Source organism: Luteibacter sp. 22Crub2.1 (assembly GCF_900167995.1).
Taxonomy (GTDB): Bacteria; Pseudomonadota; Gammaproteobacteria; order Xanthomonadales; family Rhodanobacteraceae; genus Luteibacter; species Luteibacter mycovicinus.
In genome coordinates this window covers 1-86,382 of record NZ_FUYT01000017.1, presented here as the reverse complement: position 1 = coordinate 86,382, position 86,382 = coordinate 1, and the positions used below count along the sequence as shown (strand labels likewise).

The window sequence follows — 86,382 nt, the reverse complement described above, 5'->3', positions numbered from 1 at the left end:
CTGCTCCGAAGTCGGTCACGCCGCACACCGAGTTCGAGGGTGAGGTTTACATCCTGTCGAAGGACGAGGGTGGCCGTCACACGCCGTTCTTCAGCAACTATCGCCCGCAGTTCTACTTCCGTACCACGGACGTGACCGGTTCGATCAAGCTGCCGGAAGGCGTCGAGATGGTGATGCCGGGCGACAACGTGAAGATCTCGGTGACCCTGGGCTTCCCGATCGCCATGGACGAAGGCCTGCGCTTCGCGATCCGCGAAGGCGGTCGTACCGTCGGCGCCGGCGTCGTCGCCAAGATCAACAAGTAAGAAATCGCCGGGGCAGGGTGACCTGTCCGGCTGTTGAAGAGGCGGGAGCGAAAGCTCCCGCTTTTTTTTGGTTATTTTTTGAGCAGGGGCTTCCTTTTCTCCGGCAGACCGGCTATATTCGCCGAGTTATATCAGCCCTAAGTCCTTCGGGACGGGCTCACCGCGAAATGAGGCGCACGGAATGTGCTTCGAGTTCGCAGGCATGGATGCCGCATAGAGTGCCAGCCAGGCCAACGGGCGCGAGCTCTGTTGACCGATGTCGTTGTGTATTCTATACTTTTCTGTCTAGGCAGGCCGTTTATACGGCCTGCCTGACTTTTTCGGGTCGTTCCGGGCGGTGCCACACCGTTCCAGTTCGGCCCGTTGCGACACCCGTAGGTCAGTAACAAGGGTTGTGCGGGGTGGCGAGAAGCCATTCCGAATCACAAGAACGTTCTTTCGATAACAGGACACGGTTTTTATGGCGAACCAAAAGATTCGCATCCGGCTCAAGGCGTTCGATCATCGTCTGATCGATCGTTCGGCCAGCGAAATCGTCGAGACGGCCAAGCGCACCGGCGCTACGGTCCTCGGCCCGATCCCGCTGCCGACCAAGATTGAGCGCTACACCATTCTGGTGTCGCCGCACGTCGACAAAGATGCCCGCGACCAGTACGAGACCCGTACGCACAAGCGCGTTCTGGACATCGTCGACCCCAACGACAAGACCGTGGACGCGCTCATGAAGCTCGATCTCGCGGCTGGCGTTGACGTGCAGATCAAGCTCGGCTGAGCGGATAAAAGGATACGAAAATGAGTATCGGACTGGTTGGCCGCAAGTGCGGCATGAGCCGGCTCTTCACCGAAGACGGCCGCTCGATTCCGGTGACGCTGATTGAAGCGACCCCGAATCGTGTGACGCAGGTGAAGACCGAAGAAAACGACGGCTACAGCGCCGTGCAGGTGACGACGGGTGCCAAGCGCGCCTCGCTCCTCACCTCGCCGCTGAAGGGTCACTACGCTAACGCCAAGGTCGAGCCCGGCCGCGGTCTGTGGGAGTTCCGCGTTTCCGCGGAAGACGCAGGCAAGTACGCGATCGGCACCGAGATCAAGGCTGACGACGTGTTCACTGTCGGTCAGACGGTCGACGTCGCCGGCGTGTCGAAGGGTAAGGGTTTCCAGGGCACCATCAAGCGTCACCACTTCAAGATGGGCGACGCCACGCACGGTAACTCGCTGTCGCATCGCGCCCCTGGCTCGATCGGTCAGCGTCAGACGCCGGGCCGCGTGTTCCCTGGTAAGAAGATGTCGGGCCACATGGGCGCGGTCAACCGCACCCAGCAGGGCCTCGAAGTGGTCAAGGTCGATTCCGAGCGTCACCTCATCGCAGTCAAGGGCGCAGTCCCGGGCGCGCCGGGTGGTGATGTCGTGATCCGCCCGACGACCAAGGGCTGAGGAGAGACGCCATGGAACTCAACGTTATTGGCGCCAAGGCGCTCACCGTGTCGGACGACGTGTTCGGCGGCGAGTACAAGAAGGCCCTCGTGCACCAGGTCGTCACCGCCTATCAGGCGGCTGGCCGTGCCGGCACGAAGGCTCAGCTGTCTCGCGGTCAGATGTCCGGTACGACCAAGAAGTTCAAGAAGCAGAAGGGTGGCGGCGCACGCCACGGCGATTACCGCGCCCCGATCTTCGTCGGCGGTGGTGTGACGTTCGCGGCCAAGCCGCGCAGCTTCGAGCAGAAGGTCAACCGCAAGGCTTACCGCGTCGCGATCCGTTCGATCGTCGCCGAACTCAACCGTCAGGATCGCCTGAAGGTCGTGTCCGAGCTGTCGATGGAAGCCCCGAGCACCAAGGGCATGATCGCCAAGCTGGCCGAGCTCGAAGTCAAGGGTCGCGTGCTGCTGGTGTCGGAAGACGCCACTGAAGCGCTGTACCTGTCCGCTCGCAACATTCCGTACATCCACGTCGTCGACGTGCTGGCCCTGAACCCGGTCAGCCTGGTCGGTAGCGACTACGTCGTCATGACGGTGGACGCGGTCAAGAAGGTCGAGGAGTGGCTCGCATGAGCACCGAACGCACGCTTAATACGCTTCGCGCGCCGCACATCTCCGAGAAGTCGGCTCGCCTTGCTGAGAATAACCAGTACGTTTTCGTCGTGGCGCCTGAGGCGACCAAGGCCGATGTCCGTGCAGCGGTGGAACATCTCTTCGACGTCAAAGTCCTGGATGTGAACCTCGTTAACACGAAGGGCAAGGTCAAGTCGTTCCGCTTTCGCACTGGCAACCGCCAGGGCAAGCGTAAGGCCTACGTGCGCCTCGCCGACGGTCATACGATCGACGTGTCGGCCAAGGCCTGAGCCAGGAGTTGAATTGAGATGGCACTGATCACTCACAAGCCGACCTCCCCGGGCCGCCGCGACGCTGTCAGCGTGCGGACCGAAGGTCTGTACAAGGGCGCTCCCTACGCGCCCCTGACCGAATCGCAGTCGAAGACCGGCGGTCGCAACCATTACGGTCGCATCACCACCCGTCATCGCGGCGGCGGTCACAAGCAGGCGTACCGCATCATCGACTTCAAGCGCGACAAGGAAGGCATTGCCGCCGTTGTCGAGCGTCTTGAATACGATCCGAACCGCACCGCGCACATCGCGCTGCTGTGCTACGCCGACGGCGAGCGTCGCTACATCATCGCGCCGAAGGGCGTGGCGGTTGGCGATCGTCTCGTGTCGGGTTCCGACTCCCCGATCAAGCCGGGCAACTGCCTGCCGCTTCGTTCGATCCCGGTCGGTTCCACGATCCACTGCATCGAGATGAAGCCGGGCAAGGGTGCGCAGATCGCACGCTCCGCCGGCGCTTCGGTCCAGCTGGTCGCTCGCGAGCAGGGCTATGCCACGCTGCGTCTTCGCTCCGGCGAAATGCGTCGCGTCCCGGTTGAATGCCGCGCCACCATCGGTGAAGTCGGCAACTCCGAGCACAGCCTGCGCAAGCTCGGCAAGGCCGGTAAGAAGCGTTGGGCAGGTATTCGTCCGACCGTCCGCGGCGTCGTCATGAACCCGGTCGACCATCCGCATGGCGGTGGTGAAGGCAAGACCTCCGGTGGCCGTCATCCGGTCTCGCCGTGGGGCACGCCGACCAAGGGCTACAAGACGCGCAACAACAAGCGCACCGAACAGTTCATCGTGCGTCGTCGCAAGTAATTAGGAAACGATCATGCCGCGCTCTCTAAAAAAAGGTCCGTTTGTCGACCTGCACCTCGTGAAAAAGGTGGAAGCCGCCGTTTCCGCCAATAACAAGCGTCCGATCAAGACCTGGTCGCGTCGTTCGATGATCCTGCCGGAGATGGTCGGTCTGACCATCGCCATCCACAACGGCCGCCAGCATGTGCCTGTGTTGATCAACGAGAACATGGTCGGGCACAAGCTCGGCGAGTTCGCGGTGACCCGCACGTACAAGGGCCACGCCGGCGACAAGAAGGGCAAGTGATGAGCACCGAAGCCAAAGCGATCCTGCGCAGCGCCCGCATCTCGGCGCAGAAGGCACGCCTGGTGGCTGACCTGGTCCGCGGTTTGCCCGTGGGCCGAGCCAGCGACGTGCTCGCCTTTACCAACAAGAAGGCCGCTCACCTTGTTCGCAAGGTGCTGCTCTCCGCCGTCGCCAACGCCGAGAACAATCTCGGTGCCGACGTCGACGAGCTGAAGGTCGCACGCATCTTCGTCGACGAAGGTCCGGCGATGAAGCGTATGTACGCCCGCGCCAAAGGCCGCGGTTCGCGCATCCTGAAGCGCACCAGCCACATCACTGTGGTTGTTGGCAACTGACTGGGGTAAGAGACGATGGGTCATAAAGTTCATCCCACCGGTATCCGCCTCGGCATTGCCAAGGACTGGAACTCGAAGTGGTACGCAAACAAGGGTGAGTATGCTGTGTATCTCGCAGCGGACCTGAAGGTCCGTGAGATGCTCCGCAAGAAGCTCGCCGCCGCGGGTATCTCGAAGATCCAGATCGAGCGCCCGGCCAAGACCGCCCGCGTGACGATCCACACCGCCCGTCCGGGCGTGGTGATCGGCAAGAAGGGTGAGGACATCGAGAAGCTGCGTAAGGAAGTCACCGACATGATGGGCGTCCCGACGCACATCAACGTCAGCGAAGTCCGTAAGCCGGAGCTCGATGCCCAGCTCGTCGCTGAATCGATCGCTCAGCAGCTCGAGCGTCGCATCATGTTCCGCCGCGCCATGAAGCGCTCGGTCGGTAACGCGATGCGCCTCGGTGCCCTGGGCATCAAGATCAACGTCTCCGGCCGTCTGAATGGCGCCGAGATCGCTCGCTCCGAGTGGGCCCGTGAAGGTCGCGTTCCGCTGCACACGCTGCGTGCGGACATCGACTACGGCACCGCCGAAGCCAAGACCCAGTACGGCATCATCGGTGTCAAGGTATGGGTCTATAAGGGCGAGATCTTCGATCTGGCGGCAGCTACGGCCGAGTCGAAGGAAGAACAGCAGCCTCAGCAGTCGCGCCGCGACGGTGGTGAAAACCGCCGCGAGCGGACGGCCAAGTAAGGAGCGTTGCCATGTTGCAACCTAAGCGCACTAAGTTCCGCAAGCAGTTCAAGGGCCGCAATGACGGCCTGGCGTTCAACTCCAATCTCGTGAGCTTCGGCGAGTACGGCCTCAAGGCGACGACGCACGGTCAGCTGACCGCACGTCAGATCGAAGCGGCCCGTCGTTGCATCACGCGTTTCGTCAAGCGTGGCGGCAAGCTGTGGATCCGGGTCTTCCCGGACAAGCCGATCACCCGCAAGCCGATCGAAGTTCGAATGGGCGCCGGTAAGGGTAGCGTCGAGTTCTGGGTCGCTCCGATCCAGCCCGGTCGCATGCTTTATGAAATCGAAGGTGTCGACGAGACGACGGCACGCGAAGCGTTCCGTCTGGCCGCAGCAAAGCTGTCCGTCCAGACCCAGTTCGTCTCCAGGGCGGTGATGTAATGGCCAGCAAAGATATCAACCAGAAGTCGGCGGAAGAGCTTAAGCAGGATCTGCTGGACCTTCGCAAGGAGCAGTTCAATCTGCGCATGCAGAAGGGCTCCGGTCAGCTCACTCAGCCGCACCAGCTGCGCCGCGTTCGGCGTGACATCGCCCGCACGAAGTTCGTGCTCGGCGCTAAGAAGTAAGGACGGCGGACATGAGTGATAACACGAAGACGGCGCGCACCCTCACGGGGCGTGTCATCAGCAACAAGATGGACCATACCGTAACGGTTCTGATCGAGCGTCAGGTGCAGCATCCGCTGCTCGGCAAGATCATCCGCCGCTCCACGAAGCTCCACGCACATGACGAGACCGGTGCGAACGAGGGCGACCTGGTGCGGATCGCGGAATGCCGTCCGCTGTCGAAGACCAAACATCACCGCGTGGTCGAAATCGTCACGCGCGCTGAAGTCTAAGGAGAAGAGCAGCCATGATTCAGGTGCAAAGCTCGCTTTCCGCAGCGGACAACAGCGGTGCGAAGGAAATGATGTGCATCAAGGTGCTGGGCGGCTCGAAGCGCCGTTACGCCAGCGTCGGTGATGTGATCAAGGTGACCATCAAGGACGCCATTCCTCGCGGTAAGGTCAAGAAGGGTGAGGTGTACAACGCCGTGGTGGTTCGTACCGCCAAGGGTGTGCGCCGCGCTGACGGTTCCGTTATCCGTTTCGACGGTAACGCGGCCGTCCTCCTCAACAATAAGCTCGAGCCGATCGGCACCCGTATTTTCGGGCCGGTTACCCGCGAGCTGCGCAACGAGAAGTTCATGAAGATCGTCTCGCTCGCGCCCGAAGTGCTCTGAGCGGAGGCCAGACATGAACCGTATCCGCAAGGGTGACAACGTCGTCGTCATCACCGGCAAGAACAAGGGGCAGCGCGGCGACGTGCTGCGCGTCGATGGCGACCGCGTTGTCGTCTCGAACGTCAACCTGGTCAAGCGCCACACCAAGCCGAACCCCCAGGCCAACCAGCCGGGTGGGATCGTCGAGCGTGAGGCCTCGATCCATATCTCCAATGTACAGCTCTTCAACTCCGCCACGAACAAGGGCGAGCGCGCTGGCACCAAGACGCTCGAGGACGGGCGCAAGGTGCGCGTGTTCCGCTCCGGCGAAGTAGTCGACGCGTAAGGAACCGAAGTCATGACCCGTCTTGAAACGTTTTACAAAGAGTCGGTAATGCAGAAGCTCACTGAGCGCTTCGGTTACCAGAATGTGATGCAGGTTCCGCGCATTACGAAGATCACGCTCAACATGGGCGTCGGCGAAGCTGCCGGTAACAAGAAGATCCTCGATAACGCCGTTGCCGACATGACGAAGATCGCCGGTCAGAAGCCGATCACGACGAAGGCCCGCGTGTCGGTCGCTTCGTTCAAGATCCGCGATGGCTGGCCGATCGGTTGCAAGGTCACGCTGCGTCGTGCCCAGATGTGGGAATTCCTGGACCGCCTGATCAACATCTCGCTGCCGCGTACGCGTGACTTCCGTGGTGTCTCGGGCCGTGCCTTCGATGGCCGTGGTAACTACAACTTCGGCGTCAAGGAACAGATCATTTTCCCGGAAATCGACTTCGATCAGGTTGACGCGCTGCGCGGTATGGATATCTCCATCACCACGACCGCCAAGACCGACGAAGAAGCCAAGGCGCTGCTGGAAGCTTTCAGCTTCCCGTTCCGCAACTGATCAACAGGTAGAACATGGCCAAGACCTCGATGGTCGAGCGCGACCTCAAGCGCACCAAGCTCGTCAAGAAGTACGCTGCCAAGCGTGCGGAATACAAGGCGATCGTTCTGAGCGCGACCGCTTCGTACGACGAGAAGATGGAAGCCCAGACGAAGCTGCAGAAGCTTCCCCGTGACGCGAGCCCGTCGCGCCAGCGTAACCGCTGCGCACTGACTGGCCGCCCGCGTGGCGTCTACAGCAAGTTCGGCCTCGGCCGCAACAAGCTCCGCGAAGCCACCATGCGTGGTGACGTCCCGGGTCTGCGCAAGGCTAGCTGGTAAAAAACAGCCTCCGCTCCGGCGGGGGAGGGTGGTCCTGGACAAAACTTGTCCAGGCCGCCTCATGCTGCTATAGTCGTCGGTCTGCGCAATGCAGACCGACGATTTGTCGGCACTACAATTTAAGATTTCCGGTCATACGGATATCGGTACTCTCAAGGGTTTTTCTTATGAGCATGACTGATCCCATCGCCGATCTGTTTACGCGCATCCGCAACGGCCAGGCGTCTGGCAAAGCGGTTGTACGTATGCCGTCGTCGAAAGTGAAGCTGGCCCTGGCCAAGCTTCTTCAGAACGAAGGCTACATCCTCGACGCCCGTACCGCTGACGAAGCGGGCAAGCCGGTCCTCGAGATCAAGCTCAAGTATTTCGAAGGCCGTCCGGCCATTGAAACCATTTCCCGTGTCAGCCGTTCCGGTCTCCGCGTCTACCGCGGCAAGGACGAGCTGCCGAAGGTCCTCGGTGGCCTGGGTATCTCGATCATCTCGACTTCCGCCGGTCTCCTGACCGACGCGCAGGCCCGTTCGAAGGGTCTGGGCGGCGAAGTCATCGGCCAGGTGGCGTAAGGAGTCCCGATATGTCACGCGTAGCCAAGCTCCCCATCACCCTCCCGAAGGGCGTTGAAGTCTCCGTCGCCAATGGCACGGTCTCGGTCAAGGGCCCGAAGGGCACCCTGACGACCCACGAGCTGCCGGGCGTCTCGCTCTCGCAGGACAATGGCGTCCTTACGATCGTTCTGGCCGACGGTGCAGACGACAAGTTCGGCGGCACCGCCCGCGCGATCATCGCCAACATGGTGACCGGCGTGGCCAGCGGCTTCGAGAAGAAGCTCGAGCTCGTCGGCGTCGGTTACCGCGCGCAGCTGGCAGGCAAGGCCGTAAACCTTTCCCTCGGCTTCTCGCACCCGGTCGTGTTCGATGCGCCGGAAGGCATCACCATCGAAGTCCCGACGCAGACGGAAATCCTTATCAAGGGTGCCGACAAGCAGCTCGTGGGCCAGACGGCCGCCAAGATCCGTGCTTTCCGTTCGCCGGAGCCCTACAAGGGCAAGGGCGTTCGCTACGCCGGCGAGAAGATCATCCTGAAGGAAGCCAAGAAGGCCTAATCGGCCTATCCGCTTTCTGGAGACCAGACGATGAACAAGAATACATCCCGCCTGCGCCGCGCCAAGTCGACCCGTGCCCACATCCGTGAGCTCGCCGTCGCCCGCCTGAGCGTGCACCGCACCGGTCAGCACATCTACGCCCAGGTCTTCGCGCCGAACGGCACCGTCGTGGCAGCCGCCTCGACCGTGCAGAGCTCGGTTGCCGAAGGTCTCAAGAGCAAGAAGAACATCGAAGCCGCCACCACGGTGGGTCGCATCGTTGCCGAGCGCGCCCAGGCCGCCGGTATCGAAGCTGTCGCGTTCGACCGCTCGGGTTTCCGCTATCACGGTCGCATCAAGGCTCTGGCCGATGCGGCTCGTGAGGCCGGCCTCAAGTTCTAAGAGGCGTCAGGCCACGGTATCGGTCCTCAGGGGCCGGTGCCGCCCGCTGTAACTACAACTCCAAGCGGCGACCGAGCCGTAAACAGAAGTCCCGGCTAACTACCATGCCGGGCTATCAGGAAAAGAGATGTCCTCGACAGATCGCGAAAATTCGGACGGCATGCTTGAAAAGCTTATCGCCGTCAACCGCGTGGCCAAGACCGTCAAGGGTGGCCGCCAGATGAGCTTCACCGCGCTGACGGTTGTCGGCGATGGCGAAGGCCGCGTCGGTTTTGGTTATGGCAAGGCGCGTGAAGTGCCGGTTGCCATCTCCAAGGCCATGGAGCGCGCCCGCCGCAACATGGTGTCCATCGAACTCAACAACGGCACGCTGTGGTACGCCATCAAGGCCAACCACGGTGCGGCTCGCGTCTACATGCAGCCTGCTTCGCAGGGTACCGGCGTCATCGCCGGCGGCGCCATGCGCGCTGTCCTCGAAGTGGTTGGCGTGAAGGACGTGCTCGCCAAGGCTGTCGGCTCGCGCAACCCGATCAACCTCGTCCGCGCGACGATCAAGGGTCTGCAGGCCGTTGCTTCGCCGAAGCGCATCGCCGCCAAGCGTGGCAAGACGATCGAAGAGGTTCTCGGCAATGGCTAAGAAGAATGAAACCGCCGCTGGCGGTACCGTCCGCGTGCGCCTGGTCAAGGGTCTGCGCGGCGTGCAGGGTCGTCATCGTCTGAGCGTCAAGGCCCTCGGCCTCGGCAAGCTCAACGACGTCCGCGAACTGAAGGATAGCCCGCAGGTCCGTGGCCTTATCAACAAGGTCTACTACCTGGTTCGGGTCGAGGAGTAAGTCATGCGTCTTAACGATCTCAGGCCCGGTAAGGGCGCTCGCAAGACCCGTACCCGCGTCGCTCGCGGTATCGGCTCCGGCCTCGGCAAGACGGCCGGCCGTGGTCACAAGGGTCAGCACGCCCGTGCGGGTAACACGCACCGCGTGGGTTTCGAAGGCGGCCAGATGCCGCTGCAGCGTCGTCTTCCGAAGGTGGGCTTCCGCTCGCTGAAGAAGGCCGACACGCAGCAGGTCATGCTGTACCAGCTCGCCGTCATCGAAGCCGACACGATCGATCTGATCGCTCTCCACGCCGCCGGTCTCGTGACCAGCCGCGCGAAGAAGGTCAAGATTGTCCTGAAGGGTGAAATCAATCGCGCGATCAAGCTCTCGGGCGTGCTTGCGACAGCCGGCGCCAAGGCGGCTATCGAAGCCGCCGGCGGCAGCGTGGAGTAATCAGGTGGCTGCAGCGCAGGGCACAACGCTCGGCTCGCTGGGCAAACTGACGGAACTGCGTCAGCGCATCTTCTTCCTGATCGGTGCGCTGATCGTCTTCCGCCTCGGTTCGTTCATCCCGGTTCCGGGCGTGAATCCTGAGGCGATGACGAGCCTGGTGGAAGGCGGCGGCGGCCTGCTGAACATGGTCAACATGTTCTCCGGTGGTTCGCTGTCGCGTTTCTCGGTGTTCGCGCTTGGTGTGGTGCCGTATATCTCGGCATCGATCGTGGTGCAGATGATGGGCTCGGTCATTCCGTCGCTCATGGCTCTGCGGAAGGAAGGCGAGTCGGGTCGTCGCAAGATGACCATGTACACGCGTTTCGGCACGGTCGGTCTGGCGGCATTTCAGGCTTTCGGTATCGCGGTCGCCCTGCAGAAGCAGGTCGGCGCCAGCGGTCCGGTCGTCTACATGCCGGGTGCCGGCTTCGTCATGGCATCGGTCGTCGGCCTCACCGCCGGCACGATGTTCCTGATGTGGCTGGGTGAGCAGATCACGGAACGCGGTATCGGCAACGGTATCTCGATGCTGATCTTCGCCGGTATCGTCGCGGGTCTGCCGGGTGCCATCGCGCACACGCTGACCATGGCGAACAACGGTGAGCTGTCGGTTCTGAAGTTGCTCATGGTGACGGCACTGATCCTGGCGGTGACTGCGTTCGTGGTGTTCATGGAGCGCGCCCAGCGGCGCATCACGGTGAACTACGCGAAGCAGGGCAGCCAGCGCCAGTTCCAGCGCCAGACCTCGCACCTGCCGCTGAAGATCAACATGGCGGGCGTCATTCCGCCGATCTTCGCGACGAGCCTTCTGCTTTTTCCGGCAACCGCCGCGACCTGGTTTGGCTCAGCCAATCAGTCGCGCTGGTTGCAGTGGCTGACCACGGCGCTGAGCCCGGGTGAGCCGGTCCACGACATCGTGTTCGCGGTGCTGGTGATCGGATTCGCCTTCTTCTATACGGCGATCGTGTTCAACTCGCAGGAAACGGCGGATAACCTCAAGCGTTCGGGCGCGTTGATTCCGGGTATTCGTCCGGGTCGCGCGACGGCTGACTACATCGATGGCGTCATGACCCGGCTTACCGGTGTTGGCGCGATTTACATCGTGCTGGTCTGCCTGGTGCCCACGTTCATGCAGAACGCCTGGCACGTACCGTTCTATTTCGGCGGCACTTCGCTGCTGATCGTGGTGGTGGTGGTGATGGACTTCACGGCTCAGGTCCAGGCCCATCTCGTCAGCCACCAGTACGAGAGTCTGCTCAAGAAGTCCAATCTCCGCCGTGGCTGAGATTGGGCGATAAGCCCCCAAGTAGGGGAGGCCTTGGCGCCCAGCGCCGCAGGACTTCCCGTTTAGGTTAATTCAGGTTAAAATTGCGCGTTTACCGCGCACGAAACGCATCGGAGACAGTACATCATGGCGCGCATCGCGGGTGTCAATTTGCCAGTCCAGAAGCATGTCTGGGTCGGCCTGCAGAGCATTTTCGGAATCGGCCGTTCGCGGGCGAAGCAGGTTTGTGTGGATGCAGGCGTGGTTCCGACCACGCCCATCAAGTCGCTTAGCGAAGGCGAGGTCGAAAAGATCCGAGCTGAAATCGCTAAGTACACGGTCGAAGGTGACCTCCGCCGCGAAGTCGGCATGGCGGTCAAGCGCCTGATGGACCTGGGTTGCTACCGTGGCCTGCGCCACCGTCGTGGCCTGCCGGTGCGCGGCCAGCGCACGCGTACCAACGCCCGTACCCGTAAGGGTCCGCGTCGTCCGATCAAGAAGTAACGGATACCGATTATGGCTAAGCCGGTTAAAACCAAGAAGAAGATCAAGCGCGTCGTCACGGATGCCGTGGCACACGTGCAGGCTTCTTTCAACAACACCATCGTCACGATCACCGATCGTCAGGGCAACGCCCTGTCGTGGGCGACTGCAGGCGGCGCGGGTTTCCGCGGCTCCCGTAAGTCGACCCCGTTCGCTGCCCAGGTTGCCGCCGAGAAGGCTGGCCGCGCTGCAGGCGACTACGGTGTGAAGACTGTGGAAGTTCGCATCAAGGGCCCCGGCCCGGGCCGTGAGTCGGCCGTGCGTTCACTGAATGCGTTGGGCTATAAAGTGCTCAACATTATCGATGTCACGCCGATTCCGCATAACGGCTGCCGTCCCCCCAAGAAGCGTCGCGTCTAAGGAGCATACCCATGGCCCGTTATCGTGGAGCTACCTGCAAACTTGCGCGTCGTGAAGGTGCCGACCTCGGTCTTAAGAGCCCGGCCCGCGCGCTTGATTCCAAGTGCAAGCTCGAAAACAAACCCGGTCAGCATGGCGCCAACAAGCGCGCCCGTCTTTCCGATTACGCAGTGCAGCTGCGTGAGAAGCAAAAGGTCAAGCGCATCTACGGTGTGCTTGAGCGTCAGTTCAGCAACTACTACACCAAGGCTTCGACCCAGAAGGGCAATACGGGTGAAAACCTGCTGCGCCTCCTGGAAAGCCGTCTCGACAACGTCGTGTTCCGTATGGGTTTCGCGGTCACCCGCGCCCAGGCTCGTCAGCTCGTGGCCCACAAGGCCGTGACGGTCAATGGTAAGAAGGTCAACGTGCCTTCCTTCCATGTCCGTCCGGGCGACGAAGTCTCGCTGACCGAAAAGGCTCGCACTCAGCTGCGCGTCCAGGAAGCAGCGACGGTTTTCGACACGATGGACCTTCGTCCGTCCTGGGTCGAGGTCGACAGCAAGAAGTTCGCAGGCACGTTCAAGGCTGTGCCGGATCGCGGTGATCTGCCGGCCGACATCAACGAAGCCCTGATCGTCGAGCTTTACTCGAAGTAATCTTCACCGGAGCCTTGCATGGCAGTTTCGTCAACTAGTGTGCTGCGGCCTCGTGGCCTCAGCGTCGAGCAGCTTGGAGCGAACCGCGCTAAGGTGGTGGTCGAGCCGCTCGAGCGTGGCTTTGGTCACACCCTGGGCAACGCGCTGCGTCGCGTGCTGCTCTCTTCGATTCCGGGCAGCGCGATCGTCGAGGTCGAAATCGACGGCGTACTGCACGAGTACACCACTCTGGAAGGCCTGCAGGAGGACGTGATCGAAGTCCTGCTGAACCTCAAGGATGTCGCCATCCGTCAGCACAGCGGTGACGAAGTCACCCTGACGCTGTCGAAGAAGGGCAAGGGCGTGGTCACGGCAGGCGACATCGCCGTCGACCACTCCGTTGAAATCGTCAATCCGGATCACGTGATCTGCCACCTCACCAAGGATGTGGCACTGAACATGCGTCTGAAGGTGCGTCGCGGTGTCGGCTACCAGCCGGCCAGCGCCCGCCAGCACCCGGATGACGAGACGCGGCCGATCGGCCGTCTGCAGCTCGACGCGTCGTTCGCGCCGGTCCTGCGCGTCGCTTACGAAGTGGACGCCGCTCGTGTCGAGCAGCGCACCAACCTCGATAAGCTCGTGCTCGATATCGAAACGAACGGCACGATCGGTGCTGAAGACGCTGTCCGCAAGGCGGCTGAAATCATCAACGATCAGCTGTCGGTTTTCGGCGACTTCTCGCGCCGCGAGAGCGATTCGACCAAGGCGGAGAAGGGCGGCTTCGACCCGCTTCTGCTGCGTCCGATCGACGACCTCGAACTGACGGTCCGTTCCGCGAACTGCCTCAAGGCCGAAAGCATCTACTACATCGGCGACCTGGTCCAGAAGACCGAAGTCGAGCTGTTGAAGACGCCGAACCTTGGCAAGAAGTCGCTGACGGAAATCAAGGATGTCCTGGGCGGGCGTGGTCTCGCACTGGGCATGAAGCTCGAAAACTGGCCGCCGCCGGGCTTGTCGCACGGTATGCAGCTGGGCTGATTCAAACGGGGCGATCGCATTTCGATCGCCCCGATTCTTTGCTCCATCCGGTGGATGCCGTCGCGCACTTCCTCCGGATATTCAAAGCGGTCCAAAGAGGCCGTGCTCTTACAGCGAGGCGTTATGACAGCCTCGCATCAGCGGGTAACCGCGGGAAGTCGGCTCATCCTGGCCGGCTTTTCATAACAACAGACATAGAGAGTTATCGCCATGCGTCACCAGAAATCCGGTCGCAAGCTCAACCGCACGAGCAGCCACCGCGAAGCCATGTTCAAGAACATGGCCGCGTCGCTGATCAAGCACGAGCTTATCCGCACCACGCTTCCCAAGGCCAAGGAACTCCGTCGTATTGCTGAGCCGCTCATCACGCTCTCCAAGACCGATGGCGTTGCCAACCGTCGTCTCGCGTTTGCGCGTCTGCGCGACAAAGAGGCTGTCGGTAAGCTGTTCGTCGAGCTTGGTCCCCGCTACCTGCAGCGTCCCGGTGGCTACCTGCGCATCCTCAAGTGCGGCTTCCGCCCGGGCGACAACGCTCCGATGGCGTACGTCGAGCTGGTGGATCGCCCGGCCGCCGCTTCGGCTGCCGACGCCGAGTAAGCCTCGCGGCTGAAAGTGAAGAAGCCCCGGCCGGGTAACCTGCCGGGGCTTTTTTTATGCCCGGTGGGCTGTCAGCTACGCAAGTGCTTGATCTATGGTTACAAAAGAAACTTCACGCGCCTACTGACAAGGGCATGCACATCGGGTTAACGTGGGTGTCCCGCAACGCACCAACCCCCCATGGCCCTCTCTACCTTGTCGCTCCGTTCGCGTTTCCTGCTGGGTTTCGTCGTGTGTGCCGGCCTCATGGCCTTCGCGCTCTACGCACAGTACGTCATGCATCTCGATCCGTGCCCGCTGTGCATCTTTCAGCGCATCGCCGTCTGCACGATGGGTCTGTTCTTCCTCATCGGTGGCTTTCATTCGCCGAAGAGCCGGTCAGGCCGTGTCGTCTATGCGACGCTCATCACGCTGGGTGGACTCTGGGGCATCGCTACGGCGGGACGCCATCTCTGGCTGCAGTCCCTCCCAGCCGATCAGATCCCCGCGTGCGGTCCCGGCCTGGGCTATCTGTTCGACGCATTTCCGTTCACGAAGATGCTCAAGCTCGCGTTCACCGGCTCGGGTGAGTGCGCCAGGATCGAACCCATCCTGGGCATCCCCATGCCGGGCTGGACCCTGCTCTGGTTCGTGATTCTGATCGTCTGGGCCCTCCTGGCCATTCGCCGCACCGTTCGCTGATTTTCTCGCGCCGCCAAGGCGCCATTACGAAGGCACCGCCGTCATGCAGCACTCCCTCAAAGCCGTAGTTCCCCCGTCCGCCGAATGGACGCCGGGGTCGTGGCGGTCGAGGACCGCCCTCCAGCAGCCCACCTATGAAGATCAGGCGGAGCTCAATCGTGCCCTGGGCCAGCTGGGTGAACTGCCGCCGCTGGTCACGTCGTGGGAAATCCTCACGCTGAAGCAGCGCATTGCCGAGGCGCAGGACGGCGAGCGATTCCTGCTTCAGGGTGGCGACTGCGCCGAGAGCTTCGCCGACTGCAACAGCCCGATCATCTCCAACCGCCTGAAAGTGCTGTTGCAGATGAGCCTCGTGCTCGTGCACGGCATGAAGAAGCCGGTGCTCCGGGTGGGTCGCTTTGCGGGTCAGTATGCCAAGCCACGCTCGGCGGACACGGAGACCCGTGACGGCGTCACGCTGCCGGCGTTCCGTGGCGATCTGGTCAACAGTCCGGAGTTCACTCCGGAGGCGCGTCGCCCGGATCCGCAGCGCTTCATCAAGGCGCATGCGCGTTCGGCGATGACGATGAATTTCGTCCGCGCCCTGATCGACGGCGGTTTTGCCGACCTGCATCACCCGGAATACTGGGATCTCGCCTGGGTCGACCATTCGCCGCTGGCTGCCGAATACAAGCGCATGGTCGCGACCATCGGCGACTCACTGCGTTTCATGGAAACGCTGGCCGGCCAGTCGATCTCCAGTTACTCGCGTGTGGACTTCTACACCTCGCATGAAGCGCTGCTCCTGCACTACGAGGAAGCTCTGACTCGTCAGGTCCCGCGTCAGGACGGCTGGTTCAACCTGTCGACGCACTACCCGTGGATCGGTATGCGCACCGCGGCACTCGACGGCGCTCACACGGAGTACTTCCGCGGCATCCGCAACCCGATCGCCGTGAAAGTCGGCCCCACCGTTCAGCCGGACGAACTCATCCGGCTGATCGATGTGCTGAATCCGACGGAGGAGCCGGGCCGTCTGACCCTGATTCATCGGATGGGGAACGACAAGATCGGTACGCAGCTGCAGCCGCTGCTCGAGGCGGTGAAGCGTGAGGGGCGCCGCGTCCTCTGGGTGGCCGACCCGATGCATGGCAATACCGAGAGCACCAGCAACGGCTACAAGACACGTCGCTTCACCAATATCGCGGGTGAGCTAGACCAGGCGTTCGACATCCATGCGGCCGCCGGCACGCGTCTTGGCGGTGTCCATCTCGAACTCACCGGCGAAAACGTCACGGAGTGTCTCGGTGGCGCGCGCGGTCTGGTCGAGACGGACCTCGATCGCGCTTACAAGTCGATGGTCGATCCACGGCTCAACTATGAACAGTCGCTTGAACTAGCGATGTTGATTGTGAGGAAGTCGGGCGGTATGGCCTGACCTGAAAGAAAAAGGCTCCGGAAACGGAGCCTTTTTAGGACTCGTATCGCGCATGCGAAGATCCAACCATGAGCCACTAGGAAAGGGACCGCCGGATGCAGAGTAAAGCTAAAGCCGTGACCGGACTGCTATTCGTATGTGCGATAACCATCGGAGCGGGAGCCTGCGCCATGTCTGAACCTCGCAACGCACCGGGCACTTTTCCCGTGTCGACGCCTTTCGCGCTGGATACCGCGGGCAGGAGCGTCACCATTCCATTCGACGTCAATGGTGGCAATGCGGATGCGAAGCGGCACCTTATGATCGGAGTGGATGTACCTCATGCATCGGACTTCCCGGCGGTCGACGACGTCCGACTTCATGTCCGGTTGCTCCGCGTCCGGGTCGTGTACGACGACCATGGCACCCATGTGCCGATCGAAACCGAAGACACCGAGACGATCATCGCCGGGAATACGGGTAAGCCACGCCCTCGCGCAGATCCGACGCTGTGCCGTCTGCATCTTTACGCGGGGATCGATAGTGAATCGAACATTTCGATCTGTGGCTTCTACGCGAGGCGCGACGGGCATTACGTCGCCGAGATATCGACCATCGAGGCTATGCCCGCATTCAAGGGCGTCGCGACCACAGTACGTGTAGACGACTATTACAATACCGGCGAATAACGAAGGGACGTACATGGACAAGGATAAGTACACCGTAACGGTTTATGCGGCTGCCCCCGGAACGCCTCTTACGCAAGAGAAGGAGCCGGGTGCCACGTCCACCCCTGGCCACATGTATTACACCACGCAAAAAAACGGGGAAGAGCCGCAGAGCTACGGGTTCGCCCCCGTCAAGCACGGGTCTATGGATGGTCCGGGACGTGTCGTCCGGGACGACGTAGCCAACTACAAGGATCCTCTGTATTCGAGAACCATGGAGGTATCGAAGGACCAATATGACAAGCTGAACGACTACGGCAATCGTCCGAAGGAGAACGGCTTCGACACGTATTACAAAGATGCCCGAAACAACTGTGTCGACTTCACGTGGTCGGCGCTGAATCACGCGAACATCAAGCGCACCGAGATAGGCAAGGACAAGCAGTCAGTGGAGAAGGACGGTCCGGATGCCCTGAGGCCGTCCCATAACGTGGATGGGCTCAAAAGCATCAAAGATCCCGTGCCGGGCAGTAGCCTCAATTCCCAGCACAGCAATCCCATGCCAAAGAACCAGAGCCTGCTTCAGTGGATGCTGAGCGAGGAAAAGCGCGGTATCGACGATCCTCTTCATCCGGGCAACGGTATGTATCGTCAGGCGTACAGTGGCGTCGATTCACTAAATGCGAAGCATGGGGTGGAGTCGTCGGATCGCGATAAGGACTTCGCAGCATCGATTGCGGCGGGTGCCAAAGCGCAAGGTCTGGACCGCGTGGACCACGTTCTATTGAGCGATGACGGTAGCAGGACCTTTGCTGTCCAAGGGAATCTGCAAAGTTCCCACGGCCTTGATCGTAAGGTCGCACAATTGCAAACCACCGAGGCGCTGAACACACCGATCGCCCAAAGTAGTGGCGAATGGACTCAACACGCTGCGCAGTCCGGACTGCTTGCCAGTCGGCAACAGGCGCAATTGCAGCCGTCTATCGATGTCCAGTCGAGCCAGCAGCATGCCGCCCCGACTATGCGACTGGGGTGATCACGCCATCGGTTTGACTTCGAACGAGGCCTCGTGCCGGCTGCGTGGTGAGAGTATCAAGTTGCTGACGCATGTCGCCCAAGTGCCCAGGCGACATGCTCGCGTACGACAGGCGAGGGGTCCCCGGTGCGCGCGCGAAGTGCCGCGACGACCTCGTCGGTAGTCGGCGCATTGCCCAGGCCGACGGCCAGATTACGCAGCCAGCCCTCATAGCCCGTGCGGCGGATCGCCATCCCTTCGGTGCGCGACAGGAATTCCTGCTCGCTCCATGCGAAGAGGTCGACCAGCCTGGGGCCATCGAGACTGTGCCTCGGGGCGAAATCGGGCTCCGTGGCGTCCTGCGCGAACTTGTTCCAGGGGCAGATGAGCTGACAGTCGTCGCAGCCGAACACACGATTGCCGATCGATGCGCGCAGCTCCTCGGGGATGCTGCCCTTGAGCTCGATCGTCAGGTATGAAATGCACTTACGAGCGTCGAGTCGATACGGCGCCACGATCGCCTGGGTCGGGCAGATGTCGATGCACCGGCGACAGCTGCCGCAATGCGCGCTCGCGGGTTCGTCGACGGGCAAGGGCAAATCGGTGTACAGCTCACCGAGGAAGAAATACGAGCCCGCGCGCTTATTGATCAGGACCGTGTGCTTGCCGATCCAGCCGAGCCCCGCATTACGGGCCAGCGCTTTCTCGAGTACCGGTGCCGAATCCACGTAGGCCCGGTAGCCGAAGTCGCCGATGCGTTCGCCAATCTTTGCCGCCAGTTTCTGCAGGCGATTGCGCATGACCTTGTGATAGTCGCGCCCCAGCGCGTAGCGGGCGATGTAGGCCTTTTCGCCGTCGTTGACCACGTCCCAAGCGTTCGACGTGCCAGGCGGTATGTAGTCCATGCGCACGGACACCACGCGTAAGGTGCCGGGCTCGAGTTCAGCCGGGCGGCTGCGGCGTGTGCCGTGGCGAGCCATGTAGTCCATCTCGCCGTGATGGCCATCGGCCAGCCAGCGTTCGAGATATGCCTCGTCGTGACCGAGGTCCGGGCCCGCGATGCCGACGTCCGCAAAGCCGAGCTCGCGCGCCCAACGTTTGATGTCGGTGGCGAGTGCGGCGTAGTCGGTGTCGGTGGTGGCGGGCATACGTGCATTCTACTTGGCCCTCCTATAATCCTCCGATGACCGCACCCAACCTCGATATCGCCCTCTTCACGTCCGGGCAGGCCCGTGCCATCGACCGGCGCGCGATCGACGAACTCGGCATCCCGGGCTTCGAACTGATGACGCGTGCCGCGGCGGCCGCCTATCGGATGCTCCGGCTGCGCTGGCCGCAAATCCGGCGACTCAGAGTGGTGTGCGGCCCGGGAAATAACGGTGGCGACGGCTATCTGGTCGCGCGCGATGCGCTGCGAGATGGTCTGGCCGTCGACCTCCTGGCACTCGGCGTACCCAGTGGCGCGGACGCCTCTCAGGCACGGCAGGCCTTCGAGGCCGTGGGCGGCCGCGTTGAGGCCTTCGAGGCGTGGCCCTCGCTGCCGGCCGCCGAACTGATCGTGGATGCGATCTACGGGACGGGACTCAATCGCGCACCGGAGGGCGAGGCCTGCAAAGCGATCGAAGCGATCAACGGCACGAAGGTGGCCGTTTTTGCCCTGGATGTGCCCACGGGACTGAACGCCGATACGGGCGACTGTCCGGGTGTGGTCGTCCGCGCCGACGCCACGGCGACCTTCATCGTGCACAAACGCGGCATGCATACGCATCGGGCCGAGGTGGCGGGCGATATCGAGCTCCATTCACTCGACCTGCCGGACAGCGCCCTGGAGTCGCCGGACGCGTGCCTGCTCATCGAAGCCTCGTTGCCGCGTCGTCCGCGGGATTCCCACAAGGGCAGTAACGGCCATATCCTCGCGATCGGCGGCGACCACGGTACCGGCGGTGCCGTGCGCATGGCTGCCGAGGCTGCGCTCCGAACGGGTGCGGGACTGGTCAGTGTGGCCACCCGCGAGGAGAACGTGCTGGCGATGAATGCCGCGCGCCCGGAGTTGATGGCACATGGCGTCAACGGCCCGCAGGCGTTGCAGCCCATGCTCGACAAGGCATCGGTGGTGGCCCTCGGTCCCGGACTCGGCCAGGCGGCCTGGGGGCACGCTCTCTGGACCACCGCGCTGGACGCCGGCTTGCCCACGGTGCTGGATGCCGATGGGCTCAATCTGCTTCACGCCGAGCCGCGCGCACTTCCGGAACACATTGTCCTGACCCCGCACCCCGGGGAAGCGGCACGCCTGCTCGGCGTCGACACCGCGGCGATTCAGGCCGATCGATTCGCGGCGGCCCGCGAGCTGGCCCGGCGCTACCGCGCCGTCGTCGTCCTGAAGGGCAATGGCAGCCTGATCGCTTCGCCCGAGGGCGAGGTCGCCGTGTGCCCGTGGGGGAACCCGGGCATGGCGAGTGGCGGAATGGGGGATACCCTGACCGGTATCGTCGCTGGCTTGCTGGGGCAGGGATGTAGACCTTATGAAGCCGCTTGCCTCGGCGTGGCGCTGCATGCGCGCGCCGCGGATGTGGCGGCGCGAGCCGGCGAGCGTGGCCTGCTTGCCGGCGACCTGCTCGAGCCGCTTCGCCGGCTCGTCAACGGGCTACCCTCATGAGCGGCGCCGAGCGGATGCTTCCTGACGAGGAAGCAACCCTCACCCTCGGCCGCAGTGTGGCCGGGGCGTTTCCCGGCGGTCTGGTCGCCTTCCTGCATGGCGATCTCGGCGCGGGGAAAACGACGTTCGCCAGAGCGTTTCTTCGCGCGCTCGGTGTCGGCGAGCGCGTAAAGAGCCCGACGTACAGCCTCGTCGAGGGTTACGACATCGGCGATCGTCGTGCCTTTCATCTCGATCTGTATCGCATCGCGGATCCCGGCGAACTCGAATGGCTGGGCCTCGACAGCCTGGCCGAGCCCGGCGCCATCGTCCTCGTGGAATGGCCTGAGCGCGGCGCTGGGGCGTTACCGCCTGTCGATCTGGAGCTGTACTTCCGACATGCCGACGGCGGCCGCGCCGTTCGGCTCGAGGCGCGGACTCCCACGGGTCGGCGACTTCTGGAAGCCCTCGGCGACTGACCTTCCTGTCGCCGTTTGGCGTGCATTCCTGTACGCGCGTTGACGAAGGTTTCGCAGGTTATGGATTATCAAGGGAAAAGATATTGCATTCGTCGGGCGCATGGAGTTCAATCCGGGCCATATGAGGGGAATCACCAACAAATTAGGCCTGCTTGCGTGCGTGACCGCCGTCGCGACGTTTGCTCCTGCCGCCTCGAATGCGGCCGACGTGAAGGCAGCCCGCGTCTGGGCGGGCCCGGAATACACCCGGGTCGTTTTCGATCTCTCCGGTCCGGCGACCTACAAGATGTCCCAGGGAGACACCCCGGGCAGCGTGGTGCTGGATATCGCCGGCAGCTCGGTGACGGGGGATTTCTCCGCGCCAGGCGCGCAGGGCCTGTTCAAGTCGATGACGACGGGCAGGCAGGGCGGCGGCGCCCGCCTGGTCGCCAGCGTCGATGCAAGGGCGAAGCCGAAGAGTTTCCTTCTGAAGCCGGCCGGGGACTACGGGTACCGGCTGGTGCTCGACCTTTACCCGGGCGGGCAGAGCGACCCCGGCGATAACAGTCCAACGGACAACGACACGCCCGCGATTGCGAAGGCTGCCGCGCAGGCCGATGCGGAAGCCGCCGCGGATACGCCGACGGTTGCGCCCTCCGGCGGAAAACGCGGCAGGGCTGGAAAGACGGCAAAGACGATTTCAGCCGGCTCGCCGCCGATGCTGACCGGTGAGCGCAAGGTCGTCGTCGCGATCGATGCGGGCCACGGCGGTGAAGATCCCGGTGCCAGGGGCGCTACAGGACTGCGCGAGAAGGACGTCACGCTGCAGGTGGCGCGCGAACTCGCGGATCAGATCAATCGCCAGCCCGGCATGCAGGCCGTCCTGACCCGTAACGGCGATTACTTCATTCCGCTGAAGCGCCGCTACCAGATCGCTCGCGAGCACAACGCGGACATGTTCGTGTCGATTCACGCGGACGCGTTCAAGAACGGCGATGCCAAGGGCTCGTCGGTCTGGGTGCTATCCCCTCGCGGAAAGACGTCGGAGGCCTCGCGCTGGCTGGCTGACCGCGAAAACCGCGCCGACCTGGTCGGCGGCGTCTCGCTGGACGACAAGGACGATTCCCTCGCCGCCGTGCTGCTGGATCTCCAGCAGGGCTACGCGATGCAGGCCAGCGAATCCATCGCCGGCAACGTGCTGAAGGCCCTCGGCCGCCTGGGCCCGACCCATCGCGGCTACGTCGAGCGCGCCAACTTCGTGGTGCTGCGTTCGCCGGACGTCCCCTCGATCCTGGTCGAGACGGCCTTCATCACGAATCCCACCGAAGAAAAGCGCCTGCGCGACGACGGTCACCGTCGTGAGCTGGCGACCGCGGTGCTCGGCGGCGTGCGCAACTATTTCGAGTCCATGCCGCCCCCGGGTACGTGGTTTGCCGCGCAGGCCGCGCGGCGCAACGGCACGTCGCTGGCTTCGACGGCGGCGAGTGCGCCCGCCGCGCCGGCCGTGGCCTCGGACGCCGGTGCCGTGGCATCCGACGCGGTCAAGGCGGCGACGACCCGGGTGGTCGCCAGTCGTGAGCCTGTCGCGAAAGCGCCCGCCAGCCGGGCTCCGACGCCCGCACCCCGACCAGAACCCGAACCCCTCAAGGGCGGGGCCAAACGTCCGCCATCCGACGCCATCGTCGTGCAGACCGTCGACGCCCCGCCGAAGCCGGCGGCGCCCGCCGGCCGCGCCGATGACAACGTGCGCGACCTGCACCGCGTCAACCGCGGTGAGACGCTGACCGGTATCGCCCAGCAGTACGGCGTGTCGGTCGGCGCGCTCAAGAGCGCCAACAAGATGAACGACAACAACGTCCGCATCGGGTCGGTGATGGTCATTCCGTCGAGCTGACGGAGTCGCCTTGGGCTATCCTTTCGACCTGAACGCAGTCAGGTCGTAAGCCATGCCCATTCGCCCCCTGCCGCCCGAGCTGATCAACCAGATCGCGGCCGGCGAAGTCATCGAGCGGCCCGCCTCGGTGGTCAAAGAGCTCGTCGAGAACAGCATCGACGCAGGCGCCCGCCGCATCGAGGTCGATATCGAGCAGGGCGGCTCCCGCCTGATCCGCGTGCGCGACGACGGCGGCGGCATTCCTTGCGACGAACTTGCCCTGGCCGTGGCCTCGCATGCGACGAGCAAGATCGGCAGCTTCGACGACCTCGAGCGCGTCGCGAGCATGGGATTCCGCGGTGAGGCCCTGGCCTCCGTGTCATCGGTGGCGCGGTTCGCGCTGACGTCCCGTTCGACCGGTGAAGACGCCGCCTGGCGTATCGAGGTGGATGGCGGTCGCCTGCAGGAAGCGCGTCCCGCGCAGCATCCGCCGGGTACCACGATCGAGGTGCGCGACCTGTTCTACAACGTGCCGGCCCGACGCAAGTTTCTCCGCGCCGAGCGCACCGAGTTCGCTCACATCGACGACCTGCTGAAATCGCTGGCACTGGCGCGCGAAGGCGTCGATATCCGCCTGTCGCACAATGGCAAGCCGGTGCGGCTGCTGAAGCCGGCCCGCGACGAACATGCCGCGCTGGCCCGTGTCGCCGAGGTCCTCGGTCCGGAATTTCCGGGCCAGTCACTGCGGGTCGATCACGAGGCGGCCGGTCTGCGCCTGTCCGGCTGGGTAGGGTTGCCCACGGCATCCCGTTCCCAGGCCGACCAGCAATATTTCTACGTCAACGGGCGCCTCGTCCGCGATCGCATCGTCGCGCATGCCGTACGCCAGGCGTATGCCGACGTGCTGTTTCATGGTCGTCATCCGGTCTTCGTGCTGTTCCTTACGCTGGATCCGGTCGGCGTCGATGTGAACGTGCATCCGGCCAAGAGTGAAGTGCGCTTTCGCGAACAGCGACTCATCCACGATTTTCTTTTCCGGACTTTGCACGAGGCGCTCGCGCAGACACGCGCCGGTGTCGCCGCAGCGGCGGGCGAAGGGTCCGTGGCCATGGTGGGCACGGTGGGCTCGGGCTTCGTGCAGCCCGGCTTTACCGCCACCCAGTCGTCGGCTCCTCCGATGGCCGCCTGGCCGCAGGCGGGCAGTCAGTCGCGCCTGACACTCGGTGTCCGCGACGAGCCGCTCGCCGGCTATGCCACGTTGTTCGGCAGCACCGCATCGGCGCCGCGCCCCTCGACGTCGTGGACGCCGCCAGCCGGCAACGAGCCGGAGTCGGGTGGCGACGTCCCGCCGCTGGGCTACGCGATCGCGCAGCTGAAGAACATCTACGTACTCGCCGAGAACGAGCACGGGATGGTGCTGGTCGACATGCACGCGGCGCACGAGCGAATCACTTACGAGAAGCTCAAGAACGGTCGCGTCACCGCCAACCTGCGCTCGCAGATGCTACTGGTGCCGTTGTCGATCGCGGTCAGCGCGCGCGAAGCCGCCGCTGCCGAAGAACATGCGGACGCACTGGGTGAGTGGGGCCTGGAGCTGTCGCGCAGTGGCCCGTCGGGCGTCGTTGTGCGGCGTATCCCCTCGCTGCTGGAAGGTGCCGATGTGGCGCAGCTGACCCGCGACGTGCTCGGCGAACTCGCCCAGCACGGCAGCTCACGTCGTCTCGAGGAACTCGAAAACGAACTGCTTTCGACGATGGCGTGTCACGGCTCGGTACGGGCTGGCCGACGCCTGGGCATTCCTGAAATGAACGCTTTGCTTCGCGAGATGGAAGCCACGGAGCGCTCCGGTCAGTGCAATCACGGCCGGCCGACCTGGGTGCAGTTGTCGCTGGGGGAGTTGGACAGGCTGTTCCTGCGCGGTCGCTGAATCCGTGTATGCTGGACGGATAGACGTCCAAACCGGAGTATCGCCATGATCCGTTCGTTTGCCTTCGCCTCCGTCGTGGCGGTCACGTCCGGCAGTGTCATTGCCGGCGATGCCTATACCGCCGCCGTGGAAAAAGTCCGCGCGTCGCGCCTCGAAACCCTCAAGGCGCCGGCCGGATGGCTCAGCCTGATCGGCCTGGAATGGTTGCAGCCGGGAGCGAATCGCGTCGGCAGCGCCGCGGACAATGACATCGTTCTCAAGGCCGGCCCGGCGCACCTCGGCGTCGTCACGCTGGACGACACCGGCAACGTCACGCTGGAAGTCGCCAGGGGCAGCGGTGTCCTTGTCGACGGTCGCGAGGTACAGCGGGCGACCCTGGTGGACGACGGCGGCAACGGTGGCAAGGCGACCGAAGTGCGCTTCGGCTCCGCCAATTTCTTCGTCATCGCCCGCGACGGCAAGAAGGCGCTGCGCGTAAAGGACGAGAAGGCGGAGACCCGCACGCACTTCGTCGGCCTGGACTATTTCCCGGTCGATCCGTCGTGGCGCGTCGAAGCGGAGTGGGTACCGTTCGATCCTCCGCATGAGATCGAGATCGGCTCGGTGCTTGGCACGATCGACAAGGAAAAGGTACCGGGCAGAGCGGTGTTCACGCGCGACGGGCACACCTACGAGCTCTTCCCGATCCAGGAAGAACCCGACTCGCTGTTCTTCGTTTTCGCCGACCGCACCAGCGGTAAGGAGACGTACGGAGCCGCACGCTTCCTCGATACCCCGTTGGCGAAGGACGGCAAACTCGTGCTCGATTTCAACGAAGCCCGCAATCCGCCCTGTGCGTTCACGCCGTACGCCACCTGCCCACTGGCACCGCCCGAAAACCGGCTGGATGTCCGGGTGACGGCGGGCGAGAAGAAGTACGCGGGCGGCCACGGCTGACGCCAGGCTCGCCCACGCGCGGGAAGGCCAGCGTCAGCGTCGCATGCGCTCAGGCGCCCTTGAAGGTCGGCTTGCGCCGCTCCAGGAACGCGCTGGTGCCTTCCTGCATGTCTTCCGTCGAGAAGGCGATGGCAAAGCCCTGGGTCTCGAAAGCCAGTCCCTGATCGATCGCGCACTCGCCACCCTCGATCACGGCTTCCAGAATTCCCTTCAGCGCGAGCGGCGCGGCGGCGGCAAGCTGTTCGGCCATGGCATCCACGGCGGCATCCAGTTCATCGGCCGCCACGACGCGGGTGACGATCCCGACGCGTTCGGCACGCGCGGCGTCGATCTGCTGGCCGAGCAGACACAGCTCCAGTGCGATGCCGCGACCGGCGAGGCGGGTGAGACGCTGCGTGCCGCCAAAGCCGGGGATCAGACCGAGGCCGATTTCCGGCTGACCGAAGCGCGCCTTGTCGCTGGCGACGCGCAAGTGGCACGCCATGGCCAGTTCCATGCCGCCTCCCAGTGCGTAGCCCTGGATCTTGGCGATCACCGGCTTGCCGAGCCGTTCGACGGTCAGCATGAGGTCCTGCCCGGCCCGTGAAGCGGCCTGCGCCTTCACCGGGGACCAGACGGTCATCTCCGAGATGTCCGCACCGGCGACGAAGGCTTTCTCGCCAGCGCCGGCGAGGACCACCACACGGACGGCATCGTCCTGGGCGGCCTGGCGGAAGGCGAGCGTCAGCTCGCCGATGGTTTCGCGGTTGAGCGCGTTGAGCTTGTCGGGGCGGTTGACCGTGATGTGGCGCACGGCGCCGCGGTCGGCGGTGGTAAGCGTACGAAAGGCCATGGCGGTTCCTGGCGGTTGGGCAAGGAGGCGGATGGTAGCAGGGGAACCTTTACCCCCTGCGCGGCGTCTTATGGCGTACGGACGGGGCGGCGACCGATGGATTATCCTCCACGCACGCCCAGGGTTCCGGGTTCATGGAGAACGGGATGCCATCCTCGCGTTTGCTGGTCACGATCGCCGCACTGCTGTGCCTGCCCGCCCTCCCGGCGTTGGCACAGGCACCGTCGACGGCGCCTGCGTCCGGTGCTCCGGTCATCGACAAGACTAAGCTGTCGTATGCGATCGGTTATCAGATCGGCACGCAGTTCGCCAACAGCGCGCAGCCCGACGTGGACATCGCCGTGCTGGTCAAGGCACTGCAGGATGGTTATGCAAAGCGTGCGCCAGGCGTTCCGATCGACGTGATGCAGCAGCAGCTCGTCAACTTCGATGCCAAGGTCCAGCGCGACTCGGCGGTCGAATTCCGTCGTGTCGCCACCGCCAATGCGAAGCGCAGCGCGGATTTCCTCGCCCGCAATCGCACCCGCCCCGGTGTGACCACGTTGCCCTCCGGCATCCAGTACGCCGTGCTCGCCAAGGGCAACGGCGCACAGGCGCAGGTCACCAGCACGGTCGTGGTGAATTACCGCGGGGCGCTGATCGATGGTACGGAGTTCGACAGCTCGTACGCGCACGGCAAGCCCGTGACCTTCACGGTCAACCGCGTCATACCCGGTTGGCAGGACGTCATTCCGCGCATGCATGTCGGTGACAAGTGGAAAGTGGTGATTCCACCGGCGCTGGCCTATGGCGAGCGCGGCGAACTGCCGCGCATCGGGCCCAACGAGGCGTTGTTGTTCGACCTCGAGCTCATCGACGTCAAGCCCTGACCGTCGCGCTAGAATGGCCGACGGTATGGCCATCGTCTCTTCCTCCTCGCTGCCCCTGACTCCCTGCACCGGCGTGTGCCGGCTCGACGCGCGCGGCCTCTGTGAGGGCTGTCTGCGCACGGGTGACGAAATCGCCCGCTGGTCCACGATGGACGACGAGCAGAAACTCTGGTTGATGGACCGGATCCTCCCAGGCAGGCAGGGCGCCTGATGGATGACCTGCTCGCCCGGCTGCACGGCGCGCTGCTTCCCCTGGAGGCGCCCCCGGGACCGCGCGGCTGGAATCATGAGGACATGGCCGAGCTGATCGGCGATGCACCAAGGCGTGCCGCGGCGGTGCTGATCGGTATTCGTGACGACCGTGAGCAGCGTGTCGTGCTCACCGTACGCACGGACACGCTGCAGCAGCATGCGGGTCAGGTCGCCTTTCCCGGCGGCCGGGTGGAGGATCACGACGAGGACGCGGTCGCCACGGCCCTGCGCGAAAGTCACGAGGAAATCGGGCTCGATGCGCGCATGGTAACGCCGTTGGGGTTCCTGGAATCCTTCGAGACGATCAGCGGTTACTCCGTCACGCCGGTGGTTGCGCGTATCGCGGCCGAGGCGACACTGACGCCCGATCCCGGCGAGGTGGCCGAGGTCTTCGAGGTTCCTTTCGCCTTCTTTCTCGAGCCCGAAAACCTCCGCCGCTATACGATGGATTTCCGTGGCCACCGCCGCGACATGGTCGAATTTCTCCATGCGGGTTACCGCATCTGGGGTGTCACGGCGGCCATTCTTCTCAACCTGCTCAAGCGAATGGGGCATCACCCATGTTGATCTCGCGCACGCTGATAGACGCCATCACCGCTTCGCACCTGCCGGCGCAGGATGTGCTTTTCGTCGATGCGCGTTTCGACCTGGCGCAGCCGTCGAAGGGGGATGAGGACTACGCACAGGCGCACGTGCCTGGCGCGGTGCGTGCCGACCTCGATCGTGACCTCGCCGACATGGCCACGCCGGCGAACGGCCGGGGGCGACATCCGTTGCCGTCCGCGGCGTCGTTCGCGGCGTGGCTGTCGCGCGCGGGGTGGCGCCCCGATTTGCAGGTCGTCGTTTACGACGCGGCAGGCGGCGCACTGGCGGCGGCACGTCTGTGGTGGCTGGCCCGTCTGGCCGGCCTCGACAATGTCGCGGTGCTCGACGGAGGCTGGGCCGCCTGGGAGGCGGCCAGGCTTCCCGTCGATGCGAGGGTGGCTTCGCGTGATGCGACGGCGGTACACGCGGCCTTCGACGACGCTGGCACGGTCGGTGCGGATGAACTCGCCGATGGTGTCGCCAGCGGGCGCTTCGTTCTGCTGGATGCGCGTGCGGCGCCGCGCTACCGGGGCGACGTCGAACCGCTCGATCCCGTGGCGGGGCACGTACCGGGAGCGCGCAACCGGCCGTTTACCGACAACCTCGACGCGCAGGGCCGGTTTCGCTCACCGGAAGACCTTCGTCGCGCCTTCGAAGGGGTGATCGGACCGCACCCGGCGGAAGACGTCGTACACATGTGCGGCTCCGGCGTGACCGCATGCCATAACCTGCTGGCCATGGAGTACGCGGGGCTGTGCGGATCGCGTCTGTATGCGCCGTCGTGGAGTGGCTGGGTGAGCGACCGGTCGCGCGGTGTGGCGACCGGCGAGGGCTGAGGTCGGCTCCTCGCCGGCGATGGGTCAGAGCGACACCGTCCGCCGCTCGCGCGCACTCAGCTGCGCCGCCTCGATCACCCGGATGACATCGCGGGCCTCGCGTGCGGCGACCGGCAAGGTCGCACCCTCGCGAATCGCAGCGGCCACACCTTCGTAATACGCCGTGTAACGGCCGGGCAGCGTATCGATCACCGTGGTGCTGCCATCGGCATCGGTGAACCGGCCGAACGACGCCGGCTCGTCTTCGCCCCAGTTCGCGCCGCCCGGGCGGCGGCCCTCACGAAGCGCGGCTTCCTGGCCGTCGATGCCGTACTTCACGAAGCTGCCGCCATCGCCGTGGACGAGATAGCGCGGGCCCGGGTCGCGGACCATGACCGACGCATGCAACACCGCGCGCCGATGGCCGTAATCGAGCACGAGATGGAAGTAGTCATCCACCTTAGCGGCTGCGCGCTGGCGCGTGACATCCGCGGTGATCGCCTGAGGCAGGCCGAACAACACCAGGGCCTGGTCGATCAGGTGCGCGCCAAGGTCATAGAGCAGGCCGGATCCCGCGACCTCGGTCTCGCGCCACCCCTGCTTGATCTCGGGGCGGAAGCGATCGAAGTGCGCCTCGAAGTAGACGACCTCGCCGAGGCGGCCGTCGTCGACGAGGCGACGTACGGTCAGGAAATCGTTGTCCCAGCGACGGTTCTGGAAGACGGAAAGGCGGCGGTCCACGCGGTCGGCCAGCGCGATCAGGGCATCGGCCTCGGCGGCGTTCAGCGTGAACGGCTTGTCGACCACGACGTGCTTACCTGCTTCCAGCGCGGCGCGCGCCAGCGGCGCATGGCTCTCGTTGGGCGAAGCGATCACGATCAGCTCGAGCGACGGGTCCGCGATCAGGTCGTGAGGATGTTCATACGCCGTGGCCTCGGGAAAGTCACGGGCGATCTGTTCCGCACGGCGACTGCCGATGGCGGCGAGACGAAGGCCTTCCGCCGCGGCGATCAGTGGCGCATGGAAGAAGGCACCTGCTGTGCCATAGCCGATCAGGCCGGTGGGAATCGGTTGCATAGTCGTTCCTGAGGTAGTCCTGGCAACAAGCGTAGCGCGAGCCGCCTGAGCGTTTCGTTCAGGAATTCGCGGTTTTCTGTCGCCCCCGATCGTCGCTCGGCGTGACATTCCCTGCACGGGGCGACGCAGAGCATCGGCGGCGAATTCCCATAAGAGACATGACCCATGGTGGCAGCGAAGAAAGCCGCGCCCGTACCCTCCGCCGCGACGAGTGAGTGGCCCGGCAAGGTCGTACTTGTGACCGGCGGTGCGCAAGGTGTGGGCAAGGGCATCGCGGAAGCGGTACTGGCCGCCGGTGGCTCCGTGGTCATCGGCGATCTGGATGCCGAAGCCGGCAAGGCCTGTATCGACGAATGGGACGCGGGCGAGCGCGCCGCGTTTCTCGTGCTGGATGTCGCGAAGGAAGCGAGTGTCAGGCGTTTCGTGGCCTCGTCATTGCGACGCTTCGGTCGCATCGACGGCCTGGTCAACAACGCAGGCATCGCCAACCCTGTGAACGGTCCGATCGAGAAGCTCGACTGGAGCGAATGGAAGCGGCGCATCGATACGAACCTCGGTGGGACCTTTCTCTGCAGCAAGCATGCCTTGCCGGCGCTGAAGAAGAGCAACGGCGCCATCGTCAATATTTCCTCGTCGCGCGCGCACCAGTCCGAGCCCGACACGGAAGCCTATGCGGCGAGCAAGGGCGGCATCGTCGCGTTGACGCACGCGCTCGCGATCAGTGTGGGACCGGTTCGCGTCAATGCGATCAATCCGGGGTGGATCGTGGTGGATGACTGGAAGAAGCCATCGGCGCGCCACAAGCCGAAGCTGTCAGCGGCGGATCATGCGCAGCACCCGGTCGGGCGGGCGGGTATTCCGCCGGACGTCGGTGCGCTGGCGGTGTTCCTGTTGTCGTCGCATGCGGGGTTCATCACCGGCGAGAACTTCACCGTCGACGGTGGGGTTGCGCGGAAGATGCATTACGTCTGAAGCCCTGCCGACGATGGCATCCCGCTGTGCCGCTGAAGAGGCACGGTCGTCTTCCCGCCGGGATCGAATCGCCCGTTGGCCTCGTTGTAATCCCACTGCTCGACCACGCATGTCGAGCGATCGGTGGTCGGGTCGTGGCGGATGACATTGAAGGAGTTGCTTATTCCTTCGCGAATGCGCGTCGATAACGCCGTGCCCGCCTGCACCGACCACAACTCACTGGACAGTGCACGCTTTTCGGTGTTGAGCGGCCTGACATAAGGCAGGTGGATGTGTCCGCCGAGCACAAGGTCGGCGCCGGCGGCGGCCCAGGCGGCAATCGCGCGCTCATGGTTGATCAGAAGGTTCTCGACGTCCTTCTCCCGTATCACATGGACCGGCTGGTGCGTTACGACGACGCGCAACTGATCGGCGGTGGCCTCGCGTAGCTGCTGGCTGACGCGTTCGATCTGCGCATCGGATACCTCGCCGTTCTTGTGCCGGTGCGCCCGGACGGTATTGACGCCGATGACCAGCAACGCGTCGTCCGTGTGCCTGGGCTCCAGGTTTGCCCCGAAGACGCGGCGGAAACCACCGAACGGATCGAAGGCGCGTGCGAAGACGTTCAACAACGGGACGTCGTGGTTTCCCGGAATCACAAGGGTAGGGCGCCCGTAGCCGTCGATGAAACGGCGGGCGGCATCGAACTGGCTGCGCCGCGCGCGCTGCGTCACGTCACCGGAAAGAATGACGAGATCCGGCCGCATCGAGATGATCAGTTCGCTCAGTGCCGACACCACGTCGGGACGCTCGGTGCCGAAGTGCGTATCGGAAATCTGTACCAGCGTGCTCAACCCGGATCCTCCCCTGGCTGGCGTTCACCATGGGTAAGCAGCACGAGCGGGCGCGGCGCGGCGCGGAAAACGATAGGCGGATCGAGCCAGACGATCTCGCCGTCGACGGCCACCTTGATCTTCGCGCGGTGGTGTTTCGGTTTGACCGTGAGCTCGCGAAACGGAAAGCTGACGACGTCGTCCGCTTCGCCGAGCTTGCCCAGGGCGCCGCTGAGTATGAGGCGGAGCATGGTGAGCTTCCCGATAGGCTTGAGCACGAGCCCGGCCAGCGTGCCATCGTTGCGATGCACGTCCACCGCCTCGGGCAGACCGATTTTCTCCAGCTGCAGCGCATTGTTACCGACGAACAGTGTAGGCGTGCGCAGCTGACGTGACCGCGTGCCGTCGGTCACTTCGACGCGAAGCGGCCGGAAACCCTTCATCAGCGTCGACAGGCCCGACCACAACGCTACGATGCGGTGCCGGCCGAAACGCTGTTTCCACGTCTCGCGGTCTTCGAGCACCTGCGGATAGAGACCGAGGCTCGCATTCACCAGGAACACGCGATCGTTGACCATGCCGATCTGCGCGTTGATCGGCGTAGACCGCACGAGCGCCTCGGCGGCGCCGCGCGTGTCGGTCGGAATGCCGTGCGTCCGGCCGACGAAGTTGAAGGTACCTTGCGGCAGGATGCCCATGGTCAGCTGTTCGCGCCACGCCGCGGCGGCAACGCAGTTGATGGTGCCGTCGCCGCCCGCGGCCACGATCGCGCCACCCTGCTTGCTGGCGTACGCGGCGGCGTCGCGGACGACGTCCACGATGTCGTGCTCGTCGTCGATGAGAAAAAACGCATGAGGATGTCCGGCGGCATCGAGAATCGAGGCGATCTCGTCGCGTGCCGCCGCGGCGTCCTGTCGGCCGGAGCCGGCATTCATGACAATGGCGAAAGAGACTGGACTGGACATCGCTGGATCGAAGCATTCGCCTCGTTACGGCCGCATGAAATTACGTCCTGGCCTGCCGGCCCTCGCGAAGGCGGAGGTATTCCGCGCTGCCGACACACAGCGTGACCCAGGCAAGGCCCGTGGCGTATCCCGCCATCACGTCGCTGAAGTAATGCACCTGGAGCAGGATGCGGCTGATGCCGACCACGGTGATCATGGCCACGGCAGCGATCACGATGAGCCGGTGCCAGCGAGGTGGGCAAAGCACCAGCAGGACATACGCGAGCATGCCGTAGAACACCATCGACCCCGATGCATGGCCACTGGGAAAGCTGTAGCTGTGTTCGACGATGAAGCCATGGTCGTGCAGCGGCCGTTCGCGCTGGAACCAGCCCTTGAGCGCACTGTTGATCGCGGCGGTGCCGACTAGCGTGGCGATCCAGGTGATGGCGAGGCGCACGTGCCGGCGAAGCAACAGCGCGAGGAAGACGACGCCCGTGGCCACGCCGACGACGACGGGATCGCCCGTGTGGGTGACCCAGGCGATCGCACGCAGCACGGGCAGGGGCAGGTTGGCGCGGAGGTCGGCGGCGAGGCTGGCGTCGAAGACGGTCAGGCCTGCCTGCTCGCGAACCTCCACCGCGATCGCCGTGGCGATCACCAGCATGGCGACGATGACGACCATGGCGGTCGTGGGGCGCAGGAAGGCGCGGGCCGCCGGGTCCAGTCCTTCTCGTCGCCGCACGGCGCGGCGCCACGCCACGTCGGCGCCCAGCAGGGCGGCGACCAGAAGGAGCGCCCAGACCGACAGGGCGTGGCGACTGATCCAATCCAATGGCACTGCGATCACTCCTCGTCTCATGGCAGGATCGGCATGTTGCCACGCCGCGACCTCGCGGCCCGAAAAGGGGATGAACATGTCGAAGGTTTCGTTGGCTCGCGCGGTGCTCGCGCTGGCCCTTCTCGCTGGCGCTGCCTCCGCCGTTCATGCCGACGGCGCGCCGCTGGCGCATCGCATCGTGCGCGTCGGCCTGCCGGCGGCAAGCCAGGGCACTTCCGGCCGTCTGATCCTGTTCGCCATGCCCGCTTCGGCTGCGAAAGACGGCAAGGCGGAAGAAGTGGACACCAACCCGTTCCAGCCGACCGCGGTGTCGGTCGCGGCCAGGGACGTCGGCTGGATCGCTGGCGGCCAGACGGTCGACCTCGACACGGACGGCGAGGCGTTCCCCGCGGGCTTTTCGAGCCTTCCGCCAGGCGATTACCTTTTCCAGGCGGTGCTCGACGTGGGGCATGACTACAACTACAGCGGACGTCACGCCGGCGATCTGATCAGCCCGGTCACGGCCGTCAGGCTGACGCCGGGCGGTAGCCTGCCCACGCTCACTCTCGATACCACCGTGCCCGCGAAGGACCCCTGGAACCTGCCGCCGGCGGCACCGCAGGCCATCCGCGACGCGCTGCCCGAGGCGCGCAAGCATGCGCATGCGGAGACGTTCGAGAGTCCCGCTCTGACGGCTTTCGCCGGTCGCCCCCTGTCGATCCGTGCCTGGGTCGTCACGCCGCCCGGCTACGACCCCAAAGCCTCGACACGTTATCCCACCGTCTATCTGACACACGGCTTCGGGGGTGGCTTCGACCGGTTCACGGGGACCATCGCGTCGGTATGGTCGGCCATGGCCAACAAGCAGATGCCACCGATGATCTGGGTCCTGCTCGATGAATCCGGTCCTACGGGTACGCACGAATTCGCCGATTCGGTGAACAACGGCCCCTGGGGCCAGGCGCTGACCACGGAATACATCCCGTGGCTCGAGACCCGCTACAAGATGGACGCCAGGGTGAGCGGTCGCTTCCTCAATGGCCATTCGTCCGGCGGCTGGGCCACGCTGTGGCTGCAGACGCGTTATCCGAAGGTGTTCGGCGGCACCTGGTCGACCTCTCCGGATCCGAGCGATTTCCACGACTTCACCGGCATCGACCTCTACGCGCCCCACGCCAACGCCTATAAAGCGGCCGATGGCACGCCGTACCCCCTGATCCGCGACAAGGGCAAGGTGATCGCCACGTTCGAGACCTTCGCGCATCTCGAGCGCGTGCTCGGCGCCTATGGTGGCCAGCTGGCATCGTTCGAGTGGGTGTTCTCGCCGCGCGGCGCCGACGGACGGCCGCAGCCGATGTTCAATCGTGATACCGGCGCGATCGATGCGAATGTCGTCGCGTACTGGCGCGACCATTACGACATCGCCCAGCGCATGCGCACACAGTGGCCGTCGCTCAGGCCCGACCTGGACGGAAAGATCCACCTGATCGTCGGCACGGCCGACACGTTCTACCTCGATGGGTCGGCGAAGTTACTCAAGGACACGCTCGACGGCCTGCACGCGAAGAGCGATTTCCGGTTCCTGCCCGGAAAGACGCATTTCGACCTCTATACCGAAGGGGATGACCGGCAGGCGTTGCTGAAGAAGATCGCCTGGGAGATGTACGGGGTAGCGCGGCCGGGGCAGGGCAAGCCCGGAGGTTGAGGCCTGTCACGCCGCGACGCAGCAAGGCCTTCACCACGGGCTGGGCTAAAATGCCGGTCTTTGCCCCGGAGAGTTTCATGGCGCAGCTTCCCTCGGCCGGCGGCCGCTTCCGTGCCGCGCTTGCGGCGGAACAGCCCCTGCAGGTCATTGGCGCGATCAACGCCAACCACGCGTTGCTGGCGAAGCGCGCCGGGTTTCGCGCGATCTACCTTTCCGGCGGCGGTGTGGCGGCGGGTTCGCTGGGCCTTCCCGACCTCGGCATCAACACGCTGGACGACGTACTCACCGACGTGCGTCGCATCACCGACGTGTGCGACCTGCCGTTGATGGTCGATATCGACACGGGGTTCGGCCCGAGCGCGTTCAACATCGCGCGCACCGTCAAAAGCCTGATCAGGTTCGGCGCCGCGGCCTGCCACATCGAAGACCAGGTCGGCGCGAAGCGCTGCGGTCACCGGCCCGGCAAGGAAATCGTCACGACCGAGGAAATGGCCGATCGCGTCAAGGCCGCCGCCGATGCGAAGACCGATCCGGACTTCTTCCTGATCGCGCGCACCGATGCCATCGCCGTGCTCGGCGTGGATGCCGCCATCGACCGTGCGATCGCCTGCGTGGAAGCGGGCGCCGACGCGATCTTCGCCGAGGCCGCCTACGACCTGCCGACGTACAAGCGTTTCGTCGATGCGGTCAACGTGCCCGTGCTGGCCAATATCACGGAGTTCGGCCAGACGCCGCTGTTCAGCACCGAAGAACTCGGGAGCGTCGGCGTCGGTATCGTCCTGTATCCGCTTTCCGCGTTCCGCGCCATGAACAAGGCCGCCGAGAACGTCTACACCAGCATCCGCCGCGACGGTCACCAGCGCAACGTCATCGACACGATGCAGACGCGCGAAGAACTGTACGACCGCATCGGCTACCACGACTACGAGCGTCACCTCGACGCGCTGTTCTCTAAGAAGGGTTAAGGAGAGTCACTCATGAGCGACACCGCAACCACCACCGGCCCGAAGCCGAAGAAATCCGTCGCATTGTCCGGCATCGCCGCCGGCAATACCGCGCTGTGCACGGTCGGCCGCAGCGGCAATGACCTGCACTACCGTGGTTACGACATCCACGACCTCGCAGCGAAGGGCTCGTTCGAAGAGGTGGCTTACCTTCTCGTCCACGGCGTCTTGCCGAACTGGATGGAGCTCAACGCCTACCGGGCCAAGCTGAAGCGCCTGCGCGGTTTGCCCGCGCCGGTCAAGGCCTCGCTCGAACTGCTGCCGGCGGCCACGCATCCGATGGACGTGATGCGTACCGGTGCGTCGGTGCTCGGCACCGTGCTGCCCGAGAAGGACGATCACAATGTGACGGGCGCGCGCGACATCGCCGATCGTCTCATGGCGAGCTTCGGTTCGATCCTGCTGTACTGGTACCACTTCAGCCACAACGGCAAGCGCATCGAGACGGAGACCGAAGACGACTCCATCGCCGGGCACTTCCTGCATCTGCTGCACGGTCGCAAGCCGAGCGATCTGCACTCGCACGCGCTCGACCGTTCGCTGGTGCTGTATGCCGAGCATGAGTTCAACGCCAGCACGTTCGCGGCGCGTGTCATCGCCGGCACCGGTTCGGACATGTATTCGGCCATCACCGGCGCCATCGGTGCGCTTCGCGGTCCCAAGCACGGCGGTGCCAACGAGGTCGCGATGGAAATCATCGCGCGCTACCGCGACGCCGGTGAGGCGGAAGCCGATATCCGTGCGCGCGTGGAGCGGAAGGAGATCATCATCGGATTCGGGCATCCGGTGTACACCGTGTCCGATCCGCGCAACGAGATCATCAAGGAAATCGCGCGCAAGCTCTGCACCGACGGTGGCAATCCGCGTCTGTTCGAGGTGTCGGAGAAGATCGAGAAGCTGATGTGGGATCTGAAAAAGATGTTCCCCAACCTCGACTGGTACTCGGCATCGGCGTACCACATGATGGGCGTGCCGACGGCGATGTTCACGCCGTTGTTCGTCATCGCGCGTACGTCGGGCTGGAGCGCCCATGTGATCGAGCAGCGTCAGGACGGCAAGATCATTCGTCCGAGCGCGAATTACACCGGGCCGGAAGACCAAGTGTACACGCCGATCGAGAAGCGCTGAATCGAGGCGGCGTTGCCGCGTCGTTATTGATTCGCGCGCGGGGCGCGCTCCTACCGAAGCCGCGTTCTCGCTCCTACGAGAGCCGCATTGTAGGAGCGCGCCCTGCGCGCGAAAGGCCAACAGCGCGATGACGCCGCGCCCCGGCTACCCCGCGGACAACCTCAGATCTCCGCCGCCATCCGCGTCGCCCGGTCGATCGCCCGCTTGGCATCCAGTTCGGCCGCGACATCCGCGCCACCGACGAGTCGCACGTCGATACCGCGCTCCAGCAACGCATCGTGCAGGGCACGGTTCGGCTCCTGCCCTGCGCATACGATGATGTTGTCCACGTCGAGCACCTGCGGCTGTCCGTCGATGATCACGTGCAGTCCGGCATCGTCGATGCGTTCATAGGTCACGCCGCCGACCATCTTCACGCGCTTGTTCTTCAGTGTCGCGCGGTGCACCCAGCCGGAGGTCTTGTTGAGACGGGCGCCGGGGCGTCCCGCACTACGCTGCAGGAGCCATACGTCGCGTTCGGGCTTCTCCGGCTGCGCCGGCATCAATCCTCCCGGTGCCGCCATCGTCATGTCGACGCCCCACTCCTTCGTCCAGCGCGCGATGTCCGTGGTGGGGGAGGGGATCTCTTCGGTAAGAAATTCGGAGACGTCGAAGCCGATACCGCCGGCGCCGATCACGGCCACTTTGCCGCCGACCGGCGCATTGCCGTGAAGCACGTCGAGGTAGGAGAGCACCTTGCGATGATCGGCTCCGGGAATCGACAAGGGGCGGGGCAACACGCCGGTAGCGAGAATCACGGTGTCGAAATCTCCGGCCGCCAGCGCGTCCACGCTGGCTTCGGCGCCAAGCTGGCGCGTGACGCCCGTTTCCGTCAGGCGGTGATCGAAGTAGCGCAGGGTTTCCTGGAATTCTTCCTTGCCCGGAATGCGTTTGGCCATGTTGAACTGACCACCGATCTCGTTGGCGCGATCGAACAGCGTGACGGCGTGTCCGCGCTCGGCCAGTGTCGTGGCGGCGGCGAGTCCCGCTGGACCGGCGCCTACCACGGCGACGCGTTTTTTCGCGGTGGTGGGGAGAATCTTCAGTTCGGTTTCATGGCAGGCACGCGGGTTGACCAGACACGACGCGCGGCGATTCTCGAACACGTGGTCGAGGCAGGCCTGGTTGCAGGCGATGCAGGTGTTGATGGTCTGCGGGCGTGAGGCGCGCGCCTTGTTCACCCACTCCGGGTCGGCGAGCAGGGGGCGTGCCATCGACACCATGTCCGCATCGCCGTCGGCAAGAATCCGTTCGGCGACATCGGGCATGTTGATGCGGTTGGTGGTCACCAGCGGAATGCCGACTTCGCCTTTCATGCGGCGCGTGACCCATGAAAAGGCGCCACGCGGCACACTGGTCACGATGGTGGGGATGCGCGCCTCGTGCCAGCCGATGCCCGTGTTGATGATGGTCGCCCCGGCGGCTTCGATGGCCTTGCCGAGCGTGACGATATCCGCCCACGGCTGAGCATCGTCGACGAGGTCGAGCATCGAGAGCCGGTAGATGATGATGAAGTCCTTCCCTACCGCCTCACGCATACGCCGAACGATCTCGATGGGGAAGCGCATGCGATTCTCCGCCGAGCCACCCCAGCGATCCGTGCGCTTGTTGGTCCGCGCGGTCAGGAACTGGTTGATGAGGTAGCCCTCGGAGCCCATGACCTCGACGCCGTCGTAGCCAGCGTCGCGGGCGAGCTTCGCGCTGCGGACGAAGGCGTCGATGGTGCGCTCGACGCCACGTGTGCCGAGCGCCCTCGGCGTGAACGGCGTGATCGGCGATTTGATCTTCGATGGCGCGACGGACAACGGCTGATAGGCGTAGCGACCGGCGTGGAGAATCTGCATGCAGATCTTGCCGCCCTCCGCGTGGACGGCGGCGGTGACCTTGCGGTGGCGCGCCACGTGCCAGGGCATCGACATCGTTCCCGACAACGGCTTCAGCCAGCCCTGGATGTTGGGCGCGATGCCGCCGGTGACGATCAGGCCGACGCCGCCACGGGCACGCTCGGCGAAAAAAGCCGCCAGCTTGTCGTAGTCGGCCGCCTTGTCCTCCAGGCCCGTATGCATCGAGCCCATCAGCACGCGGTTGCGCAGGGTGGTGAAGCCGAGGTCGAGCGGGGCGAGCAGGTGGGGATAGGACACGGTCGGATCCGGTTCAAACGATCGTTCGAATGATTACCGGATCGGGGGCGCGGAGCAAGGGCGGGCGCAGCAATGACCGACGCGGACCGGGCTAACCCATGGGCGTTACGGCGTGTATCGCGGCCGTTACAAATCGCGTCTTCCGTTCAGGTGCGAAAAGCGCTCGAAGCCGCCTCGGAACAGGGTCTCGTGCAAGCGACGACACAAGGCACGCAACTTGCTCCGCCTTATCACCCGGCGCGTTGGCAGGGCGCCCGGCGATCACGACGAAAACAGGGGTTTCGCGTCGCTCACAGGAGACTTTCCCATGCGTAAGACCTTCATTGCCACGGCGATCTGCCTCGCTCTCGGATTCGCCCTGCCGGCCGTTGCCCAGGACAGCAGCCAGACCGGAGCAGCGGGCGCCACCGCCCAGCGTAACTCGACGGCGTACCAGTACTCGGACAGCTCGACCTATTCCGATAGTTCGACTCACAGCAACACGACGACGAACACCACATGGGGTTCGTACAACACGACGAATGCCATTTCCGACACCACGCTCAATGGCAGTGTGAGCGGCGTCACCGTCAGTGGCATCGGCAACAACGCCTATAACTACGGGTCCGCAGCCGGTGGACGCGGTGGATCCGGCGGCGCCGGCTACGGGGCCACGGGATATGGCGGCGACGGCGGAGCTGGCGGCAGCGGCGGCAACGCGCGTGCGCGCGGCGCGGTCGGCGGCGACGGCAGTGCGTCGTCCAGCAGTGGCGATGCGGGCTCCCTGACCGCATCGGCAGGCGGGAACGCCTCCGGCAACGGCGGCAACTCCAACGGTGACGGCGGTGCCGCGCGGTCTCGCGGAGCGGGCGGCGGTGCGCCGACGGGTGGTTCCACGGCCGGCACGGGTGGCGCGAGCGCGAGCACCGGTGGCGCGGGCACGTCGGGCGATGCCACGGCCATGGCGGCGGGTGGCGCATCGACAGGAACGGGCGGCGCGGGCGGCACGGCGACGTCCGCCGCGGGCGCCGGAGGTGCGGGCGCGGCGGCGGGTGACGGCACGGGCGGTGCGGGTTCCGGCGCGACCGGTGGCGCGGGCGGCGCGGGTGGTACGTCGATGGCGGACGCGGGCAGCTTCAGCATGGCCAATAGCATGGGCAGTGCGGGCGCGGCAGCGGCGGGCATCTCGAACTTTGCGCAGAACAGCGGCGCGGCGTCGCTGATCCAGCAGGGTGTCAACGTTCAGGCCAATCTCAGCGTGGGCTCGTCGCCCTGACGCATCGGGTGGGCAAAGGGAGCCACGGGGCGCGTGTCGCTCCGTGGCGATCCGAAGGGACATCGAACGACCTTCAGGAGAGCACCCATGTGGCAGCAATACCGGTATCGAAGGTGCGCGGTGCTGAGTTTCATCGTTATCGCGTTTGCCGGCGGAGCGGCGATGGCCGCGCCGCCAGCGGAAAAAACGCCACCGCCGGGCTTTGGCGCGGCGGTCCCCGCCGACACGCTGAAGGCGATGAGTGGCGGCAGCAACGTCACCAACAACGTCAGTCAGCAGACCCTCAACGGGACGATGAGTGACACGGAGGCACGGGACACCGTAAGCGGCGGAAACATCGTGTCCGGTAGCGCGTTCGGCAACGCGGCGGGCCTGCCCACGGTGATCCAGAACTCCGGCAACAATGTGTTGATCCAGAATGCCACGATCGTCAACGTGCGGATGAATCCATGAAGATCGTCTGCGCGCTGGCCCTGCTCGTCATGCTCCCGGCTCCCGCCGTCAGCGCGATGAAGGCCGATGTGCAGACCGGGCAGGGTACGTCGTATCCGGTCCGGCTGACGAGCCTCAAGGAAGCGCGGTTCCGCAACACCATCCGACAGAAATACGACTTCAGCTGCGGGTCGGCCGCAGTGGCGACGTTGCTTACGTATCAGTACGGTTATCCGGTCGACGAGCAATCCGCGTTCGACGTGATGTACGCGAATGGCGACCGCGCGAAGATCGGTCGCGAGGGATTCTCCCTGCTGGACATCAAACGATTCCTCGCGTCGCGCGGCTTTGAGGCGGACGGTTTCGACGTTCCGCTCGACAAACTGGACGACGATGGCATCCCTGCCATCGTGCTGATCAACGAGCGCGGGTACCACCATTTCGTGGTGGTGAAAGGGTACAAGGCTGGACGTGTCCTGGTCGGCGACCCGGCACGCGGAACGCGCTCGATGTCCAGGCGCCGTTTCGACGCGATGTGGACCAATCACATCGTTTTCGTCATTCACAACGAACGCGACCGCGCCATCTTCAACAGTCCGCGTGACTGGGCGGTCGCTCCCGCGGCACCGATCTCCGGGGGTATCGAGCGTAACGGGCTCGCGCCGATCGTGATGCCCAAGCGCGGACCGGGGGACATATGAACACCCGACTTTTCCGGCGGCTGCCGATCGCGTGCGCACTTGCCTGCGCCAGCGCGCACGCAGTGGACTTTCCGGTAAATCGCGCCGTGGCGGACGCCGAGCTGGACCGCATCCGCGGCGGTTTCGACCTCGGGGACAACCTCAAGGTGTCGTTCGCGCTCCAGCGCACGGTACTCATCAATGGCATGGAGGCGCTGCGCACCACCATCTCGGTGCCGGACGTCGCCGCGATCACCCACGATCAGGCGACGGCGCTGCAGAGCGCGCTGCAGACGATGGTCATCACCAATGGTGCCGGTGGCATCGGGAGTCAGTCGCCGGTGGTGTCGCCTGCGCCAGCGACCGCGGCGGTCGTCACTGCGGTCCTGCCGAACTCGATAACGCCGGGTCTCGTCATCCAGAACTCGCTCGACAACCAGGCCATCACGGCCAATACGACGATCGATGCGTCCGTGAACACGGCACGCATGCTGCAGAACATGCGTGTGGCGGAGTCGGTCAACGATGCGGTGATTCAATCTCGGGGGAACTGACGCATGTATCGCAATGGCAGGGTGATGCAGGCAAAAACGTGCGCGGGCGCCCTGGTGCTTGCGGTTCTGCCGATGTGGATCGGCGCGTGCCTCGCGCAGGAATCCGCGGTGGATCCGGCGCTGCGCGAGAAGATCGAATCGCAGGGACGGAAGATCGACGCGATGCGCAGCCGCATGGCCGAGCAGCTGGCGGAGCTCGAGCAGATGAAGCGCGAGCTGGCGTCGCAGGAGGTGCAGTACAACGACCTGCGCAAGGCGATCGGCCTGAACGCCCTGGAGGACGCACGCGGCGGATCGGCGGCGGTCGCCAACCCCGATGCACAGGCACCCTTGCCGCAGAACCGGTCCGGCGGACTTCCGCCGTCGACTCCCTTGGTGGCGACATCTTCGCAGACGGTAGCGACGCAGCCGGTCGGTAAGCGACCCGAAGAGGACGAGAGGCCGCCCGAGGTCGCGCCCATCTTCGACCAGCCGGGTGTGCTCACGCCACGCGGCAAGCTCATCATCGAACCGTCGTACCAGTACGGTTATTCATCGAGCGACCGCGTGGCGCTGGTGGGCTACACCGTCATTCCCGCGATCCTCATCGGCCTGGTCGATGTGCGCCAGGTCAAGACGACCACGCAGACCGGAGCGCTGGCCTTTCGCTACGGCCTGACGAATCGCATGGAGCTGGAGGTGCGCGTGCCTTACGTGGACACGCACACCGATACGATCAGCCGGGAAATCTTCACCGGGACGGCGCAGGACAACCTCTTTACCACCAGCGGCAAAGGCATCGGCGACGTGGAGGCCACGTTGCGCTATCAGATCAACGACGGCGGTGCGGACAAGCCGTATTACATCGGCTGGTTCCGCGCAAAGTCGCGCACCGGTCGCGATCCGTTCGACGTCACCAGCGACTGTGTGACGCGCTGCGTGGAAAACGTCACGGGCACCGGACTGCCGTTGCAGAGTCCGACCGGGTCGGGCTTCTACTCGGCGCAGCTGGGCATGACGTGGCTGTATCCGTCCGATCCGGTCGTGTTTTTCGGCAACATCAGCTATTTGCACAACTTCGAGCGGAAGAACGTCAGCCGCAACGTCCTGCTTGCCGGCAAGCAGTTTCTGGGCGACGTGAAAGCGGGCGATATCGCGGATATCAGCATCGGCATGGGTCTGTCGCTCAATGAAAAGGCGTCGATCAGTATCGGCTACGACCAGGCCTTCGTGGCTCGTACGGAGCAGGACGGGCATCCGTTGCCGGGATCGGCGCGCGCGACGCTGGGGTCGCTGCTGATCGGCGGTTCGTATCGCTATAACGCGAGAGAAACGCTCAATGTCACCCTCGGTGTGGGTATTACGCGCGATACGCCGGACACGACGATTACGGTGCGACTCCCCATCACCTTGTGACGCCGGTCGCACTTTCACCTGAATTTCATGAAAAAAAGCCTCGCGTTTCAAACACGCGAAGGTTCCCGTGCACGCCGCGCACACACAACCGTTCGTTAAGATTTCAGTCGGGGGTTACTAACAATCTTGAAACATTTGCAGGGAGTTTTGTTCATGCGCACTGGTCACAATCGTTACGGCAAGTTCACTGCGGGTCTTGCCATCGCTTCGCTCGCCGCCTTCGGTGCGGCCGCGCATGCGCAGGACAGCGAGAAGAAGTCGCAGTCGCCGGCTCTCGATAACGTGAGCGTCTGGGTCGGTGGTTATTACACCAACAATGACACCACGATCGGCGCGAAGACCGGCATCCTGAATACCAGCGGCGACGTCAATCTCGAAGACGATCTCGACTTCAAGAAGCACAAGACGGTGCCGCGCGTCCGCCTCGATTTCCTCATCGGCGCCCACCAGGGCTTCGCGTTCGACTACTACGAGGTCGATCGTTCGCACTCCAAGTCGCTGGACGAGCAGATCAATTTCCTCGGCAATCCGATCAGCGCCGCCGCGCAGGTCAAGGGCGACCTGAAGTTCACCTTCGGCAGCGCCGCCTACAAGTGGTGGTTCGGCACGGGCAACGACGTGTTCGGCCTGGGTCTGGGTGCGGCGTACTACAAGATCGACGCCAGCATCGACGCGAACGCGTCGGCATTCGGCCAGAACTTCTCCAGCAGCAACTCCACCAAGACCAACGCCTGGGCGCCCAACCTGCAGATCGGCTGGCGTCACGCGTTCAGCGATCAGCTCCGCATGTACCTCAATGCGTCGGGCGTGAAGAAGAACGGTGGCTCGCTCAACGGCCACATCTACGACGTCGCGCTCGGCCTCGAGTGGTTCCCGTGGCAGAACGTCGGCTTCGGTGCGGAATACGCCTATACCCGCATCAAGCTCAACCAGGACAAGAGCCGTTACGACCTGGACCTCGACATGAAGCTCAACGGACCGGCTGCTTACGTCCGCTTCCGCTTCTGACCAGCCGGTTGGCGGGCGGCGTAATGCCGTCCGCCTCGCCGGGGGGAATCCTGGGCCGCCTTCGGGCGGCCCGTTTTTTTTAGCGCTCAGGCGTGCTTCGCCGCGTTGCGACGAGCCCGGAGCCATCCGCCGCCACAGATACCGATGACCAGTACGGCGTCAAGCAGCCACGGCGCCCAGGGGCGTGCATCGAACCAGGGGGCCACCAGACCGTCGTGGGCGATCATGCGCGCCGCCGTCCATGCGATGGCCGCGGCTCCGATGTAGATCACGACAGGGAAGCGCTCGATCAGTTTCAGGATGAGTGTCGATCCCCAGACCACCAGCGGCACGCTGATGGCCAGACCGAGCACGACCAGACCCATGTGGCCCTTGGCCGCCCCGGCGATCGCCAGGACGTTGTCCAGGCCCATCAGGGCATCGGCCACGACGATCGTGCGGATGGCTGCCCAGAAGCCCGACGCGGCGCTGACCTCGGGGTCGTGGTCGTCATGCTTGAGCAGCTTCCACGCGATCGGAATGAGCAAGGCACCGCCGACCAGCATCAGGCCGGGCAGCTTCAGCAGCCAGATGACCGCGAAGGTCAGCAGGATGCGCAGGGCGATGGCGCCGAAGGTGCCCCAGAACACGGCCTTCTTCTGCAGCGCTTTGGGCAGGTTGCGCGCTGCCAGGGCGATGACGATCGCGTTGTCGCCCGCCAGGACCAGGTCCAGCAGGATGATGGCGGCGAGGCCGGAGAAAAATTCGGGGGTGAGGAAATCCATGCTGGGTGGCCTTCGCGCGTGGTGAGATCTAATGCGGCGGCAACGGGTACGCGCGCCCGTCGTCACCACAAAAGTCTCGTTCCTGGCACGGAAGCCACCGCGACGACCGGGGTGCGTGGGGCACCCGTATTGACGACCGTCGCGCACGAAGCCCGGGGACTCCGTGGAACTACTCCCCTTCGGGTTGGTAGTGGGGTGCATTGTGCGGCTTGGGATGCACTGCGGCAAGACATTCCCCCGGGGGCACCGGTTAAAATCGGCGGCTAACCCAACCCCTCGCGAGTGAAATCCATGAGCGCACACGACATCCGTTCCGCCACGCGTCCCGATCCGGACCAGCCGCTGGTGGATATCGCCAACTACGTGGCCGACTACCAGATCGACTCGCAGGAGGCCTACGACACCGCGCGCTACATGCTTCTCGACTCGCTGGCCTGCTCGGCGCTCGCGATGAAGTTCCCGGACTGCGTCAAGCACCTCGGCCCGCTGGTTCCCGGTGCCGTGATGCCGGGCGGTACCCGCGTGCCTTTCACCGCGCATGAGCTGGACCCGGTGCAGGCGGCGTTCGCCATCGGCACCCAGATCCGCTACCTCGACTTCAACGACACCTGGCTCGCTGCCGAGTGGGGCCACCCCTCGGACAACCTCGGTGCCATCCTCTCGGTCGCCGACTACCTCTCGCGCAAGGCGGTCAAGGAGGGCGGCAAGCCGCTCACCGTGCGTGACGTCCTGGGTTACGCCATCAAGGCGCACGAGATCCAGGGCTGCTACGCCCTCAGAAACAGCTTCAACCGCGTCGGCCAGGACCACGTGATTCTGGTGCGCCTGGCGTCCACGGCGGTCGCCACGGCCATGCTGGGCGGCGACAAGGAGCAGATCACCACGGCGGTCTCGCACAGCTGGATCGACAACGGCGCCCTGCGCACGTATCGCCACGCTCCGAACACCGGCCCGCGCAAGAGCTGGGCCGCCGGCGATGCCTGCCGCCGCGCCGTTACGCACGCCATCAACGCGGTTTACCGCAACGTGGTGGGGTACCCGTCGGCGCTCACGGCGAAGACCTGGGGCTTCTACGACGTGGCCTTCAAGGGCAACGCGTTCGAGTTCGAGCGTCCGTTCGGCAGCTACGTCATGGAGAACGTGCTGTTCAAGATCAGTTTCCCGGCCGAGTTCCACGCTCAGACGGCGGTCGAGTGCGCCATGGCGCTGCATGGTCAGGTCGCCGACCGCATCGACCAGATCGAGAAGGTGGTGATCGAAACCCAGGAAGCCGGGGTCCGCATCATCGACAAGACGGGCCCTCTGGCCAACTACGCCGACCGTGACCACTGCATCCAGTACATGACCGCCGTGCCGCTGATTTTCGGCCGTCTCACGGCCGACGACTACAACGATTCCGTCGCCGCCGATCCCCGTATCGACGCGCTGCGCGACAAAATGACCGTGGTCGAGAATCCGCAGTTTACGAAGGATTATTTCGACCCCGAAAAGCGCTACATCGGCAATTCGGTGCAGGTTTTCTTCAAGGATGGGTCGAAAACCGAAAAGGTTTCGATCGACTTCCCGATCGGACACCGTAAGCGTCGCGCCGAAGGCATTCCGGTCCTGCTGAAGAAATTCGAGTCCGCGCTGCGTGCCGAGTGGCCTGCGGAGCGGGTTGAGCGGGTTCTCGAGGTCACTTCGTCGGCCGAAAAACTGGACGCGATGCCCATTCACGAGTTCATGACGCTCTTCACGGCTTGATAATGGCCGTGACTCAAGTATGAACGGCGGTTTTTAGCACGTGTTCAATTGTTTGATTTTTGCTAAACTGCCGCCGCCCGTTGAAGGGGTATCAAAGCGAGGGACGGCATGAAGTCCCCGGATTCGATATGAGATTTACGCGCGATTTCCGTCTGGGGTGGAGCGCGGACGCGAATACCAATAATGAGGAGACACCGATGAAACGTAAGGGCTTGTTTTTGCTGATCGGTTTGGCCCTGGGCGGCGTGGGTGCCGTTCATGCGCAGGAATCCGCTGACACGGCGGGTAACGGCTATGACGGCCGCTGGTACATCGCACCGACGGTTGGCGGTTACTACAACGACACCGACCGCAACACCAACAGCCGCCAGGTTTACTACGGCCTGGGCTTCGGCAAGTTCATCTCGAACAACGCGTCGATCGACATCTTTGCCGATCGCACCAAGCGCGATAACGATGGCAACGGCCACTGGTCGAACAACAGCTACGGCGTTGCCGCTCGTTTCTACGCTGGCGCGTGGGACAGCTGGCGTCCGTACCTGCTGGCTGGCGTGATGGGCTCGTACCACCACAACCCGGCTGACAACGGCTGGTCCCCGGCTGCCGAGCTCGGCGTCGGCGTGTCCAAGACCATCACCGACAGCTCCGACTTCCGCGTCGAAGCCGGCTACCGCTACGATTGGGACGACAAGACTGTCGAGTCCGAGAATGGCTACGGTGACTGGTTCCTCGGCTTCTCGATCGTCTCGCGCTTCGGCGAGCCGCCGGCAGCTCCCGCTCCGGTCGCCGCTGCTGTCCCGACCGCTCCGGATTGCTCGACGCTCGACAGCGACGGCGACGGCGTGAACGATTGCGACGACAAGTGCCCGGCCACCCCGGCTGGCACGATCGTCGGTCCGGACGGTTGCCCGCAGAAGGTCGTCATCGACCTGCGCGGCGTCAACTTCAAGTTCGATCGCCCGAAGAAGGGTGAGACGAACATCGGTCCGACCCTGCAGGAGCCGACCAGCGAATCGCTGGGCGTCCTCGACCAGGCTGTCGACACCCTGCAGCGTTACCCGGCCGTCAAGGTCACGGTCGCTGGTTACACGGATAGCGTCGGTAAGGACGCTTACAACCAGGGCCTGTCCGAGCGTCGCGCGAAGATCGTGTTCGACTACCTGACCTCGCACGGTATCGGTGCGGATCGTCTGGAAGGCCCGATCGGCCACGGCGAGAACAACCCGATCGACACGAACGACACGGCCGAAGGCCGCGCTCGTAACCGTCGCACGGAACTGCAGGTTCAGCAGTAATCCTTGCAAGATCGGTAACTGTTCCATGAAAGAGCCCGGCGAAAGCCGGGCTCTTTTTTTGTGCCGTTGCCCCTGTAGGAGCCAGCCCTGCTGGCGAAGCCAACAGGGCGGGGAAGCCTTGCCCTGCACGCCGCAAGCCGCAAGCAAACAGATTCCTCAAACGCGTCCTCGACGCAAATTCATCCGGCGCTGAAATCGGTCCGATTTCTCATTACAAGGCATGCCAATGCCTGCCAAGGTTCCGCTCCCAACAACCACGGATAGGAAGCACCACCATGGGATCTTATGCAGGCGAAAGATACTGGCCTAATCTGGCATACGTTCGCAGCTCCCTCCGCCTGACGTTCAATGGAGGATCGCTGAGCATCATGAAGACCCACATCAGTGAACCGAAGGCGGTGTACTGCATTCTTACCGTCGACTACAACCTGGCGTTTCGCAAGTGAGGCGCTGGGCCGCGGTGGCGATCATTGGCGTCCTTATCGCCATCGCGGCGTACCTGAATATCGCGACCTACCAGGAGTACTTCGGCGATGGGCCGCCTTATTTCGGTCGTCAGGAGAATCTCGATAAGTGGGTGGATCCCCGAGGATGGCTTGCGTTGAGTGATGCAGTACTCGGGTGCGCTGTATGGAAAGTTGCGATATCCATCAGACGACTTCGGCGGTAGCGGCACCATCGCCAACAGGGCGAGGAAGCAGCCTCCTTCGCTACGTCAACGCCACTCACCAGGCGTAACGAACCCGGCCATACCAGTAGGCACCATTGCTCCCGATCGGGGAGATCACGTCATACGGAAAGTTGCCCGCATACGCGATGTCCGGGATCGAGCGGTCAGGGTACTGATCGGTGATGTTCTGTCCGCCCAGCGCGATCGACAGTCGGTCGGTCGCATGCCACTCCGCCTCGGCATCGATCTGCCAGCGCGCGGCGTACGTCTGCTTCGGAACATAGCCATCGCCGAAATCGAACACGCGCGTCGTCGTCCCCTGGCGCGTGGCACGCGTCAGCAGCGACCAGCGCGCGCTGTCCCATTTCGCGGTAAATGACCCGCGCTGGCGAGGCGCCGCGTCGGTCAACGTGTTGCGTTCTTCCAGACCGAAGAGCACGGCATCTGCGCCTAGTGCGGCAAGTTCTGCAGGCGTGTCGCGGACCTTCCGGATCGACGTACGGTTGTAGCTGTACGTCGCGGTGAGCGTCAGGTTGCCGCCGTAGACCGGCTGCCGATAGTTGGTCACCAGTTCCGCGCCGCGCGTGCGCGTGTCTACCGCATTAGTGAAAAAAGCGACGCTCTGTACGCCGGGGACGCCGAAGCGCGTGGCGATGTAGTCCTCGAGGCCATCGGGTGCGATGGTCTCCGACAGCGTGACGCGGTGATCCACGTCGATGCGATAGACATCGAGCGACGCGTCGAAGCGATCCCCGATGCGCGCCGTCAATCCGAGGCTGTAGTTGCGCGATTTCTCCGGCTTGAGATCCTTCGCGCCGAGGCCGCGGGCCACCGGATTGTTGACCGAAAGAATCCGTCCCTGGACGAGGGTGCCGTCGGCGCCGTAGCCGGTGGACGTCGACTCGAAACCCACCTGGCTCAGTGACGGAGCACGCAGGTTGTTCGATGCGGCGCCACGAATCGCGACCGCATCGGTGATCGCATATCGCCCGCTCAGCTTCCCCGTCCAGGCGGACCCGAAGTCGTCGTAGTGCTCGTAGCGCGCGGCGGCGTCGGCGAAGAAACGGTCGGTAACGTCGCCGGAAAGGTCGACGTAGGCAGCGCTGACGTTGCGACGCAGGTCCGCCGTGTCCTGTGGCGTGAGGCCACCGCCGGCCTGGGCTCCCGTCGGGGCACCGACGATGGGTCCGACCGCGTATGAGGCTGCGTCGCCCGCATACGTCTGGAACCCTTCATGACGAAACTCCGCGCCCGTCGCCAGGGTGAACAGCTTCGAGCCCCATTCGACGGATCGACTGAGATCGAGATTCGCGGTCCCCTGGGTGTTGTCGTATTTGCCGATGTTGAAGCGGGTGGGGCTGTCATCGCCGAGCGACACATTGACCGTGTTGCGCAGGTCGTAGTCGAAGGTGTTGCGTCCCCAGGTCAGGCTGCCGTCGATATCCCATTCGCCCGCGCGGCCACGCGCGCCGGCGGTGAGGTTGACGTCGCGGTTGTAGCCCAGCGACTCCGGACGATACCCATCCGGATAGATCGATGGCACGTTGGCGTCGCTGTCCGGATAGCGGAAGTAGTTGTCGCCGATCGTCCGTCGCTGGGTGTACGTACCGAACGCATAGCCACGCACGCTGTCGCCGAAGGGCAGTTCCGCGTTGAACCAGCCACTGTAGTTTTCGTTGCGCGGGTCGCCCGCGGCGTAGTTACGCCTGCCCTGGAGCGCCAGATTGGCGGGTGACGGGTTCTCCCACGAGGGGATCTGGTCGGGACCGGCGCGGTTGGTCGCCTGACGGTCGTTGCCCTCGAAACCTCCCCGCAGAAAGCCACCGTCGCCGCCGAGCTTCGTCCCGGCCTTGGCGCTCACGTAGGCGCTCTGGCCGTCCGTGATGGTGCGATCGCCGGGGCGGAAGTTCGTGTGATACGCGCCGTATGTGGCGTTGACCTCGCCACCATCTGGCGAATCGTCCAGGATGATGTTGACCACGCCGGCGATGGCATCGGAGCCGTACTGCGCGCCGGCGCCGTCGCGCAGCACTTCAATGCGCTTGATCGCGCTGATCGGGATCGCGTTGAAGTCGACCGGTGTCGTACCACGACCGATCTTGGTGTCGCTGTTGACCAGTGCGGAGGTATGGAAACGCTTGCCGTTGACCAGTACGAGGACCTGATCCGGGCTCATGCCGCGAAGCTGCGCGGCGCGTACATGGTCCGATCCGCCCGAGTTCGACTGGCGCGGGAAGTTGAACGAGGGCAGCAGCGTCGCGAGCGCCTGGCCGAGTTCCCCGTTGACCGCGCCCGCGGAACGCAGGTCTTCCGGGGTGAGCACATCGATCGGCACCGGCGAATCGAGCACGGTACGATCCTTGGCATGGGTGCCGGTGACCACGATCTGGTCGAGGGTCGACGCGTTGGCGCGATCGGCTTCCTGCGCGGCGACGGGCAGGGCGGCAAGGGCGATCAGAACGGCGGAGGTGAGACGGGACGGGCGCATGAAGGATCCTGGCGGGCACACGGGGTCGTTGCCGCCGAGGGGCGGACGACAGAGGGGGCTGACGGATTGCGGCGTCAGTCGCGCGCGGCGCGGCCCGGGCGACATCGCGTATCGCCCGCGGGGCGGCGGATGACGACGGCGGAACGGGGCGGGCGCGGGATCACGGCGGGTGGTTCCAGTGGTCGCAGGAACGTGCGAACCTTTCACTATTTGTTGCATTGCGGTGTACGCTGTGTCAATAGGTCGGACGCCTAGCCGTATGGACGTCCGTTTCAGAATGCATGTGCAAGGGGTTCTTATGAAGCTGTTCGCCGGTCTGTTACTCGCCGTTTCGCTGTCCACGGCGGGGTGTGCCAGTCCCGCGCAGCGGGCGCCGGTCGCGGCGAACGCGAGCGCGACGCTCAGCGGTGACCTGGCCCATCCGGATGCGACCACGGGCTGGGTTCGCACCGAGTTGTACTTCGGTCTCGGGCTGGCGGACGGGCACGACGGAGTCGACGAAGCCGCATGGCGCGCCTTCCTGGACAAGGAAGTGAGCCCACGTTTCCCCAGCGGCCTCACGGTCATCGATGCCTATGGCCAGTGGCAGGGGAAGCAGCAGTCGCACCCCGAGCGCCTGCGTTCCAAACTGCTGGTGCTGCTCTATCAGGACACGCCGGCGCAGCGTGAGGCCGTGGATGCCATTCGCAGCGCCTGGAAGGCAAAGACCGGTGACCAGTCAGTGCTCCGCGTCACCCAGCCTGCGGATGTGTCGTTCTGATGGCCACCACGATCGCACCGCGCCGTCGCTTCGGTGGCGGCGACCTCAATGGCGTTCTCGGCCTCGTCGTCGACAACCTCTCACTCCTGGCGTTTCTCGCCACGGCACTCATCGGCATCTTCGGTATGCCGGCGGATCTGGTCTTCCGGAAGATGTTCCCGGGCACGGCTTTCGGCGTGCTGCTGGGCAACCTCGCTTACACCTGGATGGCGCGGCGGCTCGCGGCTCGCACGGGTCGAAGTGACGTCACCGCGATGCCGCTTGGCATCGACGCACCGACCACCATCGGCATGGCCCTGCTGGTGCTCGGTCCCGCCTTCGCCGGCTACCGTCAGGCCGGCATGGACGTCGCCACTGCCGGTGAGTCAACGTGGCACCTCGGCATGGCGTCGCTGGTCGTCATGGGCGTGCTGAAGTTCGTGCTGTCGTTCTTCGGCGCCTGGGTGCAGCGTTCGGTCCCCCGTGCCGGCCTGCTCGGCTCGATCGCCGGTATCGCGCTGGTGCTGATGGGTCTGCTGCCACTGGTTGAGATCCTTCGTGTGCCGGTGGTGGGCTTCGCCGGGCTTGGCATCGTTCTCTATGCGCTGATCGCGAAGCGCCGTCTGCCGTTCGGCCTGCCGGGTGTGCTCGGTGCCTTTATCGTCGGTGTCGCGCTGTATTACGGACTCGGCCCGGTCGGGCTGCTGGGTAGCGGATACCATGCGCCCGCCCCATGGACATGGCGCGTGGGCCTGCCGCTGCCGAGCCTCGGGTTTATCGATGCGCTGCCTGCGACGGTGCCGTACCTCCCGTTGATCCTGCCGTTCGGCCTGCTGATGGTGGTCGGCGGTATCAACGTGACCGAAAGTGCCCGGGCGGCGGGCGACGACTACGCAACGCGCGACATTCTTCTGGTGGAAGCCCTGGCGACGCTCGTGGCCGGGATCTGCGGTGGCGTGGCGCAGACCACGCCGTATATCGGCCAGCCGGCCTACAAGGCGATGGGCGCGCGGTGGGGTTACACGCTCGCCACGGGCGTGATCATCGGCCTCGGTGGCGTGCTCGGCTACCTGTCCAACCTCGTCGAACTGCTGCCGGTCGCGGTGCTCGCACCCATCCTCGTTTTCGTTTCCATCAGCATCACCACGCAGGCCTTCGAAGCGACGCCGCTGCGGTACGCGGGCGCGGTCGTCTTCAGCTTCTTCCCGCCGATCGCGAGGCTGCTGGCGATCAAGCTGGGCGATCCGACCATCGTCGACCCGGCGCATTTCGGTGCCCTGTTCGCCGATAACGGCCATGGCATCTCGGCGATGGCGGTGATCGTGATCCTCGGCAACGGCTTCATCATCACCTCGATGGTCTGGGCGAGTTTTGTCGTGGCGATGATCGATGGGCAGGTGCGCAAGGCCGCAGGCATCGTGGCGCTGGGCGGTGTATTGACGGCGTTCGGCGTCATCCATTCCGTCGCGCCGATCGGCTCGGTCTACCTGCCGTGGCTGCTCGACGCCGCGTCGCGGGCGCTGGTATGGCAGTTCGTGGCGGCCTATGGCGCGCTGGCGGCGGTGTTGTTGGCGCTGTCGCTGGGCGGCGAGCAGCCGGCCTCACGCCCGGTCGCCCGATAGCGAGGCAAGTCCGCGCAGGCGCTTGAATTGGGCCGTGCGGGCAGCCACCCTTGGGTATTGTCCCAAGGAAAACGCCGATGTCCCTCTCCGACCTGACTTCGCTCCCCGGTGTCACCGCGACCCCGGACGCCGTCACCCATGGCTACGTGTTCAACCACACGATGATCCGTGTGCGCGATCTCGACGTGTCGCTCGACTTCTATACGCGCGTGCTGGGTTTCACCCCGGTATACAGGCACGTCTACGAAGAAGCCGCGTTCACGATCGTCTATCTCGTGCTGGTCGGCGATCGCAGCCAGATTCCGGATAACGACGAAGAGCGCAAGCGCTGGGTGCTGGCGCAGCCGGGCGTGCTCGAGCTGACGCACAACCATGGCACCGAGAAAGACGCGGCGTTCGCCTACCACAATGGCAACAGTGAGCCGCGCGGTTTCGGTCACCTGTGCGTGAGCGTCCCCGACGTCAACGCCGCCTGCGCGCGTTTCGAAGAGCTCGGCGTCACCTTCCAGAAGCGCCTGAGCGATGGCCGTATGCGTCATATCGCCTTCATCCGCGATCCGGATCAGTACTGGATCGAGATCCTTCAGCCCACGCCGCTCGCCGTCTGACGAACACGCCCCGATGCCGACGAACCTGCCACCCATTACCCGCAATCTGCTGATCGCGAACGTCCTCGTCTTCATCGTGCAGACGCTGCTCGGCGACGACAGCACCATGGCGGTGAGCCGATGGTTCGCGCTGTGGCCGATCGGTCACGACATCGCGGTGGACATGGGGGGCGGGGACATTGCCGGCCTCGGGTTTCGTGCGTGGCAGCTGGTGACCTACGGCTTCATGCATGGAAGCGTCATGCACATCGTGCTGAACATGTACGCCTTGTACATGTTCGGCGGGCTGATCGAGCGGGTGATGGGGAAGCGGCGCTTCGTCATCTATTACTTCACGTGCCTGATCGCGGCGGCCGTGGCGCAGCTGGCGGTGGTGTACTTCTTCGAGCCGGAGAAGATGTTCCCGACGGTGGGTGCCTCGGGCGCTGTGTTCGGTCTGCTTGGCGCGTTTGCGATGTTGTTCCCGCGCGAGAAACTGATGTTGATTCCGATTCCGGTGGGCATTCCGGCGTGGCTGTTCGTCACGCTTTACGGTGCGGCCGAGCTGATTTTTGGCGTGACCGGCACGGTGTCGGGTGTGGCGCATTTTGCCCATCTGGGTGGGCTTTTTGCGGGGCTGGTGCTGCTTTGGGCGTGGGGAGTGAGGCCGCCGCCGCGGCGGGCTTTTTAGGTCGTTGAGGTCGAGGCATGGGTTCCGTTGCGTCGAGGCATGTGCTCCGCTGCGTCGAGGCATAGGCGCCGTTAGGTCGAGGCATGGGCGCCGTTGGGTGCCATTCTCGTCGCTAAGTCCTCCTCCGGCCTTCGCCTACGTGCGGAATCGCTCCGAGAACGACACCCAACGGCACCCTCCGACTCCTGAGGTTGGGGGATGGAAGAGCGAGGATCACAAGCGATAAGCGCGAGCACTAGGCGCGAAGCGGTGCATCGCGTCAATGGATGCGTGGATTGTCGATCGCCGAGCGCTGCGCGGCCCAGGCTCTGCTCTTCCGTCAAGTACACGGTCGCGCTGGGAGGGAGTGGTGGGCTGCCGTTCCTGGAGCGCTTCCGCACGAAGGCGAAGGCCGTAGGAGGACCTAGCGACAGGAACGGCAGCCCACCGCTCCCTCGCCCCACGGCGCCCGCCCCAACGCGATGGCGAAGCCGAGCCCCCCGCAGTGAACCTGCGAAGGGCTCGCACAGACGCACTCAACGCAGCGCGAGGAAGTCCGGGCTGACCACGAAGCGCACAGCATCCAGACGGAAGCGTGCTTCGGGAATCGCCGCCAGCAACGCATCGCGTTCGGCCTCGACCGCTTCCAGCTCCGCGTCGGTGATCGACGGATTCACCGCGTGCAGCGCGACCAGGCGTGCGTACTCGCCATCGAGCTCTCGTCGCGCCGCTTCCATGGCCTCGAGCTTGATCACTTCCGCACGTGCCTCGGCGAGATCCTGCGCGCGTTCGAGCATGGGCGGCACCAGCTTGGAAAGGAACTTGCGATAGCGTGCGACTTCGATGTTACGGTCGGGCGCACGACGCATCGCGACATCGCTCGGGCGGAAGCCGGCGCGCTCGCTGAGCTTCGTGTCGACCGTGAGTGCCAGCGGCGTGGTCGGCAGGAAACGGCCCGGATCCAGCGTGCGGTCGGCGACGATCTCAAGCACGAACACCGTCTGCAGCAGCGCGGTACGCACGGGCAGGGCGTCGTCGACGAGGAAGGCCGCGTTGCCGTTGTCGCCGGTGACCAGCAGGTCGACCGCGGCGAGCACCATCGGGTGATCCAGGCGCAGCAGCGGCAGATCTTCGCGGGCGAGAGCGAGCTCACGCGAGAAGGTCACCGAGAGGGGGCCATCGCCGAAGCCGGTGAGGCCATCCGTCGAGAGATACTGCGGGTCGAGCAGCACGATGTCCTTGGCGAGTTCTTCGGCGTGCACGCCGTAGGTCTCGAACAGCCGCTGGATGAACGTGTCACGTGCCTCGTCATCGTCCTCGGCGGCGAAACTGCCGGCGAGATCGTCGGCGTGCGGATCGCGGCTGGCCGCAAGTTCGAGCAGGTGGTCGCGACCGGCGTGAATGAGGGCGGACAGCTCCTCGTGCGCGCCACGCGTTTCCGCGATCAGCGCGTCGAGCTCCTGGTCGCGGGCGTCGTCTTCGCGGGCGTGCTCGTCGGCCAGCGTGGCCAGCAGCTTGCCGAAGCGGCGCAGCAGTTCACGGCCGTCGGCGGGGCTGGAGCGGAAGGCGTCCAGCCCTTCGTCGTACCAGCGCGCGAGGATGTGCTGCGCGCTCTGCTCGACCACCGGTACGTGGATGCTGATGTTGTGTTTCTGGCCGATACGGTCCAGACGGCCGATGCGCTGTTCGAGCAGGTCCGGATCCAGCGGCAGATCCCACATCACCAGACGGTGGGCGAACTGAAAATTGCGGCCTTCCGAACCGATCTCGGAGCAGATCAGCAGGCGCGCGCCATCGGGCTGGGCGAAGAACGCGGCGTTGCGGTCGCGCTGGACGATGCCGAGGCCTTCGTGGAAACGCGCCACGCCGACGCCGCTCTTCGTACGCAGTGCCTCTTCGATCGCCAGCACCTTGGCCTGGCTGCGGCAGAGAAGGAGGAACTTGTCCGTGGGATGCGCGTCGAGCAGGCTCAGCAGCGCGGCCAGACGCGGATCGTCGTGGTAGTCGAATTCGTGCAGGGTGGGTGGCTGCTGGAGATCCGACCGGAATTCGGCGAGCAGGGCATCGCGACGGCCTTCGTCGAGGCTGTCCGGATCGAGCACGCGGATCTGCGGCACACGGTGCGGAAAACCGCCGATGCCGGCGCGGCGGTTGCGGAACATCGCGCGGCCGGTGCCGTGACGATCGATCAGCGCGGCAAGGAGTTCCTCATTCGCGTCGTTGCGATCGACCAGCCCGAGCAACTCACGGTCGCCCTTGAAGCGGGCCTTGAGCAGGTCGCGGTGCGCATCGCCCAGCGGCTCACCCGCGACGAGCACGTTGGCGATTTCAGACAGCGCGCCGTAGCCCTCGGCTTCGGCAAGGTAGCTGTCCAGATCGCTGTAGCGCTGCGGATCGAGCAGGCGCAGGCGGGCGAAATGCCCGGCGCGGCCCAGCTGTTCCGGTGTCGCCGTGAGCAGGATGACGCCCGGCGTCGCGGCGGCCAGTTGCTCGACCAGGCGATAACGCGGGCTGGCGCCCTCCGGCGTCCACTCGAGATGGTGGGCCTCGTCGACGACGATCAGGTCCCAGCCGGCTTCCGTGAGCTGGGCGGCCCGCCTGGGTGACGACTCGAGGAAGGCGAAGTCGGCGATGACCAGTTGCTCGTCCTCGAACGGATTGCGTCCGTCGTTGGACTGCTCGATGGCCTCGCAGCGCTCCTCGTCGAAAATCGAGAACGAGAGGTTGAAGCGTCGCAGCAGCTCGACGAACCACTGGTAGACCAGGGTTTCGGGGAGCAGCACCAGCACACGGCCGGCACGACCGGCGGCCAGCTGGCGCGAAAGGATCATGCCGGCTTCGATGGTCTTGCCCAGACCGACTTCGTCGGCGAGCAGGACGCGTGGCGGTCGACGCGCCGCGGCGATACCGGCCACGCGCAGCTGATGCGGGACCAGACCGATACGGGCCGATTCCAGGCCCCAGGCGGGCGAGCGGCGCGCGTCGGCGCGACGGCGCAGGGCCTCGAGGCGAAGGTCGAAGCGGTCGTTGGTATCGGTACGACCGCCGATCAGCCGATCGTCGGCCTGCGAATGGGCTTGCTCGTCGTCCAGCTGGCCCTCTTCGAGCTCGCGGCCTTCGCCGCGATAGACGAAGAGGCCTTCACGCTCGTCGATACGTTCGACCAGGAAGGCGATGCCCTTACCGGAAACGCGCTGGCCGGCGCGGAATTCGGCGCGGATGAGGGGTGCGCTGTCCGATGCATAGGGGCGCAGGACGCCCGCTTTGGCGAACAGGACCTGCACACTGCGTCCCTCGACGCGGAGAATGGTGCCGAGGCCGAGCTCGGGCTCGGCGGTGGAAATCCAGCGTTGACCGGGTTGGAACATGCTAGGGGAGCCAAGGACTGCAAGGGGGGCGTTGATTATCCGCCCCCGGGGCCCCGATGCCTACCTTTTACGCCTCAGGTCTCGGCCCAGCGCCGCAAAAGGTTGTGATAAACGCCCGTCAGCTGGAGGATCGCGGCCTGATCCGCGCCCGAGGCGGAGAGGGTGCGGATGGCGGTGTCCATCTCGAGCAGCAAGCGGCGGCCACTGTCGTCACGCACGAGGCTCTGGATCCAGAAAAACGATGCGATGCGCGCTCCCCGTGTGACCGGGGTCACGCGATGAAGGCTGGACGACGGATACACGATGGCATCGCCGGCGGGCAGTTTGACCTCGTGCTCACCGTACGTATCGCTGACGATCAGTTCGCCACCGTCGTATTCATCGGGATCGGCCAGGAACAGGGTGCATGAGATGTCGCTGCGGACATGCTCCTCGCCGCGCCCGGTCGACATCACCGCGCCATCGATATGAAAACCGTATTCGCCGCCGCCTTCGTAGCGATTGAAGCGCGGCGAGATCGTGCGCAACGGCAAGACCGCCGCATGATAAAGCGGGTGCCGTGTCAGCGCCGCGACCACCTGGTCGCCCAGTTCGCGCCGCAAGGGCGATGCGTCGGGCAGTTGCAGGTTGCGCTTGACCTTCGCACCCTGCGGACCGACGGTCTGGCGACCGTCGGTCCATTCGGCTTCCGCCAGTGCGGCGCGCATCCCCGCGACCTGTTCCCTGGTCAGGACTTCCGGGATGTGCAGCAACATGACGGTTTCCTCGATCGATCAGAAGCGGACGTTGGCGGTGAGCATCGCCGAGCGCGGTGTACCCGGAGTGTAGCGGTAGCCGCTCTTGTTGATCGCCGCGACGTAGTTCTTGTCGAACAGGTTGTACACGTTCAGCTGCAGATCGAAGTTGCGGTTGATCGGGTAGCTGGCCATCGCGTCGAACACCCAGTAGGCCTTGGTGTATTGCGGCGTGCCGACCGCACCGTCCGTGCCGCGCTGCAGTTCGCCGGAGTAACGCGCACCGCCGCCGATCGTCAGGTTGAAGGGCAGGTGGTAGGTGGTCCACGAGGTGAAGGCTTTTTTCGGGGTGTACGCCAGATCGTCCGAGCCGTTCTGGGTGACGTTGGCACCCTTCTCGACGGTGGCGTCCATGGTCGTGAAGCCGGCACTGATCGCCCAGTTCTCGGTCAGCTTGCCGAGGGCGGAGATCTCGATGCCCTGCACGCGCTTCTTGCCGATCTGGTAATACAGCAGGTCGGTCGGATCCTGCACCAGTTCGTTGGTGACGGTGGTGCGATAAAGCGCGCCGGTCAACAGCAGCTTCGAGTCGAGCAGATCCCACTTCGTGCCGATCTCGGCGGTGCGCGCCTTCTGCGGATCGAAGTTCGGGTTGTCCGCACTGTTCGCCGACGAAGACAGCGTGAGGGTGTTGCCACCCGGCGGCTCCTGGGACTGGGCGAAGTTGACGTAGATGCTGCCATTGGCGGCGGGCTTGTAGAGCACACCGACCTTGTAGTTGACCAGGTTGTCGCTCTTGCTGGTGTCGACGCCCGGCAAGACACTGCCGGTGGGCAGGGCACCGCAGACCGGTCCGCCACGACCGCCACAGACCACGAGACTGCTGAAGTCGGTCTTGTAGTGATCGAAGCGGACGCCTGCGTTGACCTGCCAGCTTTCGCCGAACTTCACGGTGTCAAAGACATACGCTGCCGCGGTGTTGGTCTTGCCGCCGGACGAGGCGCCCGTTTCGCCATAGCGAAGGCCACCGACGTTCGAATACGGCTTATACAGGTTCGCCGCGGGCCATGTGCTTCCCGCGCGGGCGCCCATGCCGATCGTGCGGGCTTCCTCGTTGGTGAGCTCGATGCCCGTGCTGATGTCCTGTGTCACCGCGCCGGATTCGATCGTCGCCGTCAGGTTGGTCTGATTGGTCGCGATACGGTTGGTCTGGTGCTTGAACGTCGGTGTGCTGCGAGCCAGCGTCCAGGTCGAGGGATCGGTCGCGTTCGGCGTGAGCAGGTTGGCGGTCGAACCCATGAAGGAGGTCAGCAGATAATCCTGCGTCGTGCGGCCCCAGCGTGACGTATTGTGCAGCGCGACCTTGTCGCTGAAGTCGTGCTCGACGATGACCGTGAACATGTCCTGCGTGTCATGGTCATGGTCCTGATTGGTACCGTAGTAATTGTCCTCGTCGACCTTGCCGGCGCTGGTGAGGAAAGCGCGGGTATCGGGCGAGGTATAACCGGGCAGGCCGATGGTCGGGACGCCGCCATCGGGAACGTTGTTCTGCTTGATGTGCAGGTAATCGATGTATACGCGCGTGGGGGTGCCGAGGCCGAAGGCCAGCGACGGAGCGATACCCCAGCGGTTGTTTTCGATCCGGTCGCGACCCGCCACGTGGCTCTTCTGGTCCATGACGTTCAGGCGGAACGCGCCGGTATCGCCCATCTGCTGGTTCAGGTCGGCCGTACCGCGCCGACGCTGGCCGCTGCCCATCTGCACGGAGCCGGACACGCCGTTACCGAGTACGGGCTGCTTGGTGACCAGATTCACCGCACCGGTCGGCGCCGTACGGCCGTATTCCGTGCCGTCCGGACCCTTGGTGACTTCGACCTGTTCGATGTTGAACACGTCGCGCGACACGGTGCCTAGGTCGCGCACGCCGTCGACGAAGATGCTGCCCGACGTATCGAAGCCACGCATGTAGATCGAATCGCCCGTATTGGTCGAGCCGTTCTCGCCGACGTAGAACGTGCCCACGCCCGGACTGTTGCGCAGCGCTTCGGTCAGCGTGGTGGCGCCCTGCTGCTGGATCAGCTCGCGGTTGATCACCTGCACGGTCTGCGTCGTATCCAGCAACGACTGGGTGAATTTCGGCGACGAGACCTTGTCCACGCGGTAGTCGCTGGAACGATCCGCCTCGACCTGCATGCCGGGAAGCGCCTGGGCGTCGTTGACCTTGGCCTGCTGCGGCGGGGCGACATCCACGGAAGCGTCGCTGGCGATGGCGCCATGGGCGAGCGAGAGGAGAACGGCGGCGCCGACGGTACGTGCGGCGGGAGCGGCGTGCTTGCGGCTCTTGATGAAGGCCATGAGGATCCTTGCGAGGCTTGGACAAAAAAGGTCCGGACCCGTCGCGCGCACGAACTCGCCCGTCGCGAGTCATGGACTCACGTGAGATGCTGGTCGTTGCCCCTGATCGGGTAGCGGTGCGCGGGACTTAACCCGGTATGCACCGCATCGTAAACTTAATGAGAACGATTCGCAATGCTAATGCGAGCATTAGCCAAGTCGATCGAGGCGAAGCCGCATCCTGTCGTCATGGAGTCGGGCCATCGCTCCATACGCGGTACCCACCGCGGCAAGGCAACTGGCTCCGGTTAGCAGGATGAGCAGCAGAATCTGGTATTTCACCGCATCCACCGGATCGGCACCGGCCAGCAGCTGACCGGTCATCGTCCCGGGCAGGGTGATGACGCCCGCCGCGGCCATCTGGTTGATCACCGGCACCATGGCCGCGCGGATCGACCGTCGCAGCAACGGTGCGCTGGCGGTGCGAAACGTGGCCCCAAGCATCAGCTGCGCCTCGATCGCGTCGCGCTGATGGCGGACGTTGTCCAGTACCCCGGCCAGCGCGATGCTTGCCGCATTGAGAATGCTGCCGAGCAGGATCCCCACCAGTGGAATCGCGTAACGCGGGTCGTACCACGGCTGCGGACGGATCGCGGTCAGCAGGGCGAAGCACGCGGTGATCAGGACCACGCCGAGCACGTGAGGCAAGGCGACCACGACGTTGCCGCCGCGGAGACGCCGTACCGGTCGTACGGCCACTTCCCGGACCGCGACGAGCGACATCGCCAGCACCAGCACCGCCGTAAGCCAGGGCGAGTGTTCCGCAAATACATAGCGCAGCAGGTAACCGACGGCGACGAGCTGGACGACCATACGCACGGAGGCGACGATCAGCGCGCGATGAAAGCGCAGGCGCAACGCGATGGACAAGGCCGCGTCCACGACGAGCAGGAGGGAGGCCAGGGCGATATCGCCGGCATGCAGTGAGAGAGACGACGTCATGCGGTGAGCACTCCGCCGATCTGCATTTTCAACGCGCGATCGCCCACACGTGCCGCCTGCGCAGCGTCGTGGGTGACCCAGATCACTGTAGCCCCGTCGGCCATCCGTCGCGAGATGACGGTTTCCACCGCCCGGGTGGACGCGGGGTCGAGGGATGTGCTGGGTTCGTCGAGCAGGAGCAAGCGCGGCTCGGCCACCAGTGCACGGATCAGGGCGAGGCGCTGGCGCTCGCCGGTGGATGCCTCCTCGATGGGGCGTTCGAACAGGCGCTCAGGCAGGAACAGCTCCTCGGCCAGGCGGCGGTACGTCGCATCAGCGCCAGCGGGAAAGTGCTCGCTCACGTTGTCGGCCCACCATCCGCTGCGAGCCGGTACCAATCCCGCTCGCCGCCGCCACTCAGTCGCCGGCAGCGACGCCCGTTCGACCCCCTCGAAGCTGACCGCGCCCTCGTGAGGGTCGAGGTCGGCGAGCATGCGCAACAGCAGCGTTTTTCCCGACCCCGAGGCGCCGGTGATGGCGAGGCACTGCCCGGTCGGCACCTCGAACGAGAAGGGGCCAGCGTGCACGCTACGCAAGCCTTCGACGAATAAGCTCATGCGACAACCTTTGTGAACACCGTTGGTTTCGCGACCAAGGTCGCCTGCACCGCTTAGCTGAGCCTTAGGTGCCTCTACTCAGTGACCCCTAAGGTAGCCCTTCGGATAATGCGCCGGGGTTGCCGGAAACGTGGGTGCCCCGCCGCGCACGGATGCGATACCAGAATCTCAGTGCGCTGCCGAGGACGTACAACGTGAACATCATCGTGGTCGAGGACGACGCCCGGCTCGGCGCAGCCATCAAGCGCGCGCTGGAGCATCTGGCGTATACGGTCACGTGGCTGCGCACGGGCGCCGAAGGCCTGGAGGCGCTGCGCAGCCAGTCCGTCGATCTGGTCCTGCTCGACCTCGGGCTGCCGGAAAAAGACGGCATCGAGGTGATCACCGAGGCCCGCCGGCTGAAGGTGAAGACGCCGATCCTGGTCATGACCGCGCGTGACAGCGTCGAATCGCGCGTGCGCGGGCTGGACGCGGGCGCCGACGACTACATGACCAAGCCGTTCCATCTCGACGAGCTGGCCGCACGGATCCGTTCGCTGGCGCGACGCGCCCAGGGCCTTGCGGACAATCAGCTGGACGCGGGTGCGTTGTCGCTCAACCTGAGCACGCTCGAGGTCACCTATCGGGAGCGTCGTGTCGAACTCACCCGCCGCGAGTTCGCCCTGCTGCGCATCCTGATGGAGCGGCACGGCAAGATCGTCCGGCGGGAATCGATCGAGAGTTCGGTCTACGGGATGGAGTCGGACGTCAGCCCCAATGCGCTGGAAGTGCTTGTGCATTCACTGCGGCGGAAACTCAGCCCCGAGGCGATCCAGACCGTGCGTGGGTTTGGCTACATGGTGCCGCGAGACCTGACGTGAGCCAACGCGGCATCGCATCGCAATTGCGCTGGTCGATCGGGCTGCTTGCGGTGGCGGTGCTCATTCCGATGGGCTGGTTCGCGGCACGGCGCACGCTCGCCGATGTCGACGCGCTATGCGACGCCCGGCTGGCTCAGGCGGCGCTGGGCATGGACGCGATGATCGCGCAGACGGGTCTTGCGCATATCGAGGTGGCGCACGACAGTCAGTCGTTGCCCGATGTGCCAGTCACAGGGCACCTCGGAGAGACGCCGACCCATGAGGTCGAGGTGGGCTATCAGGTACTCGGCGCCGATGGCCGTGTGCTGCTGGTTACCGAGAACATGCGAAGGCTGGGTGCGCCGCCGGAAGGCGATGGTGCTTTCGGCGACGTGCACATCGACCGCCGCCACTGGCGCCTCTACACGCACCGGGATTCCGCCCGGGGCATTACGGTCACGGCGGGCGAGCGCTACGACAGCCGGCGTGACGTGCTGCGTGCCCTGTGGATCGAGCACGCCTTGCCGTTGTTGTTGGGTATTCCGTTGCTGGCAGTGGCGGTGCGCTGGTCGGTGCGACGGGCGCTGCGGCCGCTGGATACGCTGACTTCCCTGCTGACGATCCGCACGGCACGGAGCCGCGACACGCTGTTGCTCGCCGGAGCGCCCGAAGAAATAAGGCCTATCGTGGAATCTCTGAACACACAGTTCCGCCGGATCGGTCATGCCCTCGAGCGTGAGCGACGTTTCAGCGCCGACGTCGCGCACGAACTGCGTACGCCGCTCGCTTCGACCATGATCAATCTCGACAGCGCGATCGCGGAAAAGCGAGGCATGAGAGCGGCCGCCTCGCTTCCGGACGCCTATGCCAGCCTGCAATCGCTTGCTCGACGGACCGATCAGCTGTTGCTGCTGGCGCGACTCGACGATGCGGACGATATGCCGCGTGGTCGGGTCGACCTCTGCGCCGCCGCCCGGGCGGTCGTCGACGAGCTGCGTGCGACGGCTCGCGTGGACGCGCGGCATCTCGACGTGTCGGTACCGACCTTGCCTGTCTGGCTTGTAGCGCACGGACCCGCACTCGATGCGTTGATGCGCAATCTTGTGGAGAACGCCCTTCGGCATGCACCGGCGGGCGGACATGTATGCCTGACCGTGAAGCAGGATGCGAAGGCGACGGTGATCGAGGTCTGCGACGACGGCCCGGGTATTCCTCCGGAACGTCGTGAAGCGGTCTTCGAACGGTTTCATCGCGAGGCGACCAGCCTGGGCGATGGCTTCGGTCTCGGGTTGTCGATTGTGCAGCGGGCGGCGCGATTGCATGGGGCAAGCGTTGAGTTGCTCGATCGACCGAATGTGCCTGGATTGCTTGTCAGGGTCAGCTTGCCGCGTTGAACCTCGTTGAGCTGGACGTCTTCGCCGAGCCCTCAGCGCAACGTCACGCATCCCCTGGCAAATCCTCACAACCACCCAAAGTTTGCGCTAAGCCGACATGCCTACGCTCGACGTCACCAGAATGTCGTGGGACGGATATCCATGTTTGCCTTCGCGAAGCCGGCCACCCGCCGTCTCATCGCCCTTATCGTGGTTCTTGCGGGTATGGGTGGGTGCGCTACGTATCGCCCGCTGCCGCTGACGACGAAACCGACGCTCGCCTGGCGAATCGACCAGTTGCAGGGCGGCAGCGACGCGCGCTTGCCGCTCGATGAAGCCACGGTATTGCGTCTGGTCATGCTCAACAATCCGACGCTGGCCGCATCGCGTGCGCAACGTGGGGTCGAGCAGGCGCAGGTGCTCGATGCATCGGTGCTGCCCAATCCTTCGGTGCAGGCTAGTCTGGGCTTTCTGGTATCGGGCGAAGGGCATGCCTCCGCATGGTCTGCCGGATTCGCGCAGAGCCTGCAGGCGTTGGTGACGCATGGTGTGCGACGTGACGAGGCGCGTTCGTCGGCCTCGTCCACCGATGCGAAGCTGCTGTGGGAAGCGTGGGTGACGTTGTCGCGCGCGCGGACGCTGGTGATCGACGTGGTCGATGGCGAGCGACGCCTTGCCGTGCAGGAACGCATCGCGCTCGCGCTGGAGTCGCGCGCCGCGTCGCTGCACGCCGCCGTCGCGCGCGGTGACGAAGAGGCCGGCACGGCCAGTGCGGTGTTTGCCGCGGCGAGCGATGCGCGAAGCACGCATGACGATGCACGTCGTACCCTTCTCGCCCAGCGCGCCGAGCTGGCGTCGCTCATGAACCTGGACCCGTCGGCGACGTTGCCTCTGGCGGCCCTGCCGGCGTCGCCACGCTTCGATGCGGAGCGGGCGCAGGCATCGATCGCGTCGATGGGCGAGCACCGTCCCGACCTCGCGGCGCTTCGCTTCGGTTACGCCGCCCAGGAAGCGCGCGTGCGCGGTGCGATCCTAAGTCAGTTCGCACCACTGTCGATCGGCATGGATGCCTCGCGCGACAGTAGCCGTGTGCTGAACATCGGCCCGGCCGTATCGTTCGACCTCCCTTTGTTCGACCGCCAGCAAGGCAAGATCGCCGTGGCCGAAGCCACACGACAGCAATTGCACGACGAATACACCGCGCGCATCGACTCGGCGACCGCCGAAGCGCATGCGCTTGTCACGGCGGTTCTGATTAACGAGCACGAAGCCACTCGTGTGCCGGCGGACACGCAAGTCGTCGATGCGGCGGGCCGCGCCCTGGGCAGAGGCGACATCGATGCGAGGACTTACAGCGACCTCAGCGTCGCGACGCTGGGTCAGGTGGCCAACGACATCACCCGCGATATCTACCGGAGGGAACAACGCATAGCGTTCGATGCCCTCACCGGGGCGGGCCTGCCCAACTCGCTTCCTCCACGGATCGCACCATGAGCCGATACCTCCTCTGCGGCGTCATCGTCGTCGCCACCTTCGCGCTGGGCGGTTGTAGTGCCGGGACCGATAGCTCAGGTGACGGGGTCACGCCGAGCGCCGTCATACGGCAGGTCATGCCGGCACGAGCTCGCTTCGAGGACCGGGTCGTCGCGTATGGCCAGGGTGCGGCAGGTATCGGTGGTTCTCGCGTGCTTGCCTTGCCGCTGGATGCGAGCCTGACGAATGTCGACGTCGTGGCCGGTCAGCAAGTTCATCGCGGTCAGCGCCTTGCTGCGTTTTCGCCCAGCGCGGCAGCTGCCGCGGCGAGAGTGACTGCCCGGTCCAACGTCGCCGTGGCGCGCGAGCAGCGCGATCGTATGACGCGCCTTCTCGCCGATCACCTCGCAACCAACGACCAGATTTCACAGGCGGAAAAAACGCTGCGCGATGCCGAGGCGGCATACGCGGCGCAGGCGACACCGGACGACACGTTACGCGCCCCGGTGGATGGCACCGTACTGACGGTCGATGCCGCGCGCGGGGCTCTGGTCACCGCAGGTGCGACCCTGATGACTTTCGCCGAAGGTCAGCGCCTCGGATTCGCGGGTGGAATCGAGCCGCGTGACATGGCGCGCGTCCACGTCGGCGATGCTGTAACGATACGTCCGTTGTCCGATGGCATGCCTGTTGCCGCGCGGATCAGCGCGGTGGCCGATGCCGTCGATCCGGCTAGCCGCCTGGTCACCGTGCAAGCCCTGGCGCCGACGCCCCTGATCCAGGGCGAGGCCTATCGCGCGGAGATCGTAGTGGGCTCGCTCGAGGGCTGGCGTGTGCCGGCCGACGCCGTGGTCGGCGACGACGGTGCACGCGCTGTGTGGCAGGTCGTGCGGGGCAAGGCGCATCGCATTCCTGTAACGATCGTTGCCGCGCAGGGCGACGACGTGCTGGTCGATGGCGAGATCGACGCCTCGCGCGCCATCGCGACCGTGGGCGCACCTCAGCTGGAAGAAGGTACGCAGGTGCGTCCGGCGGGGTCGAAGTGAGTGACGCATCCTTTCTTTCTCGCCACGCCCGGACCTTGCTGCTGTTCGCCCTGGCGCTGGCTGTCGCGGGCGCGGTGGCGGCATGGTCGTTGCCCGTTGGGTTGTTCCCACAAGTCGCGTTTCCGCGCATTGTCGTCGATCTGGACGCGGGCGACCGTCCGGCCGACACCATGGCGTTGCTGGTGACCCGTCCCGTGGAGGAAGCCATTCGCACGGTGCCCGGCGTCGAGGGCGTGCGCTCGGAGACGTCGCGCGGCGCGGCACAGGTTTCGGTCGACTTCGGCTGGGGACGCGACATGATCGCCTCGACCCTGCTGGTCGACGCCGCCATCACGCGCGCGGTTTCTAGCCTGCCGCCTGGTGTGACGTACGATGTTCGCCGCATGGATCCGACGGTCTTCCCCATCGTGTCGTACGCGTTGCGCTCGGACTCCATTTCCCCGGCACGGTTACGTGATCTTGCGCAGTTCCGCATCGCCCCCGCGCTGGCTTCCGTCTCCGGTCTGTCGCGTGTTGCTGTCCAGGGTGGCGATACGCCGGAGATCCAGGTCGAAGCGGACCCCCGCCAATTGGCAGCGCATGGCCTTGCCTTCGACGATCTGGTCGGTGCGATCGCGGGTGCGAATGTGGTGCGTGCCGTGGGCCGCGTGCAGGACCGCAACAAGCTGTTCCTCACGCTGGTCGATCAATCGATGCAAGGCACGCGCGACATCGGTGCGATCGTGGTGCGTCGTACCGATGCGGGCTGGGTGCATGTCTCCGACGTAGCGACCGTTCGCATGGGCGTCGAACCTCAGTGGACCCGCATCGCCGAGGACGGTCGGCCTGCCGTGCTGTTCAACGTGTTCGAACAACCCGACGGCAACGCGGTGGCGATTGCCGGGGAGGTGCGCGCACGGCTGGCGCGGCTTGCCTTGCCGCCGGGTGTCACGTTGCGCAAGTGGTACGACCAGAGCGAACTGGTGACCGACGCGGCGGCCAGTGTGCGCGATGCGATCGCCATCGGCTTGCTCTTGGCCGCGCTCGTGCTGTGGGGCTTCCTGCGAAGCGGGCGCATCGTCGGTATCGCGCTGGTCGTGGTTCCCGCGACGCTCGCCGTGACGGTGTTGCTGCTGCGCGCGATGGGCATGAGCTTCAACATCATGACGCTCGGTGGCATGGCCGCCGCCGTGGGACTCGTCATCGACGATGTGATGGTCATGGTGGAGCACTTGGCTCATCGTGCATCGCGTGTGGCGGAAGGCGACGTGGCGTCCGGCATGTTCGCCTCCGCGCGGGAATTCCTGCCGCCTCTGTCCGGCTCCAGCGCCGCGACCCTGATCGTCTTCGTGCCGTTGGCCTATCTCGACGGCGTCACCGGTGCCTTCTCGCGCGCGCTTTCGATCACCATGGCCTGCGCCCTGGCGGTCTCGTGGGCGATGACGGCATTCATCGTTCCGTATCTGACCTCGCGGTGGCTCGATGTGTCGCGCTGGAGGGATCCGGCGGCCGGCCGTGCGCGCGGTCTGGCGCGTTGGCATGGCACCGCGTATCGCGCATCGGTGCGTCGCCCCTGGCTTCCCGCGCTGGCCATCGTGGCGCTTCTCGCGGCAGGCCTTTTCGCAGCGACGCAGGTGCCGACCGGCTTCATGCCGGATGCCGATGAAAGCGGCTTCGTTCTCGACTACTACACCGCACCGGGCACCTCGCTGTCCGAGAGCGAACGGCAGGTCGCGCAGATCGAGACGATCCTGCGTGCACGACGTGACGTCGAGACCTTCTCGCGTCGCCTCGGCACCGGACTCGGCGGCGACCTGGGGCAGTCGCATCACGGTGACATGTTTGTCCGTCTGGTCAGCGATCACGACCTGCCGACGCGGGACGTCATGGACGACGTGCGTGAAAGTATCTTGCGCAACGTCCCTGGCGTGGAAGTCGAAACCGCCCAGCTGATGGAGGATCTCATCGGGGATCTGACTGCGGTTCCGCAACCGATCGAGGTCAAGCTGTACGGTGACGATGAGACCGTCCTGCGCGCTACCGCGACGCGGGTGGCCGATAAGTTGGTGCATACCGACGGGCTCGTCGAAGTGCGGAGCGGTGTACGTATCGCGGGTGATGCCCTCGACATTCGTCTGGACCATGACGCTGCTGCCGCGGAGGGCGTCAGTGCGGATCTCGTGGCGCGCACCGTGTCCGATGCGCTGGACGGCGTGGTCGCCACCAGCCTGCCGATGGCCACACGCGCGGTGGGCGTACGCGTTTCCGTGCCGGGTGCGCGCCACTGGCGCATCGCCGATCTTGCCGATGTGCCCGTGCGTGCACCGGATGGGCATGTGCTTCCGTTGCGCCGGGTGGCGACACTGATCCCCGTCAGCGGACAGGCGCAGATTACGCGCGAAGACCTCCAGACCATGGTCCCCGTCACTGCGCGCATCGATCGCGGTGGCATGGATGCGGCGGTCGCCAGGGTAAAGGCGGTACTCGCACAGCCTGGTGTCTTGCCGGCCGGCACACGCTATGAACTGGGTGGTCTGTATGCCCAGCAGCAGACGGCATTCGCCGGGCTGCGCAAGGTGTTCGCCGCGGCGATTCTCGCCGAGTTCCTGCTGTTGATGCTCCTGTACCGCAGCATGTGGTTGTCTGCGCTGGTCATGACAGGCTCTTTACTGTCGGCCTCAGGGGTGTTCCTCGCGCTGTGGCTGACCGGCGTGGATCTGAATGTGACTGCGATGATGGGCCTGACAATGGTCGTCGGTATCGGCACGGAGATGGCTATTTTCCTTGTGTCCGAATACGTCGCCCGTCGACGTACCGCGACAACCGTGGCGGCGCTGCGTCGCGCGGTGCGGCTCCGGGTGCGGCCGATCAGCATGACGTCCTTCGCGGCGATCCTCACCTTGCTGCCCCTGGCGCTGGCGATCGGTCGCGGGTCGGGCATCCAGCAGCCGCTGGCGATCGCCATCGTGGGCGGTCTCATCGTCCAGTACCCGTTGGTATTGCTCGGCTTGCCGGTCGCCATCGGCGCCGTGGAGCGCTGGCGCGCACAGACGTCGAATCGTCATCCCACGGACAGCAAGGCATAAGCTTCCTGCGGCATCGTTGGCGGCAGACTTCCAGAGAGTTCGCCCATGCCTCCTGTCGCGTCGCTGTCATCGACCACATCGAACGAGCCGTCTCGCACGCCCATGCACGGCAACGCCGCGCTCTGGCGTCGCCGGGTCGCGGCCTGGCTGGCGCGCCACCTGGTCGCTCCGCCGAAAAACCTCGTTGGCGCCGGACAGCTTCCCGCCTCGGGCATCCAGCGCATTCTGGTCTGCCGCCCCAATCACCGGCTCGGCAACACCTTGCTGCTCACTCCGCTGCTGGTCGAAATCGAACGTCGTTTCCCGGGCGCTGAAGTGGATCTGCTCTCCGCCGGTCCCGCGGCGCACTCGGTGTTTCGCGGGTTCGACATCGTCGGTGACTGCATGACCCTCGATCGACGCGCGGCGCGACGCCCCCTCGCCACGATCGGCGCGTTGCGCAAGCTGCGCTCGCGTCGCTATGACCTGGTCATCGACGCGGCGGCGGGGTCGTCATCCGGGCGTATCGCCAGTGCCATGGCGAAGGCCCGTTTTCAGTTACGTACCGACGCCATGCCGAACGAGGGTCCGGTGACGCACCTCGCGGCACGGCCGGTGCAGGCGCTGCGCTGGGCACTGGGTGCCCGTGGTGAGGGGGAGGTTCCGTTGCTCGATGTCAGGCTGACCGATGCGGAACGTCGCTGTGGGCAGGACGCCCTCACGCGGGTGCTTCGCGATGCCAACGAACGCGGCCTGCCGGTGATGGCGATCTTCCCGAACGCGACCGGCTCGAAGCGCCTGCCGACCGACTGGTGGAGCGATTTTGCGAACGAACTGCTCGCACGCATCGGCGATGTCTGCATCGTCGAGCTCGTATCCGCCGATGGTCAGTCGCGCCTGGGTGGCGGCTATCCCACGTATTACACAAGCGATCCGCGCAAGCTCGCCAGCTTCATCGAAGCCGCCGGAACCTACATCAGTGCCGACTGCGGCGTGATGCATCTGGCGGCCGCTACGAACGCGACAACCGTGGGTTTATTCGGGCCTACCGACCCGGGACGTTATGCGCCGTACGGGCGTAACAACGCCGCCATCGCCTGTGATGACGGGTGTCCGCAGAAGGCCGCGATGCGCGTCGCCGCGCATCTGCAGCGCGTGCGTCGCGCTCAGTAAGCTCCGCGGCGCACGACACCGGCGGGTAGCAGGCCTTACCAGCCGTCGGCCAGTTTCACGGAAAGGTGTGCCTTCGCCGGCGGCGCGCTCTTGCCGCCGTGCACGAGAGCGAACCGTCGGGATGCTCATTCGGCCAGATCGCCGCGGCCCGTGAAGCGACGGGCAACGGGTGGGGTAGCCCGGCAAGGAAGTCGATCATAGCTGGGTCATCGTCGAGCGCTATGAGCGGTATGCCACGTCGGCTCATGTCGTTAACGGCGGCTGCGAGCCAGGGGATGGTGGTGATTGCAGATGATGCCTTGGACCTCTCAGCTCTTCTTCTGCGCCACGCTCGCTATGCCGAGAAGGTCGGCGTCGGGGTTGATCACTTCAAGGGGGTCGTTACAGTGCGAGCAGGATGCAACCTGATCGTCGCGGTATGCGGGGCCGCGAGGCTGAACGTGCGGCGCGTAGATTTCGTCCTGGTCCGTCATATCGAAATCCCATTTATCCTATTAGTGTCCGTACACGACCGGGGCCTTCGATAGACCGAGGTCCTTCGACACACGTGTGAAGTCCGCGGTATTCGGGTGCAGGCTTTGGCCACCGGGCAGGGACGGGTCGGAGACGAAAGCTGGGTCGCTCTGGGTCAACAGGCGACCATCTGGCGCGTAAATATGATGCCACTCACACGAAGCGCAGCTGTGCGACGCGTCACCGTATTCGACAACAAAGAAAGGGCTTGCATCGGCGCCGCGCGCGCAGGCCAGGCCTACTGGGTCGTATTTTTCGAGACCTTGCGGAACTGGCAGAACAACTGGCTGCGAGGTGCCCGCGCGTAGAACGAGCTCGTTTCGCTCGCAGGACTGTGAGCCGGTGCTACAGCGGACGATCATCGTCGAGCGGCCGCAGGGTTTCGCGAAGGCAGCGTGCGCATTTTCTGCGGCGAGGACTGTGTTGGTAACGCCCATGCTGGCAATCAGCGCTGCCGCTGTAAGGACTCGCTTCGAGATCATCCTCTGTTTCCTTCCGGATCGAGGACTGACGATAGCGCGTGTAGGTCGTGGGAGAAACTGGGAGCGACCCCTTAGTCTGGCCAGGGCGAACGAGGCGAGGTGAAACAGGCAAGCGAGCGGTCCCGGCCACGAAGCGAGGCGCGGCTCGACTCACATGCAACCTCTCCGTCCCAAAGAGCCGGCGGGTGCCACCCTCGCGTCCGGTAGCCGCAGGCGAGGGCTCCGACTGGAAGAGGCCCGCAAGGGGGCCGGTCAGGGATGACCGGCCGTTTTCGGGGAGGCAGGGACAGCCGACTCGAAAACCCCCAGTCGGAGCCCGACCCGGCCGAAGGCCATTGAACTACGGCCGCGGTAGCGGCCTTTCCCTGAGGGGTCGCCGCAGGCGTGGACGCGAGGGTGGCACCCGCCGGCTCTTCCCGACCACACCGCACGCCGCCGCAAGCCGACGCGATGGCGAAGCCGAGCCCTCAGCGACACCCGAAGCAACATCGCCGTTTGAAATAAAAAAAGCGCCGCACTTTCGTGCGGCGCTTTCGTCTTCAGATCAGCCAGTCGAACCGACTTACCAGATCTTCACCTGCTTATCGCCGGCGCGGACCATCTTCGCGCCCGGCTTGCACTGGAACGCCGTCGCGAACGATTCCATGTTCGACGGAGCGCCGATGGCGCGCAGCGAGGCCGGTGCGTGCGGGTCGACGTTGAGGTACAGCATCGCCTGCTTCTCGCGGACGCTGCCGCGCCACACGCGGGCCCAGTTGAGGAAGAAGCGCTGGTCCTGGGTGTAGCCGTCGATCTTGGACTCGGCTTCCTTCGGGTTCTTCTTCAGGGCTTCCTGCAGCGCGTCGTATGCCACGGCGGTGCCGCCCAGATCGGCGATGTTCTCACCGAGGGTCAGCTTGCCGTTGACGTGCAGGTCCGGCTTGTCCTTGATCGGCGCGTACTCATTGAACTGGTTGACCAGCTTCGCGGTGCGCTCTTCGAACTTCTTCTTGTCGGCCGCGGTCCACCAGTTGCTGTTGTTGCCTTCGCCGTCGAACTGGCTGCCTTCGTCGTCGAAGCCGTGGCTGGCTTCGTGACCGATCACGGCACCGATACCGCCGTAGTTGATCGCGTCGTCGCCATTGGCGTCGAAGAACGGCGGCTGCAGGATCGCGGCCGGGAAGTTGATCGTGTTGTCGGTCGGGTTGTAGTAAGCGTTGACCGTCTGCGGGGTCATGCCCCACTCGAGGCGGTCGGTCGGCTTGCCGATCTTGGCGATGTCGTAGTGGTAGTTGAACTTGCTGGCGGCTTCGACGTTACCGAAGTAGTTCTCGCCGGACACGTCCAGGCCCGACCAGTCGCGCCACTTGTCCGGGTAACCGATCTTCGGCAGGAAGGTATTCCACTTGGCGATGGCCTTCTGCTTGGTTTCGTCGCTCATCCAGTCGAGCTTCTCGATGCGCGCCTTGAGGGCGTTGCGCACGTTGTCGACCAGTTCGTTGGCGCGCTGCTTGGCTTCCGGCTTGAACACCTTGGCCACATAGAGCTGGCCGAGGCCTTCGCCCATCGACGAGTTGACCGTGCCGAGCACGCGCTTCCAGCGCGGCTTCTGCTGCGGCTGACCGGCGAGCGTCTTGCCGTAGAAGTCGAACTTGTTGTCCTGGAAAGCCTTGGACAGGTACGGCGAGGCGCCGTCGATGGCGTGGAAGCGCAGGTAGGCCTGCCACGTCGACACCGGCGTGGACGCCAGCATCTTGTCGAACTCCTTGAAGAACTTCGGCTGCGACAGCGAGAAGCCCTTGTCGACCGTCACACCCTGGGCGGCGAAGAACTTCTCCCAGTTGAAGTGCGGGGTGATCTTGTCCGCGTCGGCGACGGTCACGAAGTGGTACTGGTTTTCCGGGGTACGCAGTTCGACCGGCGCGAGCGAGGCGGCGGCGAGCTGGGTTTCGAACTTCATGATCGCGTCGGCCTGGGTCTTCGCGTCGGCATCGGAGACGCCGGCGAGGGTCAGCGTCTTGACGATGTAGTCGACGTAAGCCTTACGGTTATCCGCCTGCTTCGGATCGGTGTAGTAGTCCTTGGTCGGCAGACCCAGTCCATCCTGCTGCGCGAAACCGATCTGCGTCTTGGCGTTCTTGAAGTCGGCGCCCGCGCCGAAGCCGAAGACGTAGCTGTTGCCATCATTGAAGCTGGCGTCGAGGAAATCGGCGATGTCCTGCGGCGACTTCAGCGCGTCGATCTTGGCCAGCTCCGGCTTGAGCGGCTCGATGCCGGCCTTCTCGATGGCGTCCTCGTTCATGCCCGAGCGATACAGCAGGCCGATCTTCTGTTCGATCGAGCCGGCGGTGGCGCTGGCGGCGCCCTTGTCCATCGCATCGACGATTTCGTGCTGCGTGTTCAGGCTGTTCTCGGCCAGCTGGTCGAAGGCGCCCCAGCGGGTGCGGTCGTCCGGAATCGGGTTGGCGGCCACCCACTTGGCGTTGACGAAGCCGTTGAAGTCGTCGCAAGCGTCGATGCTGGTATCGATGTCGGCCACGTTGAACGTGGGGCCGGCGGGTGCGGCGGCGGTCGTGGCGGCCGGCGCGGGCGCGGCCGTGGTCGACGGGGACGGGGTGTTGCCGCCCGGGACGGCGGTATCGGCGTCGTTGTGCTTGCTGCAGGCGGTGCCGGCGAGCGCGATGGTCAGCGCCAGGGCGAGCGGCTTCAGGTACTGCTGGGTCATGAGTGTCCCTCTGTGAAAGTGGCTGCAACGGCGCCCCCGGGCACCGCACTCCCCGAGGATAACGGCTGGAGGGCGGCCGCAGGGCCAACCGTGACGAAGGTCATGGTTCAGTGAACTTCGCAAGTTCTCGCGAGCCAGTGACCCCGGACTGTCACAGGCGGTTCGCAGAATCGGCAGGACCGCATGACAGGGGATGCGGCCCACCCACGCAATTCGGACGTCTACACCGAGGAGCTACGTCATGCGCAAGTTAATGGCCGCGGGCATCGCCTGCGTGCTCACCCTGTCCGCTGCGTCGATCGTCGTCGCCCAGCAGACCGATCCCGCGGAAGCGACCTCGGCCACGGAAGCCCTCGGCTTCGGTTTCGGTCACGGTGGCCACGGGAGCGATCCGCGCACGGCCACCCCGATCAGGCACGTGGTCGTGATTTTTCAGGAGAACGTCTCCTTCGACCACTATTTCGGCACCTATCCGTTCGCCGCCAATGCGAAAGGCGAGCCCGCGTTCTACGCTCGCCCGTTCACGCCGCCGGTCAACGGTCTGACGCATCGCCTGCTGACCGACAATCCGAATGCCAGCAACACAGGCAACGCGGATGCCGCCATCAATCCGTTCCGCCTGACCCGCGCGCAAGCGGCGACGGCCGATCAGGACCACGGCTACACATCGGAGCAGCGGGCCTTCCACGGCGGTCGCATGGACCTGTTCCCGCTGTACACCGGTCGCGGCGAAACGCTGCCTGATGGCGATGCGGCGGAAGAGGGCAAGGGCCAGGTCATGGGTTACTACGATGGCAACACGGTCACCGCGTACTGGAACTACGCGCAGAACTTCGCGATGAGCGACAACCACTACGGCACCGGGTTTGGCCCGTCCACGCCGGGTGCGGTCAACCTCATCGCCGGCCAGACCGCCGGCGTGATCGACACGCTCAACGGTACCGGTGCCGAGACCGACGACGGGCACGGCGGTATGACGATGATCGGCGATCCCGATCCGATCGGCGATGTCTGCTCGTCGCCCACGGCCAATCAGGTGACGATGGGCGGTCGCAACATCGGCGACCTCCTCAACGAGCGCAACATCACATGGGGCTGGTTCCAGGGCGGTTTCGACCTCACCCGGACCAACGCCGACGGCAGCACGGGCTGCACGCGTCGCCACCTGTCGAGTGTGACCCACACCACGTCCAACGATTACAGCCAGCATCACGAGCCGTTCCAGTACTACCCGTCCACCGCGAACCCGACGCATGCGCGTCCTACCTCGGTGGCGACGATCGGCAAGACCGACGCGGCCAACCATCAGTACGATATCGAAGACTTCTACGACGCGCTCGATGCGAACAACCTGCCGGCGGTGAGCTTCCTCAAGGCACCGGCGTATCAGGACGGCCATGCGGGTTATTCCGATCCGCTCGACGAACAGGCCTTCGTCGTCCACGTGATCAATACCCTGCAGCAGAGCGCCGAGTGGAAGGACACGGCGGTCATCATCGCCTATGACGATTCCGATGGCTGGTACGACCACCAGGCGCCGCCGCACATGAACGCATCGGTCGGCAGCACCGACGCGCTGGACGGCGACGGTGTGTGCAAGGGCCATGGCACGCTGCCGGGCCTCGATGGCAGAACACCGGCGCAGGGCCGTTGCGGTTTCGGTCCGCGCCTGCCCTTGCTGGTGGTGTCCCCGTGGGCGCGCGAGAACATGGTCGATCACAGCGTTACCGACCAGAGCTCGATCACGCGCTTCATCGAAGACAACTGGCTGTCGGGCAAGCGCATCGGCGGCGGTTCCACCGACGCACAGGCCGGTCGCCTGGACGGCATGTTCGATTTCTTCCTGCCGCGTCTGTTCGATCGCAAGCTGATCCTCGACGAGTCGACCGGTCAGCCGAAGCAGGCGGGCGGTGGTGGCTGGCCGCACTGGCCGTTCGGGAACGGTGGGCATGGTTGATCGCCGCCGGTTTCTGACCACGGCGGGCTGGGCGGCCGCGGCGGGGTGGATCCCGTCGCGGCTGCTCGCGCATGACATGCACGGCATGCAGGCCGCGCCCGCCGCGAAGGTGGGCAACAACCTGTGCATGCATCCCATGGGTGACACGACGCGGATGCCGGGTCTGGTCGATCCGGGCAAGCTCGCCGCCTTTGTCGATCCGCTGCCGTTGCCACCGACGTTGCACGCCGGGAAGGGCAAGCCGCTGCACGTCCGCATGGCCGAGACGACGCAGAAGCTGCACCGCGATCTGCCGCCGACGACGCTATGGACGTACGGCGGCCATTATCCCGGGCCGACGATCGAAGCCCGTACGGGTCAGCCGGTGGATGTGGTCTGGGAGAACGCGCTGCCGACGAAGCATTTCCTGCCGGTGGATCACGCGATCTGCGGTGCGGAGGCGGACAAGCCCGAGGTGCGTGCCATCGTGCATCTGCATGGGGCCAAGGTGCCGCGCGCCGACGATGGTTATCCGGAAGACTGGTACGTTCCCGGTAAGTCACGCAAGCACCATTACGCCAACATGCAGGACGCCTCGACCCTCTGGTACCACGATCATGCGATGGGCATTAACCGGCTGAACATGTACGCCGGACTGATGGGCCTCTACCTGTTGCGCGATGACCACGAGCTGTCGCTTGGCTTGCCTTCGGGCGAGGAGGAGTTGCCGCTCGTGTTCGCCGATCGGTGGTTACGTACGGATGGCCGTCTGTATTACCCGGATTCCGGCGATGCGAATGCACCGTGGGTGCCCGAGGTGTTCGGCAACCTTACGCTGGTCAACGGCGCGATCCTGCCGCGTGCCGATGTGCAGCCGCGGCGGTATCGCCTGCGTGTGCTCAATGCCGCCAACGGGCGGTTTTATCATCTGCGCTTTCGCGACGGCCGACCGTTTCAGGTGATCGGATCGGACCAGGGGCTGCTTGCCGCGCCGGCGACGGTGAAGTCGATCTTTCTCGCACCGGGCGAGCGGGCGGACCTCGTCGTCGACTTCGCTTCGTTGCGCGGCGGCGACGTTGAACTGATGAACGATGCGCTGCCGCTGATGCGTTTTGCCGTGGGGAAGGGCGACGTGCGAGACGACAGTCGGGTACCGGACGTGCTGCGCGATCTGCCGCGTGTCACTGAAACCACGGCGTCGAGGTCACGCGAGCTCACGCTGGACGAATACAGCGACTGCGTCGCGACGCCGATGTTGATGCTGCTGAACGGCAAGCGCTGGCACGACCCGGTGACCGAGACGGTGAAGCTGGGCACGACGGAGATGTGGAATCTGGTGAACCTCACCGAGGACACGCATCCGATCCATCTGCACCTCGTTCGTTTCCAGATCCTCGACCGGCGTCCTTATGACGTCGACGAATACATGGAAAAGAAGACGATCCGCTACGTCGGGCCGGCGCAGGAGCCACCGGCGCATGAACGTGGCTGGAAGGATGTGGTGCAGGTGTATCCGGGGATGATTACGCGGATCGTGGCGACCTTCGATGGCTATGCCGGGCGGTATGCGTGGCATTGCCACCTGGCGGAGCACGAGGCGAATGAAATGATGCGACCGTTCGAGGTAGTGGTGTAGGAGCGCGCCTTGCGCGCGATGCTTCTGATCAGACGCATCGCGCGCAAGGCGCGCTCCTACAATCAATGGGCGAGTTGTTGCAACGCGGGAGCATCCAGCCGCAACACCGGGTAAGCACCCACCTTCTGCACCGTGAACCACGGGCTGCGCTCGTAGAAGAAGGTCAGCCGCGCGCGCGGGCTGGCGGCAAACGCCGCATCGCTTTTCACCTTCGCGTCGAACTCCGCCTTCAGCGAAGGATTCTCCGCCAGCATCTTCCGCGCCAGAGCCTCGAGCACACGAGGCTCGCCGTATTCCTTTTGCTCGAAGATCCCGTTGAGATAGCCCCAGCGCAGCACCGAGTCGGGCGCACGCGCATCCAGAAGGTTCAGCGCGAGCACCGCATCGACGTTATCCGCGCGGACAATCACGGTACCCGGGGGTAACTTGACGGTTTCCTTCGCTGGCGTCACCACGACGTCTTTCAACATGTGATGACCCTCGAACGGCTTATCCGCCCACTTGGGCTGGGTCAGCTCGTCTCGCGTCACGGCGACCTTCGTCGCGGCGGTCGTCCGCGTATACGGAATACCCTGCGCATCCAGCCGCTCGATGATGTCGGTCCACTGCGGCGGAATCGCCCATGCGGCAGGGATCGGTGCCGAGACATCCGGCAGCAGATCGTTCCAGCTCTGGATGTCGTAGGTCTTGTTGGTCTTCGGGTCGTACTGAACCCAGAGGTCGCCGGAGATGTCGCTCTTCGTCTGCGTGAACGCGTAACCCTTAAGCTGGAACGGTTTCGGCGTCGGGTCGAGCTTGAACGTGACCGGCAACGAGGCACCCGGCTGCGCGGAAAGTGACGACGCCCAGCGATCCGCATCCTTCGACGCCTGCAGCAACGCGGCAGGATCGGCGTTGATCACCTCGAACATGCTCCGCACGACGTCGTACGTCGCGCGCACGCGAACTTCGTACGACTTCAGCATATGCGTCTCGATCAGCAACCCGGCGCGATTGCGGATCGCCGCGTAACCGGTGGAGAAGCGCGGACCCGAGCCGAAGTTTTCGATGCCCTTGGTGATATCGCGCCCGTCGCGGAACTCGAGGTAGGGCGAAGCCAGATGACCGAGCTTTTCGTAGCGGGGCATGGTCTGACCGGCAAAGGCCTTCGCCTGCCAGGCGGCGATCGACGGTGGCAGCTTATGTGCATCCTCCGCGTACCACGTGAGGTCGTACTGGTAGTCCGCGCCATCCGTCGTATGGATGTCGATGAGCAGGTCGGGCTTCCACGCGTTCCACAGCGTCAGCCAGGCGCGGGTTTCCGGCGCGTCGGCCTTGACGTAGTCGCGGTTGAGATTGAGGTACTGCGACTGGCCACGGAAACCCATTTCCTCGGGACCGTTCTGATTGATGCGGAAGTACGGGCCGGAGTTCTCGTGCCCGTCCACGCTGTACACCGGGATGTAGACCAGCACGGCGTGATCGAGCAGGTGGGGCAGGCGGCCCATGGTGGCGAAGTCGCGCAGCAGCATCAGCCCCGCGTCCTTGCCTTCGATCTCGCCCGGGTGGATGCCCGCCTGCAGCAGCACGATGGGCTTACCCGCCGCGCGGGCGCGCTCGGGTGTGAGATCGCCATCCTTGCCGGCGATGACCGCCGTCATCGGTCGGCCTTCCGGCGTGGTACCGAACGTCTCCAGACGGATCGTGTCCGGCGCGGCGCGGGCCAGCCGGCGCAGGAACGCCTGCGTCTCCGCATACGATGGCGTGGTGCGGAACGAGGACGCTTCGGCGGGCGTGGTCCAGGTGTCTTTCGCGTGGATCGTCATCGGGGTCACCGCGATCAGGGCGAGGAGAAGTCGTGCTTGAAGCGTCACGGTCAGGCCAGCCTTCGGAAAGGGAATCGGGTCATTGTGTGATTTTTTCCGCGTCACGGCGAATCATGGGGGAAAGAGGAGGCGTCATGGCGGATCAGGCGAGGCGGCGCGAGTGTGAGGCGCTGCTCCACACCCATCGGAAAATCCTGTTCAAGGTCGCGGCGGTGTACGCCCGCGGCGAGGAGGACCGGCGCGACCTCGCTCAGGAGATCGCGTTGCAGGTCTGGCGCTCGTTCGCCAGCTATGACGCCACCCGTCCGTTTTCCACGTGGATGTATCGCGTGGCGCTCAACGTCGGACTTTCGCATGCCCGGCGCGAACGCGAGCGGCCCCAGCCGCTGGACGAAGCGCTGATCGACACCCTGGGCGGCGGTACGCCCATTGACGAGCCGGACGAGCGACTCGCCCTGCTGGCCAGGGCCATCGAAGCACTCGCGCCACTCGACCGGGCGCTGGCCATGCTTTACCTCGACGAGTTGCCGCATGCCGAGATCGCGGCGGTGCTGGGTATCGGCGAGTCCAACGTCGGCACGCGTATCGCGCGCCTGAAGCAACGCCTGCGCCGGGATATGACCGGCCGGCCATCCACGAGAGGAACTTGATCATGGAACTCGACGAACTGAAGGCGGGATGGGCGGAGCTCGACCGGCGGCTGGACCGGATCGAGGCGGCCGTCGTGGTGTCGGGCCGGCGCCGAGGCGTGAAGTCGGAACTGCGCGCGCTCGTGGCCTGGCAGCTGATACAGCTGATCGCGGGCCTGATGCTGGCGGTAGCGGCCGGGTCGTTCTGGGTCGATCACCGGGCGCAGCCGAGCCTTCTGGTGACCGGCGTTCTGCTGCATCTTTATGGCGTCGCCATGATCGTCGCCGCCGTCCGCACTCTCGTCCTCGTAGCCCGGGTGGACGAGGCCTCGCCCGTGCTGACGCTGCAGGCGCGGATCGCCGACCTGCGGGCGTGGCGCATCCGCGAGGGCCGCTGGTTCGGTGTGGTCGGGTGTTTCATGTGGGTCGCGATGGTGATCTGGGCGTTTGGCTTGCTGGGCGTGGATGTGGTGGCGGCGAATCCGGCCTTCGTCGGCTTGCAGCTGCTCACGGCGGTGGTGTGCCTCGGCGTCTTCATCGTGGTCTCGCGACTGGACGGAAAGCCGGAAGGTTCCGCGGTACGGCGGGCGCAGGAGCGGCTGGACGAGATCGAGCGGTTTCGTTTGGGGTGACCGGGTCGCGACCCGGGCAAGGACAACGGATCCATAAGCTGGCGCTAAGCCGGGCATAGGGATAATTTGGGCCCATACGGAGGCTCTCCCTTGCACATCATCCTCGTCGAAGACGACGCCCAGCTGGGCGATGCCATCCGCCGCGCGCTGGAACGACTGGCCTATACGATCAGTTGGTACCGCGACGGCAACGAGGCGCTGTCCGCGCTGCGCGACCACGACGCGGACCTGGTCCTGCTCGATCTGGGCCTGCCCGGGCGCGATGGCATGGACGTGCTCAGCGAGGCGCGTCGTCTGCGCGTCACCACACCGGTGATCGTCATGTCGGCGCGCGATGCCCTCGATTCGCGCATCCAGGTGCTCGATGCGGGTGCGGACGATTACCTGATCAAGCCGTTCCATCTCGATGAGCTGGCGGCGCGCATCCGTTCGCTGGCCCGGCGGGTGCGTGGCGCGGCGGTGAACAAGCTCGAAGCCGGCGCCCTGAGCCTCGACCTGGGCACGTTCGATGTGGTCTGGCACGGACAGAAGGTGGAGCTGACGCGGCGTGAATTCGCGCTGCTGCAGGCGCTGATGGAGCGGGCGGGCCGGATCGTCCGTCGCGAGTCGCTGGAGACCTCGCTGTATGGGCCGGACAGTGCGATGAGCACCAGCGCACTCGAGGTGCTCGTGCACTCCCTGCGCCGTAAGCTGAGCCACGAGGCGATCCAGACGGTGCGAGGCTTCGGTTACATGATTCCGCGGGAACCGCTTTGACGCCGCTGAGTCTCCGATCGCGGCTGCTGATCCTGATCGTCATCGTTCTGGCGGCCGTGCTGCTGCCGCTGGGTGTACTCAGCGCCAAGCGCACACTCGAAGAAGTGGACGAACTATCGGACGGTCGTCTCGCGCAGGCGGCCCGCACGCTGGAGGTGCTGGTCGGCCGCATCGGTGTGGATCAGTTGCGCAGCCAGCGCGATGCGCGGCTACTCGTCCCGAGCGTGTCGAATCATCCGCAGGAACTCACCGTCCAGGGGCGCACGTTCGAATCCGAAGTGGGCTTCCAGGTCTTCGATCATGACGGCCATCTGCTGCTGGGTACCGAGAATCTCGCCGGGTTGCCCAACACGCACGCCACCGATGGCGCGTTCGAGGATGTCGAGACCGGGCATCACGAGTGGCGTGTGTTCACGCTGATCATGGAAAACGAAGACATCACGATCCGTGCCGGCGAGCGCTACGACAGCCGTCACGAGATTACCCGCGCGCTGTGGATCGAGCACGGGTTGCCCACGCTGCTCGGTCTGCCGCTGCTGGCGATTCTGGTGGGCTGGGCCATCCGTCGCGGTCTGGGACCGCTGGAGGCGTTGGCCAGTGCGCTTGCCCGACGCGAGCCCGGCAGTCGCGAGCCCATTCACCTGTCCGACGCACCGACCGAGCTGCAGCCGGTGCTGACGGCTCTCAACGACCAGATCAGTCGGCTCGAAAGCGCGCTGGATCGCGAACGCCGCTTCAGTGCGGACGTGGCGCACGAACTGCGTACGCCACTCGCCTCGACCATGATCAACCTCGAGGATGCGATGGCGTCCGCACAACCGGACGAGGCTACGCGGTCCGCGCTGGAGGCCGCACGCGCCTGTCTGGTTTCGCTGGCCCGGCGCACGGAGCAGCTGCTGGCGCTGGCGCGCTTGGAAGTGGGTGCCGCGTCCGGCCCGCGCAGTCGCGTGGATCTCGGCGAACTGGCTCTCGAGGTGATCGACGAACTGGCGCCGCTGGTGGGCAAGGGCAGTGTCGAGATGAGTGTCCGCGAGCTGCCCGACCACCTGTTCGTCGAGGGCTATGGCGTCGCTCTGGGCGCCCTGCTGCGAAACCTGCTGGAGAATGCCTTCCGCCATGTGCCGCAGGGCGGTCATGTGGAACTGGCCATCGGTTCGGTGGACGGCATGGCGCGGATCGAGGTGGTCGACGATGGCCCCGGCATCCCGCCGGACCGCCGCGCGGCCATGTTCACCCGTTTCCAGCGGGGCGTGGACACCCACGGCGAGGGCTATGGCCTGGGCCTGTCGATCGTGCAGCGCGCCGCCGAACTCCATGGTGCGTCCATCGAACTGCTCGATCGCGATGGCGGGTCAGGCCTGCGCGTCGTTGTGACGCTGCCGGCGGCCTGACCGACAGGATATCCGTGCAATTCACGTAACAAACCCCGGCGCATACTCGTAGCCCCTGTCCAAGGAGCGCTCCGATGAAGAACCCGCAAGCGACCAAAAACCTTCGCAAGGCCGACCTGCGCACGCCCAACGGTCTGGGTGCCGACGCGACACGTGACATCGCCGCCGAGGTGAATGCCCTGCTGGCGGATACGTTCGCGCTGTACCTGAAGACGAAGAATTTCCACTGGCACATGTCCGGTCCGCGCTTCCGCGACCTGCACCTGCTGCTGGACGAGCAGGGCGAGCAGATCTTCGCCATGACGGACGATCTTGCCGAGCGCGTGCGCAAGCTCGGCGGCACCACGCTGCATTCGATCGGGCACATCGCCCGTCTGCAACGTCTGTCCGACAACGACGCCGACTTCGTCACGCCGCAGGACATGCTGGCCGAGTTGCGTGAGGACAATCAGCGCCTCACGGGCTTCATGCGTGAAACGCATGCGCTGTGCGACGAATACAACGACGTCGCCACGGCCAGCCTGATCGAAAACTGGATCGACCAGACGGAGCGCCGCGTGTGGTTCCTCTTTGAGGCGGCGCGCGAGAGCTGAGGGCTCGGCTGGCGCCATCGCGTTTGGCTTTGTCGCGGCGTGCGGTGTTGTCGGTAAGAGCCGGCGGAGGTGACCCTCGAGGCCACGCCTGCGGCGACCCCTCAGGGAAAGGCCGCTACCGCGGCCGTGTATCAATGGCCTTCGGCCGGGTCGGGCTTCGCCTGGGGGTTTTCGAGTCGGCTGTCCCTGCCTCCCCGAAAACGGCCGGTCATCCCTGACCGGCCCCGCGTGCGCGGCCTTGTCCAGTCGAAGCCCTCGCCTGCGGCTACCGGCCTCGAGGGTCACCCCCGCCGTCTCTTTGGTGTACCGAGGTGGGTTGGTGGT

Annotated in this window: 86 protein-coding genes and 2 pseudogenes; 70 read left to right on the top strand and 18 right to left on the bottom strand. The window is 64.9% G+C overall.

Annotated elements, in window-relative coordinates; genetic code table 11:
- From tuf to B5X73_RS17295, 32 genes and pseudogenes are all read left to right on the top strand, one after another.
- Nucleotides 1–305: pseudogene (tuf, locus tag B5X73_RS21395) on the top strand (elongation factor Tu); the annotation flags it as partial.
- Nucleotides 306–765: 460 nt separating this feature from the next.
- Nucleotides 766–1,077, top strand: coding sequence for a 30S ribosomal protein S10 (gene rpsJ / locus B5X73_RS17445; RefSeq protein ID WP_014402136.1), 312 nt, complete (start codon nucleotides 766–768; stop codon nucleotides 1,075–1,077).
- Nucleotides 1,078–1,097: 20 nt separating this feature from the next.
- A complete protein-coding gene (rplC, locus tag B5X73_RS17440) occupies nucleotides 1,098–1,739 on the top strand; it encodes a 50S ribosomal protein L3 (RefSeq protein WP_036115493.1) in 642 nt (213 codons plus the stop codon).
- An 11-nt stretch (nucleotides 1,740–1,750) separates the two neighbouring features.
- Complete coding sequence (rplD, locus tag B5X73_RS17435) at nucleotides 1,751–2,353, top strand: 50S ribosomal protein L4 (RefSeq protein WP_036115490.1); 603 nt, start codon at nucleotides 1,751–1,753, stop codon at nucleotides 2,351–2,353.
- Nucleotides 2,350–2,643 (top strand): 50S ribosomal protein L23, encoded by a 294-nt coding sequence (rplW, locus tag B5X73_RS17430; protein ID WP_036115487.1) that lies wholly within the window; start codon nucleotides 2,350–2,352, stop codon nucleotides 2,641–2,643. Before rplD ends, rplW begins: the two co-directional genes overlap by 4 nt.
- An 18-nt stretch (nucleotides 2,644–2,661) precedes the next feature.
- The gene (gene rplB / locus B5X73_RS17425) at nucleotides 2,662–3,483 is read left to right on the top strand and encodes a 50S ribosomal protein L2 (protein ID WP_036115484.1); all 822 of its coding nucleotides are present in this window, start codon (nucleotides 2,662–2,664) and stop codon (nucleotides 3,481–3,483) included.
- 13 nt (nucleotides 3,484–3,496) lie between these two features.
- Complete coding sequence (gene rpsS, locus B5X73_RS17420) at nucleotides 3,497–3,769, top strand: 30S ribosomal protein S19 (RefSeq protein WP_029213892.1); 273 nt, start codon at nucleotides 3,497–3,499, stop codon at nucleotides 3,767–3,769.
- On the top strand, nucleotides 3,769–4,104 hold the full coding sequence (rplV, locus tag B5X73_RS17415) for a 50S ribosomal protein L22 (protein WP_036115481.1): 336 nt from the start codon (nucleotides 3,769–3,771) through the stop codon (nucleotides 4,102–4,104). The genes rpsS and rplV overlap by 1 nt, the downstream gene beginning before the upstream one ends.
- A 15-nt stretch (nucleotides 4,105–4,119) precedes the next feature.
- Complete coding sequence (gene rpsC / locus B5X73_RS17410; RefSeq protein WP_036115478.1) at nucleotides 4,120–4,842, top strand: 30S ribosomal protein S3; 723 nt, start codon at nucleotides 4,120–4,122, stop codon at nucleotides 4,840–4,842.
- Between the two features lie 11 nt (nucleotides 4,843–4,853).
- Entirely contained in the window at nucleotides 4,854–5,267 is a 414-nt protein-coding gene (rplP, locus tag B5X73_RS17405) for a 50S ribosomal protein L16 (protein WP_036115475.1), read from the top strand.
- Entirely contained in the window at nucleotides 5,267–5,452 is a 186-nt protein-coding gene (gene rpmC, locus B5X73_RS17400) for a 50S ribosomal protein L29 (RefSeq protein WP_036115473.1), read from the top strand. Before rplP ends, rpmC begins: the two co-directional genes overlap by 1 nt.
- An 11-nt stretch (nucleotides 5,453–5,463) precedes the next feature.
- Nucleotides 5,464–5,724, top strand: coding sequence for a 30S ribosomal protein S17 (rpsQ, locus tag B5X73_RS17395; RefSeq protein WP_036115469.1), 261 nt, complete (start codon nucleotides 5,464–5,466; stop codon nucleotides 5,722–5,724).
- A 14-nt stretch (nucleotides 5,725–5,738) separates the two neighbouring features.
- Nucleotides 5,739–6,107, top strand: a complete 369-nt coding sequence (rplN, locus tag B5X73_RS17390) for a 50S ribosomal protein L14 (protein ID WP_036115467.1) — start codon at nucleotides 5,739–5,741, stop codon at nucleotides 6,105–6,107.
- Nucleotides 6,108–6,120: 13 nt separating this feature from the next.
- A complete protein-coding gene (gene rplX / locus B5X73_RS17385; protein WP_036115464.1) occupies nucleotides 6,121–6,432 on the top strand; it encodes a 50S ribosomal protein L24 in 312 nt (103 codons plus the stop codon).
- 12 nt (nucleotides 6,433–6,444) lie between these two features.
- Nucleotides 6,445–6,984 carry a 50S ribosomal protein L5 gene (rplE, locus tag B5X73_RS17380; protein ID WP_036115460.1) on the top strand — a complete coding sequence of 180 codons (540 nt, stop codon included), beginning with the start codon at nucleotides 6,445–6,447 and terminating at the stop codon, nucleotides 6,982–6,984.
- Nucleotides 6,985–6,998: 14 nt separating this feature from the next.
- A complete protein-coding gene (gene rpsN / locus B5X73_RS17375; RefSeq protein WP_036115457.1) occupies nucleotides 6,999–7,304 on the top strand; it encodes a 30S ribosomal protein S14 in 306 nt (101 codons plus the stop codon).
- A 167-nt stretch (nucleotides 7,305–7,471) separates the two neighbouring features.
- Entirely contained in the window at nucleotides 7,472–7,867 is a 396-nt protein-coding gene (gene rpsH, locus B5X73_RS17370) for a 30S ribosomal protein S8 (protein ID WP_036115455.1), read from the top strand.
- An 11-nt stretch (nucleotides 7,868–7,878) separates the two neighbouring features.
- On the top strand, nucleotides 7,879–8,406 hold the full coding sequence (rplF, locus tag B5X73_RS17365; protein ID WP_036115453.1) for a 50S ribosomal protein L6: 528 nt from the start codon (nucleotides 7,879–7,881) through the stop codon (nucleotides 8,404–8,406).
- Between the two features lie 30 nt (nucleotides 8,407–8,436).
- Nucleotides 8,437–8,787 (top strand): 50S ribosomal protein L18, encoded by a 351-nt coding sequence (gene rplR / locus B5X73_RS17360; RefSeq protein WP_036115451.1) that lies wholly within the window; start codon nucleotides 8,437–8,439, stop codon nucleotides 8,785–8,787.
- A gap of 127 nt (nucleotides 8,788–8,914) precedes the next feature.
- Nucleotides 8,915–9,424, top strand: coding sequence for a 30S ribosomal protein S5 (rpsE, locus tag B5X73_RS17355; protein WP_029213879.1), 510 nt, complete (start codon nucleotides 8,915–8,917; stop codon nucleotides 9,422–9,424).
- Nucleotides 9,417–9,620, top strand: a complete 204-nt coding sequence (gene rpmD, locus B5X73_RS17350; protein WP_036115449.1) for a 50S ribosomal protein L30 — start codon at nucleotides 9,417–9,419, stop codon at nucleotides 9,618–9,620. The genes rpsE and rpmD overlap by 8 nt, the downstream gene beginning before the upstream one ends.
- 3 nt (nucleotides 9,621–9,623) lie before the next feature.
- A complete protein-coding gene (gene rplO, locus B5X73_RS17345; RefSeq protein WP_036115445.1) occupies nucleotides 9,624–10,055 on the top strand; it encodes a 50S ribosomal protein L15 in 432 nt (143 codons plus the stop codon).
- Between the two features lie 4 nt (nucleotides 10,056–10,059).
- Nucleotides 10,060–11,379 (top strand): preprotein translocase subunit SecY, encoded by a 1,320-nt coding sequence (secY, locus tag B5X73_RS17340; RefSeq protein ID WP_036115442.1) that lies wholly within the window; start codon nucleotides 10,060–10,062, stop codon nucleotides 11,377–11,379.
- Between the two features lie 126 nt (nucleotides 11,380–11,505).
- Complete coding sequence (gene rpsM, locus B5X73_RS17335) at nucleotides 11,506–11,862, top strand: 30S ribosomal protein S13 (RefSeq protein WP_036115440.1); 357 nt, start codon at nucleotides 11,506–11,508, stop codon at nucleotides 11,860–11,862.
- A gap of 12 nt (nucleotides 11,863–11,874) precedes the next feature.
- Complete coding sequence (rpsK, locus tag B5X73_RS17330; RefSeq protein ID WP_007513384.1) at nucleotides 11,875–12,261, top strand: 30S ribosomal protein S11; 387 nt, start codon at nucleotides 11,875–11,877, stop codon at nucleotides 12,259–12,261.
- Between the two features lie 11 nt (nucleotides 12,262–12,272).
- Nucleotides 12,273–12,899 (top strand): 30S ribosomal protein S4, encoded by a 627-nt coding sequence (rpsD, locus tag B5X73_RS17325; RefSeq protein ID WP_036115436.1) that lies wholly within the window; start codon nucleotides 12,273–12,275, stop codon nucleotides 12,897–12,899.
- A gap of 18 nt (nucleotides 12,900–12,917) precedes the next feature.
- Nucleotides 12,918–13,916 (top strand): DNA-directed RNA polymerase subunit alpha, encoded by a 999-nt coding sequence (rpoA, locus tag B5X73_RS17320; protein WP_036115434.1) that lies wholly within the window; start codon nucleotides 12,918–12,920, stop codon nucleotides 13,914–13,916.
- A gap of 210 nt (nucleotides 13,917–14,126) precedes the next feature.
- Nucleotides 14,127–14,513 carry a 50S ribosomal protein L17 gene (gene rplQ / locus B5X73_RS17315; protein WP_036115431.1) on the top strand — a complete coding sequence of 129 codons (387 nt, stop codon included), beginning with the start codon at nucleotides 14,127–14,129 and terminating at the stop codon, nucleotides 14,511–14,513.
- Nucleotides 14,514–14,693: 180 nt separating this feature from the next.
- Nucleotides 14,694–15,194, top strand: a complete 501-nt coding sequence (locus B5X73_RS17310; RefSeq protein WP_079522707.1) for a disulfide bond formation protein B — start codon at nucleotides 14,694–14,696, stop codon at nucleotides 15,192–15,194.
- 43 nt (nucleotides 15,195–15,237) lie between these two features.
- Entirely contained in the window at nucleotides 15,238–16,611 is a 1,374-nt protein-coding gene (locus B5X73_RS17305; protein ID WP_036115425.1) for a class II 3-deoxy-7-phosphoheptulonate synthase, read from the top strand.
- 95 nt (nucleotides 16,612–16,706) lie between these two features.
- A complete protein-coding gene (locus tag B5X73_RS17300; protein ID WP_139382822.1) occupies nucleotides 16,707–17,279 on the top strand; it encodes a hypothetical protein in 573 nt (190 codons plus the stop codon).
- A 13-nt stretch (nucleotides 17,280–17,292) separates the two neighbouring features.
- Nucleotides 17,293–18,294 carry an XVIPCD domain-containing protein gene (locus tag B5X73_RS17295; RefSeq protein ID WP_079522705.1) on the top strand — a complete coding sequence of 334 codons (1,002 nt, stop codon included), beginning with the start codon at nucleotides 17,293–17,295 and terminating at the stop codon, nucleotides 18,292–18,294.
- Nucleotides 18,295–18,350: 56 nt separating this feature from the next.
- Here B5X73_RS17295 and queG read toward each other — a convergent pair whose 3' ends face one another.
- Nucleotides 18,351–19,421 carry a tRNA epoxyqueuosine(34) reductase QueG gene (gene queG / locus B5X73_RS17290; protein WP_079522704.1) on the bottom strand — a complete coding sequence of 357 codons (1,071 nt, stop codon included), beginning with the start codon at nucleotides 19,419–19,421 and terminating at the stop codon, nucleotides 18,351–18,353.
- Between the two features lie 35 nt (nucleotides 19,422–19,456).
- Between queG and B5X73_RS17285 the strand changes: the two genes are divergently transcribed.
- The 5 genes from B5X73_RS17285 (at nucleotide 19,457) to B5X73_RS17265 (ending at nucleotide 26,102) form a co-directional block, all read left to right on the top strand.
- Nucleotides 19,457–20,929 (top strand): NAD(P)H-hydrate dehydratase, encoded by a 1,473-nt coding sequence (locus tag B5X73_RS17285; protein ID WP_079522703.1) that lies wholly within the window; start codon nucleotides 19,457–19,459, stop codon nucleotides 20,927–20,929.
- On the top strand, nucleotides 20,926–21,387 hold the full coding sequence (tsaE, locus tag B5X73_RS17280) for a tRNA (adenosine(37)-N6)-threonylcarbamoyltransferase complex ATPase subunit type 1 TsaE (protein WP_079522702.1): 462 nt from the start codon (nucleotides 20,926–20,928) through the stop codon (nucleotides 21,385–21,387). The genes B5X73_RS17285 and tsaE overlap by 4 nt, the downstream gene beginning before the upstream one ends.
- Nucleotides 21,388–21,508: 121 nt before the next feature.
- Nucleotides 21,509–23,260 carry an N-acetylmuramoyl-L-alanine amidase gene (locus B5X73_RS17275; protein ID WP_254857326.1) on the top strand — a complete coding sequence of 584 codons (1,752 nt, stop codon included), beginning with the start codon at nucleotides 21,509–21,511 and terminating at the stop codon, nucleotides 23,258–23,260.
- Between the two features lie 52 nt (nucleotides 23,261–23,312).
- The gene (gene mutL / locus B5X73_RS17270) at nucleotides 23,313–25,166 is read left to right on the top strand and encodes a DNA mismatch repair endonuclease MutL (RefSeq protein WP_079522700.1); all 1,854 of its coding nucleotides are present in this window, start codon (nucleotides 23,313–23,315) and stop codon (nucleotides 25,164–25,166) included.
- A gap of 45 nt (nucleotides 25,167–25,211) precedes the next feature.
- A complete protein-coding gene (locus tag B5X73_RS17265) occupies nucleotides 25,212–26,102 on the top strand; it encodes a DUF1684 domain-containing protein (protein WP_079522699.1) in 891 nt (296 codons plus the stop codon).
- A gap of 49 nt (nucleotides 26,103–26,151) precedes the next feature.
- On the opposite strand, the gene B5X73_RS17260 is transcribed toward B5X73_RS17265, so the two are convergent.
- Nucleotides 26,152–26,934, bottom strand: coding sequence for an enoyl-CoA hydratase/isomerase family protein (locus tag B5X73_RS17260; protein ID WP_079522698.1), 783 nt, complete (start codon nucleotides 26,932–26,934; stop codon nucleotides 26,152–26,154).
- Nucleotides 26,935–27,080: 146 nt separating this feature from the next.
- Here B5X73_RS17260 and B5X73_RS17255 point away from each other — a divergent pair, with 146 nt between their 5' ends.
- From B5X73_RS17255 to B5X73_RS17245, 3 genes and pseudogenes are all read left to right on the top strand, one after another.
- Nucleotides 27,081–27,803: an FKBP-type peptidyl-prolyl cis-trans isomerase gene (locus B5X73_RS17255; RefSeq protein WP_239708973.1), complete on the top strand. Its 723-nt coding sequence runs from the start codon at nucleotides 27,081–27,083 to the stop codon at nucleotides 27,801–27,803.
- Nucleotides 27,804–27,816: 13 nt separating this feature from the next.
- Nucleotides 27,817–28,622, top strand: a pseudogene (locus B5X73_RS17250) (CoA pyrophosphatase).
- Complete coding sequence (locus B5X73_RS17245) at nucleotides 28,616–29,476, top strand: sulfurtransferase (RefSeq protein ID WP_079522697.1); 861 nt, start codon at nucleotides 28,616–28,618, stop codon at nucleotides 29,474–29,476. Before B5X73_RS17250 ends, B5X73_RS17245 begins: the two are co-directional and overlap by 7 nt.
- 24 nt (nucleotides 29,477–29,500) lie before the next feature.
- Here B5X73_RS17245 and B5X73_RS17240 read toward each other — a convergent pair whose 3' ends face one another.
- On the bottom strand, nucleotides 29,501–30,532 hold the full coding sequence (locus B5X73_RS17240; RefSeq protein ID WP_079522696.1) for an oxidoreductase: 1,032 nt from the start codon (nucleotides 30,530–30,532) through the stop codon (nucleotides 29,501–29,503).
- 165 nt (nucleotides 30,533–30,697) lie between these two features.
- Between B5X73_RS17240 and B5X73_RS17235 the strand changes: the two genes are divergently transcribed.
- Nucleotides 30,698–31,504 (top strand): SDR family oxidoreductase, encoded by an 807-nt coding sequence (locus tag B5X73_RS17235; RefSeq protein WP_079522695.1) that lies wholly within the window; start codon nucleotides 30,698–30,700, stop codon nucleotides 31,502–31,504.
- Here B5X73_RS17235 and B5X73_RS17230 read toward each other — a convergent pair.
- Genes B5X73_RS17230 through B5X73_RS17220 form a run of 3 tightly spaced genes read right to left on the bottom strand, consistent with a single transcriptional unit; the run spans nucleotide 31,495 to nucleotide 34,101 of the window.
- Nucleotides 31,495–32,337: a metallophosphoesterase family protein gene (locus tag B5X73_RS17230; RefSeq protein ID WP_079522694.1), complete on the bottom strand. Its 843-nt coding sequence runs from the start codon at nucleotides 32,335–32,337 to the stop codon at nucleotides 31,495–31,497. The genes B5X73_RS17235 and B5X73_RS17230 overlap by 10 nt on opposite strands.
- Nucleotides 32,334–33,281 (bottom strand): diacylglycerol/lipid kinase family protein, encoded by a 948-nt coding sequence (locus B5X73_RS17225; RefSeq protein WP_079522693.1) that lies wholly within the window; start codon nucleotides 33,279–33,281, stop codon nucleotides 32,334–32,336. Before B5X73_RS17225 ends, B5X73_RS17230 begins: the two co-directional genes overlap by 4 nt.
- A 40-nt stretch (nucleotides 33,282–33,321) precedes the next feature.
- Nucleotides 33,322–34,101 (bottom strand): phosphatase PAP2 family protein, encoded by a 780-nt coding sequence (locus B5X73_RS17220; RefSeq protein ID WP_239708976.1) that lies wholly within the window; start codon nucleotides 34,099–34,101, stop codon nucleotides 33,322–33,324.
- A gap of 70 nt (nucleotides 34,102–34,171) precedes the next feature.
- Here B5X73_RS17220 and B5X73_RS17215 point away from each other — a divergent pair, with 70 nt between their 5' ends.
- From B5X73_RS17215 to prpC, 3 genes are all read left to right on the top strand, one after another.
- Nucleotides 34,172–35,785 (top strand): alpha/beta hydrolase, encoded by a 1,614-nt coding sequence (locus B5X73_RS17215; RefSeq protein ID WP_079522692.1) that lies wholly within the window; start codon nucleotides 34,172–34,174, stop codon nucleotides 35,783–35,785.
- A gap of 77 nt (nucleotides 35,786–35,862) precedes the next feature.
- Nucleotides 35,863–36,750: a methylisocitrate lyase gene (prpB, locus tag B5X73_RS17210; RefSeq protein WP_079522691.1), complete on the top strand. Its 888-nt coding sequence runs from the start codon at nucleotides 35,863–35,865 to the stop codon at nucleotides 36,748–36,750.
- 12 nt (nucleotides 36,751–36,762) lie between these two features.
- Entirely contained in the window at nucleotides 36,763–37,917 is a 1,155-nt protein-coding gene (gene prpC / locus B5X73_RS17205) for a bifunctional 2-methylcitrate synthase/citrate synthase (RefSeq protein ID WP_036115388.1), read from the top strand.
- A gap of 161 nt (nucleotides 37,918–38,078) precedes the next feature.
- Here prpC and B5X73_RS17200 read toward each other — a convergent pair whose 3' ends face one another.
- Nucleotides 38,079–40,097 carry an NADPH-dependent 2,4-dienoyl-CoA reductase gene (locus tag B5X73_RS17200; RefSeq protein ID WP_079522690.1) on the bottom strand — a complete coding sequence of 673 codons (2,019 nt, stop codon included), beginning with the start codon at nucleotides 40,095–40,097 and terminating at the stop codon, nucleotides 38,079–38,081.
- A gap of 307 nt (nucleotides 40,098–40,404) precedes the next feature.
- On the opposite strand from B5X73_RS17200, the gene B5X73_RS21075 reads away from it, so the two are divergent.
- From B5X73_RS21075 to B5X73_RS17170, 6 genes are all read left to right on the top strand, one after another.
- Nucleotides 40,405–41,352: a hypothetical protein gene (locus tag B5X73_RS21075; RefSeq protein ID WP_036115382.1), complete on the top strand. Its 948-nt coding sequence runs from the start codon at nucleotides 40,405–40,407 to the stop codon at nucleotides 41,350–41,352.
- 87 nt (nucleotides 41,353–41,439) lie between these two features.
- Nucleotides 41,440–41,805 (top strand): hypothetical protein, encoded by a 366-nt coding sequence (locus B5X73_RS21390; RefSeq protein WP_079522689.1) that lies wholly within the window; start codon nucleotides 41,440–41,442, stop codon nucleotides 41,803–41,805.
- Nucleotides 41,802–42,485 (top strand): C39 family peptidase, encoded by a 684-nt coding sequence (locus B5X73_RS17185; protein WP_079522688.1) that lies wholly within the window; start codon nucleotides 41,802–41,804, stop codon nucleotides 42,483–42,485. The genes B5X73_RS21390 and B5X73_RS17185 overlap by 4 nt, the downstream gene beginning before the upstream one ends.
- Nucleotides 42,482–43,018, top strand: coding sequence for a hypothetical protein (locus tag B5X73_RS17180; protein ID WP_079522687.1), 537 nt, complete (start codon nucleotides 42,482–42,484; stop codon nucleotides 43,016–43,018). The genes B5X73_RS17185 and B5X73_RS17180 overlap by 4 nt, the downstream gene beginning before the upstream one ends.
- A gap of 3 nt (nucleotides 43,019–43,021) precedes the next feature.
- Nucleotides 43,022–44,413 (top strand): acetate kinase, encoded by a 1,392-nt coding sequence (locus tag B5X73_RS17175; RefSeq protein WP_079522686.1) that lies wholly within the window; start codon nucleotides 43,022–43,024, stop codon nucleotides 44,411–44,413.
- Nucleotides 44,414–44,566: 153 nt separating this feature from the next.
- Nucleotides 44,567–45,421, top strand: a complete 855-nt coding sequence (locus tag B5X73_RS17170; protein ID WP_239708983.1) for an outer membrane protein — start codon at nucleotides 44,567–44,569, stop codon at nucleotides 45,419–45,421.
- Nucleotides 45,422–45,507: 86 nt separating this feature from the next.
- On the opposite strand, the gene B5X73_RS17165 is transcribed toward B5X73_RS17170, so the two are convergent.
- The gene (locus tag B5X73_RS17165) at nucleotides 45,508–46,185 is read right to left on the bottom strand and encodes a TerC family protein (RefSeq protein WP_079522685.1); all 678 of its coding nucleotides are present in this window, start codon (nucleotides 46,183–46,185) and stop codon (nucleotides 45,508–45,510) included.
- Nucleotides 46,186–46,476: 291 nt separating this feature from the next.
- On the opposite strand from B5X73_RS17165, the gene B5X73_RS17160 reads away from it, so the two are divergent.
- The 3 genes from B5X73_RS17160 to B5X73_RS21070 all read left to right on the top strand — a co-directional run bounded on the left by B5X73_RS17160 (nucleotide 46,477) and on the right by B5X73_RS21070 (nucleotide 49,669).
- Nucleotides 46,477–47,928, top strand: a complete 1,452-nt coding sequence (locus tag B5X73_RS17160) for a bifunctional 2-methylcitrate dehydratase/aconitate hydratase (protein WP_036115368.1) — start codon at nucleotides 46,477–46,479, stop codon at nucleotides 47,926–47,928.
- 197 nt (nucleotides 47,929–48,125) lie between these two features.
- Nucleotides 48,126–49,223 (top strand): OmpA family protein, encoded by a 1,098-nt coding sequence (locus tag B5X73_RS17155; protein ID WP_036115365.1) that lies wholly within the window; start codon nucleotides 48,126–48,128, stop codon nucleotides 49,221–49,223.
- Nucleotides 49,224–49,498: 275 nt separating this feature from the next.
- On the top strand, nucleotides 49,499–49,669 hold the full coding sequence (locus B5X73_RS21070) for a hypothetical protein (protein ID WP_176167876.1): 171 nt from the start codon (nucleotides 49,499–49,501) through the stop codon (nucleotides 49,667–49,669).
- 279 nt (nucleotides 49,670–49,948) lie between these two features.
- On the opposite strand, the gene B5X73_RS17150 is transcribed toward B5X73_RS21070, so the two are convergent.
- Nucleotides 49,949–52,381: a TonB-dependent receptor plug domain-containing protein gene (locus tag B5X73_RS17150; RefSeq protein ID WP_079522684.1), complete on the bottom strand. Its 2,433-nt coding sequence runs from the start codon at nucleotides 52,379–52,381 to the stop codon at nucleotides 49,949–49,951.
- 298 nt (nucleotides 52,382–52,679) lie between these two features.
- Between B5X73_RS17150 and B5X73_RS17145 the strand changes: the two genes are divergently transcribed.
- From B5X73_RS17145 to B5X73_RS17130, 4 genes are all read left to right on the top strand, one after another.
- Nucleotides 52,680–53,141, top strand: a complete 462-nt coding sequence (locus B5X73_RS17145) for a DUF3574 domain-containing protein (RefSeq protein ID WP_079522683.1) — start codon at nucleotides 52,680–52,682, stop codon at nucleotides 53,139–53,141.
- Nucleotides 53,141–54,742: a hypothetical protein gene (locus B5X73_RS17140; RefSeq protein ID WP_079522682.1), complete on the top strand. Its 1,602-nt coding sequence runs from the start codon at nucleotides 53,141–53,143 to the stop codon at nucleotides 54,740–54,742. Before B5X73_RS17145 ends, B5X73_RS17140 begins: the two co-directional genes overlap by 1 nt.
- Nucleotides 54,743–54,819: 77 nt before the next feature.
- Entirely contained in the window at nucleotides 54,820–55,350 is a 531-nt protein-coding gene (gene gloA, locus B5X73_RS17135; protein WP_043692661.1) for a lactoylglutathione lyase, read from the top strand.
- 13 nt (nucleotides 55,351–55,363) lie between these two features.
- Nucleotides 55,364–56,020, top strand: a complete 657-nt coding sequence (locus tag B5X73_RS17130) for a rhomboid family intramembrane serine protease (RefSeq protein WP_079522681.1) — start codon at nucleotides 55,364–55,366, stop codon at nucleotides 56,018–56,020.
- A gap of 515 nt (nucleotides 56,021–56,535) precedes the next feature.
- Here B5X73_RS17130 and rapA read toward each other — a convergent pair.
- The 5 genes from rapA to B5X73_RS17105 form a co-directional block, all read right to left on the bottom strand.
- On the bottom strand, nucleotides 56,536–59,367 hold the full coding sequence (gene rapA / locus B5X73_RS17125; RefSeq protein ID WP_079522680.1) for an RNA polymerase-associated protein RapA: 2,832 nt from the start codon (nucleotides 59,365–59,367) through the stop codon (nucleotides 56,536–56,538).
- 74 nt (nucleotides 59,368–59,441) lie between these two features.
- Nucleotides 59,442–60,122, bottom strand: coding sequence for a Fe2+-dependent dioxygenase (locus tag B5X73_RS17120; RefSeq protein WP_079522679.1), 681 nt, complete (start codon nucleotides 60,120–60,122; stop codon nucleotides 59,442–59,444).
- Nucleotides 60,123–60,140: 18 nt separating this feature from the next.
- Nucleotides 60,141–62,456 (bottom strand): catecholate siderophore receptor Fiu, encoded by a 2,316-nt coding sequence (locus tag B5X73_RS17115; protein ID WP_036115349.1) that lies wholly within the window; start codon nucleotides 62,454–62,456, stop codon nucleotides 60,141–60,143.
- A gap of 189 nt (nucleotides 62,457–62,645) precedes the next feature.
- Nucleotides 62,646–63,437, bottom strand: a complete 792-nt coding sequence (gene fetB, locus B5X73_RS17110) for an ABC transporter permease (protein WP_079522678.1) — start codon at nucleotides 63,435–63,437, stop codon at nucleotides 62,646–62,648.
- Nucleotides 63,434–64,033: an ABC transporter ATP-binding protein gene (locus B5X73_RS17105; protein WP_079522677.1), complete on the bottom strand. Its 600-nt coding sequence runs from the start codon at nucleotides 64,031–64,033 to the stop codon at nucleotides 63,434–63,436. Before B5X73_RS17105 ends, fetB begins: the two co-directional genes overlap by 4 nt.
- A gap of 194 nt (nucleotides 64,034–64,227) precedes the next feature.
- On the opposite strand from B5X73_RS17105, the gene B5X73_RS17100 reads away from it, so the two are divergent.
- From B5X73_RS17100 to B5X73_RS17075, 6 genes are all read left to right on the top strand, one after another.
- Nucleotides 64,228–64,893, top strand: a complete 666-nt coding sequence (locus tag B5X73_RS17100; protein ID WP_079522715.1) for a response regulator — start codon at nucleotides 64,228–64,230, stop codon at nucleotides 64,891–64,893.
- Complete coding sequence (locus tag B5X73_RS17095) at nucleotides 64,890–66,266, top strand: sensor histidine kinase (protein ID WP_254857325.1); 1,377 nt, start codon at nucleotides 64,890–64,892, stop codon at nucleotides 66,264–66,266. The genes B5X73_RS17100 and B5X73_RS17095 overlap by 4 nt, the downstream gene beginning before the upstream one ends.
- A 141-nt stretch (nucleotides 66,267–66,407) precedes the next feature.
- Nucleotides 66,408–67,739 (top strand): TolC family protein, encoded by a 1,332-nt coding sequence (locus tag B5X73_RS17090; protein ID WP_079522676.1) that lies wholly within the window; start codon nucleotides 66,408–66,410, stop codon nucleotides 67,737–67,739.
- Nucleotides 67,736–68,764: an efflux RND transporter periplasmic adaptor subunit gene (locus B5X73_RS17085; RefSeq protein ID WP_079522675.1), complete on the top strand. Its 1,029-nt coding sequence runs from the start codon at nucleotides 67,736–67,738 to the stop codon at nucleotides 68,762–68,764. The genes B5X73_RS17090 and B5X73_RS17085 overlap by 4 nt, the downstream gene beginning before the upstream one ends.
- Nucleotides 68,761–71,829: an efflux RND transporter permease subunit gene (locus B5X73_RS17080; RefSeq protein ID WP_079522674.1), complete on the top strand. Its 3,069-nt coding sequence runs from the start codon at nucleotides 68,761–68,763 to the stop codon at nucleotides 71,827–71,829. The genes B5X73_RS17085 and B5X73_RS17080 overlap by 4 nt, the downstream gene beginning before the upstream one ends.
- 45 nt (nucleotides 71,830–71,874) lie before the next feature.
- The gene (locus B5X73_RS17075) at nucleotides 71,875–72,981 is read left to right on the top strand and encodes a glycosyltransferase family 9 protein (RefSeq protein WP_079522673.1); all 1,107 of its coding nucleotides are present in this window, start codon (nucleotides 71,875–71,877) and stop codon (nucleotides 72,979–72,981) included.
- A 308-nt stretch (nucleotides 72,982–73,289) separates the two neighbouring features.
- On the opposite strand, the gene B5X73_RS21065 is transcribed toward B5X73_RS17075, so the two are convergent.
- From B5X73_RS21065 to B5X73_RS17065, 3 genes are all read right to left on the bottom strand, one after another.
- The gene (locus B5X73_RS21065) at nucleotides 73,290–73,454 is read right to left on the bottom strand and encodes a hypothetical protein (RefSeq protein ID WP_176167875.1); all 165 of its coding nucleotides are present in this window, start codon (nucleotides 73,452–73,454) and stop codon (nucleotides 73,290–73,292) included.
- 21 nt (nucleotides 73,455–73,475) lie between these two features.
- Nucleotides 73,476–73,976, bottom strand: a complete 501-nt coding sequence (locus B5X73_RS20720; protein WP_139382821.1) for a hypothetical protein — start codon at nucleotides 73,974–73,976, stop codon at nucleotides 73,476–73,478.
- Nucleotides 73,977–74,538: 562 nt separating this feature from the next.
- Nucleotides 74,539–76,680 (bottom strand): M13 family metallopeptidase, encoded by a 2,142-nt coding sequence (locus B5X73_RS17065; RefSeq protein ID WP_079522671.1) that lies wholly within the window; start codon nucleotides 76,678–76,680, stop codon nucleotides 74,539–74,541.
- 241 nt (nucleotides 76,681–76,921) lie between these two features.
- Between B5X73_RS17065 and B5X73_RS17060 the strand changes: the two genes are divergently transcribed.
- Together B5X73_RS17060 and B5X73_RS17055 are read left to right on the top strand one after the other, a co-directional pair.
- A complete protein-coding gene (locus B5X73_RS17060) occupies nucleotides 76,922–78,637 on the top strand; it encodes a phospholipase C (protein WP_254857324.1) in 1,716 nt (571 codons plus the stop codon).
- Complete coding sequence (locus B5X73_RS17055) at nucleotides 78,630–80,252, top strand: multicopper oxidase family protein (RefSeq protein WP_254857323.1); 1,623 nt, start codon at nucleotides 78,630–78,632, stop codon at nucleotides 80,250–80,252. Before B5X73_RS17060 ends, B5X73_RS17055 begins: the two co-directional genes overlap by 8 nt.
- Before the next feature lie 62 nt (nucleotides 80,253–80,314).
- On the opposite strand, the gene B5X73_RS17050 is transcribed toward B5X73_RS17055, so the two are convergent.
- A complete protein-coding gene (locus B5X73_RS17050; RefSeq protein ID WP_079522711.1) occupies nucleotides 80,315–82,057 on the bottom strand; it encodes a M14 family metallopeptidase in 1,743 nt (580 codons plus the stop codon).
- 134 nt (nucleotides 82,058–82,191) lie between these two features.
- Here B5X73_RS17050 and B5X73_RS17045 point away from each other — a divergent pair, with 134 nt between their 5' ends.
- The 5 genes from B5X73_RS17045 (at nucleotide 82,192) to B5X73_RS17025 (ending at nucleotide 86,058) form a co-directional block, all read left to right on the top strand.
- A complete protein-coding gene (locus tag B5X73_RS17045; RefSeq protein ID WP_079522670.1) occupies nucleotides 82,192–82,707 on the top strand; it encodes an RNA polymerase sigma factor in 516 nt (171 codons plus the stop codon).
- A gap of 2 nt (nucleotides 82,708–82,709) precedes the next feature.
- Entirely contained in the window at nucleotides 82,710–83,318 is a 609-nt protein-coding gene (locus B5X73_RS17040; protein ID WP_079522669.1) for a hypothetical protein, read from the top strand.
- Between the two features lie 90 nt (nucleotides 83,319–83,408).
- Entirely contained in the window at nucleotides 83,409–84,074 is a 666-nt protein-coding gene (locus B5X73_RS17035) for a response regulator (protein ID WP_036115329.1), read from the top strand.
- Entirely contained in the window at nucleotides 84,071–85,465 is a 1,395-nt protein-coding gene (locus B5X73_RS17030; protein WP_079522668.1) for a sensor histidine kinase, read from the top strand. The genes B5X73_RS17035 and B5X73_RS17030 overlap by 4 nt, the downstream gene beginning before the upstream one ends.
- Nucleotides 85,466–85,539: 74 nt before the next feature.
- Nucleotides 85,540–86,058, top strand: a complete 519-nt coding sequence (locus tag B5X73_RS17025; RefSeq protein ID WP_036115320.1) for a Dps family protein — start codon at nucleotides 85,540–85,542, stop codon at nucleotides 86,056–86,058.
- Nucleotides 86,059–86,382 lie beyond the last annotated feature (324 nt).

Excerpts from the sequence above, each read along its gene's own strand:
- rpsJ (WP_014402136.1), top strand. The coding sequence starts at position 766 with ATGGCGAACCAAAAGATTCGCATCCGGCTCAAGGCGTTCGATCATCGT.
- rplC (WP_036115493.1), top strand. The coding sequence starts at position 1,098 with ATGAGTATCGGACTGGTTGGCCGCAAGTGCGGCATGAGCCGGCTCTTC.
- rplD (WP_036115490.1), top strand. The coding sequence starts at position 1,751 with ATGGAACTCAACGTTATTGGCGCCAAGGCGCTCACCGTGTCGGACGAC.
- rplW (WP_036115487.1), top strand. The coding sequence starts at position 2,350 with ATGAGCACCGAACGCACGCTTAATACGCTTCGCGCGCCGCACATCTCC.
- rplB (WP_036115484.1), top strand. The coding sequence starts at position 2,662 with ATGGCACTGATCACTCACAAGCCGACCTCCCCGGGCCGCCGCGACGCT.
- rpsS (WP_029213892.1), top strand. The coding sequence starts at position 3,497 with ATGCCGCGCTCTCTAAAAAAAGGTCCGTTTGTCGACCTGCACCTCGTG.
- rplV (WP_036115481.1), top strand. The coding sequence starts at position 3,769 with ATGAGCACCGAAGCCAAAGCGATCCTGCGCAGCGCCCGCATCTCGGCG.
- rpsC (WP_036115478.1), top strand. The coding sequence starts at position 4,120 with ATGGGTCATAAAGTTCATCCCACCGGTATCCGCCTCGGCATTGCCAAG.
- rplP (WP_036115475.1), top strand. The coding sequence starts at position 4,854 with ATGTTGCAACCTAAGCGCACTAAGTTCCGCAAGCAGTTCAAGGGCCGC.
- rpmC (WP_036115473.1), top strand. The coding sequence starts at position 5,267 with ATGGCCAGCAAAGATATCAACCAGAAGTCGGCGGAAGAGCTTAAGCAG.
- rpsQ (WP_036115469.1), top strand. The coding sequence starts at position 5,464 with ATGAGTGATAACACGAAGACGGCGCGCACCCTCACGGGGCGTGTCATC.
- rplN (WP_036115467.1), top strand. The coding sequence starts at position 5,739 with ATGATTCAGGTGCAAAGCTCGCTTTCCGCAGCGGACAACAGCGGTGCG.
- rplX (WP_036115464.1), top strand. The coding sequence starts at position 6,121 with ATGAACCGTATCCGCAAGGGTGACAACGTCGTCGTCATCACCGGCAAG.
- rplE (WP_036115460.1), top strand. The coding sequence starts at position 6,445 with ATGACCCGTCTTGAAACGTTTTACAAAGAGTCGGTAATGCAGAAGCTC.
- rpsN (WP_036115457.1), top strand. The coding sequence starts at position 6,999 with ATGGCCAAGACCTCGATGGTCGAGCGCGACCTCAAGCGCACCAAGCTC.
- rpsH (WP_036115455.1), top strand. The coding sequence starts at position 7,472 with ATGAGCATGACTGATCCCATCGCCGATCTGTTTACGCGCATCCGCAAC.
- rplF (WP_036115453.1), top strand. The coding sequence starts at position 7,879 with ATGTCACGCGTAGCCAAGCTCCCCATCACCCTCCCGAAGGGCGTTGAA.
- rplR (WP_036115451.1), top strand. The coding sequence starts at position 8,437 with ATGAACAAGAATACATCCCGCCTGCGCCGCGCCAAGTCGACCCGTGCC.
- rpsE (WP_029213879.1), top strand. The coding sequence starts at position 8,915 with ATGTCCTCGACAGATCGCGAAAATTCGGACGGCATGCTTGAAAAGCTT.
- rpmD (WP_036115449.1), top strand. The coding sequence starts at position 9,417 with ATGGCTAAGAAGAATGAAACCGCCGCTGGCGGTACCGTCCGCGTGCGC.
- rplO (WP_036115445.1), top strand. The coding sequence starts at position 9,624 with ATGCGTCTTAACGATCTCAGGCCCGGTAAGGGCGCTCGCAAGACCCGT.
- rpsM (WP_036115440.1), top strand. The coding sequence starts at position 11,506 with ATGGCGCGCATCGCGGGTGTCAATTTGCCAGTCCAGAAGCATGTCTGG.
- rpsK (WP_007513384.1), top strand. The coding sequence starts at position 11,875 with ATGGCTAAGCCGGTTAAAACCAAGAAGAAGATCAAGCGCGTCGTCACG.
- rpsD (WP_036115436.1), top strand. The coding sequence starts at position 12,273 with ATGGCCCGTTATCGTGGAGCTACCTGCAAACTTGCGCGTCGTGAAGGT.
- rpoA (WP_036115434.1), top strand. The coding sequence starts at position 12,918 with ATGGCAGTTTCGTCAACTAGTGTGCTGCGGCCTCGTGGCCTCAGCGTC.
- rplQ (WP_036115431.1), top strand. The coding sequence starts at position 14,127 with ATGCGTCACCAGAAATCCGGTCGCAAGCTCAACCGCACGAGCAGCCAC.
- B5X73_RS17310 (WP_079522707.1), top strand. The coding sequence starts at position 14,694 with ATGGCCCTCTCTACCTTGTCGCTCCGTTCGCGTTTCCTGCTGGGTTTC.
- B5X73_RS17305 (WP_036115425.1), top strand. The coding sequence starts at position 15,238 with ATGCAGCACTCCCTCAAAGCCGTAGTTCCCCCGTCCGCCGAATGGACG.
- B5X73_RS17300 (WP_139382822.1), top strand. The coding sequence starts at position 16,707 with ATGCAGAGTAAAGCTAAAGCCGTGACCGGACTGCTATTCGTATGTGCG.
- B5X73_RS17295 (WP_079522705.1), top strand. The coding sequence starts at position 17,293 with ATGGACAAGGATAAGTACACCGTAACGGTTTATGCGGCTGCCCCCGGA.
- queG (WP_079522704.1), bottom strand. The coding sequence starts at position 19,421 with ATGCCCGCCACCACCGACACCGACTACGCCGCACTCGCCACCGACATC.
- B5X73_RS17285 (WP_079522703.1), top strand. The coding sequence starts at position 19,457 with ATGACCGCACCCAACCTCGATATCGCCCTCTTCACGTCCGGGCAGGCC.
- tsaE (WP_079522702.1), top strand. The coding sequence starts at position 20,926 with ATGAGCGGCGCCGAGCGGATGCTTCCTGACGAGGAAGCAACCCTCACC.
- B5X73_RS17275 (WP_254857326.1), top strand. The coding sequence starts at position 21,509 with ATGAGGGGAATCACCAACAAATTAGGCCTGCTTGCGTGCGTGACCGCC.
- mutL (WP_079522700.1), top strand. The coding sequence starts at position 23,313 with ATGCCCATTCGCCCCCTGCCGCCCGAGCTGATCAACCAGATCGCGGCC.
- B5X73_RS17265 (WP_079522699.1), top strand. The coding sequence starts at position 25,212 with ATGATCCGTTCGTTTGCCTTCGCCTCCGTCGTGGCGGTCACGTCCGGC.
- B5X73_RS17260 (WP_079522698.1), bottom strand. The coding sequence starts at position 26,934 with ATGGCCTTTCGTACGCTTACCACCGCCGACCGCGGCGCCGTGCGCCAC.
- B5X73_RS17255 (WP_239708973.1), top strand. The coding sequence starts at position 27,081 with ATGCCATCCTCGCGTTTGCTGGTCACGATCGCCGCACTGCTGTGCCTG.
- B5X73_RS17245 (WP_079522697.1), top strand. The coding sequence starts at position 28,616 with ATGTTGATCTCGCGCACGCTGATAGACGCCATCACCGCTTCGCACCTG.
- B5X73_RS17240 (WP_079522696.1), bottom strand. The coding sequence starts at position 30,532 with ATGCAACCGATTCCCACCGGCCTGATCGGCTATGGCACAGCAGGTGCC.
- B5X73_RS17235 (WP_079522695.1), top strand. The coding sequence starts at position 30,698 with ATGGTGGCAGCGAAGAAAGCCGCGCCCGTACCCTCCGCCGCGACGAGT.
- B5X73_RS17225 (WP_079522693.1), bottom strand. The coding sequence starts at position 33,281 with ATGTCCAGTCCAGTCTCTTTCGCCATTGTCATGAATGCCGGCTCCGGC.
- B5X73_RS17215 (WP_079522692.1), top strand. The coding sequence starts at position 34,172 with ATGAACATGTCGAAGGTTTCGTTGGCTCGCGCGGTGCTCGCGCTGGCC.
- prpB (WP_079522691.1), top strand. The coding sequence starts at position 35,863 with ATGGCGCAGCTTCCCTCGGCCGGCGGCCGCTTCCGTGCCGCGCTTGCG.
- prpC (WP_036115388.1), top strand. The coding sequence starts at position 36,763 with ATGAGCGACACCGCAACCACCACCGGCCCGAAGCCGAAGAAATCCGTC.
- B5X73_RS21075 (WP_036115382.1), top strand. The coding sequence starts at position 40,405 with ATGCGTAAGACCTTCATTGCCACGGCGATCTGCCTCGCTCTCGGATTC.
- B5X73_RS21390 (WP_079522689.1), top strand. The coding sequence starts at position 41,440 with ATGTGGCAGCAATACCGGTATCGAAGGTGCGCGGTGCTGAGTTTCATC.
- B5X73_RS17185 (WP_079522688.1), top strand. The coding sequence starts at position 41,802 with ATGAAGATCGTCTGCGCGCTGGCCCTGCTCGTCATGCTCCCGGCTCCC.
- B5X73_RS17180 (WP_079522687.1), top strand. The coding sequence starts at position 42,482 with ATGAACACCCGACTTTTCCGGCGGCTGCCGATCGCGTGCGCACTTGCC.
- B5X73_RS17175 (WP_079522686.1), top strand. The coding sequence starts at position 43,022 with ATGTATCGCAATGGCAGGGTGATGCAGGCAAAAACGTGCGCGGGCGCC.
- B5X73_RS17170 (WP_239708983.1), top strand. The coding sequence starts at position 44,567 with ATGCGCACTGGTCACAATCGTTACGGCAAGTTCACTGCGGGTCTTGCC.
- B5X73_RS17165 (WP_079522685.1), bottom strand. The coding sequence starts at position 46,185 with ATGGATTTCCTCACCCCCGAATTTTTCTCCGGCCTCGCCGCCATCATC.
- B5X73_RS17160 (WP_036115368.1), top strand. The coding sequence starts at position 46,477 with ATGAGCGCACACGACATCCGTTCCGCCACGCGTCCCGATCCGGACCAG.
- B5X73_RS17155 (WP_036115365.1), top strand. The coding sequence starts at position 48,126 with ATGAAACGTAAGGGCTTGTTTTTGCTGATCGGTTTGGCCCTGGGCGGC.
- B5X73_RS21070 (WP_176167876.1), top strand. The coding sequence starts at position 49,499 with ATGGGATCTTATGCAGGCGAAAGATACTGGCCTAATCTGGCATACGTT.
- B5X73_RS17150 (WP_079522684.1), bottom strand. The coding sequence starts at position 52,381 with ATGCGCCCGTCCCGTCTCACCTCCGCCGTTCTGATCGCCCTTGCCGCC.
- B5X73_RS17145 (WP_079522683.1), top strand. The coding sequence starts at position 52,680 with ATGAAGCTGTTCGCCGGTCTGTTACTCGCCGTTTCGCTGTCCACGGCG.
- B5X73_RS17140 (WP_079522682.1), top strand. The coding sequence starts at position 53,141 with ATGGCCACCACGATCGCACCGCGCCGTCGCTTCGGTGGCGGCGACCTC.
- gloA (WP_043692661.1), top strand. The coding sequence starts at position 54,820 with ATGTCCCTCTCCGACCTGACTTCGCTCCCCGGTGTCACCGCGACCCCG.
- B5X73_RS17130 (WP_079522681.1), top strand. The coding sequence starts at position 55,364 with ATGCCGACGAACCTGCCACCCATTACCCGCAATCTGCTGATCGCGAAC.
- rapA (WP_079522680.1), bottom strand. The coding sequence starts at position 59,367 with ATGTTCCAACCCGGTCAACGCTGGATTTCCACCGCCGAGCCCGAGCTC.
- B5X73_RS17120 (WP_079522679.1), bottom strand. The coding sequence starts at position 60,122 with ATGTTGCTGCACATCCCGGAAGTCCTGACCAGGGAACAGGTCGCGGGG.
- B5X73_RS17115 (WP_036115349.1), bottom strand. The coding sequence starts at position 62,456 with ATGGCCTTCATCAAGAGCCGCAAGCACGCCGCTCCCGCCGCACGTACC.
- fetB (WP_079522678.1), bottom strand. The coding sequence starts at position 63,437 with ATGACGTCGTCTCTCTCACTGCATGCCGGCGATATCGCCCTGGCCTCC.
- B5X73_RS17105 (WP_079522677.1), bottom strand. The coding sequence starts at position 64,033 with ATGAGCTTATTCGTCGAAGGCTTGCGTAGCGTGCACGCTGGCCCCTTC.
- B5X73_RS17090 (WP_079522676.1), top strand. The coding sequence starts at position 66,408 with ATGTTTGCCTTCGCGAAGCCGGCCACCCGCCGTCTCATCGCCCTTATC.
- B5X73_RS17085 (WP_079522675.1), top strand. The coding sequence starts at position 67,736 with ATGAGCCGATACCTCCTCTGCGGCGTCATCGTCGTCGCCACCTTCGCG.
- B5X73_RS17075 (WP_079522673.1), top strand. The coding sequence starts at position 71,875 with ATGCCTCCTGTCGCGTCGCTGTCATCGACCACATCGAACGAGCCGTCT.
- B5X73_RS21065 (WP_176167875.1), bottom strand. The coding sequence starts at position 73,454 with ATGACGGACCAGGACGAAATCTACGCGCCGCACGTTCAGCCTCGCGGC.
- B5X73_RS20720 (WP_139382821.1), bottom strand. The coding sequence starts at position 73,976 with ATGATCTCGAAGCGAGTCCTTACAGCGGCAGCGCTGATTGCCAGCATG.
- B5X73_RS17065 (WP_079522671.1), bottom strand. The coding sequence starts at position 76,680 with ATGACCCAGCAGTACCTGAAGCCGCTCGCCCTGGCGCTGACCATCGCG.
- B5X73_RS17060 (WP_254857324.1), top strand. The coding sequence starts at position 76,922 with ATGCGCAAGTTAATGGCCGCGGGCATCGCCTGCGTGCTCACCCTGTCC.
- B5X73_RS17055 (WP_254857323.1), top strand. The coding sequence starts at position 78,630 with ATGGTTGATCGCCGCCGGTTTCTGACCACGGCGGGCTGGGCGGCCGCG.
- B5X73_RS17050 (WP_079522711.1), bottom strand. The coding sequence starts at position 82,057 with ATGACGATCCACGCGAAAGACACCTGGACCACGCCCGCCGAAGCGTCC.
- B5X73_RS17045 (WP_079522670.1), top strand. The coding sequence starts at position 82,192 with ATGGCGGATCAGGCGAGGCGGCGCGAGTGTGAGGCGCTGCTCCACACC.
- B5X73_RS17040 (WP_079522669.1), top strand. The coding sequence starts at position 82,710 with ATGGAACTCGACGAACTGAAGGCGGGATGGGCGGAGCTCGACCGGCGG.
- B5X73_RS17025 (WP_036115320.1), top strand. The coding sequence starts at position 85,540 with ATGAAGAACCCGCAAGCGACCAAAAACCTTCGCAAGGCCGACCTGCGC.